Source organism: Leifsonia sp. KNZ13-11D, assembly GCF_056754895.1.
Genome location: NZ_JBPGWU010000001.1, coordinates 2,238,245 through 2,350,965 on the forward strand (window position 1 = coordinate 2,238,245; position 112,721 = coordinate 2,350,965).

Sequence of the window (112,721 nt, forward strand, 5' to 3'; positions counted from 1 at the left end):
ATTATCGAGCAAAGTGCGCTGCTCGGAAAAATCGTGGCGGCATTGCACGAGTACATCAGCGAGCGGTCGATTGAACTGCGCTTTGGCGCTGCGGTGGAGAGCGCCTTCACTGTCGTCCGAAATCGGGTTGACGCGCGAATTGCGAGCCTTGTTCCAACCGGCGCAACGAAGTTCGCAGCGGCATTCGAGAGCGCCGTGTCGGGTAATCCAGAGCATTGGGCGAACGCGGCGTCGGAGTGCCGGCGCCTCCTGAAGGCGATTGCGGACGCTCTACGTGCGCCGGGCGAGCCCGTTAATGGCCGCGATATGACCGACGACAAGTACATCAATCGACTCATCGATTGGATCGAGAGCCAACAGGCGATTGGAACGACTATCGGAACAGTCGTTACGTCCGACCTCGAGGACTTCGGAAAGCGAATCGATGCATTCGACAGTGCCGGCCACAAAGGGGCTCACGGTGAGGTGACGCAATACGAGGCCTCCCGGTTCATCACGGGCGCGTACCTCCTAATCGGAGACATCCTCGACCTCTGGCAGGATGTCAAGACTGCGGAAGCCTCCGCCGTCGTCAGCGTGGAGGCTACCGCGGAAGCCGCGGCGGATGCGGACTCCGACCGCGGTTAGTACCCGAAGCCCCGCACGACCGGGATGGGCTCGGCGAGCGCGTCGAGGTCGGTGACCCGAACGCGAACGAGTTGCGGCCCGATGCGGACGGCGCGCAGACGGCCGGCCTTGATCCAGCGCCGAACGGTCTTGGTCGAGATGCCGAGTCGCTCGGCGGCCTCGGCGACGGTGATGAGCTCGGTGCTTGTCACGGGATGACCCCTCGTGTGTCGAGTAGGTCACTCCCGAATGACGACACCCTCACGGGCTCGGTCCATGACTGCGCCCTCGTGGGCGGCTACCGGGGCGGCCCGGCTCCATGCATCTCGGCTGGCGGTTCTGGCCACGAGTGTCACTCAGCCCACGCTCAGCCCAGAGCTATCGGCGGATACGAGAAAAGCCCCGGTCAGGGGGCCTTTTCTGTTGGTGGGCGATACTGGGATCGAACCAGTGACCTCTTCCGTGTCAGGGAAGCGCGCTACCGCTGCGCCAATCGCCCGAGCCTGAACGCGAAGCTCAGGATCGAGGTGGATACGGGATTCGAACCCGTGTATACGGCTTTGCAGGCCGCTGCCTCGCCTCTCGGCCAATCCACCGAACGCCACAACACGGAAGAACCGTACCGTACCCGAGAGGCCCGATCCGTAGACCGGGCCGACTCGAGCGGATGACGAGACTCGAACTCGCGACCCTCACCTTGGCAAGGTGATGCGCTACCAACTGCGCTACATCCGCATGTCGTTCCGCAGTTCCCTGCGGCACTTGAAAGACTCTAGCCGATCCGCGCGTCCAAGACAAAACCGATGACGACGTCCGGGTGTGTCGATCCGCGCCTCCGTGTCGATGTGCATCGGGACCCCCGAGTCGGCTAGTATCGAATCTCGCAGCCCCCGGGCGATTGGCGCAGTTGGTAGCGCGCTTCCTTCACACGGAAGAGGTCATCAGTTCGAGTCTGGTATCGCCCACAAGAGAGAAACCCCCGGTCACTCCGGGGGTTTTTTTCGTTTCATCCGTTCTCGCCGCCGGTGCGTCGCCCCAATGCTCCACCAGCGCCGCGTAACGTTTCGCTCTAACCGATGCGCTCGATTATGCTGGGCCCACGCCGGTGCGAAACGATCGCCGGCCGTGGAGCGGGGGCTCGAGATCAGGAAAGACGGGGCTGTGACGACCTACAAGGACATCCAGCGGGCCACGGGGCTCTCGCTCGCGACGATCTCCAAGTACTTCAACGGGCGCAACGTGCTGGAGGCGAACCGCGAGGCCATCGAGTCGGCAGCGCGCGAGCTCGACTTCCGGCCCAACCAGTTCGCCCGGACTCTCCGCTCGCGCCGGTCGCGCACGGTCGGGGTGCTCCTGCCCGCCCTCGACAACGACTTCCACCTCACGATCATCGCCGGCGTCGAGGAGGCGCTCCGCCCACGGGGCATCAGCGTGATCGTGGCGGCCAGCCCCGACCCGCGCGACGAGACCGTCGACCTTCTGATGGACCGGATGGTGGACGGGATCGTGGCCGTCACGTCCCCCCACGACGTGCCGGCGCTCCGCGACGCCGCGTCCCGGATGCCGGTGGTGATGGTCGACTGGTACATCGACGACCTGCGCGCCGACGGTGTCTTCATCGACAACGCCGCGGCCGGCGCGCTCGGCGCCCGGCACCTCCTCGACCACGGCCACCGTCGTATCGGCTACGTGGGAGGCGAACCGGTGATCTCCTCGATGCGACTGCGCACCGAGGGCTTCGAGCGCGAACTCGCCTCGGACGGCGTGGAGGTCGACCCGACGCTGGAGCGTCTCGTGCCGCTGACGATCGAGGCGGGCTACCGGGCGGCGCAGGAGCTGCTCGCCCTGCGGCCACGGCCCACCGCGCTCTTCACGGCGAACTACGAGCTCACGCTCGGCGCTGTGACGGCCGTGAACGACTCCGGCCTGCGCATCGGCCGCGACATCTCCGTCGTGGGGTTCGACATCGGGGAGCTCGCACAGGCCCTCGTGCCGAAGCTGACAGTCATCGTGCAGCCGACGCGGAAGATCGCCACGCACGCGGCCCGGCTGATCGCCAAGCAGATCGAGTCCCCCGGCGAGCGGCCCGAGCCCCGGATCGAGTACCTGGACGCGCACCTCATCCCGGGCGCGTCCGTCCGGCGACTGGACGAGTGACAGGGCTCGTCAGCGCAACCCGATGGTGAGTAGCAGGTTGCCGTACAGGCGCTCGTCCCCGGTGGCGATGACCACGCCCACGTCGGGCGAGCGGACGCGGTCGTAGAAGGCGAACCGGTCGACCTTCTCCAGCGGAACGTCCTCACCCAGCCTGCGCACGTAGTCCTCCTGTGCCGGCGCCTCGATGCCGGGTGGCGTCTGCATGACGGTCGCCGACTCGACGTTGACCGTGGTGAGCACGGCGTCGAGCACCGACGTGACGTCGAGCAGACCCGGGCGCAGGTTGAGGTGGATGAGGCGCACCCCCGGTCCCGTCGCGGTGAGATAGGGGTAGTTCCCGTCGGCGATCAGCACCCCCGAACCGTGTCCGGAGGAGGCGAGCGCCTCGAGCAGCGGCGGATGGACCAGCGGGCCGGTGATCATGCGCCCACCTCCAGGGCGGCGCGGTCGGCGGTGTAGCCGTCCCAGCCCGGGATCGTACCGTCCACGTCCCACAGGTCCAGCCAGCTCCCGGCGCCGGGCCAGAGGAACACCTGGCCCTTGATGAGGCGGTTGTTCCGCTCCGCCGAGCGCAGCGCCTCCAGCTCCGCGGGAGTGAGCGGATCCTCGACCACGGCGCGCAGGTTGGCGACGTACTGCGGCTCCTTGACGGAGAACGGGATCGGCACCTGGCCCCGCTGCACCGCCCACTTCAGGCAGATGAGGGCGGGATGCACGCCGTGCGCCCGAGCGATCGACACGACGACCGGGTGCTCCATGTCCGACGCGTCCGTGGCGACCCGGTCGCGCTCCGGCCGCGACGGCGACCCGAGGGGCGAATAGCCGACCGGCTGGATGCCGTGGTCCAGGCAGAACCGGAACAGCTCCGGCTGCTGGAAGCAGGGGTGCAGCTCCATCTCGTTGAGCGCCGGCGCGATCCGCGCGTCGGCGAGGATCGCCGTGAGCTTCGGGATGGTGACGTTCGACGTTCCGAGGTGCCTCACGACCCCCTCGTCGACGAGCCCCTCCAGCGCATGCCACAGCGCCATGTACTCCTCGTGGATGTACGGGCGGGCATCCGGGTCGCGGTCCGCCACATCCGCGAAGGGCGCGTGGTGGTTCGGGAACGGCCAGTGCACGAACACCGCGTCGAGCACGTCCAGGCGCAGGTCGCTCAACGAGCGGCGCACCGAGGCCACCGCGGCTTCGGGCTCGTGGGCGTCGTTCCACACCTTCGACATCACGAACAGTTCGTCACGCGGCACGCCGCCGGCGATCGCGTCCTGCAGGACCGCGCCGACCTGCTCCTCGTTGCCGTACACGGACGCGCAGTCGATCAGGCGGTACCCGGCCCGGATCGCACCGGCGACAGCAGCGGCGACCTCGTCCGGTCCGTAGTGGTCGGACCCGAACGTCCCGACGCCGATCCCGGGCATCACGGCCCCGCTCGCGAGGCGGCGGGTCGGCACGCTGTCGATCTTGATCATGTCTGTCTCCGTTTTCGATATGAGCGGGCGGATGCGCCGGGCGCGCCCGCGCTAGATGCCCAGGCCGTGGAAGAAGTCGATGCGCGTCTCGGCGGCAGCCGGCTCCAGCTCGATGCGCACCACCGCGCCGCCGGGTCCCGTGGTCTCCGCGTCCGGGAGCACAACTTCCAGGTGCTCGGCGGAGCGCGTCCACTCCGGTCGCTCCGACGAGCCCAGGACGCGCACATCGGCGATCGGGCGGTCGATGAACCGGCTTCCCGACCCGAAGCTCCGGATGCGCATGCGGGCGTCCTCCGGCCGCACCATCCCGATCGCGTAGACGTAGTCGTGGCCGACCTCCGTCATCCTGGTGAAACGGAGGTCCTCCGCCGTGTACACCGGTGCGGCGGCGTCGGTGAACGACCCGCCGGCGGGGGCCGTCGGCCCCTCGCCGAAGACGGCCCACGGACTGGAGCCGTAGATCGCTTCGCCGTGAACGGCCAGCCAGTCGCCGACGGCCTCCAGCAGTGCGACCTCCTCCTCGGGAATGGTCCCGTCGGGGCGCGGCCCGACGTTCAGCAGCAGGTTGCCGTTCTTGGCGACGACGTCGACGAGCTCCTGGATGAGCTCGGACGCGTCCTTGTACTCGTGCCCTTCGACCCAGCTCCACGAGGTCCGCGACACGGAGGTGTCGTTCTGCCAGACATCCTCGCGGATGCCGCCCATCGTGCCGCGCTCGATGTCCAGCACCGCGGAACCGGGTGCGAACGAATCCCACTTGTAGTTGATGACCACCTCGCGGCCCCATTCGGCGGCGCGGTTGTAGTAGTACGCGGCGAGGCGGCGGATGTAGGGCTCGAACGAGGGCTCCTCGATGCCCGTGTCGAAGTACAGGATCTGCGGTCGGTACGAGTCGATGATCTCCACCGTGCGCAGCAGCCAGTCCTCGAGGAACCGCTCGGTCGGATTCATCTCCTTGCGCAAGGCCGGGCCGTACAGGTCGGCGTACGCGGGGTCGCGGACGTCGGAGTCGAACTCCGCTCCCCCGTTCATGAAGAACCAGTGCTCCGCCCGGTGAGTGGAGACGCCCGTGACGAGCCACGACTGGTCGACCGCCGAGAGGAGCTCTCCGGTCACGTCGCGCTGCGGGCCGATCTCGGTGACCTTCCAGCGCGACCGCGCGGTGTCGTACATCGCGTAGCCGTCATGATGCTCGGCCACGGGGACCACGAACTGCGCGCCCGCCCGTTTGAACAGCGCGACCCACTGCTGCGGGTCGTAGCGCTCCATCCGGAAGTGCGGCAGGAAGTCCTTGTAGCCGAAGCGGTCGTGCGGTCCGTACGTCGCCAGGTGGTGCTCGAATGCGGCCGTCCCCCGCCGGTACATGGTGCGCGGATACCACTCGTTGCCGAACGCCGGCACCGAGAAGGCCCCCCAGTGCAGGAAGATGCCGAACTTGGCGTCCCGGTACCACTGGGGCGCACGATAGCGGGACAGCGACTCCCAAGTGGCGTCGAACGGCCCGGCTTCGATGACGGCGTCGACCATCGCCAGTGCCGGACGGTTGTCCGACACATCGACGGGCGCCGGCAGGGTCGAGGGGTCGAGGGGTTCCAGGTTCACGTGTCTCCGTCCGTCGCGGCTCAACGGCCGCCGAAGGCGCCCGCGCCGATCGCGGCCACCAGTTGTCTCTGCGCGAATGCGACCACGAGCACTACCGGGGCGATCGTCATCACGCACGCGGCCATGAGCAGCTGCCATTGCGTGCCGGTCTGGGTCGTGAAACCGGCGATCCCGATCGGGATGGTCCACTTCTCCGCGCTGTTGAGGATGATCAGCGGCCAGAGGAAGCTGTTCCAGCTGCCCAGGAAGGCGAAGATCGCCAGAACCGACAGAGCCGGCCGCACGAGCGGCACGATGACGCTGATCAGGATGCGCCAGGTCGACGCGCCGTCGAGACGAGCGGCCTCCTCCAGCTCCGCGGGGATCTGGAGCATGAACTGCCGGAGCAGGAACGCACCGAAGGCCCCGAACAGCCCTGGCAGGATCAGAGCCACCCACGTGTCGGCGAGCCCGGCCTGGTCGAAACCGAGGAACAGCGGAACGACGGCGACCTCGCTCGGCAGCGTCAGCGTGATGACGAACAGCAGGAAGATGGCGCTGCGGCCGGGGAAGCGCAGCCGCGCGAACGCGAACGCCGTCAGGGTCGCCACGATCAGCGTGAGCACCGTCGAGATGGCCGCCACGACCAGGCTGTTGATCATCAGCCGCCCGAAGTCGACCTCGGTCCAGGCGTCCACGAAGTTGGACCAGAGCACCTTCGAGCCGATGAAGCTGATCTGCGCAGCGAACACCTCGTTCGCCGGCTTCAGCGCCGTGAAGAACGTCCAGATCAGCGGGAACGAGAACACCAGCGCGAATAGCCACGCGACCGTGGTGTTGGCCGCGAATCCGATGGTCCGCCCTCGGCGGCGCCACCGCGAGCCGGGGGCCGGGAGCCGGTTCTCAGTCATAGTGGACCCACTTCCTCTGTCCCCAGAGCTGGAACAGCGTGAAGATCGCGATGATCACGAACAGCACGGTCGCGATGGCCGACGCATAGCCGAGCTCGTTGTTCGTGAAGGCGGTCTGATAGAGGTACAGCATGATCGTCATCGTGCTGTTGCCCGGGCCGCCGCCCGTGATGACGTACGCCTGGGCGAATGTCTGCCAGGCGCCGATGACGGTCAGCACGGTCGTGAAGAACAGGGCAGGGCTGACGAGCGGGAGCGTGATCGAGACGAGCCGGCGGAACCGCCCGGCCCCGTCGATCCTGGACGCCGCGATGACGTCCGGGCTGATCGAGTCGAGTCCCGCGCCCAGCACGATCATGTTGTAGCCGAACGACTGCCAGAGCGAGACGCCGATCACCACGGCCAGCGCCCAGTTCCCGTCGCTGAGCCACGGGATCGGCGCCAGTCCGATCCCCGCCAGCGCCTGATTCACGGCGCCGTCCTTCTGGAACAGCAGACGGAAGACGGCGGCGTTCGCCACCATCGGAGACAGGGCCGGGATCAGGAAGATCACGCGGAGCCAGTTGCGGCCCGCGATGCGTGTCTTCAGCCACATCGCCATCGCCATCGAGATCGCGATGTTGGCCGGGACGTAGATGAGCACGAAGATCGCGGTCACCAGGACGCTGTTGAGGAACTGCGGGTCGTGCAGCAGCCTGACGTAGTTGGCCGTGCCCGTGAACTGGGTTCCCCCGAGCAGAGTCGAATCCGAGAACCCGAGGATCAGGGAGGCGACCTGCGGGATGACGATGAAGATCGCCAGTCCGATGAGCCCCGGGAGGACGAAGACCCAGCCCACCCAGCGGGGGCCCCCGAGGGGCCGGCGACGAAGCCGGCCCCTCGGGCGGTCCACCGGAGGGACGGCGCCCTCGGCGACCTCCTCTTCCGCTTGGTCGAGCCGAACGAAGGTCATTGCCCGAGGCCGGCCTTCACCTGCTGGAGCACCTCGGCCACAGTGTTCTTGCCCGAGAATGCATTCACCTCGTACTGGGTCAGCAGCGTGTCCAGCTGTGCCTGGTTGGAGGGCACCGGCGAGGGCGTCGCGTCACCGGTCATCTGCTTGATGACGGCGGTGAACGCGGGGGACCCGACGTTGGTCGACCAGGCGTCGAGCGCGTCCAGGCGGGCCGGGACGGAAGCCTGCGACTTCGTCACGAACTCGAGTCCGCTCTTGCTCGTCATGGCTGCGACGGCCTCGAACGCCTTCTGCTTGTCACCGCACGTCTTGGTGATGCCGAAGCCCGAACCGCTGATGAACCCCTTCGAGGTCCCGCTCGTGCTGGGGATCACGGCGATCCCGACGTTGTCCTTGCCGAGCGTCTGCTGCTCGTGCTGCAGGTCCCACAGCCCCTCCAGCTCCATGGCCGCCTGGCCCGTGCTGAAAGCGTCGATGTCCGGGAAGGTCCCGCCCGCAGCGGCCTCGAGCGGCTTCGCCACCTTGTACTTGTTCGACAGGTCGACGAGCAGCTGCAGGGCGTTCCGGAAGTTCGGGTCGTCCAGCTTCGGCCCGTTCTTGTCGGCGTAGGGATGGCCGTCCGCCGCCATGAGCGTGCTGATCGGTGTGGAACCCTGGCCGATCGCGAACCCGTACACGCCGTTCTTCGTGGTCGCCTTGGCGGCGGCGATGAAGTCGTCGACGGTCCAGTTCTGACCGGGATCAGCGACTCCGGCCTCCTGGAACAGCTTCTTGTTGTAGAAGATGACGTTCGGGCCGGCGTTGAACGGGATGGCGTACAGCTTGCCGTCGACGCTGAGCTGCTCGAGCATCGCCGAGCTGTAGGCCGACAGGTCGAGCTTGTTCTTCTTCGCCAGGTCGTCCAGCGGCTCGAGGCCCTGGACATACTGGTTCACGCGCCCGTTCTGGAAGGTCACCAGGCAGGGGGCGCTGCTGCTCTTCATCACCGTCGGGAGCTTGGTGTAGTAGTCGTTGATCGGCGGCCCCGAGAACGATACGGACACCTTGGGGTCGGCGTGCTTGCCCCCGGCGATGTAATCGCTCCACTGCTGCTTGTCGGGCTTGCCGCCGATCCACGTGTACATCTTGAGAGTGTTGCCCGAGAGCCCGGACGATGCGTCCGCACCTCCCGAGCATGCGGCGAGAGCGAATGCGACGACTCCCGCAGCCAGAACCGAGAGGCCGATACGGGTGCGGCTCCTCCGGTTCATCGACCGTGCCTTCATGAACTCCTCCTTGAGTGGTCGGGCGAAACGTTACGACTTGGGTAAATGCTAGGAAATGTGGACCCATTGCGTCAATGGTTTTGGAAAAGAACGAAACGTTTCGTTCATACGACTCCTCTCAGCAGGTCGTGGGCGAGGATCGTCTCGGCGACCACCATGGTCTTGAGCGCGTCTCCGAAGTGCGACGACGGCTGCCGGCGTGTACGGACCGCCTCGACGAACTCCGCGCTCTTCGCCCGGAACCCGCCGCGCACGTACAGCTCCGCCGATCCGGCGACCTCCGCGGCGTCCAGGTCCTCCTGGCCGTCCGGCCCCCAGACCACGCCCCCGACCTCCAGGTCGCCCTCGGCCATGATCCCGGGACCGTGCACCTCGACGCCGAATGTCCTGCGGCCGCTGGTCCAGCTCGTGATCATGACCCCGACGGCGCCCGTGTCGAATTCGAGGGTCGCCGTGATGACGTTGATGTCGTCCACCAGCACCCGCCGCGTCGCATCCGAGACGGACACGACCTCGCCGCCGCACAGGTGCCGGAGCGTGTCGATCACGTGCACGCCGTCATCCATCATCCGGTCGCGAGCGGACACCATCGGGGTGGGGTCGTTCTTGTAGAAGCGGCACACCGCATGCACGACGTCGCCCTGCTCGCGCACGCGAGCGAGCATCCGCTCGAGCAGGGGCGACGACCGGCGCTGGAAGCCGACCTGGGTGATGCAGCCGTTCTCCTCGGCGAGCCGCGCGAGCGTGCGAGCCTGGTGCACGGTCAGCCCCAGCGGCTTCTCGACGAAGAGGTCGAGACCGCGCACGAGGCAGGCGCACCAGATCCCGAACATGAGCTCCGGCGGTCCGATGACGTACACCGCGTCGGGCTGGACCTCATCGAGCATCGTGGGCCAGTCGTCGAACAGTGCGGAGACCCCCCACCGTTCGCCGGTCGCCTGCAGACGCTCGGGCGACAGGTCGCAGATGCCGACGATCTCCACCTCGCTCAGCGATGCCAGCGACGGATAGTGGACGAGGTTCGCCATCTGCCCGGCGCCGATGACCGCCACCCGGACCGGCGCCTCCCCAGCGCTCATCGCGTCACCCCGGCGACCTCGCGAGCCGCCGCATGCAGACGTTGCGCATGGGCGAGATCACGCGTGACCTTGGCGACGAGGTCGCTCTCGTCGGTGTACTCCGCGGTCAGGCAGATCGGCCCGGCGAACGCGTTCTCGGTGAGGTAGCGGATCGCACGTCCCCACTCCGCCATACCGTTGTGCGCATCGGTGAACACGGGCTCCCAACGGGGGTCGCCCTCCGCGGAGTCCCCCTGGTCGACACGTGCGAAGTATGCGCTCTTGAGGTTGACGATCCCGAGCCAGGGCCACAGAAGCCCGAGCCCGTGCTCCGGTCGCTTGCGCGCCAGGCCGTCGTGCGCGGCATCCCAGATCGCCACGATGCCCGGGGAGTCGACGTCGCGCAGGAGCGCGTACAGCTCCGACGAGTCGGCGATGTAGTCGTCGTAGTGCGGCTGGACCGCGACCCGCACGCCGTACCGCTCCGCACGCTCGGCGAGCACGGGAAGGGTCCGGCGGATCTGCGCTCCGGTCGCCGCATATCCGGCGTCGCCGATCGGCACCATGATCCGGATGAACGGGACGCCCGCCTCCGCGCACGCGGCGAAGGTGGCCTCATCGGTGCCGGACGCGATGCTGGCGACGGCCACACCGGCCCGCTCGAGTTCGCGCACCGCTGCGGGCAGGCCGGTCGTCACCGTGTCCGGGGTGACCTGGTAGCCGGGACGCACCGGCAGCTCCACCGCATCGAAGCCCATGCCCGCGACGAGGTCGCCGAGGGCGCCCGTCGTCGGCTCGCGCCAGGGCTTGGTGAAGACGCTCCACGTCGTCGTCGGGTGGTCGTGCGGCATTGCGAGCTCCCTTGCTATAACGTTGTAAAAATCTTGTGCAACGATACAGTGATTCGTGAGCACGTCAAGCGTGGAAGGAGGTGAGGGCGATCGCGACCATCAAAGATGTGGCCAGAGCCGCCGGCGTCTCGCCCTCCACCGTCTCCAACCTGCTCAACTCCCGGGACCACCTGATGCAGCCGGAGACCCGTCGGCGCGTGCTGCTGGCGATGGAAGCCCTCTCGTACCGGCCCAGCCGCGTCGCACGACAGCTGCGCGGCGCACCCAACCCGGTGCTCGGGCTGATCGTGCCGTCCGTGGCCAACCCGTTCTGGGGATCCTGGGCCGCCCAGCTCGAGACCGTGCTCAACGCGCACGGGCGGCACGTCTACCTGTGCAACAGCGACCGCGACCCCGAACGCGAGCGCGCGTACGTCGAGCAGCTCCGGGCCGACGGCGTGGAGCACATCGTGCTCTCCACCTCGCTCCCCTCCCTCGACCACCTCCGGCCCGCGATGGACGCGGGAGTTCAGATCATCGCCTTCGACCGCGAGCCGCAGGACACGGATCCGCCGAGCCTGCTCAGCGTCAGCGTCGACAACGAAGCCGGCGCCCATGCCGCCACGCAGCACCTCCTCGAACGCGGTCATCGACGCATCGCCTTCGTCTCGGGTGCGATCCGGACGGTGAGCCGCCGGCGGCGTCTCGCCGGGTACCGTCGGGCACTCGCCGAGAACGGGCTGCCCTTCGACGACGCTCTCGTCCCGCTCTCCCCCGTGCTGGGGGATGCGGACAGCGGGCCGCTCGCGCGCGAGGCGGTCCACGCCCTCCTCGCCCTCGACGACCGGCCGACCGCGCTGGTCGCCGCCAACGACATGTTCGCCCTCAGCGCCTCCGCCGCGCTCCGGGATGCCGGGCAGGACGCCGGCGACATCGCGGTGGTCGGCTTCGACGACATCCCGCTCAGCGCGCTCGTCTCCCCCACGCTCACGACGATCCGGCAGCCCCTGCGGGAGATGGCCGAGGCCGTCGTCGCGCTGGCGACCGGCGCGAGCGACGCGGAGCCACCGCGATCGCTGCTCTTCCCGCCGAGCCTGGTGGTGCGGGAATCGACAGCCAGGAGGATCCCATGAGTATTGCCGGCACGTCCGTGCTCGTCGCAGCCGCGGCCGGAGGGGTCGGCCGCGCCGTCGCCCTCGCTGCCGCGGCGGACGGGGCGACCGTCTTGCTGCTCGGGCGCGACGCGAGCCGCCTCGACGGCGTCCGCCGAGAAGTGGCGGATGCGGGAGGGACGGCTCACTGCGCCGTCGCCGACGCGACCTCGGCGGAGGAGCTGACCGCTGCCGTCGAACGGTTCGCGGCCGAGGTGGGCAGGATCGACATCGTCGTCAACGCCGTCGGCACGAACCTGAAGGCGCGCCGCCTCGACGAGCTCGACGAGACCGGCTGGCAGTCCGTCATGGACGGAAACCTCACCTCCGCGTTCCAGCTCACCCGGGCGATCCTGCCGGTCTTCCGCGCCCAGGGCGGCGGGCTGCTCATCCACATCTCGTCGGTCGCGGCCCTCGCCGCCGACGGCTCCGGCGCCGCGTACCAGGCGAGCAAGGCGGGCCTCGCCGCACTCGCGCGGGCCACCGCCTTCGAAGCAGGCGGGGACGGCGTCCGGGTGACGACCGTCTCCCGGGGCTCATCGACACACCGTTCGTCCGGCACCGTCCGACGGCTCCCTCCCCGAGCGAGCTCGCCCGTGCGCTGCACCCGGAGGACGTCGCGGACGTGTGCCTCGCGATCATGCGGCTTCCGGCCCGCGCCACCGTCAGCGACGTCGTGCTGCGCCCCACCGCCGGGTGACGTGCGCCTCCCCATCCCCCTGTCCACTGTTCCCTTGCCCCCCCAGATGGAGATCCGATGACCGCATCCACCACCGACCGAGCCGTCCTGATCACGGGAGGCGCCACGGGCATCGGGCTCGGCATCGCCGAGGCGTTCCTGGCGGCAGGTGACCGCGTGGCGATCACCACCCATTCCTCCCCGGTGCCCGAGCACCTCGCCGATCGGGTGATCGCTGAGCGGCTGGATGTCACCGACAGCGCGGATGTCACGGCGAGCGTGGGCAGGATCGCCGCAGCGCTCGGCGGCCGGATCGACGTGCTCGTCAACAACGCGGGCGGACTCGTCGCCCGCCGTGCGACGGATGCGGCCGACGACGAGCACTGGCATCGCGTCGTCGAACTCAACCTCTCCAGCGTCTTCTACGCGGTGCGCGCCGTGCTCCCGCTCATGGGCGACGGCGGCCGCATCGTGAACATCTCCTCCCTGGCGGCGCACAACGGCGGCGGCTCGGGAGCCGGAGCCTATGCCGCGGCGAAGGCCGGCGTGGAGGGTCTCACCCGCGCCCTGGCGAAGGAGCTCGGGCCGCGCGGGATCGCCGTCTCGGCGATCGCGCCGGGCCTGATCCTCGACACTCCGTTCCACGAACGATTCACCCCGCAGGCGGATCAGCGCGCTGCCATCGCGGCCACCCCGCTCGGACGCGCCGGCACTCCGGCCGATGTCGCGGCCGCCGCCCTCTATCTCGCGTCCGAGGCCGGCGGATTCGCGTCGGGAACCGTGGTCGCGGTGAACGGTGCCGCCGCGTTCCACTGAACGCGCCGCGTTCCGCTGAACGCGCGGCAGTGAGGCGGAACCGCGGGACCTCAGGAGGCGCTCGGGCCGCCGCAGTCGATGCATCCGACGGTCAGGCACTGCCGGCCCGCCTCGTGGTCGCTCGCGTCGAAGTGCCGCTTCATCGCGGCGAAGCTCAGCTGCTGCGAGCCGGCGGGGCTCATGGTCTCGGTGTCGGTCATGGGTGGTCCTTCGGATGTGACTGCTGTGGAGCTGACGTCCGCGATCGGCGCACCCGAGGGCGCGCCGCGAACCGCCCGCCGATGATAAGCAGCGGTGCCAGTGATTCCGCTGAGACGCGCCGCGTCAGCGAGCGCGCCGCTCCCACCTCGTGGCTGCTGCTGTTCGTCACGTCTGCGCGTGCGCGAGCGGCCGCACACGTGACGTCCTGCCGCAGTCGCCGCCCGGCCGATCCAGGGGGCGCGGGCGGCAGGCAAGCGCGGGCGGCGCCGGGCCGCGTCAGCGGCCGCGCGTCTCCCCCGCCGGGTTGGACGGGTCGAGGCCGTCGCCGGGCAGGTGCTGCACCGCGCCGCCGCTGGGGAGCCGCTGCGCCGGGCTGTCGCCCAGGCGACCCTCCGGCGGCCGGTAGTCGCGCTCGCGTCCGATCCACGCCCGCAGGCGCTCCATCACGGTCATGCGGAGAGTGTACGCGTCGCCGTTCGTGCGACGCTAACGCCCCACCCACCACCGAGGGGTCGCAACACGCCGCTATCGGCCGGTGATGACGGCGTGTTGCGACACCTCGATGCCAGCGGCCTACGCCGACGGCTCCCGCGCATCCCGCCACATCGTGCTGACCGGCGCACCGTCGAGCACCGATCGGAAGCCGCCCACCCGGCGGAAGCCGGCGCGCTCGTACCGGTGGTCGTTGGCCGGGTTCGTCGACTCGAGGTACGACGGCACCCCGTCCGCGTCGAAGCGGGCCAGCGTCTCGGCGAGCAGGCGCTGCCCGATGCCCTGACCGCGATGGTCGGGATGCGTGGCCAGCAGGCTCAGGTACATGTGCGGGGTGTCGTGCGGGTGGGACTGCTCGAACAGCATCCACAGCCGCCGGTAGGCGTCGAACCGCTCCGGGCTCAGGATGCGCTGCATCAGCGCGTCCGCCTCCTGCTCCTGCTCCTCCGTCAGCTCGTCGGCCCCGGGCGGGATCCACAGCGCGACCGTCGCCGCCTCGCCGCGCGGGCCCTCGACGAGCCAGACCACCCCGTGCGGGATTCCGCCCTCGGCGAAGAAGCGCCAGAACGGTAGCAGATGGCCGGTGCCCCCGTCGGCGGCTTCGAGGGCCGGCCCCCACACCGGGTCGTCCTGGAAGGCCAGGGCGATCGTCTCCGCGACCGCATCCACGTCATCCGGGCCGGCGATGCGCGCATCCATACCCGCACTGTAGCGGTGGGAGCCGGCCGGTGGACCGCCGGCCGGCACACCGCGAGCGGGCGGACCGCCGGTCAGCGCCACCCGTACCGTGCCGCCAGGGTCGCCCGCACCGTGTCGAACCGGCGCGCGTCGAGCGCGGCGCCCTCGCGGCGCATCCCGGCCTGCTGCACTCGGAAGACGCGGTCGAGCCGCACGAAGCTCGGGCGGTGCCGGCCGTCCCACTCCCCCGAGCCGATCGGGAGGTACTCGGGGCGTCCCGGGTGCTCCTGACTGGTCAGCGCGACCGCCAGCACCGCGCCGGAGGGCTCGGTGGCCACCACGAGCACCGGCCGGTCCTTGCCGCGGCCGTCGGCCTCCTCGTACGGCACCCAGGTCCAGACGATCTCACCCGGGTCGGCGTCGCCGTCGAGCCGCGGGTTGTACGAAGTGCGGATGCGGCCGAGGCGGTGCGGGTCGACCTGCACCGTGGCGGTGGGGCCGGATCGGCCCGGTTCAGCGGGCCGAGCCGGGGCCGGCGCTGTCCCTGACGGACGGAACAGCCCGCTCAGTGCGGACAGGACGCTTCTGACGGAGGCCACGGTCGGCACCATAGCGGATGCGCGTCAGCCCGATCGTGAACCGCAGGGCGAGGGCGAGCAGCAGCGACACCGTTGTCGCGTACAGCAGCACCGCCATGCCGGCGATGCCTTGCGCGATGAACAGGTCGAAGTTGCCGCTGTCGACCATCCCGCCGCCGTTGGCGAACAGCCCCGGGAAGAGCAGCCCGACCAGCCCGCCGACGATGGTGACGACGCAGAGTGTCAGCGACGGCCCGAACCGGGCGCGTGCCGCCAGGTCGACCATCGTTGCGCAGGCGAGGGCCGAGAGCGCGCCCACGAGCATCGCCCAGCCGAGCGTCAGCACGCCGGAGGCCGCCGTCACCGACACCAGCCCGGCGAACGAACCCCACAGAGCGCTGGGCAGGGTCGGGCGGCGCAGCAGCACCGCATCCACGAGCATCCACATCAGCACACCCGTCGCCGAGGCGACGAAGGCGCCGACGGCGATCAGCGGCGCATAGGCGTCGAGCGCGCCCTCCGACCCGACGACGAGGCCGAGCCAGCCGACCCACAGCGCCGCGCCGCCGAAGGCGACGAGCGCGGGACGCGCGGGTCGCGCGGGCTGGTGCTCGCCGCGTCCGCAGGCGAGCAGCACCCCGACGGCGCTTCCCCCGGCGGCCACCACGGGAAGCGCGCCCCCGAGGTCGACCACCTGGAGGCCGGCGACGGCCCACCCGTCGTCCAGTGCGAACACGCCGTAGGCGACCGGCGCGAGCACGAGAGGCAGCCAGAGGACGCTGAACAGGATCCAGGCGCGGAGCGTCAGCCGTGAGGCGACGGCGACGGCGACCACCGCCGCGCACAGCACCAGCACGGCGAGCACATACCCGGCCCGGGCGGCCGGATACGGCGACGAGGATGCGGGGTCGACCCCCGCAACCGACGAGAGTCCCGGGTCGGGAGCGCCGATCAGGTGCGGGATGAGCGGAGCGCCGGTGGCCATCCCGTAGCCGCCCAGCACGGCCAGCAGCACCGTGACCGCCGTGCCGACCAGCACGAAGCGGAACGCCCGCGCGGCCCGAGCACGCCCGCCGAGGCCGCCGACGTAGAAGGCGAGACCGAAGGCGGCGAGCAGCACCAGCGCGCCGCAGAAGAACAGCAGCAGTGCATCCACCTGGTCCGGCGTCGCCCGTGCCATGTGCTCCCTCGCTCGGATCCGTGCCCCACTACACCCTAGCGACGACGACGGACGGGGCGCCGCCTTCCGGCGACGCCCCGTCCGCTGTCGGTCTGCGGTCGGATCAGACCGTCTCGAGCGAGTAGCCCTCCTCGCCGTGCACCACGGTGTCGACGCCGGCCAGCTCGTCCTCGTTCTTGATGCGGAAGCCCATCGTCTTCTGGATGACCCAGCCGATGGCGTACGCCAGGACGAAGGAGTAGATCAGCACCGAGAAGGCGCCGACGGCCTGTACGCCCAGCTGGTAGAAGCTGCCGCCGTACAGCAGGCTGGAGAACTGATCGGTCGCCTCGCCCTTGCTGTTGTAGACGTGGGTGAAGCCGAAGAAGCCGATCCACAGGGTACCGATGAGGCCGCCGACCAGGTGGATGCCGACCACGTCGAGCGAGTCGTCGAAGCCGAGGCGGAACTTCAGGTCGATCGCCAGGGCGCAGACGGCGCCGGCGACGAGACCGAGCAGGATCGCGAAGCCCGGGGTCAGGATGTTACAGGCCGGGGTGATCGCGACGAGGCCCGCGACGGCGCCCGATGCGGCGCCGATCGACGTCGGCTTGCCGTCCTTGACCTTCTCGACGATCAACCAGCCGATGGTCGCGGCGGCGGGGGCGGCCAGCGTGTTGATCCAGGCGATGGCGGCGACACCGTCGACCGCGGCCTCCGAGCCGGCGTTGAAGCCGAACCAGCCGAACCACAGGAGCGCGGCGCCCAGCAGTGTCAGCGGGACGTTGTGCGGCTTCGACATGCCCTTCTGGAAGCCGACGCGCTTGCCGAGCACCAGTGCAAGGGCGAGACCCGCCGCACCGGCGTTGATGTGCACCGCGGTGCCGCCGGCGAAGTCGTTCACGTGCAGCTGCGAGGCGATCCAGCCCTGGCTGAGGTTGAACACCCAGAACGCGACCGGGAAGTAGACGAGCGTCACCCAGATGCCGGCGAACACCATCCAGGAGCCGAACTTGGCGCGGTCGGCGATGGCGCCGGAGATCAGCGCGACGGTGATGATCGCGAACGTCGCCTGGAAGCCGGCGAACGCGAGGCCGCCGAGGTCGGGGGTGATGCCGTCCTTCCCCATCAGGCTGGACAGGAACCAGTCCGGCGTGCCGAGCCAGTGCGGGATGGACGGCGTGCCGAACGACAGACCGTACCCGTAGACGACCCAGAGGACGCCCACGAGGGCCATCGCGCCGAAGCTCATCATCATCATGCTGATGACGCTCTTGGCGCGGACCATGCCGCCGTAGAAGAAGGCGACACCGGGAGTCATCAGGAGGACCAGGGCTGCGGCCACGAGGAGCCACAGGGCGTTGACCGTCCCTGCCTCCGCGTAGTCCGCTGCTGAGTGGAGCACCATGCGAATCAACTGCCTCTCTGTGCAAGCCCCGCGGGGTGACGCGATCCCGATCCGGGTGGGGGGCGCTTTCGGGGTGTGGCCGGTTTCGAGCCGAGAGGTTTCATCAGAGGGATGCTCGTGTTTCGCGAGTGTTACGCATCCGGCCGATGTGTAAACAGTGTGTTTCGGGATGCTGCCGATGTGCTCGGGCGGCGTAGGGAGACGGCCGGGAGGCGCGGGGGCGGCCTGTCCTGCGGGCCGGGCGCAGATCATCGCGCACAGCCGTCGTCATCAACCTCCCGCGCTGGCGCCCGGAGACGCAGACGGCGGCGCGTACGACGACGGAGCGTTCAGGTCACGCAACGACCGCTCGCGCGCCCACGAATGGATGGAGGGGTCCGCGGAGCACACTGTCGCGACGTCGATGGCCACCACTTCTGGTGACGCGGAGAGGCCATAGAAGACCCCGTCGGACCTTTCAGCACGGATGGCGATATCCATCCATCCCTTCCCGTCCGACCAGTCCACGGTTCTGGTCACGGCGAACCCCTGACTTCTCCAGTACGCGGTGAGTTTGTCTGCGATGGGGTGCGGGTCGTCCTCGAGTGCGGCGTGATAGACGACGGCCTTAATCTGGTGGGAGCTTTTCGGGCCGACACTCCCGCGCGGCGCAAGACCCACCTTCTCGGCTGCGGGATCCCACAGTCCGCTTGTGGCCAGTGGTGTGTCGTCCTTCCAGTCCTCTGTGTGACCCGTGGCTGCGATCGCAGCGTTGGTGAGTTGCGCCCACTGCGCCAGCACCTCGGTGATCGTCTTCTGTGGGGCACCGGGACGTGCCGGCACGGGGTCACGCAGAGCGGGAATGGACGCGCATCCACCGAGCAACAAGACCATCACGGCCGCGCTACACACGTACAGGACAGCAGCCATGTGCTTCGTCCAGCTCGCTCTGTCTACATCGACCGGCCCTACGACTCGATTCCCGCGCAGGATGACCGCAACATGACAGGTCATGGCCGCCGGGGCATCCTCACCGGAACCACCCATCATCATCCAGCCCGACCCCGGCGGCCGGAGACGCAGACGGCGGCAGTGTCGGGTGAAGAGAGTTCAGTCTCTGTTGCACCCGCTCCTCCGCCCACTTGTCGATCGAGGGGTCCGCGGAGCACTCCGTCGCCACGTCGATGGCCACCAGCTGGGTTGTAGCCGTGAGACCGTATTTGACCCCGTCCGCTCGGTCGGCCCGGATGGCGAGGTCCATCCAGCCCTTCCCATCCGACCAGTCCACGGTCCGGGTAACAGTGAACCTCTGACTCTCCCAGTACGCGGTGAGCTTGTCGGCGATGGGGTGCGGGTCGTGTTCGAACGCGACATGAGTGACATCGGCTGCCACCTGGGAAGCGTCGTCGGATTCCACGGTCCTGCACGGCGCCAAGCTCACTGCTTCGGCGGCGGGATCCCACGGCTTGCCGTCCTGGATCGGACCGCGATACCAGCCCTCGGTTTCACCTGTTGCCGCGATTGCGGCGTTGGTGAGCTGCGCCCACTGCGCCAGCAGCTCAGTGATCGTCTTCTGCGGGGCACCGGGACGTGCCGGGACAGGGTCACGCAGAGCGGGAACAGACATGCATCCACCAAGCAACAAGACCGTCACCACCGCCGCACTGCACACACGCAGTGCGGGAGTCGTGTGCCTCGTCCGGCTCACGCTGTTCACATCAACCTGCGCCACCACTGAATTCCTGGTCGGGAGACCGGCCCATGCCAGGTCCTGGCCGCCGCGGCGTCCTCACCAGAACCACCCATCGTCATCGGGCCGGGCCCCGGCGGCCGGAGACGGTGTCGGTGACGGAGCGTTCAGGTCGCGCAACGACCGTTCACGCGCCCACGACTGGATCGAGGGATCCGCAGAGCACTCCGTGGCCACGTCGATGGCCACCACTTCGGGCGTCGCGGTCAGGCCATAAAAGACTCCGTCTGGCCCTTCCGCGCGGATGGCGATGTCCTTCCAGCCCTTCCCGTCCGACCAGTCCACTGTCCTGGTCACGGTGAACCCCTGACTTTTCCAGTAGGCGGTGAGTTTGTCTGCGATGGGGTGGGGGTCGTTCTCGAATGCGGCGTGATAGACGACGGCCTGGATCTTGTGGAAACTTCTGGAGCCCACATTCCCGCATGGCGCCAGACTGACTCTCTCGGCTGCGGGATCCCACGGACTGCTCGCGGCCAGGGGGGTATCGTCCTTCCACTCTTCCGTCTGGTCTGTCGCTGAGATTGCGGCATTGGTGAGCTGCGCCCACTGCGCTAGCAACTCAGTGATCGTTTTCTGCGGAGCACCCGGGCTTGCTGGGACGGGGTCTCGCAGAGCGGGAACAGACATGCATCCTCCTAATAGGGAAATGGTTGCGATGGCGGCGACAGCTACGAAGCTCAATGTCGCGACGCGACCGATACCTGGCGTGCGGGTCATCCGGTCGGCCTCAGTCCGCCCACGACTTTGCTGGGGAGCCCGAGCGTCGTGTACCCGCTGTTGCGTAGGGACTCTGTCTTCTCATCGAGGTAGCCGTAACCTTCGGGAGCGGTTCCGTTCAACGGGTTGGGCCCGTTTGTCGTGTCGCCCAACGCGCTGTGTCCCTTGGTGGGTTTGAGAACTTCACCACCGGGGAGGACGGCGCCTTCGGCGGAGAAGGATTGCGCGCCACCGACCGCTTTCGGGGGGTTCAGCAGCCCCGTCGTCGGTGCAGCAAGCGCTCCGGGCGACCGGGTTGCGTCCGGGTTCGGCTCGGCGCGCCCGCCCATCGCCGAACCGAAGGGGGCGAGGAAGTCCAACACCGCCGCCGTCGTGTAAATCGCCGGCGCTCCGCCCGCATCCGGCTTCACGTGAAGGTCCGCCAGGGATTTCACCACCTGGGTGTCGATCCCGGCCGAGCCGAGCATCGTGAAGGAGTCCACCGCGTAGGTCGTGTGCGTCAACGCGTCCGCGGCCATCGTCGTCCCGTAGGAGTGCGCGACCACGGACACATAGGCAGGGTTTCCTGCACGGGCGGCGTGTGTCCCGTCGAGCTCGTTAGCGAATCGCCAGGCGCCGTCCTGCGCCAGCGCGGGAGTGTTCACGCTCGTCAGGTCCGGGGTGTCGTATCCCAGCCACCCCACCACCGCATGCGACCGACCAGCGTCGACAGATTTCTGCTGTTCGTAGAGGTTCTTTGCTGCTCGCGACCAGCTTTCGGTGGCCTCAGCGGCGTCCGAGTTCATCCCCGGCGCGGCCCAGGTCACCGTGTCCGCGGTGTCCAGATCCCCGTACCCGACGGCGACCATCGGCACCGACCCGCCCAGGTTGAAACAGACCAGCGACGCCGCCGGGTCCGCGAGCACCGCTTCCAGCGCGGTGAGCATCTTCCGCTGCTGCGGCGTGAGAGCTTCCGGATGCTGTTGTGCCGCTTCATAGGCCGCTCGGTTGCACCGGTTCCGCACCGAATACGGCAGCCCCGCCAGATTCCCCAGCACCCCCGGCGCGGCCGCCTCGTACGCGGCTCTGGCCTCCGTGCCCAGTCCACCCCACCATTTCGCGACCTTATCCGGGGACGGCGGATGCTGCCAGAACCGTTGCACGACTTTCGGATCGTTCGCCAGCAGCAGCGCCAGTTCCTCCGGTGTCAGCCGCTGCAGCGTGTCCATCAGCGAACCGTTCACACTCGCCGACGGCGCGATCCTCGACAGCGAGCCGACCATCGACGCGAACGCCGTCACCTCCGGCTTCCCTGCCGCTGCCATTGCGCCGTGCAACGCGCGGTCCAGGGTTTCCGCGAACGCCTTCTCCGCGGCGTCGTACTCCTGCTTCGCCCGCCGGGCGCGCCGCCTCGCGTCCTCCAGCCGCTCCTGCGCGTCCTCGATCGCGAACCGGGCCCTGGTCAGCTTCTCATCGACCTCCTGCTCCCGCCGGCGCGCGTTCGACACCTCCGAGTGCGTCGGCGCGGACGTGCCCGGCGGCGGCTTCTCCGTCGACGCGTACGCCTTCATCAGTGCGCTCAACGCGGAGGCCAACGCGGCGTGCTCCACTCCCAACGCGGCCACCTGCTCCTGCGCCGCCTCCAATTGCGCCAGCGCATCCTCGGCGTCCTGCAGCGCCCGATCCGCGTCGCTCTGGGTCACCCCCATCGCCCCCGACCACCGGGTCGCCGCCTCGGCCCCCTGGCTGTGCCGGCCCGCAGCTTTCGACGCCGCAGCCGCCAGCCCACGCAACCGCTCGGCGAACACCTCCGCCGCCAACCCCGACCACGCGGCCGCCTCCAGGCGGGTGTCCAGCACTTCCCGCGCCACCGCGGCCTGACGATCCAACCGGGTCGACCATTTCCGGAAATGCGCGACCAGCGCCTCCACCATCGCCCGGTCCCCCGGCGTCGGGTCCCCGTCCAACCCGACCGGCGACCAGTCCTCCGCCCTAAAAGCCATAGAACCCACCCCGGTCACCGGTCAGACCCAGAGCATCCTCCACATCCCGGCGCTCATACGCCCCGGCCGCCTGCTCCAGAGCACCGGCCAACCCGCCGACCAGCTCATCCACCGCGGACTGACCCGCCACCCAATACGCCTCGAACCGCTCCACAGCACCGACCGCGACCGCCGAACCGAAACGATCCGACTCCGCGGCCGACGGACGCTCACCGGTGACCGCCCTCGTCAACGTCGTCGCACCCGCCCGCAACTCGGCCGGTTCGACCGCCACAGCTCTCCCCATGCCACACTCCATGCATTTCAGTCGGTATCTCTCACTGAAATCTACAGAGAACGTGGATGGGGCCGGGTCAGAGATGGCCGCAATCGCCACTCACGACGACGCCAGTCGCAGAGCTCAGGCGGCGAGCTTCTCCCGCACCTGGCGCTTGGCGCGGCCGAGCAACGCCGACATGCCGCGGAGGCGCAGCGGCGAGACGGCCTGGGTCAGTCCCAGCGTCTGCGGGTACTCGTCGGGCACAGCGAGGACCTCGTCGGCGCTGAGGCCGGCGAGGCCCTGCACGAGGATGGATGCGAAGCCGCGCGTGGTGGGCGCCTCACGCGGCGCCGTGGCGTACAGGTGCACGATGCGGTCCGCATCCACCTCGACGAAGATGAACACCGGCGCCTGGCATTCCTCGACCCGCTCCAGCAGGTCGGGGTGGTCGCGGTAGCGCTCGGGCAGCTCGGGGAGCTCGTCGGAGAATTCCAGCAGCAGCTTCAGCCGGTCGTTCTGCTCCAGCGCCTGGAAGTCGTCGCGGATCTCGGCGAGCGCGCCCGTCAGTTCGGTCATCCTTCAAGGCTACGTCTGTTTGCGACGCACCCGGTCAGCGGGCCGGCACCTCGCCGGGATCGGTTCCGGTCACGATCGGAACGCGCACGGCCGAGCCCCACTCCGTCCACGAGCCGTCGTAGTTCTTGACGTTCTCGAAGCCGAGGAGGTGGGTGAGCACGAACCAGGTGTGGCTGGAGCGCTCGCCGATCCGGCAGTAGGCGATCACGTCGTCGCCGGGAGTGAGCCCCGCCCCGTCGAGGTACACCTCTTCGAGCTCGGCCCGGCGCTTGAACGTGGCGTCGGGTGCGGCGGCTTTCGCCCAGGGCACGGACTTCGCCGACGGGATGTGCCCGGCGCGCAGCGCGCCCTCGGTCGGGTACCCGGGGATCTCGGTCCGCTCGCCGCTGTACTCCTCCGGCGAGCGCACATCGATGAGCGGCTGCGTGCCGAGGGCCGCGAGCACGTCGTCCTTGAACGCACGGACGACCGTGTCGTCGCGCTCGACGACCGGGTACTCGACAGGGGCCGGCTGCGGGACCTCGCGGGTCAGTTCGCGTCCCTCCGCGATCCACTTGTCGCGGCCGCCGTCGAGCAGGCGGACGTCCTCGTGGCCGAACAGCGTGAACACCCACAGTGCGTAGGCGGCCCACCAGTTGTTCTTGTCGCCGTAGATGACGACGGTGGTGTCGCGGGCGATGCCCTTGGAGCCGAGCAGCTCGGCGAACCGCTCGGAGCTGACGTAGTCGCGCACGACCGGATCGTTGAGGTCGGTGTGCCAGTCGATCTTCACCGACCCGGGGATGTGGCCGGTGTCGTAGAGCAGCACGTCTTCATCCGATTCGACCACCACGAGCCCCGGTCGCCCCAGGTGTTCGGCGAGCCATTCCGTGCTCACCAGGCGCTCGGGGTGCGCGTAGCCGGCGAACTCGGGCGACGGGTCGGTCTCGATGGTCATGCGGTGGGTCCTCCAGGGTTCGGTCCAGGGTCCGGTCGGGCGCGCGGACTAGGCTGGGAAGCCTGCGACAGCCGCGGACCTGACTCCAGCGTAGGCGGCGGCGAACGACAGCGGTACGACTTCGACACAAAGGTGCACACTCCGCCATGACCATCGAGCAGACCGGCGCCCTCCCCCGCCTGGCCGACCGTTCTCCCCAGATCACGGGCGCCGAGATCGCCGCCAGTCTGGTGCCGCCGTCGCAGTTCGAGCGGGCGACGTTCGAGTCGTACCGCCCCGACCACGACTACCCGTCGCAGGCGGAGGCGGTCGCGACGCTCAAGCTGTTCGCGAAGGCGTGGGAGCCGCAGCGCCCGGCCGGGCTGTTCAGCCGCAGCCGCAAGAAGGTGGATGCGATGAAGCCGGGCGTCTACCTCGACGGCGGCTTCGGTGTCGGCAAGACCCACCTCCTGGCCGCCCTGTGGCACGAGGCGCCGGGCCCGAAGTATTTCGGCACCTTCATCGAGTACACCGCGCTGGTGGGCGCGCTCGGCTACGCGGGCGCCGTCGACCTGCTCCGCGGCTCAACCCTGATCTGCATCGACGAATTCGAACTGGACGACCCGGGCGACACCATGATGATGACCCGGATGCTCGGCGAGCTCGTCGCCTCCGGCACCCGCATCGCGGCGACCAGCAACACGCCGCCGAACGCCCTGGGCAAGGGACGTTTCGCCGCGAGCGACTTCCTCCGCGAGATCCAGTCGCTGTCGTCCAACTTCCAGACCCTCCGCATCGACGGCCTCGACTACCGCCGCCGCGACACCACCGGCAGCGCGGTCACCCTCGACGAGGCCGAGTACGAACGCGTCGTCGCCGCGATGGCCGCCCGTGGCGAGACGGTGACGAGCGACGGCTTCCAGGACCTCATCGCCCACCTGGCGACCGTCCACCCCTCCCGCTACATCAAGATCATCGACGGCGTGGATGTGATCGGCCTGACAGGCGTGGAGGTGCTGCACGACCAGATGGCTGCGCTCCGCCTGGTGGCGTTCATCGACCGCGTCTACGACGCGGAGATCCCGGTCGTGCAGACCGGCGTTCCCCTGAGCGACGTCTTCGACGACGACATGCTCGGCGGCGGCTACCGCAAGAAGTACCTGCGGTCGACGTCGCGCATGATCGCCCTCACCGCGGGCGAGTTGCCGCCCCACGACGACTGAGGGGTCGGCGCCGCCGCGCCGTCAGGCCGAGGCGTCTCCCACGGATGCGGTTCCCACCGCGGCCGGCACGTGCTCCGCGAGCCACGCCGCGATCGCCGACGTCCACTTCGCCTCGTCGTAGTTCCACAGCTTCGTGTGGAGCGCTGTGTCGAACGGCACCAGGGTGACGATGTCGCTGCGGGCCTCGGCGAGCGCCCGCGACCCGGTGGACGGCACGAAGCCGTCGTCGTCGCTGTGCAGGATGAGCATGGGCAGGCTGAGTTCCGACGCGCGGGCCACGAAGTCCATGCTGCGGAGGTCGATCGGCGCACCCTGGCCGGTGATCGGACCGCTCCACTCGGACTCGATGAGGCGCAGGGCCGCGCGAGTCATCACGTCCGGGATGCGCAGCATGTTCCCCTGGTACTCGAGGGTGTCGATCCAGTCGATGACGGGCGATTCGAGCACGATCCCGGTCACGTGCTCCAGGCCCTTCCCGCGGGTGATGGTCTGCAGCACGACCGCGCCGCCCATCGACCAGCCCATCAGGACGATCGAGCGCGCGCCGTGCTCCACGGCGTAGCCGATCGCCGCTTCGATGTCACGCCACTCGGTGCCGCCCAGGCCGTACCGACGGTCCTCGCTTTCGGGCGCATCCCCGTCGTTGCGGTAGGAGGCGAGCAGGCAGGTGAAGCCGGACTCGTGGAACACCCGCACCGCACGAAGCCCTTCCTGGCGGGAGGCGCCCCAGCCGTGCACCTGGATCACCCAGCGGCCCGGTTCCACGTCGTCCGGTGCGGGGAAGATCCACGCCGGCGCCTGCCCGAGGTCGGTCGGGATCTCGGCGCTCGTCACCGGGAGGCCCAGCTCCTCCGGCTCGAGGTAGTAGTAGCCGCTGATGCGGGCGCGGCCCAGGCGCGGCTCCCCGAATTCGACGCGCTCGAGTTCACGGGTGACGCTTCCGTCACTCCGCTCGATCAATCCTCCGACCTTCGCGAAGGCGGTGTCGCCGCCCCACCACAGGCCGAAACGGCCGGGCATGGCGGCGTCCGGCGTCGAGCGCAGGGTCACCGTCCCGCCCCCCTCGTCGAACGCACGGATGGTCTGGTTCTGCGGGCGGCGACGCACCGGCGTGATCACGGTGCGCGCGACGCGGGTGGTCACCACCGCGCCCAGCGCGGCCGTGGCGAGCACCAGTCCCCCGCCGACGATCGCCGCCGTGCCGAGTGCCTTGCCGAACGCCGATCGAGTGCCGCTCTCCGCCATAGTGCGAGCGTACCGGCGGGCGTCGCCGGACGCCCTCAGGACTTCCTCAGGCGGCGTGCCGTACTGACAGGACACGGCAAAGGCTTCTAGTGTTCGAAGCGTGCCGACACCGACATCCCCACCGCAGCATCCGGCGGAGTTCGCCACGGCGCTGCAGTCCATCCGTGCCGCAGTGTCGCGACCGGAGCTCGTCGTCGAGGAGATCCCCGCGCCCGCGCAGCTCGCACCGTACTCCGTGGCCCTCGCCGCCGACGTGCGGCCGGCGCGGCACGGCAGCGACTCCGACCTCGGCACCGGGCGTTTCATCCTGCTCTACGACCCGGACGAGCCGGAGGCGTGGGGCGGCCCCTTCCGCATCGTCTGCTTCGCGCAGGCGCCGCTGGAGACCGACATCGGGCTCGACCCGTTCCTGGCCGACGTCGCCTGGTCGTGGCTGGTGGATGCGCTGGATGCACGGCACGCCCGTTACACCGCCGCGAGCGGCACGGCCACCAAGATCATCTCCACCGGGTTCGGCGAGCTCGCCGCACAGGGCGACGGTTCGCAGATCGAGCTGCGTGCCTCCTGGAGCCCGCTGGAGTCCGACGTCTCGGCGCATGTCGAGGGCTGGGGCGAGCTGCTGTGCATGCTCGCCGGGCTGCCCCGACCGGCGAGGGGGTCAGCCTGCTGAGTGCGCGGGCGACCTCGCCGAGAAGGACACCGCGTGGCTGAACACACGGTCATCGACACCCGCGACGGTTACCTCCGGGCCGTCGAACGCATCGCCGCAGGCACCGGCCCCGTCGCCGTCGACGCCGAGCGGGCCAGCGGCTTCCGGTACTCGCAGCGGGCCTACCTCATCCAGGTGTTCCGCCGCGGCTCCGGCACGTTCCTGTTCGACCCGCCCGCTGTCGGCCGGTTCGACGAGCTGAACGACGCCATCCACGACGACGAGTGGGTGCTGCACGCGGCGACCCAGGACCTCACCTGCCTGCGCGAGGTGGGCCTCGACCCGTCGATCGTGTTCGACACGGAGCTCGCCGCGCGGCTGCTCGGGATGCCGCGCGTCGGGCTCGGGACCGTCGTCGAGGAGCTACTCGGCATCCACCTGGCCAAGGAGCACAGCGCCGCCGACTGGTCGACGCGCCCCCTGCCGGAGCCGTGGCTGAACTATGCCGCCCTGGACGTCGAGCTCCTGCCCGATCTCCGCGACGCGATCGCCGCGTTGCTGGATGAGGCGGGCAAGACGGACATCGCCCGCCAGGAGTTCGCCGACGAGCTGGTGCGCGACCTGGTCCCGGTGCGGCACGAGCCCTGGCGCCGGCTGTCGGGCATCCACTCCATCCGGGGGCTGCGCAACCTGGCGGTCGCCCGCGAGCTGTGGCTGAGCCGGGATGCGCTCGCGCGCGAGCTCGACACGGCGCCGGGGCGCCTGGTTCCCGACGCCTCGCTGACGGCCGCCGCCAAGGCCATGCCCGAAAGCAAGCGGGCGCTCGCCTCGCTGCGCGAGTTCACCGGGCGCGCCAGCCGCTCAGAGCTCGACCGCTGGTGGGCCGCGATCGAAGCGGGACGCACGACCGACGACCTGCCTGTGCTGCGCGGCAACGGCGACAGCCTGCCCCCGCCCCGCGCATGGTCCGACCGCAACCCCGAGGCGGATGCGCGGCTGAAGGCCGCGCGCGCGGCGCTGACCACGGTCTCCGAGGAGCGCGCGATCCCTCTCGAGAACCTGCTGACCCCCGACACGCTGCGCCGCGTCGCCTGGACCCCGCCCGCCGAAGTGACGCCCGAAACCATCGCCGAGGCCCTCACCGCGCACGGCGCCCGCCCCTGGCAGATTGCCGCAACCTCACAGGTGATCGCCCAGGCGTTTGTAGATGGCACCCAAAACGCCGACGAGGGGTCCGAGCCCGCTTCGTAGGAAGGATCAAACGATTCTTTTCGTGCACAGCGGTGTACCTAGGATCGTTTCCGACCTTGATTTGGGAGGCACTGTGGCCGATAGGAACGATGTCGTGTTCGTCGACGGAGTCCGTACTCCGTTCGGACGGGCCGGCGAAAAAGGGCAGTACTGGAACACCCGCGCGGACGACCTCGTCGTGAAGGCGATGATCGGGCTGCTCGAGCGGAACGCCGAGGTGCCCAAGGACAGGATCGACGACGTGGCCATCGCGGCGACGACGCAGCAGGGCGACCAGGGGCTCACCCTCGGCCGCACGGCGGCGCTCCTCGCGGGCCTGCCCAAGTCCGTCCCCGGGTTCGCCATCGACCGGATGTGCGCCGGCGCCATGACCAGCGTCACCACCCTCGGCTCGGGCATCGCGTTCGGCGCCTACGACCTCGTCATCGCCGGCGGCGTCGAGCACATGGGCCGCCACCCGATGGGCTTCGGGGCCGACCCGAACCCGCGCTTCCTCTCCGAGAAGATGGTCGCCGAGGACGCGCTCAACATGGGCATGACCGCCGAGCGCATCCACGACCGCTTCCCCGCGCTCACCAAGGAGCGCTCCGACCGGTTCGCCATGCACAGCCAGCACAAGCTCGCCGCCGCCTACGAAGCCGGCAAGATCCAGGCGGACCTGGTGCCGGTTGCCATCCGCTCGGAGTCCGGCTGGGGCCTCGCGACCGAGGACGAGGGGATGCGCCCGCAGACCACGATGGAGGGCCTCGCCACGCTCAAGACGCCGTTCCGTCCCCACGGCCGCGTCACGGCGGGCAACTCGTCCCCGCTGACCGACGGCGCCACCGCCTCCCTCCTCGCGTCGCACGACGCCGTGAAGGAGCTCGGCCTGACGCCGAAGATGCGGATGGTCAGCTTCGCCTTCGCCGGCGTCGAGCCGGAGATCATGGGCCTCGGCCCGGTGCCGTCGACCGAGAAGGCGCTCCGCAAGGCCGGCCTCAGCATCGACGACATCGGCCTGTTCGAGCTCAACGAGGCGTTCGCCATCCAGGTGCTCTCGTTCCTCGACCACTTCGGAATCGCCGACGACGACCCGCGGGTCAACCAGTGGGGCGGCGCGATCGCGATCGGCCACCCCCTCGCCGCGAGCGGCGTGCGCCTGATGATCCAGCTCGCCCGCCAGTTCGAGGAGCACCCCGAGGTGCGGTACGGGATCACCGCGATGTGTGTCGGCCTCGGCCAGGGCGGCACCGTCATCTGGGAGAACCCCCACTTCTCCGGAAAAGCAGTGCACGACAAGCGCGCCGCGCGGAAGGGCTGAGACGCACGTGACCGATTACAGCAAGATCGACTTCTCCGCCCTCGCCGACCTCACCGACGACGAGGTCGTCACCCACTCGTTCGTGAAGGATGTGCGCCTGCCGAGCGGCAAGAACCTCGCGCTGGTCACCCTCGACAACGGCCGCGACCACACGCGGCCCAACACGATGGGCCCGGCGACGCTCCTCGAGCTCGGGAAGACCTTCGACGAGCTGACCGAGCGGGCGAGGCGCGGTGAGATCGACGCGGTCGCCGTCACCGGCAAGCCGTTCATCCTCGCCGCGGGAGCCGACCTCAGCCGGGTGAACGAGATCCCGAGTATCGAGGTGGCGAAGCTGCTCCCCCAGCTGGGCCACCACGTCCTCGGCAAGCAGGCCACGTTCGGCGTCCCGTCGTTCGTGTTCACGAACGGCCTGGCGCTCGGCGGCGGCGTGGAGATCGGCCTCAACGCCGACTACCGCACCATCGACCGCAACGCGGCCGCGTTCGCGCTGCCCGAGGTGTTCCTGGGGCTCATCCCCGGCTGGGGCGGCGCGACCATCCTCCCGAACCTGATCGGCATCGAGAACGCGCTGAAGGTCGTGGTCGAGAATCCGCTCAAGCAGAATCGCATGCTGAAGCCGCAGGAGGTCTTCGACCTGGGTATCGCCGACGCGATCTTCGACTCGGCGAACTTCCTCGAGGACTCGCTGAAATGGGCCGACTCGGTGCTCACCGGCGCGACCGTCGTGAAGCGGCCGAACGAGCCGGGCAGGATCGAGCGGATGATCAAGTGGGATGCCGCCATCGGCATCGCCCGCAAGATGCTGGAGTCGCGCATCGGCACCGTGCCGAAGTCGCCGTACAAGGCGCTCGACCTGCTCAAGGCCGCCAAGTCGAACGACCGCGCCGCCGGCTTCGAGCTCGAGGACGACGCCCTGGCCGAGCTCATCTCGGGCGACCAGTTCCAGGCGAGCATCTACGCCTTCAACCTGGTGCAGAAGCGGGCCAAGCGGCCTGCGGGTGCGCCGGACCGGAAGCTCGCGAAGAAGGTGACCAAGATCGGCGTCATCGGCGCCGGCTACATGGCCAGCCAGTTCGCCCTGCTGTTCGTCCGCCGCTTGCGGGTTCCGGTGGTCATCACCGACCTCGACCAGGCGCACGTCGACAAGGGCGTGGCGTACATCCACGACGAGATCGGCACGCTGCAGGAGAAGGGACGCATCTCGCCGGATGAGGCCAACCGGTTGCGGGCACTGGTCACCGGCACCACGGACAAGGCCGACTTCGCCGACTGCGACTGGGTCATCGAGGCCGTGTTCGAGGAGCTGTCGGTCAAGCAGGACGTCTTCGCCGAGGTGGAGCCGTTCCTCTCCGACGAGGCCGTCATCGCGACCAACACCTCGTCGCTGTCGGTGGAGCAGATCGGCGCGAAGCTGAAGCACCCCGAGCGGCTGGTCGGCTTCCACTTCTTCACGCCGGTCGCGGTCATGCCGCTGATCGAGGTCGTGAAGACGCCGAACACCGACGAGGCCACCCTCTCCACGGCCATGGTCACGGCCGCGGCGCTGAAGAAGAACGCCGTCATCACGGCGGACACACCCGGCTTCGTCGTCAACCGCGTTCTGGCGAAGATCCTCGGCGACGCGATGCACGCCGTGGACGACGGCACGCCGTTCGAGGTGGTCGATGAGGCCATCGCCCCGCTGGGCCTGCCGATGGCGCCGTCCGCCCTGCTCGACCTGGTCGGGCTCAAAGTCGGCGCACACGTGCTCGACACCCACCACGCGGCGTTCCCGGACCGGTTCTACCGCTCCGAGAACCTCCACAAGCTGGCCGACTACGGCACGCTGCTGGAGAAGGACGCCAAGGGCAAGGTGAAGGGTCTCGACAAGGGCGCCGCGAAGATCGTCTCGGGCGGCAAGAACCCGTGGACCAAGGAGCAGATCCTCCGCACCCTGGAGGACGGCCTGGCCGACGAGATCCACCGCATGCTGGTCGACGACCACGTCGTCGAGGCGCCCGAGGACATCGACCTCTGCATGATCCTCGGGGCGGGCTTCCCGTTCCAGATGGGCGGCATCACGCCGTACCTCGACCGGGTCGGGGCGTCCGAGCGGGTCTTCGGCGACACGTTCCATCACCCGCCCATCAAGGGCGTCGCCTAGCAGCGCGCTGACCGTTCAGCGAGAAGGCCCGTCCCGGTCACCCGGGGCGGCCCTTCTCGTCGTATCGTGGCGGATGTCGGGGACTGACGAGAAGGAGAACGCATGGAGAAGATCACGCTCGGCACCGAGAAGCTCGAGGTGTCGCGCCTGGGCCTGGGCTGCATGGGGATGTCGGCCTTCTACACCGGCGCCGGCGCGGACGAGGAGGGCTCGATCCAGACCATCCACCGGGCCATCGATCTCGGCGTGACGTTCTTCGACACCGCCGAGATCTACGGCCCGTACACCAACGAGGAACTGCTGGCGAAGGCGCTCACCGGCGGCCGGCGGGACCGGGTCGTGATCGCGACGAAGTTCGGCACCATCCTGCACCGCCAGGACGACGAGCGCGGGCTCGACGGCTCACCGGAGAACGTCCGGCTCTCGGTGGAGGGCTCGCTGCGCCGGCTGCAGACCGACCACATCGACCTGTACTACCAGCACCGGATGGACCCGGGCACACCGATCGAGGACACGGTGGGTGCGCTGAAGGAGCTCATCGAGGAGGGCAAGATCCGCCACTACGGACTGTCGGAGGCGGCGCCCGAGACGATCAAGCGCGCCGACGACGTGCACCCGGTGACGGCGGTCCAGACCGAGTACTCGCTCTGGACGCGCGACCCGGAGTCCGCCGTGCTGCCCACCGTGCGCGAGCTCGGGATCGGCTTCGTGCCGTACTCCCCGCTGGGCCGCGGCTTCCTGACCGGCACCATCCGGTCGCTCGACCAGCTGTCCGAGGACGATTTCCGCCGCTTCAACCCGCGCTTCGAGGGCGACAACCTGGAGGCGAACATCCGCATCGTCGAGCAGGTGGACGAGGTGGCGCGCGAGGTCGGCGCGAAGCCCGGCCAGGTGGCGCTCGCGTGGCTGCTGTCGAAGGGCGACGACATCGCACCGATCCCCGGCACGACGAAGGTCGCCAACCTGGAGGAGAACGTCGCTGCGGTCGACCTCGACCTCACGCCCGAGCAGCTGGCGCGGCTCGACGCCGTCGCGGCGCCCGTCGGCGACCGCTACGCCGACATGTCCCCCCTCAACCGCTGACGCGCGCGCCGCGGGCTGCGGCCCGCGCGCAACGAGGGGTCGCAACACGCCGTCATCGCTCGCCGACAACGGCGTGTTGCGACCCCTCGACGCTCAGGCGCGGCGCTTCTTGGCGGCGGCGGCCTCGTCGGCGGCCGCGGAGTCGTCGTCCGGCAGCGGGCGCGCGATAGGCACGCGGCTGCCCAGTACCTGGGCGACGAGGTCGCGTGCGATCTTCTGCGGCGTGAGCCCCGCATCCTCGAGGATCTGCTCGCGCGTGGCGTGGTCGATGAACGCGTCGGGCAGGCCCAGCTCGTCGACGGCCGTGTCGATGCCGGCCTCGCGCAGATCCTGGCGGACGCGCGTGCCGATGCCGCCGACACGGATGCCGTCCTCGATCGTCACGACGATGCGGTGCTCCGCTGCGAGCGACAGGATGCTCTTCGGCACCGGGACGACCCACCGCGGGTCGACCACGGTGGCGCCGATGCCCTGGGCGGTCAGCCGGTCGGCGACCTTGAGCCCGAGGTCGGCCATCGGGCCGACCGTGACGAGCAGGACGTCCTTGCGCTCGCCTTCGCGGAGCACGTCCACGCCGTCGTCGAGCCGGCGCACCGCCTCGATGTCGGGCTGCACCGATCCCTTGGGGAAGCGCAGGACCGTGGGCGCGTCGTCGACCGCGACGGCCTCCCCCAGCTCCTCCCGGAACCGGGTGCCGTCTCGCGGAGCAGCGAGGCGGATGTTCGGGACGACCTGCAGGATGGCGAGGTCCCAGATGCCGTGGTGGCTCGGCCCGTCCGGCCCGGTCACTCCTGCCCGGTCGAGGACGAACGTCACGCCCGCCCTGTGGAGCCCGACATCCATCAGCACCTGGTCGAACGCACGGTTCATGAAGGTGGCGTAGATCGCGACGACGGGATGCAGTCCGCCGAAAGCGAGACCGGCCGCGCTGGTGACCGCGTGCTGCTCGGCGATGCCGACGTCGTGCACGCGGTCGGGGAAGCGCTCGGCGAACTTGTGCAGGCCGGTGGGCCGCAGCATGGCGGCGGTGATGCCGACGATCCTCGGGTCCTTCTCGGCCAACCGGACGATCTCGTCGGCGAACACCCCCGTCCAGGAGGGCTTGCTCGACCCCGCCATGGACTCGCCGGTCTCCGGGTCGATCTGGCCGACGGAATGGAACTGGTCGGCGGCGTCGCGCAGGGCCGGCTCGTAGCCGCGTCCCTTCTGGGTGATGGCGTGGACGATGACCGGCGCCCCGTAGTTCTTCGCCTGCTCGAGCGCCTCCTCCATGGCCTGGATGTCGTGGCCGTGGATCGGTCCGATGTACTTGATGTCGAGGTTCGAGTAGAGCGCCTCGTTGTTCGTGAACCGGCTGAGGAAGCCGTGCAGGCCGCCGCGCACGCCGCGATAGAACGACCGGCCCGGACTGCCCAGCTTGTCGAAGGCCTTCCGCGAGGTCAGGTACAGGTTGCGGTAGCCGCGCCGGGTGCGCACCGTGTTGAGGAAGCGCGCCATGCCGCCGATCGTCGGCGCGTACGAGCGGCCGTTGTCGTTGACGACGATGATCAGCTTGCGGTTGTTGTCGTCGGAGATGTTGTTGAGCGCCTCCCACGTCATCCCGCCCGTGAGGGCGCCGTCGCCGACCACCGCGATCACGTGGCGGTCCTGCTGGCCGGTCAGCTCGAACGCCCGGGAGATGCCGTCGGCCCACGACAGCGAGGACGACGCGTGCGAGCTCTCGACGATGTCGTGCTCCGACTCGGACCGCTGCGGGTACCCGGCGAGGCCGCCGCGCTGGCGCAGCTGCGAGAAGTCCTGACGCCCGGTGAGCAGCTTGTGCACGTACGACTGGTGGCCGGTGTCGAAGACGATGGCATCCCGCGGGGATTCGAAAACGCGGTGGATCGCGATGGTCGTCTCTACGACACCCAAGTTCGGTCCGAGGTGTCCGCCGGTCTTCGCCACATTGGCGACCAGGAACGCGCGCACTTCGGCCGCGAGCTGGACGAGTTCCCGCTCGGTCAGCCGATCGAGGTCGCGCGGACCCTGAATGGTCTCGAGGATGCCCATGCGTTCGAGTCTAGGCGCGCCTTCGTCAAGAGAGGCTCGGAACCGGCGGTTCCGAGCCTCCCCTTGACAGCGGCCTGCTTACACCAGGCTCCGCAGTACGTACTGGAGGATGCCGCCGTTGCGGTAGTAGTCCGCCTCTCCGGGGGTGTCGATGCGGACCACCGCGTCGAACTCGACCGGCTGCTTGCCCTCCGGGGAGTGCTCGCTCGGTGCGGCCACCACGTGCACGGTCTTCGGCGTCGTGCCCTCGTTGAGCTGCTCGAGGCCCGTGATCGAGAAGACCTCGGTGCCGTCGAGGCCCAGCGAGTCGGCCGACTCGCCGGCCGGGAACTGCAGCGGCACGACGCCCATGCCGATGAGGTTCGAGCGGTGGATGCGCTCGAAGCTCTCGGTGATCACCGCGCGGACGCCGAGGAGGCTGGTGCCCTTCGCCGCCCAGTCGCGCGACGAGCCGGAGCCGTACTCCTTGCCGCCGAGGATGACGAGCGGGGTGCCCTGCGCCTGGTAGTTCTGCGACGCGTCGTAGATGAACGACTGCGGGGCGTCCGGCTTCGTGAAGTCGCGGGTGTAGCCGCCCTCGACGCCGTCCAGGAGCTGGTTCCGCAGGCGGATGTTCGCGAACGTTCCACGGATCATCACCTCGTGGTTGCCGCGGCGGGAGCCGTACGAATTGAAGTCCTTGCGGTCGATGCCGTGCTCGGTGAGGTACTGGCCGGCCGGGCTGTCCGCCTTGATGGAGCCGGCGGGCGAGATGTGGTCGGTGGTGACCGAGTCGCCCAGCTTGGCGAGCACCCGCGCGTCCACGATGTCGGTGACCGGCGTCGTGTCGAGCGTCATGCCCTCGAAGTACGGGGGCTTCCTCACGTAGGTCGACTTCTCGTCCCACTCGAAGACCGAGCCGGTCGGGGTCGGCAGCGACTTCCAGCGCTCGTCGCCCTCGAAGACGGACGCGTACTGGTGGACGAACATCCCCTCGTTGATCGACGAGTCGATGGTCTGCTGCACCTCGGCGGCGTCGGGCCAGATGTCCTTGAGGAAGACGTCGTTTCCGTCGGCGTCCGTGCCGAGCGCGTCCACCTCGAAGTCGAAGTTCATCGAGCCGGCGAGGGCGTACGCGATGACCAGCGGCGGGCTCGCCAGGTAGTTCATCTTGACGTCGGGGTTGATGCGGCCCTCGAAGTTGCGGTTGCCCGAGAGCACCGCGGTGACGGCGAGGTCGTTGTCGTTGACCGCCTGCGAGATCTCCTCGGGCAGCGGGCCCGAGTTGCCGATGCAGGTGGTGCAGCCGTAGCCGACCGTGTAGAAGCCGAGCGCCTCCAGATCCTTCGTCAGGCCCGCCTTCTCGTAGTAGTCGGTGACGACCTTGGAGCCCGGCGCGAGCGTGGTCTTCACCCACGGCTTTGCCTTCAGGCCTTTCTTCGCCGCGTTCCGGGCGAGCAGGCCCGCCGCGAGCATGACCGAGGGGTTGGAGGTGTTGGTGCACGACGTGATCGCCGCGATGGCGACGGCGCCGTGGTCGAGGACGAAGTCCTCGCCGTTCTCCGACAGGCGCACCGGGGTCGGATTGGAGGCGATCTTCGGGGCGTGGCTGTGGTGGCTGTGCTGGTGGGTGCTGTGCGCATCCTCCGGCTGGAGCTCGCCCGGGTCGGACGCCGGGAACGACTCGGAGATGGTCAGGTCGACGAGGTCGTGCGAGACGTCCGCGTAGTCCACCAGGTCCTTCTCGAACTGGTCCTTGGCGTGGCTCAGCTCGATGCGGTCCTGCGGGCGCTTCGGCCCGGCGATCGACGGGACGACGGTGGAGAGGTCGAGTTCGAGGTACTCGCTGAAGACCGGCTCCACCGCGGGGTCGTGCCACAGGCTCTGCGCCTTGGAGTACTCCTCGACCAGCTTCACCTGCTCCTCGCTGCGGCCGGTGAGGCGCAGATAGTCGAGGGTGACGTCGTCGATCGGGAACATCGCGGCGGTCGAGCCGAACTCCGGGCTCATGTTGCCGATGGTGGCGCGGTTCGCGAGCGGGACCTCGGCGACACCGGCGCCGTAGAACTCGACGAACTTGCCGACCACACCGTGCTTGCGCAGCATCTGCGTGATGGTGAGCACGACATCCGTCGCCGTCACACCGGTCGGGATGGCGCCGGTCAGCTTGAAGCCGACGACCTTGGGGATCAGCATGGAGACGGGCTGGCCGAGCATGGCCGCCTCGGCCTCGATGCCGCCGACGCCCCAGCCGAGCACGCCGAGGCCGTTGACCATGGTGGTGTGCGAGTCGGTGCCGACGCAGGTGTCGGGGTAGGCGAGCAGCTCGCCGTCGACCTCACGGGTCATGGTGACGCGCGCCAGGTATTCGATGTTGACCTGGTGGACGATGCCGGTGCCCGGCGGGACGACCTTGAAGTCGTCGAAGGCGGTCTGGCCCCAGCGGAGGAACTGGTACCGCTCGCCGTTGCGCTCGTACTCCAGGTCGGTGTTGCGCTCGAGCGCGTCCGGCTGGCCGAACAGGTCGGCGATGACCGAGTGGTCGATGACCATCTCGGCCGGGGCGAGCGGGTTGATCTTCTTCGGGTCGCCGCCGAGGGCGGAGACCGCCTCGCGCATGGTGGCGAGGTCGACGATGCAGGGCACACCGGTGAAGTCCTGCATGATGACCCGGGCCGGCGTGTACTGGATCTCCGTGTCCGGCTCGGCCGCCGGGTCCCAGCCGCCGATGGCGCGGATGTGGTCGGCGGTGATGTTCGCGCCGTCCTCCGTGCGGAGCAGGTTCTCGAGCAGCACCTTGAGGCTGAACGGGAGGCGCTCGTGCCCCTCGACGGTGTCGATCCCGAAGATCGTGTAGTCCCTCGACCCGACCGTCAGGGTCCTCTTCGCACCGAAGCTGCCGTGTCCTGAGTTCTCGGTTGCCGTCACAATGCCCTCTCCTTCGTCGGCAGGCGATGTTCACGCACGCCTCGTCCATCTTCGTCGTCCGTCGAAGCGCCTTTCCAGCAAGGTAAGCCTAAACCCGGCTGACGGAAAGTATCTTGACGTCGAGATAAATCTAGCACGTTCACAGCCGGTCGAAGACCAGGGATCGCCGCTTCGCGAAGCGGTAGAACAGCTCGACGCCGGCCGCCCCCACGGCGCCCACCGCGACACCCCAGGCGAGGGCCGCATCCAGCTGCAGGTGCATCTCGAAGAACGACGCCGTGAACGGGATGACGCACACCAGCACGAAGGCGGCGGCGACCGCCGCGAGCAGAACCCAGCGGATTCCGGTCAGCGGTCTCGTGAGCACGCACAGGATCCAGAGCGACACGCAGAACAGCGCAACCGTCGTCACGCTCCGCGCCTCGTGCAGCGGGATGCTGCGGTACAGCGGCGCGTACGCGACGACCGCCGTCAGCCCGGCGATCAGTCCGGTCGGCACGGAGTACCGCAGCACGCGACCGAGCACGCCCGGTGTGTAAATGCGCTTGTTCGGTGCGAGCGCGAGGAAGAACGACGGGATGCCGATCGCCAGGGAGGAGACGAGCGTCAGCTGGCGCGGAAGGAACGGGAACGGCCAGAGCAGCACCGCACTGAGCAGCGCGAGCAGGATGCCGTAGGTCGTCTTCGCCAGGAAGATGTTGGACACGCGCTCGACGTTGGCGATCACGCGCCGGCCCGAGGAGAGCACGTCCGGCAGGCGGTCGAACCGGTCGTCGAGGAGCACCACCTTGGAGACCGCCTTGGTCGCGGCCGTGCCGGTGCCCATCGCGATGCCCAGATCCGCATCCTTGACGGCCATCGCGTCGTTGACGCCGTCGCCCGTCATGGCGACGGTGCGACCGCGTTCCTGGAGCAGCCGGACGGCCGTGCGCTTCTGGTCCGGGCTCACGCGCCCCAGCACGCCGGCACGGTCCAGCGCGTCGGCGAGGGCGTCGTCCGTCGTCAGCGTCGACGCGTCGACCGTGTCGCCCTCGAGCTGCAGCTCCTTCGCGATCGCGGCGACGGTGACGGGGTTGTCGCCGGACATGACGACCACCCGCACGGCCTGCTCGCGGAAGTAGCCGAGCGTGTCCCGGGCTTCCGGCCGCAACGTCTCGGCGAGCAGCACCAGCAGGGCCGGCTCGACCCGGGTGCCCGCGAGCGGGACGTGCAGCTCGGTCGGCAGCGGGTCGAGGGCCCGGGCCAGCGCGAGCGTCCGCAGCCCGGTCGCGGCGAGCGCCGTCGCCCGGGCCAGCTCCCCGGGGTGCCCGTCGAGCACCCGCTCGGGCGCGCCCAGCACCCACGATGTCTCCGCGCCGTCCACGGTCATGACCAGAGCGCTGTACTTCGTCGCCGAGCTGAACGGGATGCGGCGGTCCACCCGGAACCGGTCGCTGCGGAACCGCGACCCGAGGATGCCGGAGGTCGCGTTTCCCGCTTCGTCCGATCCGAAGGCGGCGAGCGCCGTCTCGGCGAGAGCGACGTCGTCGGCGTCGCCGAGCGCCTCCGTGCCGTGCAACGACAGCTCGCCCGTCGTCAGCGTCCCGGTCTTGTCGAGGCAGAGCACGTCGACGCGGGCCAGCACCTCCACCGCGGCGAGCTCCTGCACGAGGACCTTGCGCGTCGCCAGCTGGATGGCAGCGACCCCGAACGCGAGGCTGGTCAGCAGCACCAGGCCCTCCGGGATCATCCCGACGACCGCCGCGACCGCGTCCACCAGCGCCCGGCGCCAGTGGTCGTCGGTGAACAGGTGCTGGAAACCGCCGTACGTCAGCACGCGGCCGATCAGGGTGATGAGGATGAGCGGGCCGAGGATCCACGAGAGGTAGACCAGGATGCGGTTGGTCGCCTCCCGGAGCTCCGACCGCACCAGCGAGTGCTTGCGGATCTCGCTGGTCAGCCGGCTGGCGTAGGAGTCGGCGCCGACCGCGGTCACCACCGCGAGCCCGGTGCCCGTCACCACGTGCGATCCGGACAGCAGCGGCGCGTCCTCGTCCTTGAACATCGGGTCGGATTCGCCGGTCAGCATCGACTCGTCGAGCGACAGCCCCGTGCTCTCGACGACCACCGCGTCCGCCGGCACCTGATCCCCCGGCCGCAGGACCAGGAGGTCGTCGAGCACCACGTCCTCGAGCGGAACGGTCACGACCTCGCCGTCGCGCCGCACCCGGCTGTGCGGGGCGGCCAGCAGGGCGGCGCGGTCGAGCACGCGCTTGGCGCGGTACTCCTGCACGATCCCGATCAGGGCGTTGACGACGACGATGCCGAAGAAGAACCCGTCGCGCAGGTCTCCCAGAAGGAGCACGGCCACGAAGCATGCGGTGAGGATGCCGTTGAACAGCGTGAAGATGTTCTCGCGCAGGATGTCGCCCAGCGAGCGCGAGCTGGGCTGCGTCTGGGTGTTGACACGACCGTCGGCGACGCGCTGGGCGACCTGGGCGGCAGTCAGCCCCTCCCGCGTGCCCGCCTCCAGCATCCGGCCCCCTCCGTCGCCCTGAACTCAGTCGATGGTTCTACTTGCTAGGACGCACATCGGCGGCCGTTCGTGACGGCTTCTGCGGGAACTGCCCCTTGACCACGAACCAGGTGACCAGCAGCAACGGCGCGTACAGCGGGACGCCCATCAGCAGCTTCGTCAGCGCCAGGGCGCTCGTCGCCGCGTCGGTGTGGGCGAGGTACAGCGGCACCTGAACCAGCAGGCGGGCCGCGAACAGCAGGAACCACAGGAAGGTCAGCGCCTGCATGACCCGGAACGTGCGCTTGTCGCGGCGCCAGGCGACGCCGTCGCCCATCAGATAGCCGGCCGCCAGCCCGATGATCGGCCAGCGGATGAGCATCGAGATCAGGATGCCGGCCGCATAGGCCGCGTTCGTCCAGATGCCGAGCAGGAAGTTGTCCTCGCCGCGGCCCGTGATGAGCGCGAGGATCGCGGAGATGCCGACACCGATCAGCCCGGCCATCGCCTGCGTGACCGGGGTCTTGCCGATCACGCGGACGATGGTGAACACGACGGCGACGGCCACCGAGGACACGATCGACACCGGCACGTTCTGCGTGAACGTGAAGAGGATGAGGAAGACCAGCCCTGGGAGGATGGTCTCGCAGAGTCCACGGACCCCGCCCAGGGCGCCGAGGAGAGCGGCGCCCGTCGACGTGTCCGTGTCGGCCAGCTGCCCGAGACCGGAGCGGCGCGCGGCCGCGGCGATGCTGTCGCTCAGCGCGGGCGCGGGCGCGGCCTTCGGCGCATCCTCTGCCGCTCCGTCCGGTTCGGGCGTCGGACGGTCCTGATCGGTCATTGTGGTGCCTTTAAAGAGAGGAGTAGTCGTTTTCGGTGCCGGTCGTGGGCGCGGCCGGCATCCGGAGCGGGATGAGGTCGCGCGGCGGCATCGGGACCGAGCCCCGCACGACGACGATGCTGCGGAAGAGGTCCTCGACGAGCGCGGCGGCCTCGGGCTGAACCGCCGCATCGCCGGCGATGACCCCGCGGAGGAACCAGCGCGGGCCGTCCACGCCCACGAAGCGGGCGACGCGGGTCTCGACCGGGCCGCCGGGCGCGGCGGCGACGGGGATCTCGGCGACGAGCTCCGGACCGAAGGCGCCATCGCGCTCGGTCACGCGCCCGCCCTGCCGCTGGATCTGGGCGGTGATCTGCTCGCGGATCTCGTGCCAGAGGCCGGTGGAGCGCGGCGCGGCGAACGGCTGGACCTGCAGGGTCGAGTTCGCGTAGTCGAGGCCGACGGCGACGACGCGCTGCGTCTCCTCCTCCACCTCGAGGCGCAGGTGCAGTCCCTCGCGCGGGAGGATCTTCACCCCTCCCAGGTCGACGTACGGGCGGACCGGGTTCGCCTCGCTCTCGTCGAGCGGCCCCTCGGTCGCACGGTCCTCAGGAGCGGACTTCTCGAACTCCAGGGCGTCGCCCTGCTGCTCGAGCTCTGCGCCCTCGTCGGACCCGCGCGGGGTGTCGCTGATGTCGCTCACGCGTGTTCTCCTGCCTCGGTCACGGTGTACCCGGACGAGCCGAAGCCCGCTGTGCCGCGCTGGCTGTCCGGGAGGGTGTCGACGGGGATGAACCGGGCTCGCGTGACCGGCATGACGATCAGCTGGGCGATCCGGTCGCCGACGGCGATATCGTACGGCATCGATCTGTCCGTGTTCAGCAGGGTGACCTTGATCTCGCCGCGGTACCCCGCATCCACCGTGCCCGGTGCGTTGACGATCGTGAGGCCGTGGCGCATGGCCAGTCCACTGCGCGGGACGACGAAGGCGGCGTACCCGTCGGGCAGGGCGATGGACACGCCGGTCGGCATCGTGAAGCGCTCCCCGGGGCCCAGCACGACGGCCTCGGCGGCGCACAAGTCGGCGCCCGCGTCGCCCGGGTGTGCATACGCAGGAGGGAACGAAGCGATGATCGGGACGTCGACGGTATCGGTCACGTGTCGAGGGTAGTGCAGAAGTCTGATCGAATAGAGGCCATGGACCTGTACCGAGAGCGGCTCTGGGCGACGCCCTGGCTGTTCATCTCCACCCTGCTCGTCATCCCCGCGATCATGCTCGTCTTCGCGCCGATCAACTTCACGGTCGGCGTCGTGCTGGCGATCGTCGTCTACGTCGCGTGGGCGATCTTCCTCGTCACCACGGCCCCGACCATCCGGGTCACCGAGGACGAACTCGTCGCCGGCTCCGCGCGCATCCCGCTCGGCCTCATCGGCGCCCCGACGGCGTACCGCGGCGAGGAGGCGACGCAGGAGCGCGGGCGCCGCCTGGACGCGCGCGCGTGGCTGCTGATCCGCGGCTGGATCAAGCCGGTCGTGAAGGTGCCGGTGCTGGATGCGGACGACCCGGCCCCCTACTGGCTGCTCTCGACAAGAAACCCGGACCAGCTGGTCCGGGTTCTCGGTGAGGCTCGACCCGCCTCCTAGGCGGCGCCGTCTGGGTGCGTGCGCGTCAGGCGGCGCACTCCACGCAGATCGGACCGAGCTTCGTCTCGTGGTCGATCTGCGACCGGTGCTTCACCAGGAAGCAGTTCACACAGGTGAACTCGTCCGCCTGGGGAGGCAGCACGACGACGTCGAGGTCGAGGTCGGAGAGGTCGGCACCGGGCAGCTCGTACCCACCCGGGTTGTCGGCGTCCTCGACGTCGACGACACCCGACATCTTGTCCGGGACACGCTCCTTGAGGGCCTCGATCGACTCGGAGTCGTCCTCGGTCTTCCGCGGTGCGTCGTAATCCGTTGCCATGCCCATCCACTTCTCGTCATAACGGCCGATTCTCGCAATCGGCGGCCATAGTTTGCATCAATCACCCCTGAATAGCAAAACCACTCCAGGGGGCTCTCAGCGATTGCTCGGTGTGCAACTTCCGGCACGCCCGCGGTATTCCCCGGAATGCCTTCCGTCGCGTGCGATCCTGAGGCCGTACGAACGAGCTCGGAAGGCAGTCCACATGCAGGATCTGAAGGTCATCGGGGTCGAGAACGGCGCGCTGGTCGCCGTCGGCGACGACGGTGAGCGTTTCCGCATCGCCGTCGACGAAGCATTGCAGTCGAAAGTGCGGCAGGTGCGCCAGGAGACGCCCGCCGACGCCCCCAAGCTGTCACCCCGCGAGGTGCAGGCCCACATCCGCTCGGGCATGTCCGCGGAGGACGTCGCGGCGGTCACCGGGGCGCCGCTGGAGTACGTGCAGCGCTTCGAGGGGCCGATCATCGCCGAGCGCGAGCACATCGTCGCCAGCGCCCTCAGCGTCCCGGTGCACACCAGCGACGCGGTCGACCCGCTGGGCGAGGCCGAGACGTTCGGCTCGGTCATCCGCGACCGGCTGGCATCCCTCGGAGTGGCCGGCGAGCGCTGGGCGAGCTGGAAGGACAGCGAGACCGGCTGGATCGTGAAGCTCGAGTTCACGGCCGACACCATCGACCACGACGCCCGGTGGTCCTACGACGCGCGCAAGCACGCCCTGGCGCCGCTCAACTCGGAGGCGACCACGCTCTCGCAGGCGGGCGAACTGCGCGGCGGAGCGCTCATCCCCCGCCTCCGTGCCGTGCTGCCGCACGAGGGCGAGCCGGACAACTCCCGCTTCGACAGCGGAGCCTTCACGTTCCCGGCGCCCTCCGCCGACCTGCTCGGGCCGGAGATCACGGCGCCCATCGAGCCGCTGACGCCGAGCCGCGCGCCAGGCGCCAACAACTCCATCCAGGTCTCCGCCATCAAGCGCGCCGACGAGGGCGCCCCGCGCGACCTGCACCAGACCGCCGACCTGCTGGAGGCGCTGCGGCGCCGCCGGGGCGAGCGCGAGGCCGCGACCTACGAGGACCGCACGCCGGCTCCGCAACGCCCGCTGGCCTCCGACCCGGCGCCCGTGCCCACGCCGACGCCCGCGGCCACGCCGACGCCTGCTCCCTCGCCGTTCCGTGTGGTGGATGAGCGCGTCGCCGAGCGGCCGCCGGTCGCCGAGCAGCCGCCCCTCCCCCTCGACGTGCCGCCACCAGCCGGCAGCAACGACTCCGGCCCGCAGCCGTCCGGTCGCAGGAAGGGCCGCACCGCGATGCCGAGCTGGGACGAGATCGTCTTCGGCGCGCGCACCGACGACGACCTCGCCTGACCCCTTCGCCGAAGTGCACCTTGTTGTGCACCCTGTCGGCGTGTCGCACGCAACGACGTGCACTTCAGCGCCAGGACGTGCGGGTTACGCGGCCGCGCCGAAGCGCAAGAGGGGCACGCGCGTCTCCTCCGGGGTGATCGAGCCGTGCTGGCCGACCATATTGCGGCCGGTGCGCAGCGGGTCACGGCCGTCGTAGTAGGCGATACGCTTGCGCGCGGCGACCAGCACATCCCCGATACGCGGAGTCACCTCGGGGGCGACCTCGGATCCGAACCAGCCCGCCTCCACGGCTTCGGCGCGTGTCGCCACCCAGGAGCGGTCGCCCTCGGCGTCGCGCCAGCGCTCCGCCAGCTCCATCGCCGAGACACCGGGGGCCGTGTAGAGGTGCAGCACGCGGGGCTCGCCCGCCACGTCGGCCACGCCGTCGAGCAGTTCGGGGGCGGTGTCGTAGAGGATGTGCCCGCTCTCGGGCACATCGACCACACCGTGGTCCGCGGTGAGCAGAGCCGCACGGCCGGGGCCGAGCCGGCGGGCGAACGCGGCGACCAGCGCATCCAGCGTCTCGAGGGTGGCCGTCCAGTCGCTCGACTCCCAGCCGCGGGCGTGCGCCAGCTGGTCGAGTTCGGCGACGTAGAGGTAGGTCAGCCCGGGGCCCGGCGAGGCGACGATCTCGGCGGCGGCGTCGAACCGACCGGCAAGCGACGAGACTCCGATGAACTCCGCGCCACGCAGTACCGCCTCGGTGAACCCGGACGCGGCGAACTTCGGCAGCCCGATCGCGCGAGCGCGCACGCCCTCGTCGGCCGCGCGCTCGAAGACGGTCCGCGACCGCTGCCAGGTGGCCGGATCCATCCGTGCGTCCCAGCCCGAGAGCTGGTTGGTCAGGCGGCCGGCGCCATCCCGCACCCGATAGCCGACCAGGCCGTGCTCGCCGGGCGCCGTGCCCGTCGTCAACGTAGCCAACGCAGCGGCCGTGGTGGTGGGGAACCCGGCGTCGATCGTCGTCGACTTCCCGAGCATCGGCGCCAGCGTGCGCGCGTGACCGGATCGCGCCCGCAGGGCGGCGGCGCCCAGACCGTCGACCAGGATCACCACGACGTGATCGAGGCGCGGCAGGTCGAGGTCGTTCCGTTCACCGCGCACTGCCGCGAGCGAACTCGGCAGAACCGTGGCGAGGCTCGCTCGCGTGGTGAAGGCGGCCGGTAGCATGGGGGGCATCCGGCCCAGTCTGGCACAGGCATCACGGCGCCGGCCGAGCCACCCCCGCTCCCCGGGCACGCGCTTCCCGAGCCCGTGCTCACCCTGAGCCCCGACCTGCACAGAATGCACGAATGACACCCGCAGACGATCAGCCCGCCGGAACGACCGAACGCATCGAAGACGTCGACGTCACGACCGAGATGCAGGGCTCCTTCCTCGAGTACGCGTACTCGGTGATCTACTCCCGCGCCCTCCCGGACGCCCGCGACGGCCTCAAGCCGGTGCAGCGCCGCATCCTCTACATGATGACCGAGATGGGCCTGCGCCCTGACCGCGGCCACGTCAAGTCCGCACGCGTCACCGGCGAGGTGATGGGAAAGCTGCACCCGCACGGCGACAGCGCGATCTACGACGCCCTGGTGCGGATGGCCCAGGACTTCACCCTGCGCGTGCCGCTGGTCGACGGGCACGGCAACTTCGGCTCCCTCGACGACGGCCCGGCCGCCGCCCGTTACACGGAGGCGCGCCTCGCCGCGGCCGCGCTCGCGATGACGGAGGACCTCGACGAGGACGTCGTCGACTTCGTCCCCAACTACGACAACCAGCTCATGCAGCCGGATGTGCTGCCCGCCGCCTTCCCCAACCTCCTGGTCAACGGGGCGAGCGGCATCGCGGTCGGCATGGCCACGAACATGGCGCCGCACAACCTGATCGAGGTCGTCGGCGCGGCCCGCCACCTGCTGGCGAACCCGGACGCGACGCTCGACGACCTGATGGCGTACGTTCCCGGGCCCGACCTCCCCGGCGGGGGCACCATCGCCGGGCTCGCCGGCGTGCGCGACGCCTACGCGACCGGTCGCGGCAGCTTCCGGATGCGCGCCAAGGTGACCGTCGAATCCATCACCGCCCGCAAGAGCGGCCTCGTGGTCACCGAGCTCCCCTACCTCGTGGGACCCGAGAAGGTCATCGAGAAGATCAAAGACGGCGTCAACGCCAAGAAGCTCAACGGCATCTCCGACGTCACCGACCTCTCCGACCGCCAGCACGGCCTGCGACTCGTCATCGGCGTCAAGACCGGCTTCAGCCCGGAGGCGGTGCTCGAGCAGCTCTACCGGCACACGCCGCTCGAAGAGGGCTTCGCGATCAACAACGTCGCGCTCGTCGCCGGCGGGCCGCAGACGTTGGGGCTGCGCGACCTGCTGCAGGTCTACCTCGACCACCGCGTCAGCGTGGTCACCCGGCGGTCGCAGTTCCGCCTCGCCCGACGGCAGGAGCGGCTGCACCTCGTCGAGGGCCTCCTCATCGCCATCCTCGACATCGACGAGGTGATCCAGGTCATCCGCACCTCGGACGACACCGAGCAGGCGCGCGGGCGGCTGATGCAGGTGTTCGACCTGAGCACCCTGCAGGCCGACTACATCCTCGAGCTGCGCCTGCGCCGGCTCACCAAGTTCAGCCGGATCGAGCTCGAGACGGAGCGCGACCAGCTGCGCGCCGAGATCGAGGAGCTGCAGGCGCTGCTCGCCTCCCGTCAGCGCATCGACGACCTGGTCTCGGACGAGCTGGAGCAGGTCGCCGCCCGGTTCGGCACGCCGCGGCGCACCCTCCTCACGGAGGCGAAACCGTCGATCGCCGGCGCCTCGCGCAGCAAGGCCGCGACCGTGCAGCTCGAGGTGGCGGACGTGCCCACGCGCGTGTACCTCTCCACCACCGGGCGCATCCTGCGAGTGGATGCGGTGCCCGGCGCCGAGGGCGAGGGCGGCCTCGACCGCATCCAACCGCCGGCCCGGCGCAGCAAGCACGACGCGATCCTGTCCCGGTTGGACACGACCAGCCGGAGCGAGATCGGCGCGGTGACGAACCGGGGCCGGCTCATCCGCTTCTCCCCCGTCGACCTGCCCGGCGTGCCGGCCAACTCCATCCAGCTCGGCGCCGGCGTGAAGATCGGCGACTACCTGGCCCTCGCGGACAAGAAGGAGCGCATCCTCGCGATCGTCTCCCTCGACTCGGAGCGCACCATCGCCCTCGGGACGAAGCAGGGCGTGGTCAAGCGCGTCGCGGCCGGAGACTGGGCGAACAAGCCCGAGTTCGAGGTGATCACCCTCAAGGCCGGCGACGAGGTCGTCGGGGCGACCACCGTGACGGACGACGACGAGCTGGTGTTCGTGGCCAGCGACGCGCAGCTGCTGCGGTTCGCCGCGTCCAGCGTCCGTCCGCAGGGACGTGCCGCGGGCGGTATGGCCGGCATCAACCTGGGCTCGGGCGCGCGCGTCATCTACTTCGGCGCGGTCGTCGCGGGCGAGACCGAGGAGGCCGTGGTCGCCACGATCGCGGCGAGCGACGCCACCCTGCCGGGCGCGGACCCGGGCACCGCGAAGGTGAGCAACTTCTCCGAGTTCCCGGCGAAGGGACGCGCCACCGGCGGTGTGCGGGCCCAGCGCTTCCTGAAGGGCGAGAGCGAGCTGGTCCTCGCCTGGGCCGGTCCCGCTCCCGCACTGGCCGTCGCCCCCGACGGCGCCGCGCGTACCCTCCCCGAGGGCGGGTCCCGCCGCGACGCCTCCGGCACCCCCCTCGACACCGTCGTCACCTCGATCGGCCGCCGCATCTCCTGACCCCACGCCCCACCGTCGAGTACACGATTAGTGCACGCGAAACGCCGCGGAGGCGTGTAGAAATCGTGTACTCGACGGAGGGGGCCGAGCGACCGGACGGACGCGACCGACGCGGCCGGGTCAGGCGTCGATGCGGGCGCGGCTCAGGTCGTCGGCGCCCGCGATGATGAACTCCTTGCGGGGAGCGACGTCGTTGCCCATCAGCAGCTCGAAGACGCGGTTCGCGGCCTCGGCGTCGGGGACGCGCACCCGGCGCAGGGTGCGGTGGGCGCGGTCCATCGTGGTGGTCGCCAGCTGGTCCGCATCCATCTCGCCCAGGCCCTTGTAGCGCTGGATCGGCTCCTGGTACCGCTTGCCGCGCTTCTTCAGGTCCGCGAGCACCGCCTGCAGCTCGGCCTCGGAGTACGTGTAGATCGTCTCGTTCGGCTTCGACCCGGGGTTCACGACCACGACGCGGTGCAGCGGGGGCACGGCCGCGAAGACGCGTCCCTCCTCGATCATCGGCCGCATGTAACGGAAGAAGAGCGTGAGCAGCAGAGTGCGGATGTGCGCCCCGTCGACGTCGGCGTCCGACATGATGATGACCTTGCCGTAGCGCGCGACCGACAGGTCGAAGCTCCGGCCGGAGCCGGCGCCGATGACCTGGATGATCGCCGCGCACTCGGCGTTGGAGAGCATGTCCGAGATGGACGCCTTCTGCACGTTCAGGATCTTGCCCCGGATGGGCAGCAGCGCCTGGTACTCGCTGTCGCGTGCCCGGCGCGCGGTGCCGAGCGCGGAGTCGCCCTCGACGATGAACAACTCGCTGTTGGCGACGTCGTTGGAGCGGCAGTCGACGAGCTTCGCCGGGAGCGACGACGTCTCCAGCGCGTTCTTGCGGCGCTGCGTCTCCTTGTGGGCGCGCGCGGAGATGCGCGACTTCATCTCGGCGACGACCTTGTCGAGCACGAGCGCCGACTGCGCCTTGTCGTCGCGCTTGGACGAGCCGAAGCGCTCGGCCATGGCCTTCTGGACGACGTTCGCGACGATCGCGCGCACGGCCGGCGTGCCGAGGATCTCCTTGGTCTGGCCTTCGAACTGCGGCTCGGGCAGGCGCACCGTGAGCACGGCGGTGAGGCCCGCCATCACGTCGTCCTTCTCGAGCTTGTCGGTGCCGGCCTTGAGCCGCCGCGCATTCAGCTCCACCTGCTGGCGGAGGAACTTGAGCAGGCCCTGGTCGAAGCCGGCCTGGTGGCTGCCGCCCTTCGGCGTCGCGATGATGTTGACGAAGCTGCGCATCACGGTGTCGTAGCCGGTCCCCCAGCGCAGGGCGATGTCGACCTGGCAGTCGCGCCGCAACTCGGTCGGCACCATCGCGCCGGAGTCCGACAGTACGGGGACGGTCTCGGTGAAGTGTCCCTCACCGGTGAGGCGCCACGTCTCGGTGATCGGGCTGTCCGGAGCCAGGAAGTCGACGAACTCCGAGATGCCGCCCTCGTAGCGGAACGTCGTCAGCCCCGTCGGCTCCGCGCCGTCCTTCCCGGCGCGCTTGTCGTCGATCGAGATCGAGAGCCCGGGGACCAGGAACGCCGTCTGCCGTGCCCGGCCGATCAGGTCGTCGGTGCTGAACTCGGCGCCCTTGGTGAAGATCTGCCGGTCGGCCCAGTAGCGGATACGCGTGCCCGTCCGCCCCTTGGGCACCTTGCCGACCACGCGCAGCTCGCTGCCGCTGACGAACGGGGTGAAGGGGCTGTCCGGGCTCGGAGCGCCCTTCTTGTCGTCGAACACGCCCGGCTCGCCACGGTGGAACGACATCGCCCAGGTCTTGCCGTCGCGGTCGACCTCCACGTCGAGCCGCTCCGAGAGCGCGTTGACCACCGAGGCGCCGACGCCGTGCAGACCGCCGGAAGCGGCGTACGAGCCGCTTCCGAACTTGCCGCCGGCGTGCAGCTTGGTGAACACGACCTCCACGCCCGACAGACCGGTCTTCGGTTCGATGTCGACGGGGATGCCGCGAGCGCTGTCGCGCACCTCGACACTGTCGTCGGCGTGCAGCACGACGTCGATGCTCGTACCGTGTCCGGCGAGGGCCTCGTCGACGGAGTTGTCGATGATCTCCCACAGGCAGTGCATGAGTCCGCGGGAGTCGGTGGAGCCGATGTACATGCCGGGTCGTTTGCGGACGGCCTCGAGCCCCTCGAGCACCGAGAGGTGCCTGGCCGAATAGTCCGAACTCGCCACGTGCGCTCCTTGTGGATCAGTGCGCCCGTCCCGCGGGCGCGTGCTCCTCCAGCGTACGTGCCGGACGCCGAACCCTACGTCACGACACCCGCCGGGACGCTCTGGCTACGCGTTGAGCGAAATGGCAGGCGATACGCGCAGAGTTACCGGGTATCCGTGGTTCTATAGACGTACCGAGTTCACCGGTTGCGACGGAAGGAGCATCACATGTCGACAGTAACCTCGGAGAACGGGGCCGTTGACGAGCTCGCATCAGGGCCGCAACTGACGGCCGCGGACCGTTGCGACAGCTGCGGAGCGCAGGCGTACATCCGGGTCGTCGTGAACAACGGCGAGCTGCTGTTCTGCGCCCACCACGGCAAGAAGCACCAGGAGAAGCTCTCTCAGATCGCCCACAGCTGGCACGACGAGACCGCTCGCCTGTTCGAAGAGCAGCGCGCGTAACGCGACCGCATCGCGAGACGCGGGGCTGACCGGAGGATGGTGACACGGACGGGTGTGCGCAGACGCGCCCACGTGGACCTCGACACCATCCGCCAGACGGCAGCCTCTTCGTCACTCCCCGACTGCACCGCCGATCTCCGCGCCGACGCGTACGGACACGGGCTCCTGCCCGTGGCTCGTGCGCTGACGGATGCGGGGGTCGGCGGTTTTCTCGTCTCCCGGGTGGAGGACGCCGCCGCGCTCGCGGACGAGGGCCTTCCCGTCCCTGTTGAGATCGGGACTCCGGCGTCGGGCCGCGCCGTTCGCGGACCGGAACTGTTCGGGCTCGATCCCGGGCATCCATCACCCCCCGCCATGCGGCTGGAGGGCGAGGTGATCGCCGTGAAGCGGGTGCCCGCCGACCGCGGCGTCTCGTACGGCTACACCTACCGCACGTCGCACCCCACGACGCTGGTGCTGGTCGCGCTGGGCTACGCCGACGGCATCCTGCGCGTGGCGTCCAACAAGGCGCCGGTCAAGGTCGGCGACACGATCGGCCGGATCACTGGCCGGATCGCCATGGACCAGTTCGTCGTCGATGTCGGCGCCGACGGTCCGGCTCCCGGCGACCCGGTTATCCTGTTCGGCGACCCGGAGCTCGGCGAGCCGACGGTCCTCGACTGGGCGGACGCCCTGGGCGTCGCCGCCCCGGTCATCACCAGCAGGCTCGGCCGGCGCATCGAGAGGACGTACACCCGATGAGGACGCCCGCATGACCATCGTGGACGCCGTCGCCGAACCGCTCCCCCGCGCGGTCATCGACCTCGCTGCCCTGCGGCACAACGTCGCGCACCTCACCGCGCTGATCGCCCCCGCCGAGACGATGCTCGCCGTGAAAGCGGACGCGTACGGTCACGGGCTGCTGCCCATCGCCGAAGCCGGGCTCGAGGCGGGAGCGACGTCGCTCGCGGTGCTGGAGATCCCGGCCGGGCTGGTGCTCCGGCACGCCGGGATCACAGTCCCCCTGCTCGCCTGGCTGCACGGCCGCGAAACGGACTGGCGCGCCGGCATCGAGGCGGACATCCAGCTGGGCATCTCGGCCCGCTGGCAGCTGGATGCGATCGCCGCGTCCGGAGCGGACCGCCCGGCCGTCATCCACCTCAAAGTCGACACCGGCCTCAGCCGAAACGGCGCCACCCGCGAGGAGTGGCCCGGCCTCATCCGCGCCGCCCTCGACCTCGAGCAGCAGGGCATCGTGCGCATCCGCGCCGCGTGGTCGCACCTGGCGGACGCATCGATCGCCGACGACGAGGCGGCCCTCGCCGAGTTCTGTGACGCTGTCGTCGAGGCGGAGAGGATCGGCGCCCGGTTCGAGGCGCTGCACCTGGCGGCGAGCTCCGCGGGCATCCGGATGCCGGAGGCGCGCTTCTCGTTCGTGCGCTTCGGGATCGCCGCCTACGGCTTCTCTCCGTTCGACGACTCCACCGGCGCCGAGCTCGGCCTCATCCCGGTGATGCGGCTGGAGGCGCCCGTCACCGAGGTGCACGTCGGCGGCACCACCCACGTCCGGCTCGGCATCGGCTACGCGGACGGCGTGCCGACCCTCGGCATCGCCAAGACGTCCATCCAGCTGAACGGCCGCCGCTGCCCCGTCATCGATGTGGCCGCCGACAGCATGATCGTGGATGCGGGTCCGCACCGTGTGGAGGTGGGCGACACCGCCATCCTGTTCGGCCCCGGTACCGACGGCGAACCGACCGCGGAGAAGTACGCGGACTGGGCGGAGACCATCGCCGACGAGATGGTCACGGGCGTCGCCGCGCGCGTCCCCCGCACCTACCTCAGCTGATCCCGCCCCTCCCCACGCTTCGTCTTTTCGTCGAGGTGCACCTTGTTGCGCTCGACACGCCGTGCGAGTGCACAACAACGTGCACTTCGGCGAAGGGGGGACGGAGGAGTAGGGCGGCTCAGAGGGAGACGCCGAGGCGGTCCGCGATCGCGCGGCGCGCGTTTGTCGCGTAGCGGTCGACGCGCTCGGTCTGCGGCACCGGCGCGACCTCGCCGCGCAGAGCGGTGCTGAGGAAGCGGTCCGCGAGGGCCGGGTTCATCGGCAGCAGCGGACCATGCAGGTGCGTACCGAGCGATGCCCCGACGACGACGCCCTCCGTCTGGTCGCCGTTGCCCGTGCCGCTGACGACGCGGCCGAGCGGCTCCGCCCCGTCGAGCACGGTGCGGGCGGAGTGGTTCTCGAACCCCGCGACGGTGCTGCCGTCCGCGAGCTTCACGACGATCTCGCCGACGTGCCGCTTGGTGCCGAGCGCGGCGCGGGTCGGGAAGACCGCCGCTCCGGCGAGCACCTCGCCCTCGGGGGTCTCCAGCTCGCTGCCGAGCAGCTGCCAGCCGCCGGCGATGGCGAGGAACGGCACGCCCGCATCCCGCCAGTCGCGCAGCCGGGCGGCGATGCGCAGCACGTCGTCGTGGACGGCACGCTGGCCGGAGAGCGGCCCGGAGCCGATGTGCACGATGTCCGCGCTGGTCGGAAGCTCGGCGCCGACGCTGTGGCGGACCACCTCGACGTCGATGCCGCGCCACTGCGCGCGCTCAGCGAGGGCCAGTACGTTGCCGGCGTCGCCGTTGATGCCGAGCTCGGCCGGGTAGAGGTGCAGGATGCGCAGCACGGTCATCGCTCGCGGCCCTCCAGGTCGAGGAAGCCGAGCTGCTTCCGGATCAGCATCATCTGCTCGTAGTTCACGATCATCGTCTTGGTGCCGCGCGACGGCTTCGGCAGGGCGAGGAACGCCTGCAGCGCGGGCTTCAGCTCGGGCAAGACCTGGTCGACGTCGATGCCGGCATACGCGAAGCGGGTGGCGAACTGCCAGGCCTTGCTGCCGGAGACCACATCCACATGCGTGAGCTTCGACAGGTCGATGTCGTACACCCACGACGGGTCGGGGGTGCCCTCGTCGACGGCGACGAAGACCTGCTCCGGGGACTCGGCCAGGTAGTCGAGGTTGAGCTGGAGGCTGGGCGGGTTCTTCATCATGATGATCTCGACGTCCTCGTCGCCGACCTTCAGCGTCTCGCCGCGACCGTAGACGGTGCGCAGCGCGGCCATCGCCGCCACGACCGAGTGCGGCTGGAACGTCTCCCCCAGCAGCCGGCGCGCCATCGCCGTGGCGCCCGCCGCATCCACCGCGTAATGCAGCCCACGGGCCGGCAGGCCGATGCGGACGTTCTCGCCGCCGATGGTGAGCTGGGCGCTCTGCACCTCCAGCTTGCTGACGAACACCGACGGGATGGGCAGGGAGCCCGCCGACGCCCCGGTCAGGTCCTTCACGTTGGCGAGGCCGTTCGGGGACGACTCGATGATGGAGGGCGCCACCGCGAAAGTGGAGACGTCGCGGCCCTGCGCCACGAGTTCGGCGCCGACGCGCGACAGGCTGTCGTCGTCCGCGTTCACCACGACGAACTCGGAGGAGCCCTCGGCGATCGAGCGCAGCATCCCGATCACGCGTGTGGGCTCGAAGAAGCGGTTCAGCTGGTCGATCTGCACGTTGAGCAGCAGCGAGCCGCGGGGCTTCAGCACGCGCGCGAGATCGACGCCGTAGGCCTCATCCACCTCGATCACGCCGACATCGCCGCGGACGTAGCCGTCGAGCGGCACATCGGCGAGCAGCGCGGAGGCGATGCCCTGCGGCAGGTTGCCCCCCGACGGGTTGGTGAAGACCTCCAGGCCGTGCTCGCGCAGGATCGCAGTGAGCATGTTGGTCGTCGTGGACTTGCCGTTCGAGCCGGAGACGAACACGACACCGAGCGGAAGGCGGCTGACCGCGCGCTCCAGGAACTTCGGAGCGATGGCCAGAGCGACACGGCCGGGCACCGCGGAGCCGCCTCCCCGCAGGCGCAGAAGCCAGCGGGCGAGGCGGCCGGCGATGACCGCCAGTCGGTAGCGCACCGGTTTACTCGAGGTAGTCGCGCAGCGACTGCGAACGCGACGGGTGACGCAGCTTCGCCATCGTCTTCGACTCGATCTGACGGATGCGCTCGCGCGTCACACCGAAGGTGTCGCCGATCTGGTCGAGCGTCTTCGGCATGCCGTCGCCGAGGCCGAAGCGCATGCGGATCACGCCCGCCTCCCGCTCGGACAGGGAGTCGAGCAGGCTCTCCAGCTGCTTCTGCAGCATGGTGAAGCCCACCGCGTCGGCCGGGACGACCGCCTCGGTGTCCTCGATCAGGTCGCCGAACTCGCTGTCGCCGTCCTCACCCAGAGGCGTGTGCAGCGAGATGGGCTCGCGACCGTACTTCTGCACCTCGATGACCTTCTCCGGGGTCATGTCGAGCTCTTTCGACAGCTCCTCGGGGGTGGGCTCGCGGCCCAGGTCCTGCAGCATCTGCCGCTGCACGCGGGCCAGCTTGTTGATGACCTCGACCATGTGCACCGGGATGCGGATGGTGCGGGCCTGGTCGGCCATCGCGCGGGTGATCGCCTGACGGATCCACCAGGTGGCGTACGTCGAGAACTTGAAGCCCTTGGTGTAGTCGAACTTCTCGACCGCACGGATGAGGCCCAGGTTGCCCTCCTGGATGAGGTCGAGGAACTGCATGCCGCGGCCGGTGTAGCGCTTGGCGAGGCTCACCACGAGGCGCAGGTTCGCGCCGAGCAGGTGGCTCTTCGCGCGCTGGCCGTCGCGGGCGACCCACTTCAGTTCGCGCTCCAGCTCCTTGCTCAGGTTCGGAGTGTTCGCGAGCTTGTCCTCGGCGAACAGACCGGCCTCGATGCGCATCGCGAGCTCGACCTCTTCGGCCGCGTTCAGCAGCGGGACCTTGCCGATCTGCTTCAGGTAGTCCTTGACGGGGTCGGCGGTCGCGCCGGTGATCGTGGAGGAGTAGACCGGGATGTCGTCATCCTCGTCGACGGCGCGCAGCACGAGCGCGTCGGTCGGCAGCGGGATGTCGACCACCGGGACGGCGGCCGTGGGCGTGGCGCCCTCGGCGTCGCTGTCGTCCGCGTCGTCGGAGTCGGCGTCCGCTTCGGTGTCGTCGGTCTCGGCGTCGTCGGTCTCGGTGTCGTCGGCCTCGGTGTCGTCGGTCGCCTCGACCACGACCTCCTCGTCATCGATCTCGACCTCGGCGTCGTCATCCAGGTCGTCGTCGTCCGCAGCGCCGGCCGCGCCCTTGGGCGCAGCCTGCTTCTTCGCAGCGGTCGCCTTCGCGGGGGCCTTCGTCGTCGTCTTCTTCGCGCCCGCCTTCTTGGCTGCGGGCTTCGCCGTCTCGTCCGCGGCGACGGTCGTGGTCTCGTCGACCTCGACCTCCGCGTCGCGGGTCTTCGTTGCTGCACGGGTTGCCATGTGAACACCTTTCATACCAAGCGGAGAGGGCCGGGATCCTGACGGCCGAGCCTGGCTCAGGGTTTGCGTGCGGACACTACTAAGACCCATGTCAAGTCCGGGATGAGGCGCCGGGCATCGTCTAATGCTCCAGCCCCGGGACATGAACGGGTCCAGACGTCAATTATTGCACGTTCCACGCGCTCCCCCGACCATTCGCGGCCAGCTCTCGGATCGGGATGGATCGTGCGTCCCCCACGCCCGCTACAACGCTTCGTGACCGCCGCGCCTTCTCCACGCTCCGACAAGTGCAACCCACAGAGGGGCCACTTCTATTCCCTCGTCCTCCTGCAGGCGGCGCCGTGTGCGGCGGCGGGCGTGCACCAGGAAGCCCACACCGATCCCCACGATGACGTACTGGATGGCGAACGCCCAGCGGAAGTGGTCCAGCTGGTAGAGCTGCGCATCCCCCTCCGCCCCGTGCGCCTGCACGTCGAGGGAGACGCCGATGAGGAACATCATGACGAAACTGGCGAGGAAACCGCCGACGTTGACGATCCCGTTCGCCGACCCGAGGCTGTGCAGCGGGTTGAAGGTGCGCGCGAAGTCGAAGCCGATCAGGGAGCCCGGGCCGCCGATCCCGATGGCCGCAATGAGCACGATCACCGTCCACAGCGGCGGTTCCCCCGGCCACAGGAGCACCAGCGTCCAGGCAGCGGCCATGAGCGCCACGATCCCGAGCACCAGGTTGCTGCGCCGCAAAGGGAAACGGGCGGTCAGGATGCCCAGGATGGGCCCCGAGATGAGGCCGGCCCCCACCAGCACGGTGAGCAGGGCCGACGCCTCCGCCGGCTCGATGCCCAGGGCGAAGACCAGGAACGGGATGCCCCACATCAGGCTGAAGACCGTGCCGGAGGACTGCGTGACGAAGTGCGACCAGAAGCCGAGCTGCGTGCCGGGACGCGCCAGGCTGATCCGCAGCTGCCGCAGCGAGTCGGACCAGGTCGCCGGACGCGGCCCCTCGCTCGCGCCGACCGGCCGGTCGGCGACCGCGACCGCGATGCCGATCAGCGCGACGACGGACAGCGAGGCGGCGCTGAGGAAGGCGACCGTCCAGCCCGAGAGGTGCAGCAGCAGGGCGAACGGGACGGCCGACAGCACCTGCCCCAGCTGGCCCACGTTGCCGATCCACTGCGAGAGCTGCGGCACGATCCTGCCGCGGAACCACGAGTTCACCAGCCGCATCAGCGAGGTGAACACCGTCGCATCCCCCGCCCCGACCAGGATGCGACCGAGGATGGCGATCGCGATACTCGGTGCCAGTGCGACGGCGACCTGCCCGACGACCATGAGCGCCGTGCCCGTGAGCATGAGGACGCGCGAGCCGATCCGGTCGATGAGGACACCGACGGGGACCTGCATGCCCGCGTAGACGATCAACTGGACCACCGCGAGCGTCGAGAGGACGGAGGCGGAGACGTGGAACCGCTCGGTCGCCGCGACCCCCGCGACACCGATCGTTGTGCGTTGCATGACGGCGATGAGGTAGGCGAATACGCCGATCCCGTAGACCACCCAGGAGCGACGCGAATTCACCGGATGATCCTACGCCCGGTGATCGGGCCGTCCGCCCGGGTCCCTGATCGGAGCGCGCGCCGGTGTGCGGTCAGCGCTCTCCGCGCCCGTTCTCCTCGTCGCCGTGGCGGCGGAAGGCGAGGAAGTTCTCGAGCTCGGCCGCGATCTCGTCGGCGGTCGGCAGCTCGCCGTCGCTGTCGGTCAGCGGGGACCGCAGCTGCGTGTCCTCCATGTAGGAGTCGTGCCGCTCCTCCAGCGTGCCCACCAGCCGGCCCAACTCCGGGTTGCCCGCGACCTGTTCGTCGATGTTGGCGACGAACTCGCGGTCCTCCTGGCGGAGCCGGTCGGTCGGGAAGATCAGACCGGTGGCGGCGCTGATCGAGTCGAGGGCGGCCACCGCCGCCGCCGGGTACTCGGTGTCGGCGAGGTAGTGCGGGATCAGCAGGATGAATCCGGCAATCGGATAGGAGAGCTGCTGGAGGCGGTACTCGAGCAGGTGCAGCGCGTTGGCGGGCACCTGCGTGTGCGGCTTCCAGATCGACATGGAGTCGATGAGCTCGGCGCGGTTGCCGCTCACGGTCACGCCGATCGGACGGGTGTGCGGAACGGGCATCGGGATGGAGTGCACCCAGGTGATGCTCTTCACCTTGAAGCGCTCGATCAGGCCGAGCACCGCCTCCGTGAACGCCTCCCAGCGGAAATCAGGCTCGAACCCGGAGAGCAGGAGGAAAGGTTGACGCAGCTCGTCGTAGGCGAGGTAGAGCTTGAGAGTCGCCGGCTGGTAGTCGGTCAGGTGGTCCTGGTCGAAGTAGATGATGGGGCGGCGGGCGCGGTAGTCGAGCAGGATGTCGGCGTCGAACGTCGCAACCACGTCGTTGTCGAGGGTCCCGAGCAGATAGGTGCCGAGCTGGCTGACGCCGGACCCGGCGTCGGCGAAGCCCGTGAGCCCCGCGACCAGCGGCAATCCCTCCGGCACACCGAGTGCCGGGTCGAGTTCGTACAGTTCGCCGGGGTCGCGCATACTCCAACTCTAGGACGGAGCCCGGCGCAGGACGCCGGATGACGGCCGGTGCGGGAACGCCCACAGCGAACACCCGGGTTAGGGTCGTGTCATGACCGTTCCCGCGCTGACCGTGACCCCGTCCTCCACTCCCGCCACGTCCGCCGATGTCGTGGTCGTCGCCGCCCGCGTCGGGCGCGACAGCGTCACCGTGCTCTCCGGCGAGCGCCGCGACGAGCTCGCGCGGCAGCTGAAGGAGATCGGGTTCTCCGGCGGCAAGGACGAGCTGGTGCGGCTGCCCGGAACGGGCGACGGACCCTCCGTCGCGGTCGTCGGCCTGCCGGAGGGCGGCGAGGACGCCCTGCGCTACGCCGCGGGCACCGCCGTGCGGCAGCTGGCGGGCACTGCCGCGGTCGCGCTCGACCTCCCGGCCGGGTCGGCGGCCGAGGCCGGCGCCGCCCTGGAGGGCGCGGCGCTCGGCGCCTACGCCTTCACCGAGTACCGCGAGAAGAGCCGCGCCGGGACGAAGGACCCGGTCGCCGCGATCGAGTTGCTGGGCGCCGGAGCCGACCTCGACGCGGACGCGCTCGTCGCGCGGGCGACCGCCGTGGCGGAGGCCGCCGCGCTGGTCAAGGATCTGGTCAACACCCCGCCGCTCGACCTCTACCCCGAGACGTTCGCCGAGCGCGCGTCCGCAGCGGCTTCCGGACTTCCGGCCGAGGTGGAGGTGTGGGACGAGGAGCGGCTCGCGGCCGACGGCTTCGGCGGCATCCTCGGCGTCGGGCAGGGGTCCACCCGCGGCCCGCGGCTGGTGAAGGTCGTGTATGCGCCGGAAGGCGCCTCCCGTCACCTCGCCCTCGTCGGCAAGGGAATCACGTTCGACTCGGGCGGCCTGTCGTTGAAGCCGGCGACCGGGATGGTCGGCATGAAGTACGACATGACCGGAGCCGCCACGGTGCTCGCGGTCGCTCTCGCCGCCGCCCGCCTCGCGCTGCCGGTGAAGGTGACGGCGTGGCTCTGCCTGGCCGAGAACATGCCGTCCGGCTCGGCCATCCGCCCGAACGATGTGCTCCGAATCCGCGGCGGGCGCACGGTGGAGGTGCTGAACACGGATGCGGAGGGCCGCCTGGTGCTCGCGGACGGCCTGGTCGCCGCCAGCGAGGAGCAGCCCGACGCGATCATCGACGTCGCCACCCTGACCGGCGCCGCCATGGTCGCGCTCGGCACCCGTTACGCCGCGCTGATGGGCTCCGACGATCTGGTCGACCAGGTGCTCGGCGCAGCGAAGGAGAGCGGCGAGCTGTTCTGGCCGATGCCGCTGCCGGGCGAACTGCGGGCCACCATCAACTCCGATGTGGCGGACATCGCCAACGCGAACCCGGGGAACACCGCGGGCGGCGCGCTGCTGGCCGGCGTGTTCCTGCAGGAGTTCGTCGGACGCACCGGCGAGGGCGACGACGCTCCGCGCATCCCGTGGGCGCACCTGGACATCGCGGGCCCGGCGAAGAGTCCCGCGGCCCCCTACGGATTCACCGGGAAGGGACCGTCCGCCGTCAGCGTAAGGGCGCTCATCCGCCTGGCCGAGAGCTTTTCCGGGAAGTAGTAGGGTCGTATGGGCGGGAAAACCTGCCCATCAACACGCCCCCCGGAGCCATCCTCTCCGGGCGGCTTCGTGTCACATGATCCTGATGCGCGAGGGAGTTACTGGGTGTCCGAGCAGAACTTTGACATTGTGGTGCTCGGCGGTGGGAGTGGAGGCTACGCAGCAGCGCTGCGTGCGGCCGAGCTCGGTTTCACCGTCGGCATGATCGAGAAGGACAAGGTCGGCGGCACCTGCCTGCACCGCGGCTGCGTCCCGACGAAGGCGCTGCTCCACGCGGCCGAGATCGCCGACTACTCCCGTGAGTCGTCGAAGTACGGCATCGTCACCCAGTTGCAGGGCGTCGACATCAACGGCGTGACCGAGTACCGCCAGGGGATCGTCGCCAAGAAGTACAAAGGACTCCAGGGCCTGGTGAAGGCCCGGGGCATCACGGTCATCGAGGGCGAGGGGCGCCTCACCTCCCCGACGACCGTCCAGGTCGGCGACGACACCATCGTCGGCAAGAACATCATCCTCGCCACGGGCTCGTACTCGCGCTCGCTGCCCGGTCTCGAGATCGGCGGCCGCGTCATCACGAGCGAGCAGGCGCTCGAGCTCGACTTCGTGCCGAACAAGGTCGCGGTGCTCGGCGGCGGCGTCATCGGCGTCGAGTTCGCCAGCGTCTGGAAGTCGTTCGGCTCCGAGGTCACGATCATCGAGGCGCTCCCCCACCTGGTCCCCAACGAGGACGAGTCGATCAGCAAGTCGCTGGAGCGGGCGTTCCGCCGCCGCGGCATCGACTACCGCCTCGGCATCCGCTTCCAGGGGGTCACCCAGAACGAGAACGGCGTCGTCGTCACCCTCGAGAACGGCGACACCGTCGAGGCCGACCTCCTGCTCGTCGCCGTGGGCCGCGGCCCGCTGACCCAGGGTCTCGGTTTCGACGAGGTCGGCGTCACCATGGATCGCGGTTTCGTCATCACCGACGAGCGCCTGCACACCAACATCCCCGGCGTCTACGCCGTCGGCGACATCGTCCCCGGTCTGCAGCTCGCGCACCGCGGCTTCCAGCAGGGCATCTTCGTCGCGGAGGAGATCGCGGGCCTGAACCCGATCGTCGTCCCGGACGTCAACATCCCCAAGGTCACCTACTGCGACCCGGAGGTCGCGTCCATCGGGCTGACCGAGGCGAAGGCGGCCGAGAAGTACGGCGCGGACAGCATCAGCAGCTACGACTACAGCCTGGCCGGCAACGCCCGCAGCGAGATCATCGGCACCAACGGCAGCGTGAAGGTCGTCCGTCTGAACGACGGCCCCGTGCTCGGCGTGCACATGATCGGCGCCCGCGTCGGCGAGCTCATCGGCGAGGCGCAGCTGGCCGTGAACTGGGAGGCGTACCCGGAGGACATCGCTCCGCTCATCCACGCGCACCCCACGCAGAACGAGTCGCTCGGCGAGGCCTTCCTGTACCTCGCGGGCAAGCCGCTGCACACGCTGTAGGACCATCAGGCGGGTCCGCCGTGCGCGGACCCGCCTGCAATAAGCTACTGAACGATCAGGTTTGAAGGAGAGAAGCTCATGAGCGAATCCGTCAGCCTCCCGGCGCTCGGCGAGAGCGTCACGGAAGGCACGGTCACCCGCTGGCTGAAGAACGTTGGCGACCGTGTCGAGGTGGACGAGCCCTTGCTCGAAGTCTCGACCGACAAGGTCGACACCGAGATCCCGTCGCCGGTCGCCGGCGTCATCGAGGCGATCCTGGTACAGGAGGACGAGACGGTCGAGGTGGGCACTGCGCTCGTGACGATCGGCGACGGTTCCGGCGCGGGCGCCGAAGCCCCGGCCGCGCCCGCCGCTGAGGCGGCACCCGCCGAGGCTGCTCCCGCCGAGGCTGCTCCCGCCGAGGCTGCTCCCGCCGAGCAGGCTGCGCCGGTGCAGGAGTCCGCTGCGGCTCCCGCAGAAGCTGCGCCCGCGCCCGCGGCTCCGGCGGCTCCGGCCCAGGAGGCGGCCCCCGCCGCCGCTCCGGCCCCCGCGCAGGAGGCCGCTCCCGCACAGCCGCAGCAGGCCGCTCCCGCAGCACCTGCCGCTCCGGCTCCCGCACAGCAGGCCGCCCCGGCTCCCGCACAGCAGGCTGCTCCGGCTCCGGCTCCGGCTCCGGCTCAGCAGGCTCCCGCCGCTCCGGCACAGGCGGCCGCTCCGGCGTCGTCCGGCGCTCACGCGGGCAACGCGGGCTATGTGACCCCGATCGTGCGCAAGCTCGCGAACGAGCAGGGTGTCGACCTCTCGACCGTCACCGGCACCGGTGTCGGTGGTCGCATCCGCAAGGAGGACATCCTCCAGGCCGCGGCTCCCGCGGCGTCCTCCTCCGAGGCTCCCGCAGCCGCACCCGCCCCCGAGGTCTCGCCGCTGCGCGGGACCACCCAGCCGATGTCGCGTCTCCGCAAGGTCGTCGCGGAGCGCGCCGTGGTCTCGATGCAGTCGAGCGCTCAGCTCACCAGCGTCGTGGAGGTGGACGTGACCAAGGTCGCGGCCTTCCGCGACCGGGTGAAGGGCGACTTCCTCGCGAAGACCGGCGTCAAGCTCTCGTTCCTGCCGTTCTTCGCTCTGGCCGCCGCCGAGGCGCTGAAGACCTACCCCGTGATCAACGCGACGGTCGACGGCGAGAACATCGTCTACCCGGACCACGAGAACATCTCGATCGCGGTCGACACCGAGCGCGGCCTCCTCACCCCGGTGGTGCGGAACGCCTCCGACCTCGACATCGCGAGCCTGGCCAAGGAGATCGCCGACCTGGCCCAGCGCACCCGCGACAACCGTCTCAAGCCGGACGAGCTCGCGGGCGGCACGTTCACGCTGACCAACACCGGTTCGCGTGGCGCCCTGTTCGACACCCCGCTGGTGTTCCTCCCACAGGTCGCCATCCTGGGCACCGGCATCGTGACCAAGAAGCCGGTGGTCATCTCGGCCGACGGCACGGACTCGATCGCAATCCGCTCCACGGTGTACCTCGCCCTGTCGTACGACCACCGCATCGTGGACGGCGCGGACGCCGCACGCTTCCTGGTCGCGGTCAAGAACCGTCTCGAGGGCGGCAACTTCGAGGGCAACCTCGGGATCTGACCCGTCACGGGAACACCGCCCGTAATCGCCAACCGGCCTCGCTTCTCACCAGCAGGAGCGAGGCCGGTTCGCTTTTCGGCGTCCGTGCGCGATCCGGGGCCACTCCGACGAGTGCCGCGTCTCCCCAGCGCTCCACCAGTTCGACCCGCGCCCCGGCGTAGTCGCGGGCCGGGGCGGCAGCATTCCGACCGGCGCCGAGCTCGGCGGACTCCTGCTCCAGCAGCGGCGAGCCGGCCTCGAGCAAGGCCTCGAGGCAGTCCCGACCGCCGGCGCGGCTCACGAAACATGTGTGCCGCCGGCCGAGGATCGCCTGCGCCGCGTCGACCGGATCGTCCGCATCCGGCCGCGCCGTGGTGACGGCACGCGTGGCCGCGGGGGCGGGCGACGGCACAGCTGTTGCGGGTGCCCGCGACTCCGGCGAGGTCGTGGACGCTTCACGGGAGGCAGACGCCGACGCGATCGGCGTCCCCGACGCGCGCGACCCGACGGCTGAGGCCGTTCCTGCCGATGTCGGGGGCACCAGGGCGACGACGGCGATCGCGAGGACCACAGGAACCACGGCACTCGCGACGAGAGCCGGTCGCCTGCGTGCCCACGAACCGAGCCACCTCGTCAGGGCGCCGACGGGTTCCCCGTCGAGCGCGGTCATCGCGGCCTCGGCCGCCCTCGCCAGCCCGCGCTCAGCGGGACGGCCGGAGTCCGATCCGGTCCCCATCGGCCGCCGACCGAGGGAAAGCACACCGCTCGGAACGCGGGACACGCTGCCTGCCGCACCTGCGACCTCCCTCCCAGACGACCCCGCCACTCCGTCATCGGTGTCGGTGCGCCGCACCGCCTCCGGCGACGCCACCGCCAGAACGGCCGCCTCGACCGCCGGCCAGCGCCCTCGGCGCAAGCCGGCCTCCACAGCCCCGAGCAGGCGCATCCCGGACCCATCGGTCACCCGCAGGCAGATCCGACGCGCCCAGGCATGGAACGCCTCCGCATCGGCGACGGCCGTCTCGGCATCCAACCGGCGGAGGTGGTCGAGCCCGTCGAGGGCCGGGCGGCCGTCGTCGGCCAGGACGACCGACGCCTCGTCCAGGCTCGGTGACGCCCATCCCGCGCGATGGAGCGCATCGACGCCCGCCGCGGCGCCGAGGATCACGGTCGCGGCCTCCCCCGATCGCACGCCGGTCGCCTGCGGCAGGACCACGTCGAGTCCCCCGCCGCCGGCGTGCTCGAGGAGCACCGCATCCACCTCGCGGCCGCGGGTCCGCACCGCGGGGAGTTCCCGGACCAGGCCGAGGACGTGCTCGCTCGCGACGGACCTGCGAGCCTCCAGATCAGGAGCCGCACCGCCGGGCCGACGCTCGCGCACGCGCAACAGGCACCGGCCCGGCAGTCCGCCTCCGGACGCGACGACACGCGCTTCCGCCGGAGAGCCTTCGCGTGGCGGCGGATCCATGTCGGGCGGATCGACCGTCCACCCCTCCCGGCGTGCGAGGGCGAGCGCGATGGCGCGGAGGTCTTCCGCGGAGGCGGGCAGGGAACGGGAGGACGGGGCGATCGGAGTCACGAGACCATCCCAACGGATCCGCGCCCCGCGAGTCCCCGCCGGGGGCGGATCGGTGCACAACTCGCGGCCGCGCCGGCCTGTGTACGAATCCGAGGTGCGAGCGAGCCGGCCGGTCGCGCATAGACTGACGACGTGACCACGTATGACGTCACGGGGCTAAGCGCCAACTCCGTGCCGTATCTCGAGGCCCTTCAGCAGCAGCGTGCCATGCACGCCGCTGTCGTCGCAGGCCGGGCGCCCGATACCGTCATCCTCCTCGAGCACGCCCCCGTGTACACCGCGGGCAAGCGGACCGCTCCGGACGAACGCCCGACCGACGGGACCCCCGTCGTCGACGTCGACCGCGGCGGCAAGATCACCTGGCACGGGCCGGGACAGCTCGTGGGGTACCCGATCCTCCGCCTCCACGACCCCATCGATGTCGTCGGCTACGTCCGCGCCCTCGAACGCGTCCTCATCGACGTGCTCTCGCGGCTCGGCGTCACCGGCGTGCAGGTCGAGGGCCGCTCCGGCGTCTGGATGCTCCCCGAACACAACCCGGGCGCCACCCGGGAGGAGAAGATCGCCGCCATCGGCATCCGCGTCGCCGAAGGCGTCACGATGCACGGGTTCGCGCTCAACTGCTCGAACAGCCTCGACGCCTACGACAGGATCGTCGCCTGCGGCATCCGCGACGCGGGGGTCACGACCATCTCGCGCGTGCTCGGTCGCACCGTCACGCCCCAGGAGGTCGCGCCTCTCGTCATGGATGCCTTCGACCTGGAGTTCACCGCGGCGGAGGCCGTCGCGTGAGCGCCGTTCCCGAGGGGCGCCGGATGCTGCGCCTCGAGGTCCGCAACGCCCAGACGCCGATCGAGCGCAAGCCCGAGTGGATCAAGACCAAGGCCAAGATGGGCCCGGAGTACCGCCAGCTGCAGAACCTGGTGAAGTCCGAGGAGTTGCACACGGTCTGCCAGGAGGCGGGCTGTCCGAACATCTACGAATGCTGGGAGGACAGGGAGGCGACGTTCCTCATCGGCGGATCGCAGTGCACGCGCCGATGCGACTTCTGCCAGATCGACACCGGCAAGCCCGCCGAGTTCGACCGGGACGAGCCCCGCCGCGTCGGCGAGTCCGTGCAGCGCATGGGCCTCCGCTACGCCACGGTGACGGGCGTCGCCCGCGACGACCTGGAGGACGAGGGGTCGTGGCTGTACGCGGAGACGATCCGCGAGATCCACCGCCAGTCCCCCGGGACGGGTGTCGAGATCCTCGTGCCCGACTTCTCCGGCAACCCGCAGCACCTCGGCGAGGTGTTCTCGGCGCGTCCGGAGGTGTTCGCCCACAACGTGGAGACCGTCCCGCGCATCTTCAAGCGCATCCGCCCCGCCTTCCGCTACGAGCGCTCGCTGGACGTCCTGACGCAAGGGCGCGCCGCGGGGCTGATCACCAAGTCGAACCTCATCCTCGGGATGGGCGAGGAGCGGCACGAGATCAGCACCGCCCTGCGCGACCTCCACGACGCCGGGACCGACATCATCACGATCACCCAGTACCTGCGCCCGAGCCCCCGCCACCTGCCTGTGGCGCGCTGGGTGCACCCGGACGAGTTCGTGGAGCTCAAACAGGAGGCGGAGGAGATCGGCTTCCTGGGAGTCCTGGCCGGACCGCTGGTGCGGTCGTCGTACCGGGCGGGACGGCTGTGGGCCCAATCCATGCAGGCGAAGGGGCGACCGGTTCCGGACGAGCTGCGGCACCTCGCGGACGCTACGCTCGGCTTCGCGCAGGCGGTCTCCTGACAGCCCTCTCCCCGCAGCGAACGGGTCATCTGGAACACCGCCGAGCCGGTATCCTTGGAGCTATGGCAAAGGACAAGTCCACCAAGGAGCCCGGCCGTCTGAAGCAGATGTGGCAGGTGTTCCAGATGACCCGCCGGTACGACGACCGCGCGGTTCTCTACATCGTCCTCGGGGCTGTCCTGCCGATCATCGCGGGCGTGCTGCTGGCCGTGTTCCTCTCGGGCGGCAACGTCTTAACGATGGTCCTCTGGATCGTCGCCGGCGTGCTCGCCGGGCTCTTGATCGCGCTCATCATCCTGGGGCGCCGTGCCGAGCGCGCGGCGTACTCGCAGATCGAGGGTCAGCCGGGCGCCGTGGGCGCCGTCCTGCGCTCCTCGCTGAAGCGCAGCTGGCGCGGATCCGAGATGCCGGTCGCGGTCAACGGCAAGACGCAGGATGCGGTGTATCGGGCGACCGGCCGCGGCGGCGTCGTGCTCATCAGCGAGGGACCGGCCACCCGCACCAAGCGCATGGTGGATGAAGAGCGCCGCAAGGTGAACCGCGTCCTCCCCAACGTCCCGGTCACGATCATCAGCGTCGGCCCGGACACCGACTCCGTGCCGCTGCACAAGGTGCCGCGCACCCTGGCGAAGATCAAGCCGACCCTCACGAAGGCCGAGGTCCTGGCGATCAGCAACCGGCTCCAGTCGATGGAGAACCAGATGCCGATCCCCAAGGGCATCGACCCGATGAAGGTCCGCGCGCAGCGCGCCCGCTGATCCCGCCCCCGGCCTCCCGCCGGGCCTAGGCGCGGATGAGGACGGTCCCGGCGACCTTGTCGTGGAAGCCGCGCTGGTCGGAGTCCCAGACGAGGGCCGGGATCGCGAGACAGAGCAGCACCGTGCGCACCACCGGCCGCCACACGCCGACCCAGCCGCCGCGCAGTGCGACGACGCGCATCCCGAACACCCGGTGGCCGATGCTGCCGCCGATGGTGGGGATGAAGACGATCTGCAGAAGGGCGAACAGGCCGATCGTCGCCCACGAGTCGTAGCGGAAGAACGCGAACGACAGGAACGACGCCAGGGCCCAGTCGAGCCCGATCGCGCCGATGCGACGGCCGACCCGGCCGACCGATCGCGGACCCGATTCGGGAAGGCCCAGCCGCTCCCCCGGGTAGCGGCTGGGGGCGACGTCGCCGGGGCGGCTGGCGGAGTTCTGCGGCACCGGGTGAGTCTATCGAGCCGCGCGGGGCGCATCCTGAGCGGATACATGCCAGGGGTACCCGTAACATGCCCGAAACATTTGCGTCACCCCGGGGAAACGGCCTCCCCCTAGCGTGGACGAGTGGGCTGCACGCGCAGTCCGGTCACCCGCAAAGCCATTGGGAGTCGTCTGCATGTTCCGTGATTCTTCCGAGGTGCTCAAGTTCATCAAGGACACCGACGTCAAGTTCCTTGATATCCGCTTCACCGACCTTCCCGGTGTGCAGCAGCACTTCAACATCCCCGCCGCTACCGTCGACGAGGAGTTCTTCTCCGTCGGCCAGCTCTTCGACGGCTCCTCGATCCGAGGCTTCGCGTCGATCCACGAGTCCGACATGCAGCTCATTCCGGACGTCTCCACCGCCTACATCGACCCGTTCCGCGCCGAGCGCACGCTGATCATGGTGTTCGACATCTACAACCCGCGCAACGGGGAGATCTACGCGAAGGACCCGCGCCAGGTCGCCAAGAAGGCGGAGAAGTACCTCGCCTCCACCGGTATCGCCGACACCGCGTACTTCGCACCGGAGGCCGAGTTCTACATCTTCGACGACGTCCGCTACGAGGTGAAGCAGAACTCGAGCTTCTACTCCGTGGACTCCGAGGAGGGCGCCTGGAACTCGGGCCGCGTCGAAGAGGGCGGCAACCTGGGCAACAAGACCCCGTACAAGGGCGGCTACTTCCCGGTCAGCCCGGTCGACAAGCAGGCCGACCTTCGCGACGACATCTCGCTCAAGCTGATCGAGGCCGGACTGATCCTCGAGCGCGCGCACCACGAGGTGGGCACCGGCGGCCAGGCCGAGATCAACTACCGCTTCGACACGATGGTCCACGCGGCGGATGACATCCTCAAGTTCAAGTACATCGTCAAGAACACCGCCAACGAGTGGGGCAAGACGGCCACGTTCATGCCGAAGCCCCTGTTCGGCGACAACGGCTCGGGCATGCACACGCACCAGTCGCTGTGGAACGACGGCAAGCCGCTGTTCTACGACGAGGCCGGCTACGGCGGCCTGTCGGACATCGCGCGCTGGTACATCGGCGGCCTCCTCAAGCACGCCCCGGCCGTGCTCGCCTTCACGAACCCCACGGTGAACTCGTTCCACCGCCTGGTCCCCGGCTTCGAGGCCCCGGTCAACCTGGTCTACTCGGCCGGCAACCGCTCGGCGTCGATCCGCATCCCGATCACGGGCAGCAACCCGAAGGCGAAGCGCATCGAGTTCCGCGCGCCCGACGCCTCCGGCAACCCGTACCTCGCGTTCGCAGCGCAGCTGATGGCCGGTCTCGACGGCATCAAGAACCGCATCGAGCCGCACGAGCCGGTCGACAAGGACCTCTACGAGCTCCCGCCCGAGGAGGCGCGCAACATCCCGCAGGTGCCGGCGTCGCTCAGCGAGGCCCTCGACGCGCTCGAGGCCGACCACGACTTCCTCACCGCGGGCGGCGTGTTCACCCCGGAGCTCATCGAGACGTGGATCGAGTACAAGCGCGAGAAGGAGATCAAGCCCCTCGCGCAGCGCCCGCACCCGTTCGAGTACGAGCTGTACTACGGCGTCTGAGCCGAGCGCTCACGAAGCACGAGAGGGCCGCATCCCGCACGGGATGCGGCCCTCTCGCCGTTCCGGAACTTTTTTCGAGACCGCTGTCGACCTTTCCCTCCCCCGTTCGACACGATGGTAGGAGGGTGCGTCCGAAGCACCCCGGACGTGAGGGAGACTCCCATGAAGTACATGCTGATCATGCGCTCGAACGACGCCGCCAAAGAGGCTTACAAGGAGATGGACTTCAACGAGGTCATCACCCGGATGGGCCAGTACAACGAGCAGCTGATCGCGGCCGGCGTGCTGCTGGCGGGCGACGGGCTCGCGGACGACATCGCCGAGACCGGGTTCGTGGTCGACTTCTCGTCGACGCCTCCCGCCATCACCGACGGCCCCTACGGGGAGACGCACGAGCTGTTCAACGGCTTCTGGATTCTCGAGGTCAGCTCGAAGGAGGAGGCCGCCGAGTGGGCGAGCCGCTGCCCACTGGGCCCCGGGTCGAAGCTGGAGGTGCGGCGCGTCACCGATGAGAGCGACTTCGCCGCCTTCGCCGACAACGAGTACCTGCAGAAGGAGGCCGAGTGGCGCGAGGCCGCCAAGAAGGCCTGAGCTGTTCGAGCGGGGCGCAGGACCGGAGCAGCACACCATGCACGACATCCCGGCGAGGATCGACGCCGTCTGGCGCATCGACGGCGCGCGCGTCGTCGCGACCCTGGCGAAGGCGACCGGCGACGTCGGCCTCGCCGAGGATCTCGCCCAGGAGGCGCTGGTGGAGGCGCTGAAGCAGTGGCCGAGGGACGGCGTGCCCGCCAACCCGGGCGGCTGGCTCACCGCGGTCGCGAAACGCCGCGCCATCGACCACTGGCGCCGGCGGGAGCGTCTCGACGACCGCTACCGGTCGATGGCGTCCGCCCTGGAGGAGACCGTCGAGGATGCGTGGGAGCCGATCGACGACGACGTGCTGCGACTGGTCTTCACGGCCTGCCATCCCGCGCTCTCGCGGGAGGGTCAGGTCGCGCTGACGCTGCGCATCGTCGCGGGCCTCAGTACGGCGGAGATCGCACGGATGTACTTCGTCCCGGTCGCGACGGTGCAGCAGCGCATCGTGCGGGCCAAGAAGACCATCCACGCCGCGCGCATCCCCTTCTCCGCTCCCGAGCCGGCCGAGTGGAAGGAGCGGCTCGCCGGCGTGCTCAGCGTCGTGTACCTCGTCTTCACCGAGGGGTACGCCGCGACCACGGGGCGCGAGTGGATGCGCGCGGACCTGGCCAACGAAGCGCTCCGGCTCGGGCGGATGGTCGCCGCGCTGCTCCCCCGCGAGCCCGAGGCGCATGCCCTGGTGGCGCTGATGGAGTTCCAGGCCGCGCGTTTCCCCGCGCGCACCCGGCCGGACGGGACGCCGGTGCTGCTCACCGAGCAGGACCGCACGCGCTGGGACCGCGCGCAGATCCAGCGCGCGCGGGCGGCCCTCGCGCGGGCCGACGCACTGGGCCGGGGGCGCGGACCGTACGCGTTGCAGGCGGCGATCGCCGAAGTGCACGCCCTCGCGCCGAGCGCGGAGCGGACGGACTGGGACCGCATCGTGCTGCTCTACGAAGCGCTCGGACGCATCGCGCCGAGCCCGGTCGTCGAACTGAACAGGGCTGCAGCCGTCTCCATGGCGACGGGTCCCGCGAACGCCCTGCTCATCGCCGACGAGCTTGCCGCGCGCGGTGCGCTCGGGGGCTCGCACCTGCTGCCCAGCGTCCGCGGCGAGCTGCTCGCCCAGCTCGGGCGGACCGAGGAGGCGGTGGCAGAGCTCACCACGGCCGCACGTCTCGCCGGGAACGAGCGCGAACGGCAGGTGCTGCTCGACAAGGCCGACCGGCTGCGGCACGGCTGACGCCGCGGACCGGCCTCAGGCACGGCGCGACCGACGGCCGCGCTAGGCGGTGGTCGCCGGCCGCTGCGGCAGCCCGTAGAAGGCCCGCTCGAACACCGCACGCGCACGACGCGTCACCGCCAGGTAGTCCTCCTCCAGACGGCTGGCCGAACCCGGCGGGTACTCCAGCAGCCGCGCGACGCCGTCGAGCGCGACGCGGTCGGCCGGCAGCACGTCGGCGGTCTTGTTCGTCCAGAGGGTCATCGCCGAGCGGGTGCGCGAGGCGAAGACCCAGGCGTCCCGGAGCCGTGCCGCATCCTCCTCGGAGATGAAACCGTGCGCGGTCGCCGCGGCCAGGGCATCCAGCGTCGACGGTGTCCGCAGGTCGGGGACGGCGGCGGCGTGCTGCAACTGGATGAGCTGGACGAACCACTCCACGTCGCTGAGCGAGCCGCGGCCGAGCTTCAGGTGCCGCGACGGGTCGGCGCCCTGCGGGAGCCGCTCGTTTTCGACGCGCGCCTTGATGCGCTTCACCTCGCGCACCTCCTGCTCGCCGATGGCCGACGGATAGCGCACCTCATCCGCGAGCTGCTCGAAGTCCGCGAGGAGCGACGCATCGCCGGCGACACCCCGCGCGCGAAGGAGAGCCTGCGCCTCCCACGTCAGCGACCAGCGCCGGTAGTAGGCGCGGTACGACTCCAGCGAGCGGACGGGCGGCCCGTTCTTGCCCTCCGGCCGCAGGCCGATGTCGAGGTCGAGCGGAAGGCGGTTGTCGTCCGTGAGACGGTTCAGCTCCGAGACGATCGCGAGAGCGCTCCGGTTCGCGGCTTCCTGCTCGGCCGCGAGCGGACGGAACACGTACATGACGTCGGCGTCGGAGCCGAAGCCGAGCTCGCGTCCACCGAACCGCCCCATCCCGATGACGGCGAACTCCAGCTGGTCGCCGTCGTCACGGGACGCGCGGATCGCCTGGAGCACGCCCGCGATCGTGTTCTCGGTGACGTCGCTCAGACCGTGGGCGAGCTCCTCGATGGTGGCGAAGCCGAGGATGCCGGAGACGGCGAGCCGCAGGATCTCGCGCCGCCGCATGGCCCGCAGGGCCACCGCGGCGGTGTCGACCGACTCGTGGCGGGCCAGGATCGCGGCCGTCTCCTCGCGGAGGAGCGCTGCAGGCCGCGGACGCAGTTCGTCCTCGGACTCCAGCCAGGCGACGGACTCGGGGATGCTGCCGAGCAGCTCCCCGGCGAAGCGCGACCCGGCCAGGATGCGCGTGAGCCGTTCCGCGGCACCGGTCGAGTCGCGCAGCATCCGCAGGTACCAGTGGGTGCTGCCGAGTTCTTCGCTGAGCCGGCGGAAGGTGAGGAGCCCGTAGTCGGGATCAGGACCGGCGGCGAACCACTGCAGCATCACCGGGAGCAGGTGCCGCTGGATCGTCGCGCGCCGCGAGACGCCGGACGTGAGTGCGGCGATGTGCGCCAGCGCGCCGCGCGGGTCGCGGAAGCCGATGGCCGCGAGACGGGCCTCCGCCTGGGCGCTGGTGAGTCCGGCTCCCCCGGCGAGGCGGGCGTCGTCGGCCGGCGTGGCCGCGACGGCGCTGAGCAGCGGCCGGTAGAACAGCCTCTCGTGCAGCCCGCGCACGCGGTGCTTGATCGCGTTCCAGGTGACGAGGAGCTGGTCGGCATTCGGGGCGAGACCTGTCGCACGGGCCAGGATGCGCACATCCGCCTCGTCACGCGGCATGAGGTGCGTGCGGGTCAGCCTCCGCAGCTGGAGCCGGTGCTCCATGAGGCGCAGCGCCCGGTAGTCCTGCGAGAACATCGCCGATTCCTCGCGCCCGACATAGCCTTGCGCCGCCAGCGCGCCGAGGGCGGAGAGCGTGTCGCGCTGCCGCACCTGGTCGTCGGTCTGGCCGTGGACGAGCTGCAGCAGCTGGACCGTGAACTCCACGTCGCGCAGTCCGCCCGGACCGAGCTTCAGCTGGTAGTGCACCTCATCGTCGGGGATGTGGTCGGTGACGCGCTCGCGCATCCGCTGCACCGACTCGACGAAGTTCTCGCGGGAGGCGCTGCTCCACACCTTCGGCGCCAGCGCCTCGACGTAGCGGTCGCCGAGGGACCGGTCGCCGGCGAGCGGCCGGGCCTTCAGCAGCGCCTGGAACTCCCAGCCCTTCGCCCACCGGTCGTAGTACGCGATGTGGGACTCCAGGGTTCGGACGAGCGCGCCGTCCTTGCCCTCGGGGCGCAGGTTCGGGTCGACCTCCCACAGCCCCGGCTCGATGGCCGGCTCGTGAATGCCGCGCATGGTGAGCATCGCGAGCCGCGTGGCGATGTCGACGGCGCGGCCCGGCTCCAGCCCGACCTCCTCGACGCCCTCCGTGACGAAGATCACGTCGACGTCGCTGAGGTAGTTGAGCTCCCTGGCGCCTGCCTTGCCCATCCCGATCACAGCGAGCGGGGTGGCGCGCACCTGGTCGGCCGGGAAGCGGCCGGGCCCGCTGCCGGAGACCATCCGACGTGCGACGGCGAGCGACGCCTCCAGTGCGGCGGCCGCCAGGTCGCTGAGCGCCGCGGCGACCGCGTCGAAGCCAGCCACCGGGTCGTCCTGCCCGAGGTCGAAGCCCGCCAGCTGCACGAGCCGGCGGCGGTAGCGGATGCGCAGGGCCGTCCATGCGCTCTCATCGTCGGTGGCCGCGACGCCGTCCACCGCGCCGACGGCTTCGAGGAGGTCGTCGCGCACCTCGTCCGCGGTGGGCAGCGTGTCGACGGGATGCGCGAGCGCGGTCAGCTCCGCCGGCTGCCGCAGGAAGAACTCCGCGACACCCTCCGACGCCCCGATGACCCGGAACAGCCGGCGTGCGTCCTCCTCCGAGCCCAGCGCGGCCGCCGCCTCCGCGGGGGCCTGGCGCAGCAGCCGAAGGGCGGCGGTGAGCGCCGTGTCCGGGTCGGCGGCGACGGAGATCGCCGCGAGGAGTGCCTCGGCGGGGAGGCCGGTCTGCTCGGCGAGCTGGTCCAGCTCGTCGCGGACCGAACTCAACCCCACGAACCCGGCGCGCGCCAGGGACGTGAGGGAGAGCTGCTGCTGCCGCGTCACGACGTACGGGTCAGAGGATCTCGAGATTGGACCGCAGCTCGTAGGGGGTGACCTGAGCACGGTACTCGGACCATTCGCGGCGCTTGTTGAGCAGCACGTAGTTGAAGGCCTGCTCCCCCAGCGTCTCGGCGACCAGCTCGGACTCCTCCATCAGGGAGATGGCGTGGTCGAGGCTGGCCGGCAGCTGGCTGTAGCCGAGGGCGCGCCGCTCCCCGTCGGAGAGCGCCCACACGTTGTCCTCCGCCTCGGGCGGCAGCTCGTACTGGCCCTCGATGCCCTTGAGTCCGGCGGCGAGCAGCAGCGAGAACGCCAGGTAGGGGTTCGCGGCGGAGTCCATGGCGCGGTACTCGACGCGCGAGCTCTGCCCCTTGTTCGGCTTGTAGAGGGGGACGCGCACCAGCGCGGACCGGTTGTTGTGGCCCCAGCTGACGAAGCTGGGCGCCTCGTCGCCGCCCCACAGCCGCTTGTAGGAGTTGACGAACTGGTTCGTGACGGCGGTGATCTCCGGCGCGTGCCGCAGGAGACCTGCGATGAAGTGGCGGCCGATCTTGGAGAGCTGGTACTGCGCGCCCGGCTCGAAGAAGGCGTTGGTGTCGCCCTCGAACAGCGACATGTGGGTGTGCATTCCGGAGCCCGGGTGGCCCTGGAGCGGCTTCGGCATGAAGGTCGCGTACACGCCCTGCTCGATCGCCACCTCCTTGATCACCGTGCGGAACGTCATGATGTTGTCCGCGGTGGTGAGCGCGTCGGCGTAGCGCAGGTCGATCTCGTTCTGGCCGGGCCCCGCTTCGTGGTGGCTGAACTCGACCGAGATGCCGAGGTCTTCGAGCATCCGCACAGATCGGCGGCGGAAGTCGTGCGCGGTGCCGCCGGGGACGTTGTCGAAGTACCCGGCGGAGTCGACGGGCTCGGGGCCCTCCGCGCCGAACGCCGACGACTTGAGCAGGTAGAACTCGATCTCGGGATGCGTGTAGAAGGTGAAGCCGCGATCGGCCGCCTTCTCGAGCGTCCGCTTGAGCACGTTGCGCGGGTCGGAGACGGCGGGCTGGCCGTCGGGCGTCGTGATGTCGCAGAACATGCGCGCGGTCGGGTCGATCTCGCCGCGCCACGGCAGGATCTGGAACGTCGTCGCGTCCGGCAGCGCCAGCAGGTCGGACTCGTAGGCGCGCGTCAGGCCCTCGATGGCGGACCCGTCGAAGCCGAGGCCCTCGCTGAACGCTCCCTCGACCTCGGCCGGGGCGATGGCGACGGACTTGAGGGTGCCCACGACATCGGTGAACCACAGCCTCACGAACTTGACGCCACGCTCCTCGATCGTGCGAAGAACGAAGTCGCGCTGCTTGTCCATCCTGCCCCTTTCGTCGGCCGCTCCCAGACTACTGGCTACGGGGCGGTCGCGACCGCGATCGGCACGCGGGCCCACGTCTCGCCGTCACTAGACTGGCCGCATGAGTGAGCAGTCACCGGTGCCCTCCGTCCATCCCACGACCTCGTCGATGCAGGCGCTGAAGCGGGTGCGCACCCGCCACTTCCAGGCGGCGAAGGAGGAGGGCGCCCCGTTCACCGGGCTGACCAGCTACGACATGCTGACGGCGCAGATCTTCGACGAAGCCGGGATCGACTTCCTGCTGGTCGGCGACTCGGCCGGCAACAACGTCCTCGGCTACGACACCACCCTCCCGGTGACGGTGGACGATCTCATCCCGCTCACCCGGGCCGTCGCCGGAGCCGTCAAGCGCGCGTTCGTGGTCGCGGACATGCCGTTCGGCTCGTACGAGACAGGCCCGCTGGAGGCATTGCACACCGCCGTCCGTTTCATGAAGGAGACGGGCGCGCACGCCGTCAAGCTGGAGGGCGGGCGGCGCAGCGCGGAGCAGATCCGCCGCATCGTGGATGCGGGCATCCCGGTGATGGCGCACATCGGCTTCACCCCGCAGAGCGAGCACGGCCTCGGCGGTCACCTCGTGCAGGGTCGCGGTCAGGCGGCGGAGGACCTCCTCGCCGACGCGCATGCGGTCGAGGACGCGGGAGCGTTCGCGGTCGTGCTCGAGATGGTCCCGGCCGACGTCGCGAAGCGCGTCACCGAGGAACTGCGCATCCCGACCGTCGGAGTCGGCGCGGGCCCTCACGTCGACGGTCAGCTGCTGGTGTGGACGGATTGGGCCGGCTTCACCACGGGCCGCGTCCCGCGCTTCGTCAAGCAGTACGCCGACCTGAAGACGGTGCTGTCGGATGCGGCGCGTGCCTACAAGGCGGACGTCCAGGGCGGAGCGTTCCCCACCCAGGAGCACAGCTTCTAGCAGCTGTGCCCTGACGGATCCTTCCGGCGGCTGGTCCTAGCGGTTGTCGGCCGCGTCCTCCTCGGCCCACTTGGCGGAGTTCTCGCGGAGCTTCTCGAGCGCGTGCTCGGCCTCCTCGCGGGTGTCGAACGGGCCGACGCGGTTCGGCGCGGGCGACAGGAAGCCCTGCTCGACCTCGCCGGTCTTCATGTTGTACCAGTACTTGTGCTCGGCGTCCTGCTTGATGCCGTACTCGTCGCTCGTCATAGAGTTGATCGTATGCCCAAGGATTCCGCCGGTCACCTCATCCCCGGCCGCGTCAGCGCGATGCGCCCGGTGCCGAGCCGCATCCCGCGGCCGGAGTACGTCGGGCGGCCCGGACCCGCGCCGGCAACGCGCGGCGACGTGTACACGCCCGACGAGGTGGAGCTGATCCGCCAGTCCGGACGGATCGCCGCGCAGGCGATCGAAGCGGTCGGCGCGGCGGTGCGGCCCGGCGTCACGACCGAGGAGCTGGACGCGATCGGGCACGAGTTCCTGCTCGCCCACGACGCCTACCCCTCGACCCTCGGCTACCGCGGCTACCCCAAGTCGATCTGCAGCTCGGTCAACGAGGTCGTGTGCCACGGCATCCCCGACGACACGGTGCTAGGGGACGGCGACATCGTGAACATCGACATCACGGCGTACAAGAACGGCTTCCACGGCGACAGCAACCAGACCTTCGTAGCCGGGACCGCCTCCGAGGAGGTCGCCCAGCTCGTCGAGCGCACGCGCGAGGCCCTCAACCGCGGCATCAAGGCGGTCGCACCCGGTCGTCAGATCAACGTGATCGGACGCGCCATCGAGTCGTACGCGAAGCGGTTCGGCTACGGGGTGGTGCGCGACTTCACCGGCCACGGCGTGGGCGCGTCCTTCCACTCGGGGCTCATCATCCCCCACTACGACGCGGCCCCTGCCTACGACGACCTGATGGAGCCCGGGATGGTGTTCACCATCGAGCCGATGCTCACGCTCGGCACGCACGAGTGGGAGATGTGGGCCGACGACTGGACCGTCGTCACCCGCGACCGCAGCATCACCGCGCAGTTCGAGCACACGCTCGTGGTCACCGAGCGCGGGGCCGAGATCCTCACCCTCGCCTGACCGGTCGCGCGGCGCGGTAGATTCGGAGCATGACTTCGCAGAAGCACGCGATCGGCATCGACATCGGCGGCACGGGGATCAAGGGGGCTCTGGTCGATCTGTCGACCGGCGAGCTCCTCAGCGACCGGGTGAAGCTCCCCACCCCGGCCGGGGGCAAGCCCGACGACATCGTGGAGACGACGAAGGAGATCGTCGGCCAGCTGGCCGCCGAGGAGCCGGACGCCCCGGTCGGCGTCTGCTTCCCCGCCATCGTCAGCCACGGAGTCACCCTCTCGGCCGCCAACGTCGCCAAGGACTGGATCGGCCTCCACGCGGAGAACCTGTTCGAGAAGGCGCTCGGGCGCGACATCCACTTCGTCAACGACGCCGACGCCGCCGGGTACGCCGAGACGCGCTTCGGCGCGGCCAAGGGCAAGGACGGCCTGGTCATCATGACCACGCTCGGCACCGGCATCGGGTCCGCGCTCATCTACGACGGCATCCTCATCCCGAACGCCGAGCTCGGCCACCTGGAGATCGACGGCCACGACGCGGAGTCGCGCGCGGCCTACTCGGCCAAGGAGCGCGAGGACCTCAGCTGGGAGAAGTGGGCGAAGCGCCTGCAGAAGTACTACTCGACCGTCGAGTTCCTCTTCACACCGGACCTCTTCATCGTCGGCGGCGGCGTCTCGAAGAACTACCAGGAGTTCCTGCCGCTGCTGAAGCTCAAGACGCCGATCGTCCCGGCGGTGCACCGCAACAACGCGGGCATCCTGGGCGCTGCGGCCCTGGCTGTCCGCGGCGAGCGCCGGGACCGCGGCGAGCGCGGCCGCAGCGGCGAGGTCGGCACGCCCGACGACGTGCCTGCGCCCGCGCCGGCCTGACGAGTTCGCGGATGCGCCTGCGGCGGCCGGGCGATGAGCGTGCCTGCGACGAAAAGGGAATGGGCCGGCTGATACGCCGGGTTCTGTCACGGTGCCGAAGCACCGCGGACGGCCATCTATCTCGGGACGACGTCACCGCCGCCCTCCAGCGGTCTACCCGGGGACGAGACGAGCAGCCTCATGGTCCCCTGTGCGACCTTGCTCCGGGCGAGGTTTACCCAGCCGGCCGGGTCACCCCGGCCGCTGGTGGTCTCTTACACCACCGTTTCACCCTTACCGGGGACTCTCGTCCCCGGCGGTCTGCTTTCTGTTGCACTTTCTCGCGGGTTGCCCCGGGTGGGTGTTACCCACCGCCCTGCTCTGCGGAGCCCGGACGTTCCTCGGCGGCCCGCTGACGCGGACCGACGCGACCGTCTTGCCGACCCATTCCGGCCTCAACCCTAGCGCAGGGGCGGCCGGTCGACGCTCGGCGCTCACCGGTCGCCGGTCGCCGCTCAGAGCCCGGAGTCCTCCCCGCGAACGAGGATGGCGCCGCTGTCGGGGCAGAGCACGACGTCGTCGGCCGCCGCGCGACGGATCTCGGAGAGGTCGGACTCGGTGAGCTTCACGTTGGACCCGAGCGAGACGCCCCGGACCAGCGCCGCCGCTCCGATGCCGTACCGCGCCCGCTGCCGCTCGTACAGTTCGATGAGGTCGGCCGGCAGCACCTCGGCGATCGTGGCCCGATCGGTGGCAGCTGCCGTGCGCTGCGCTTCGAGTCTGCCCGCCTCCTCGTCGCGCTGCGCCTCGAGGGCGGAGACCCGGCCGTCGAGCTCCGCGCGCTCGGCCTCGACGGCGGCGAGCGCCTCCTCCAGCGTCTCGACGCGCTCCATGACGGTGAGCTCGATCTCCTCCAGGTCGTCCTTGCGCTTGGCGAGGGAGGCCAGCTCGGCCTCGAGCGCCTGCACGTCCTTCACCGAGGAGGTCTGCTGCACGCGGTCGCTGTCGCGCTTGACGCGCGCCTCGACGACTTCGACGTCCGACTCGACGCGCTTCAGCTCGGCCCGGGCGTCTTCCAGCTCGCCGGTGGCGGCGATCCACCGGGCGCGCAGGGCTTCGATCTCGGGCTGCAGCTTCGCCAGCTCGACGGACTGCGGCAGGTTCTTCGTGGCGTGCGCGAGCTGGGCCAGGCGCGTGTCCGCGGACTGCAGGCGCAGGAGCTCGTTCTGATCGGCGGGGCTGGCTTTCACGATGCGGTGCTTCTTTCGTGCGAGGTGTCGCCGGACGACGTGTCGGCGTGCGGGCTGTCGGGATGCGGGATGGCGGAGGGCGCGGCGGCCGCCCCCGGCGTGATCGGGTGCGTGGCGCTCATTGCAGGATCGCGAAGTCCCAGGGGTCGGTGCGCAGCTCGCTGACGGCGACCTCCACTCCGGGGAGCGCCTCCCGGAGCTGGTCGGCGGCCGTGTCGAGCCAGAGCCACTCGCTCGCCCAGTGCGACACGTCGAGCAGCGCAGGCCCGCCACCGAGAGCCGCCTGCTCGCGTGCCTCCGACGCCGGGTGGTGCCGCAGGTCGGCCGTGATGTAGACGTCCGCCTCGCGCACGGCGGGCGAGGCGAGCAGAGAGTCGCCCGCGCCGCCGCAGACCGCGACCCGGGACACCGGCTGATGGTAGTCGCCCGCCGCACGCACTCCCCCGGCGGTCGGAGGGAGCAGCTCGGCGACGGCTCGTGCGAGCTGGCCGAGGGTGGTCGGCTGCGCCAGATCGCCCACCCGGCCGATGCCGGTGACGTCGTCGGCCGCAGGCGAGATGGGACGCGCGTCGCGCAGACCCAGCCGCGCGGCGAGCACATCGCTGGTGCCGCCGGCGACCACGTCCGCCGTCGTGTGCGCGGCGTAGAGCGCGACATCGCCCCGGATGAGCCGGGACAGCAGCGCACCCTTGTAGCGGTCCTCCGCCACTGTGGTGACCCCGCGGAGCAGCAGCGGATGATGCGCGATCAGCAGGTCGGCATCCGTGTCCACAGCCTCGTCGACGGTCGCCGCGACGGCATCGACGGCGAGCAGGATGCGCTCGATCGTCGCCGCTGGATCGCCTGCCACCAGCCCGGACGCGTCCCAGTTCTCGGCACCGGCGAGCGGCCAGAGCTGCTCGAGGGTGTCGCGGACGGAGGCGAGGGTGTGAGGCACGTCGATCAGCCTACGGGATGCCCATTCCCGCCGAACCCGCCGGATCGGTTCTGTGGAGAACGCGCGGGCTGTGGAGGGATCGGCCGTCGCTGCCGATCGGCCACCGGCCGATCAGCCGGCCAGGCGCCCCGCCTCGTCAGCGCGCTCCTGACGCCGGATCGCGGGCGACGCGGACACGAGTGCGCCGAAGAGCCCGATCGCCAGCGCGGCCACCACCCCGATGTTGCTCGTCCCGATGCCCGCACCGGGGTCGATCCCGATGAGCCGGAAGAGGTAACCCTCCCACGCGAGCCACGGCAGCGGCGAGCTGATCGCGCCGGCTCCGACGACCGTCGCCAGGACCAGCAGTGCGACGTTGATCCAGCGCCAGTCGGGGTAGACGCCGCCCCGGACGAGCAGCGACGCCTGATGGAATCGCCGGGTCCGCAGCATCATCTCGCCCGAGAAGATCCCCACCCACGCGGCGACCGGTACCGACAGCGCGGTCGGCACCCCGCGCACGACCGACGAGAGGTCGGTGACCGTGGCCGCCAGCACGGCCCCGACGACCGCGATCGCCGTCCCCGCGACGAGGGTGCTCCAGCGGCGGCCGAGGCGGACGCCCGCAGCGTCGAGCGTGAACCCGGCCGAGTAGACGGTGAGCACCAGCGCGGAGATCAGCGAGAGCCCGACGGCGAGCAGCAGCGGGACGGGGTACCAGGCGGGAAGCCCGAGCATGGTCAGCGCCGCGACCGGGTCGTGCGCGAGCTCCTCGGCCAGGCTCGGTCGCGAGGCGGCGAGCAGGCCGCCGTAGGAGACGAGGACGAACGGGGGCACGCCCGCGCCGAACGTCGCCCACAGCATGGCGGCGCCGCCCGACGAGAGCGGGCGCTGGTAGCGGGCCACCTCCGCGCTGCTCATCGCCCACGCGAGGCCCACATAGCTGAACACCAGCACGGCTCCCGTGACGACGTGGGTCCAGAACGCGTCCGGGACAGCGAGCGCACGCGACACATCCACGTGCCGCCAGGTCGCCGTCACCATCAGAGCGATCAGCACCGCCGACGCGATGGTGAGCACCAGCTGCACCCGGGCGACCAGCCGGTAGCCGGTGTACGCGATCAGTACGGCGAGCGCGATCGTGACGATCAGCGCGCTCACCGTCGCGCCCGCCGCATCCCCCGGCCACCCCTCTGCGGCGGTCAGCGATCCTGCGGCCGAGCCGGCGAGCCACAGCAGCACCGAGCCCCAGAACAGCTTCACGAGCAGGGCGAGCACGGTCGGGATGAGGTTGCCGCGCATCCCGAACGACGCCCGCGACACCACCATCGTCGGCTGGCCGCTCCACTTGCCGGCCAGGGTGCCGAGTCCGAGCGGGAGGAACGAGAGGGCCACGCCGACGAGCGTGGCGACGAGGAGTTGCCGCAGGCTGAGGCCGAGGACGAACAGGGTCGCGCCGACCCCGACGCTGATGAGCGAGGAGGTCCCGGCGAACCAGAGCCAGAACATGCGGGACGCCCGGCCCACCCGCTGGTCGAGCGGGGTCGGTTCGAGGTCGGCCTCCTCCGGCGTGAGGAGCCCGAGGAGGCGGTGCCGGCCGTGGGACGCAGCGCGCTCGTCGGTGCGATCTTCGGCGGGATGCGCGGCCTCGTCCAGGACGGGGAGGGGCACGTCCGGGGCTGCGGCAGCACCGGTGGCCGGTGCGGTCTCCGGCGCGGGCGCCGGCTCCGCGACGACGGGCGACGTCAGCGCGACCGAGGGCGCGACAGGCAGGACGGGCACCGGCTCGGAGTCGCGCGGCGCGACCTCGGCCGGGACGAGGTCGAGCGGCTCGGCGCGGGCGACGGGTCGGAAGGTGGGCGGGCTGACCGCCTCCGCGATGTGGTCCGGCTCCCTGACTGGCTCGGGCTCCGGCTGCGGCTCGGGGCCCACCGTCGGTTCCGCCTCCTGCACGGCGCCCGGATCGGGCACAGGCTTCGTCTCGGCGGTCACCTCACGCTGGATCGGGATGGCCGCCGTCGCCACCCACTCGCTGAACGTCGGCTCCGGCCCGGTCGCCGCGCGCCGCACCGGGAGGTCGTCGAAGCTGATCAGCTCGGTCGGGGGCCCGACCCACTCGTCCGCCGCATCCTCGTCATCGGCCCCGGAGTCCGTCTCCGAGTCCGTCTCCGAGTCCGTCTCCGAGCCCGCCGCGGTATCCGTCGCGGAATCCGCCGCATCGCCCGCCTCCCCGGCCTCGCCGGCGCGACCCCCCGGCGCCCCCGTCGCGCCCGTCCCCCGTTGCACGACGATGGGGATGGCCGAGGTGATCCGCGCGACCTCCTCCTCCAGCACACCGGCGAGCTCGTCGTCGCTGTGCCGCTCGCCGCGCGCTGTGCCGTCCATGACGCCAGACTACGACGCGGCGCGCCCCGTTCGAGAGCCCCGGCAAGTACCATCGGAGCGTGAGCGCGATCCCCACCCCGTACGAAGACCTGCTCCGCGACGTGCTGGCGAACGGCGCGCACAAATCGGACCGCACCGGGACGGGCACGCGCAGCGTGTTCGGCCGCCAGTTGCGGTTCGACCTGGCCGAGGGCTTCCCGCTCATCACGACCAAGCGCGTCCACTTCAAGTCGATCGCCTACGAACTGCTCTGGTTCCTGCGCGGCGACAGCAATGTCGGGTGGCTGCGCGAGAACGGCGTGACCATCTGGGACGAGTGGGCCGACGAGCGCGGCGAGCTCGGCCCGGTGTACGGCGTGCAGTGGCGTTCCTGGCCTGCCCCGGACGGACGGCACATCGACCAGATCCAGCAGGTGATCGACACTCTGCGCAGCGACCCCGACTCGCGGCGCATCATCGTGTCGGCGTGGAATGTGGCCGACATTCCGGACATGGCGCTCGCTCCGTGCCACGCCTTCTTCCAGTTCTACGTCGCCGACGGCCGCCTCTCCTGCCAGCTGTACCAGCGCAGCGCCGACATGTTCCTCGGCGTCCCTTTCAACATCGCGAGCTACGCGCTCCTCACGATGATGGTCGCCCAGCAGGTCGGCCTCGAACCGGGCGAATTCGTGTGGACGGGCGGCGATGTCCACATCTACGACAACCACCTGGAGCAGGTGGCCGAGCAGCTCACGCGCGACCCGTATCCCGCACCGCGGCTGCGGTTCGCCCGGAAGCCTGAGAGCATCTTCGACTACCGCTTCGAGGACTTCGTGGTCGAGGACTACCGGCACCACCCGGCCATCCGCGCCGCGGTCGCGGTATGACGCTCGCGCTGATCTGGGCGCAGGCCCGCGACCGCGTGATCGGCGCCGACGGCGGGATGCCGTGGCACCTCCCCGAGGATCTGCGGCACTTCCGCAGCCTGACCGGCGACGACCCGGTCGTGATGGGCCGGCGCACCTGGGAGTCGCTTCCCGAGCGGTTCCGCCCGCTGCCCGGCCGCGCGAACGTCGTCGTCACCCGGCAGCAGGACTGGCGCGCGAGCGGCGCGCAGGTCGCGCACACGGTCGAGCAGGGGCTCGCCGCGGCCGGCGACGCGTCCACCGTCTGGGTGATCGGAGGCGCCGAGCTGTACCGGCAGACCCTCCCGCTGGCGGACCGGCTGGAAGTCACGGAGATCGACCTCGAGGTGCCCGGCGACACCCGTGCCCCCGACCCGGGCGACGGATGGACGGTGCAGGAGGGTGAGTGGTCGACCGCCGCCGACGGCACGCGCTACCGCTTCCTCACCTACCGGCGCTAGGCGTCAGCCGAGCCCCGCCACCAGGTTCACGGTCGCCGCCACGATGACCGTGCCGAAGACGTACGACAGCAGGGTGTGCCGCAGGATCGCCCGGCGGATGTACGAGCTGCTGATGTCGGTGTCCGACACCTGGAACGTCATCCCGAGCGTGAACGCCAGGTACGCGAAGTCGCTGTAGCGCGGCGGCTCCTTCTGGTTGAAGTCGATCCCGCCGCCTTTCCGGTAGTACATGCGGGCGTAGCGCAGGGCGTACAGGGTGTGGACGAGCGTCCACGACAGTGCGACGCTCACCACGGCCAGCAGGGCGACACCGAGCTGCTTGCCGCCGCTCAGGTGCTTGGCGTCGACCAGGATGTACACCACCGCCAGGATGCTGGCCGCCGCCGCGAGCAGCAGGACGAAGTCCGCCGTGCGGCGTCCCGGGTCCTCCAGCGTGGCGTGGTCCTTCGTCGACTCAGCGTCGAGCCGCCACACCGCGATCCACACCCAGCTGATGTAGACCAGGCACGCGGCCGCCCATCCCGCGATGATCGCGTAGTGCCACCCGGTGAGCAGGCCGACCGTGATGCCCACGACGACCCCGGTGGCGAAGGCGGTCGTCATCTTCGCGGCGGTCCGGCCACGGCCGCTGTGCAGTTCGTCGGTCACACTCCGGATGCTCGCACACGTCGGCCGAGCGGACCGGCACGCACCGCCGGTACGATCGATCACGTGACCACCGCAGCGATTTCGCCCTCCCCCCTGGCCGACCTCGACACCGCATCGCTCCGCGAGGCGCACTCCGCCTTCGCGCGCGCCTACGACGAGCTGAAGGCCGCCGGCCTCTCGCTCGACATCACGCGCGGCAAGCCGTCGGCCGACCAGCTCGACCTGTCGAACGACCTGCTGCACCTGCCCGACGGCGCCTACCGGGATGCGGCGGGCACCGACCTGCGCAACTACGGCGGCCCCAACGGTCTGCCGGAGCTGCGCGAGATCTTCGCAGGAGCGCTGCGCGTCCCCGTCGCCCAGCTGCTCGCGCTCGGCAACTCCAGCCTCACGGTGATGCACGACACGATCGCCCAGGCGCTGATCCACGGCGTCCCGGGCGGCGACCTGCCGTGGGCCAACCAGTCGATCAGCTTCCTCACGCCCGTGCCAGGGTACGACCGCCACTTCACCATCCTGGAGCGTTTCGGCATCCGGATGATCCCCGTGCCGATGAACGACGACGGTCCCGACATCGAGGCGGTCGCCTCGCTGCTCGCCGCCGACGACAGCATCAAGGGGATGTGGTGCGTGCCGGTGTACTCGAACCCGACCGGCGCCGTCTACAGCGAGGAGGTCGTCCGCGCGCTCGTGTCGCTCGACGCGGCGCCCGACTTCCGCCTGTTCTGGGACAACGCCTACGCGGTGCACCACCTCACGGACGACCGCCCCGAGCCGATCGACGTGCTCACGCTCGCCGCCGAGGCCGGCAACCCCGACCGGCCGCTCATCTTCGCCTCCACCTCCAAGGTGACGTTCCCCGGATCCGGCGTCGCCTTCTTCGGCGCGTCCCCGGCGAACGTCGCCTGGTTCCAGCACAACTCGGCGGCGCAGAGCATCGGACCGGACAAGCTGAACCAGCTGCGGCACGCACTGCTCCTGAAGGACGCCGACGGGCTCGCCGCGCTCATGGAGAAGCACCGCGCCATCCTGGCGCCGAAGTTCGCCGCGGTGGACGAGGTGTTCCGCGAGCGGCTGGCCCCCTGGGGCGCCGGCAGCTGGAACGCACCGAAGGGCGGCTACTTCGTGAGCCTCGACATCGCCGACGGCTGCGCCGAGCGGGCCGTGCAGCTGGCGAAGGAGGCCGGGATCGCGATCACGCCCGCGGGCTCCACCTTCCCGTACGGCGAGGACCCGCGCGACGCCAACATCCGCATCGCCCCGACCTTCCCGCCGCTCGACGAGCTGACGGCCGCCCTCGACGGCCTGTGCACGGCCATCCTGCTCGCCGAGGCCGAGACCCTGCTCGCCGACCGGGACTGACGATGACGGGCTGGGTCGTCCGCGCGAGCACCGAGGACGACTGGCAGGCGTACCGCGCCCTGCGCTTCGAGATGCTCGAGGACACGCCCATCGCGTTCCTGGAGACGCTGGAGCACGCCAGAACGCACCCCGACGAGCACTGGCGGCGCCGCGCCTCCAACACTTCGGCCACCTCGCGCCTCTTCGCGGCGGTCGCCGAGGACGGACGCTGGCTCGGCAGCATGGGCGGCTATCAGTCGGCCGCGTCGCACGACCCGTACCTGGTCGGCGTCTACGTCACGCCGGAATGGCGCGGCCGGGGCCAGGGGATGACCGACGCGCTCCTCGACGCTGTGATCGACTGGGCGCGGGGGCGCGGCGAGCGGCTGCTCCTGGAGGTGCACGAGGACAACGAGCCGGCCATCCGCTCGTACCTCCGCCGCGGCTTCGTCTTCACGGGGCGGACGCAGCCCTACCCGCTCGACCGCACGGCGAACGAGCGGGAGATGGCTCTCCCGCTCGTCTGAGTCGTGGATGCCGCCGGGCTGCCGGCGCCTTGGTCAGACCTCGCCGAAGCCGGTGTCGACCAGGTCGGCGAGCGCGTCCACCGCGGCGCGGCCGTCGGAGTGGTCCGTCGCGATGTGCGCTGTGGACCCGGCGGTCAGCCCCAGGGACATGATGCCGAGGAGGCTCTTCGCGTCCTTGCCGTTGACCGTCACCTTCACCGGGAACGTGTTCGCGAGCTTCACGAACTCCGCCGCCGGGCGAGCATGGAGGCCCTCGGGGTTGCGGACGACGACCTCGCGCTCGTACGGGCCGGAGGCGGCGCTCTCGTCCGGCGCGGCCGACCCCTCCGGCGCCGCGCCGGCGCCCGTGTCACCGGCCCAGGCGTCCACCGCGCCGCGCGCCGCGGCCGCGACTTCATCGAGGTCGGCGCCCGACTCGGCGGCGACCGCCGCGGCGACGCCGCCCTCCACGAACGGCACGTCGACCACCCGCACCCGGGAGCGCCGGTCGTCGTCGAGCATGTCCAGCACGGTCTCCGCCGTCAGCAACGCCGAGCCCAGGTCGCTGACGACCACGACCCCGGCGCCGCCGTCAGCCTCCGCGACACCGGACATCACCTTCGTGAAGCTGGTGCCGATCCCGCCGTCATCCGTCCCTCCCGCGGCCACCAGGCGCACCGATCCGGCCATCTGACCCGCCAGCTGCACCATCCCCGCCGCGATCTGGTCGCTGTGCGAGACGAAGACGATGCCGACCCGCTCGCTCATTCGGCCGCTCCGGCGGCAGCGCGCAGCAGCAGGGCGGTCGACTGGGCGCCCGGATCCCGGTGCCCGGCCGAGCGCTCGCCCAGGTAGCTGGCCCGGCCCTTGCGGGCGACCAGCGGCTCGGTCGCGACCGCGCCCTCCTCCGCCGCGTCGGCCGCCTCGGTCAGGATGTCCGGAGCGGACGCCCCGGACATCTGAGCCGTGCGGGCCGCATCCACTGCGGGCGTCCAGGCGTCGATCATGGTCTTGTCGCCGGGCTCGGCCTTTCCGCGGGACACGATCCCGTCGCGCGCCGCCGCCAGGGCGGCCACGAGTGCCGCCTCGTCGACCGTCGGCCCGTCGCCCAGCGGCTCCGCCGCCTTCAGGAACGCGGTGCCGTACAGCGGGCCGGACGCGCCGCCGACCGTCGAGATCAGGGTCATGGCCACCGAGCGCAGCGCCGCGTTCGGCGTCGCGTCGTCCGGCAGCTTCTCCAGCGCCGCCACCGACGCACGCAGTCCACGGTCCATGTTCTCGCCGTGGTCGCCGTCGCCGATCTCGCGATCGAGCGTGTTCAGCTCCTGCTTGTGCTCGCCGATGGAGTCCGCCGCAGCGGAGATCCACGCCTTCACCCAGTTCGTGTCCAGCGTCATCGACGCCTCCTTGTCGTTGTCGTGTGCAGCTTCCCCGGACCTTCCCGGGCCGTTACAGGCCCCAGCGCAGAGCGGCCGTGTGGACCGGCGCGTCCCACAGTTCGGTCAGCTCGTCGTCCAGCTTCAGGAGCGAGATGGATGCGCCCTGCATCTCCAGCGAGGTGACGTAGTTGCCCACGAGCGACCGGCTGAGGGTGATCCCGCGCTCGTCGAGCACCTCGGCGGCGCGGCGGAACAGGATGTACAGCTCGGAGAGCGGCGTACCGCCCATCCCGTTCACGAACAGGAGCACCGGGGAGCCGTCGAAGGACAGATCGGCGAGGATCGCATCCATCATCCGGTCCACCAGACGGTCGGCGGGCTCCAGCTTGATCCGCTCGCGGCCCGGCTCGCCGTGGATGCCCACGCCGAACTCGATCTCGTCCTCGGGGAGCACGAAGCCCGGCTCTCCGGCGTGCGGGACCGTGCCGTCGGTCAGCGCGAGGCCGATCGAGCGGACGTTCGCGTTCACGCGCTCCGCCATCGCGGTCACCGCGTCGAGGTCGTCGCCGCGGTCGGCGGACGCCCCCGCGATCTTCTCGACGAGCACGGTGCCCGCGACGCCGCGACGCCCCGCGGTATAGAGGGAGTCCTGCACGGCGACGTCGTCGTTCGTGACGACGGACCGCACGGTGATGCCCTCGGCACCGACCAGATCGGCGGCCGTCTCGAAGTTCAGGACGTCGCCGGTGTAGTTCTTCACGATGTGGAGCACGCCCGCGCCGCCGTCCGCGGCCTTGGTGGCCTCGACGATCGGCATCGGCGTCGGCGAGGTGAAGACCTCGCCCGGCACGGCGGCATCCAGCATCCCCCTGCCGACGAAGCCGGCGTGGAGGGGTTCGTGACCGCTGCCGCCTCCGCTGACCAGACCGACCTTGCCCTGTACGGGGCCGTCGGCCCGGGAGACGAACTTGGGATCCTGCGACACCTTCACGATGTCGGCGTGAGCCCGGCCGAACCCCGCGAGGGACTCGGTCACGACGTCGGGTACGTCGTTGATGAGCTTCTTCATCGAAACCCTTCCTTCCACTGCTGTCAGTGCGTCGCCGCCACCCACTCGTCGAGCTTCGCGGCCGCAGCCCCGGAGTCGATCGCCTGAGCCGCGACCGCCATTTGCGAACGGAATCGATCCAGGATGGACACCTGGACCCTCGACGGGTCGGACGCGAGCTCGTAGGAAACGAGCCCGGCCGCCGCGTTGAGCAGGACGATGTCGCGCACGGGGCCTTCTTCGCCCGCGAGCACGGCACGCACGACCGCCGCGTTGTATGCGGCGTCCTTCCCGAGCAGGTCCTCGATCCGTGCCCGGGGGATGCCCAGATCGCGCGGATCGATGTCGTGCTCGGTGACGAGGCCCCGGGAGACCTCCCAGACGTGGCTGTGACCGGTGGTCGACAGCTCGTCGAGCCCGTCGTCGCCGCGGAAGACCAGAGCGGTCGCGCCGCGGGTCTGGAACACGCCGACGATGAGCGGGATGCGGTCGAGCGTCGCGACGCCGACCGCGGACGCCTCGGGCCGTGCCGGGTTGCAGAGCGGGCCGAGGTAGTTGAAGACGGTGGGGACGCCGAGCTGCGCGCGCACGGGACCGGCGTGGCCGAAGCCGGGGTGGAACGCGCTGGCGAAGGCGAATGTGATGCCGACCTTCTTCAGTACCTCGGCGACGCGGTCGGCGGGCAGCGTGAGGTCGATGCCGAGGGCCGCCAGCACGTCGGAGGAACCGGACGACGAGCTCGCGGCGCGGTTCCCGTGCTTGATGACGGGGACGCCGGCGGCCGCCGCGATGATCGAGGCGGTCGTCGACACGTTCACGGTGCCGAACCGGTCGCCGCCGGTACCGACGATGTCGAGGGCCATCGGGTCCACATCCAGCGGGACGGCGTGGTCCAGGATGGCGTCGCGGAAGCCGACGATCTCGTCGACGGTCTCGCCCTTGGCGCGCAGCGCGATGAGGAATGCCGCCAGCTGGGCGTCCGTCGCCTCGCCGGTCATGACCTGGTCCATGGCCCACGCCGCGTCCGCCACGCTCAGGTGCTCCCCTGCCAGGAGAGACGTCAGCACGGACGACCAGGACTGCGTGTGGACCATGCTGCGATCCTATCGGCGGGCGACACGCCACGGCGATACCGGCCGCTGGGGCGGCCACTGAGGCTGTCCCAACCGGAAATCCGGTCGATTCAAGCCCCCTAGGTGGGAAAACCATGGGTTCTTTTCAGCCATAATGGGTTACGTGACGAGCACCTCCCTTTCTCCCTCAGCGAGTGCGCCGGCGATCAACCGGCCCAATGTCGTGGCCGTCGGCACGATCGTCTGGCTCGGCTCGGAGGTGATGTTCTTCGCGGGCCTGTTCGCGATCTACTTCACCCTGAAGTCGACGTCGCCGGATCTGTGGGCCGCTGAGACGCAGCACCTCAACATCCCGTACGCGGCGACCAACACGCTGATCCTGGTGCTCAGCTCGGTCACCTGCCAGTTCGGCGTGTTCGCCGCGGAGCGCATGCAGCCGCGCCGTTCAGGCGGTCTGCTGCAGTTCTGGCGCTGGGGAATGGTCGAGTGGTTCACTCTCACCTACTTGATGGGCGCCGTCTTCGTCTCCGGCCAGGTGCTCGAGTACGCGACCCTGGTGTCCGAGGGCATCTCGCTCAGCGCCAACGCCTACGGTTCGGCGTTCTACCTGACGACGGGCTTCCACGCCCTCCACGTCACGGGCGGGCTGATCGCCTTCCTGCTCGTGATCGGCCGCGCGTTCGCGGTCAAGATCTTCGGCCACAAGGAGGCGACCAGCGCCATCGTGGTCTCCTACTACTGGCACTTCGTCGACGTCGTGTGGATCGGGCTGTTCGCGGTCATCTACATCATCCGATAGGAAACAGGAGCGTTCTTCACCCCATGCGTCCGCACACCCCCAGCACCGCCAAGCCGGCCCGGAAGGCGAAGCCCGCGCGCAAGGCCGGTCGTCGTCACCCGCTGGCCACCGTCGCGCTCCTCGCCATCGGCCTGGGCCTGACCGGCGGCGCCTACGCCGCGTTCACCACCACGACGGCATCCGCCGACGAGCCGCAGGTCGCCGCGGCGAGCCAGAGCTCGGTGGACGAGGGCAAGAAGCTGTTCCAGGCGAACTGCGCCACCTGCCACGGGCTCGACGCCCAGGGCAGCTCCGTCGCACCGAGCCTCATCGGCGTCGGCGCCGCGGCCGTCGACTTCCAGGTCGGCACCGGCCGCATGCCCATGCAGATGCAGGGCCCGCAGGCGCAGGAGAAGCCGGTCCAGTTCACCGACGACCAGGTCAAGGCGCTGGCCGACTACGTCGCCTCGCTCGCGCCGGGGCCGTCCATCCCCGAGCAGAAGTACCTCGACGGCAAGGGCGACGCCGCCCACGGCGCCGAACTGTTCCGCATCAACTGCGCGATGTGCCACAACGTCGCCGGCGCCGGCGGTGCGCTCACCGAGGGCAAGTACGCCCCGCCGCTCACCGGCGTCAGCGCCCAGCACATCTACGAGGCCATGGTGACCGGTCCGCAGAACATGCCCGTGTTCAACGACCTCAACATCACGCCGCAGGGCAAGGCCGACATCATCACGTACCTGAAGTACATCCAGAACAACCCCTCCCCGGGTGGCTTCGAGCTCGGCTCGCTCGGCCCGGTGGCAGAGGGCCTGTTCCTCTGGATCTTCGGTCTGGGCGCGATCGTCGCCCTCACCGTGTGGATCACGGCCAAGAGCAACTAGCCGGCACCGCATCAGGCACGACACAGCGTAAGAAGGAGAGCAATGGCACAGGACGACAACGGCGGTCACGAGCTGACGCCCGCGCGTTCGTCTGAGGAGCGCCGGACCGGCGACCCCGGCACCGCGGTGATCATCCGCGATGCGGTCGAGAACCCGGGATTCCCGCCGCACCGACCGCGCGTCACCGACCTCGACCCGCGCAAGGAGCGGCGCGCCGAGCGCACCGTCTACACGCTCTTCTACCTCTCGATCGCGGGCTCCGTCTGGGCGGTCGCCGCCTACATGGCCTTCCCCATCGTCGACGGCGACCCGGGGTCGGTGCGGCTGAACAACCTGTTCATCGGCATCGGCGGCGCCCTCGCGCTCCTCGCCATCGGCATCGGCGCCGTCCACTGGGGCAAGGCCCTGATGCACGAGAAGGAGGGCGTCGACCTCCGTCACCCGGTCCGGGGCAGCGAGTCCACGACCGAGCGTGCGGCGGAGATCTTCCGCCAGGCGGACGAGGAGTCCGGATTCAGCCGCCGCACCCTGGTGCGGAACAGCCTCATCGGCGCCCTGATCGCCTTCCCGCTCCCCGCCGTCGTCCTGTTCCGCGGCCTCGCGCCCGAGAACGTCGACCCGGTCGAGGAGCTCTCCCAGACGATGTGGGCCAAGGGCGTGCGCCTGACGCGCGACCCAACCGGCACCCCGATCAAGGCCTCCGACGTCACGCTCGGCAGCGCCTTCCACGTCATCCCCGAGGGTCTGAACGAGGCCCCGGACATGCTGGAGCAGAAGGCCAAGGCGGCCGTGCTCCTGATGCGCCTCAAGCCCGAGGACCTGCACGTCTCCAAGGGCCGTGAGACCTGGAACTACGACGGAATCGTCGCCTACTCCAAGATCTGCACGCACGTCGGGTGCCCGGTGGCGCTCTACGAGCAGCAGACCCACCACCTGCTCTGCCCGTGCCACCAGTCGCAGTTCGACATCACGCACGAAGCGCAGGTCATCTTCGGACCGGCGAAGCGGCCGCTGCCGCAGCTGCCGATCACCGTCGACGCCGATGGCTACCTGGTCGCCCGCAGCGACTTCCACGAGCCCGTCGGCCCGAGCTTCTGGGAGCGCCATTGAGCACCACGACCGCCGCACCCGCGGCAACGACGACGGTCAAGAAGGGCGGGTTCACGGCTGCGGCCGCGAACTACCTCGAAGACCGCACCAGCATCTCGGGCGCCGTCAAGGAGTTCGGTCGCAAGATCTTCCCGGACCACTGGTCCTTCCTCCTCGGCGAGGTCGCGCTCTACAGCTTCATCGTGATCCTGCTGTCGGGCACCTTCCTGACGTTCTTCTTCCAGGCCTCCATGGCGGAGGTGACCTACAACGGCTCCTACGTGCCGCTGAAGGGCATCGAGATGTCCTCGGCCATGCAGTCCACGCTGAACATCTCGTTCGAGGTGCGCGGCGGCCTGCTCGTACGTCAGATCCACCACTGGGCGGCGCTGCTGTTCGTGGCGGCGATCGGCCTGCACATGCTCCGCATCTTCTTCACGGGAGCGTTCCGCAAGCCGCGTGAGCTCAACTGGGTCATCGGCTTCGTGCTGTTCATCCTGGCGATGGCCGAGGGTTTCACCGGCTACTCGCTCCCGGACGACCTGCTCTCGGGCAACGGCCTCCGCATCATCGACGGTCTGGTCAAGGGCCTCCCGGTGGTCGGCACCTGGATCTCGTTCCTCCTGTTCGGCGGCGAGTTCCCGGGAACGGCGATCGTCGGCCGTCTGTACACGCTGCACATCCTGCTGCTTCCCGCGCTCGTGGTCGCGTTCATCGCGCTGCACCTCATGTTCGTGGTCATCCACAAGCACACGCAGTACGCGGCTCCCGGACGCTCGCAGGGCAACGTCGTCGGCTACCCGGTGCTCCCGGTGTACGCCGCGAAGGCCGGTGGGTTCTTCTTCATCGTGTTCGGTGTCGTGGTGCTCCTCGCGTCGCTGTTCACCATCAACCCGATCTGGAACTACGGCCCGTACGACCCGTCGCCGGTGTCGGCCGGTACCCAGCCGGACTGGTACATCGGCTTTGCGGACGGCGCGCTGCGCCTGGTCCCGCCGGGCTGGGAGTTCGTGTGGCTCGACCGCACCTGGTCGTTCAACATCATCATCCCGGTGGCGATCCTCGGCCTGTTCATCGTGACGGTCATGTTCTACCCGTTCCTCGAGGCCTGGATCACCGGCGACAAGCGCGAGCACCACATCCTGGACCGTCCGCGCAACGCGGCCACTCGCACCGCGGTCGGCGCGGCGGGCGTCACGTTCTACGCGGTCTTCTGGGCGGCGGCGAGCTCGGACATCATCGCGACGCACTTCAAGCTGACGATGGAGGGCGTGATCCACACCCTCCAGGCCCTGCTGTTCGTCGGTCCGCTGATCGCCTACGTGGTGACGAAGCGCGTCTGCCTGGCGCTGCAGAAGAAGGACCGCTCGATCGCCCTCCACGGCTACGAGAGCGGCCGCATCGTGAAGCTGCCCGGCGGCGAGTTCATCGAGGTGCACGAGCAGCTGAGCGACTACGAGCGCTGGCGTCTCGTCTCCTTCGAGACCTACGAGCCGCTGATGCTGCGCCCGAACCGCCGCGGCAAGATCACCGCCGCGAACCGGGTGCGCGCGGGCCTGTCCCGCTGGTTCTTCGAGGACCGTCTCGTCCCGCCGACCCGCGGCGAGCTCGAGTCGGGCCACGACGGCCACTGACGACCATCCCTCCGACGAACGCCGGCGCGAACGATCGCGCCGGCGTTCGTCATTTCTCCCGCTCTCGCGCCCGCTGAGCTCTCGCACCTCTCGCACCTCTCGCAACTCTCGCAACTCTCGCAACTCTCGGAGAACCTCCTATGGCCCTGGACCTGCCGCGACTCGCCGCCTGGCTCCGCTGCCCCGTGTGCGCGGCCGATCTGGTGCCCGTCGACCGCCTCACGCTCGGGTGCCCGAACGGTCACCGCCACGACGTGAACAAGCGGGGCTACGTCTCGCTCCTCGGGGCCGGATCCAAGCACCTCGGCGACACCGCCGAGATGCTCGACGCCCGCGACCTGGTGCTGGAGAGCGGCGCCTTCTCCCCCATCGCCGACGCCGTCGCCGAAGCGACGACGGGCACCCACATTCTGGATGCCGGCGCGGGCACCGGCCACTACCTGCGCGCCGCGCTCGGCGCGGATGCGTCCCGCTCGGGCCTCGCCATGGACCTCTCGCCGCTGGCGGTCGCGCGCGCCGTGCGCGCCTCCGACCGCACGGATGGCCTGGTGGCCGACACCTGGAGCCCGCTCCCCGTGCGCTCGGCGATCGCCGACACCGTGCTGGACGTCTTCGCCCCGCGCAACCTGCCCGAGTTCCACCGTGTGGTCGCCCCGGGCGGTGTTCTCGTGGTCGTCGTCCCCCGCCCCGACCACCTCGGATCGCTCCGGGCCACCGGAACCATGCTCGACATCCCCGGCGACAAGGCAGAGGACGTGATCCATGCCGCAGGGCCGCTGTACGCCCTCCAGAGCCGCGAAACGGTCGCCTACGACCTAGCGCTCACGGGCGCCCTCCTGGAGTCTCTGGTGGGCATGGGTCCGTCCGCGCGCCACGCCGCCAGCGCGGGCGCCGCGTCGGCGGAGGTCGACGCCACCCGGGTGTCCGTCGACGTGGTGCGCCTGACGCGCCGCTAGCCCCGCCCCGCCGGCGGCCGCCCACTCGCCCCGCCCGCCCGCAACGAGCGGTCGCAACACGCCGCTAAAACGCGGCCATAGCGGCGCGTTGCGACCCCTCGATCGCCGCCCGGCAGGTGCCGCGTCCGTAACTGCCGCAGTTCGGAACATCCGCGCGTGCGCGCGCCGCAGCAGACGTGTCGGACAGCAGCAGTTGCTCCACCCGCCCGAGCAGTCGGCGCAACGCTGCAACGGCGGCCCAACCCTCTCGTGCGAGGTGACGGCAGCTGTCGCTGGGCCGACCTGGCACGCTTACCGGTTCCCGGAACGAGGGGTCGCAACACGCCGTTATGGGCGCACCATAACGGCGTGTTGCGACCCCTCGTTTGCGCAGGCAAGGCGGCGCAGACGCCGCGAGGGCCGCCTCCCGGGGGAAGCGGCCCTCGCGTTCGCGTGCGCTGCGGGTCAGCGTGGGTTACCGGGCGAAGTAGCCGCGGTAGTACTCGTAGACCCAGCCGACGATGCAGACCAGGCTGAAGACGACGCCGATGTAGCAGATCCAGAAGCCGACGGCGAGGCCGAGGATCACCAGGCCGGCGCCGAACGCCAGCGAGACCGGCCACCAGCTCCAGGGGCTGAAGTGCCCGAGCTCCGGGTCGCCGTCGTCGATGTTGGCGTCGAGGCGGTCCTCCGGCAGTTCGCCGCCCTGCGAGGCGTGCGACCGGCCGACGTAGAACGCGATGAACGCGGACAGCACGGCGGCGAGGAGCATGCCGACGGTGCCCACCCACTCCACGTTGCGGTGGAACTCGTCGAGGAGGTTCCACAGCGTGTACACGACTGCGGAGAGGAGGAAGAAGGCCGAGAGGATCCAGAACAGGATGGCATTGGCGCGCATTGTTACTTCACCTTGTCATTCGCGACGTCGTGGACGGGGGCGTCGGGGGCGTCCTTCGCGGGACCGACACCGATCGGGATACCCGCCTCGGGGTGGTTCAGGTCGAACGCCGGCGACTCCGAACGGATGCGCGGGATCGACGTGAAGTTGTGCCGCGGCGGCGGGCAGCTGGTCGCCCACTCGAGCGAGCGGCCGTAGCCCCACGGGTCGTTCACGGTGACCTTCGGAGCGTTGCGCGCCGTCAGGTACACATTGACGAAGAACGGGATCATCGAGATCGCGAGGATGCCGGCGCCGATCGACGAGACCTGGTTCATCCAGGTGAAGCCGTCGGACGGCAGGTAGGTCGCGTAACGTCGCGGCATGCCGACCACGCCCAGCCAGTGCTGGATGAGGAACGTGGTGTGGAAGCCGATGAACAGCAGCCAGAAGTGCCACTTGCCCAGCCGGTCGTTGAGCATCTTGCCCGTCCACTTCGGCCACCAGAAGTAGAAGCCGGCGAACATCGCGAAGACGACCGTTCCGAAGACGACGTAGTGGAAGTGCGCGACCACGAAGTAGGTGTCGGACACGTGGAAGTCGAGCGGCGGCGACGCGAGGATGACGCCGGTCAGACCGCCGAAGGTGAAGGTGATCAGGAAGCCGATCGACCACAGCATCGGCGACTCGAACGTCAGCGAGCCGCGCCACATCGTTCCGACCCAGTTGAAGATCTTCACGCCGGTCGGGACCGCGATGAGCATCGTCATCAGCGAGAACCACGGCAGCAGCACGGAGCCCGTGACGTACATGTGGTGCGCCCACACCGTGACCGACAGGGCGGCGATCGAGATCGTCGCGTAGATCAGGGTCTTGTAGCCGAAGATCGGCTTGCGGCTGAACACCGGGAAGATCTCGGAGACGATGCCGAAGAACGGCAGCGCGATGATGTACACCTCCGGGTGGCCGAAGAACCAGAAGAGGTGCTGCCACAGCAAGGCCCCACCGTTGGCGGCGTCGTAGATGTGGGCGTCGAACACGCGGTCGGCGGCCAGGGCGAAGAGCGCCGCGGCCAGCACCGGGAAGGCCATCAGGACGAGGATCGACGTCACCAGAGTGTTCCAGGTGAAGATCGGCATCCGGAACATGGTCATGCCCGGGGCGCGCATCGTGATGATCGTGGTGATGAAGTTCACGGCGCCGAGGATGGTGCCGAAGCCGGAGAGGCCGAGGCCGAGCACCCAGAGGTTTCCGCCGAGCCCTGGTGAGAACGTCGTACTCGACAGCGGTGCGTAGGCGAACCAGCCGAACGAGGCCGCACCCTGCGGGGTGAGGAAGCCGGCGACCGCGATCAGCGAGCCGAAGGAGTAGAACCAGTACGCCAGCGCGTTGAGTCGCGGGAAGGCGACATCGGGGGCGCCGATCTGCAGCGGCATCAGGACGTTGGCGAAGCCCGCGAACAGCGGCGTCGCGAACATGAGCAGCATGATCGTGCCGTGCATGGTGAAGAGCTGGTTGTACTGCTCCTTGGTCTGCACGACCTGCAGGCCCGGCTCGAACAGCTGGGCACGGATGATCAGCGCCATCACGCCGCCGATGAGGAAGTACACGAACGACGAGATCAGGTACATGTACCCGATCGTCTTGTGGTCCGTCGACGTGATGTAGTTCACGAGGATGTTGCCCTTGCGCTCCACACCGTTCGCGGTGAGGAACGTAGGCGCGGGCCGGGGGGCGGTGGTGGCTCCCGGTGCCGGTGCTGTCGTCGTCATCAGTGCGTCCTACTCGTTGCCGCCCTGGGGGCCCGACGGGGCGCCCCTTCCCGGCAGGTTCTGGTTGCGGTCGTACTCGGAGCCCAGCTGGCCGGTGTAGCCCTGGTCCTTCAGGCTCTGGATGTGGGCGTCGTACTGCGCCTGCGGCACGATCTTGACGTTGAAGAGCATCGCCGAGTGGTACTCGCCGCAGAGCTCGGCGCACTTGCCCACGAAGGTTCCGGTGCGGCCGGTCGTCTCGAAGTACATGTAGTTGGTCTTGCCCGGGATGACGTCCTTCTTGTACAGCATCGCCGGGACCCAGAAGGAGTGGATCACGTCGCGCGAGTCGAGTTGGATCGTGATCTTCTTGTTCTCGGGCAGGTACAGGGTCGGGATCTCGCCCTCCTGCACGGAGCCGGGGGTGGCGCTGTTGTCGTCCGGCTGCACCTGGATGCCCGGGTCGTAGACGTTGTCGGTGACGTAGTTGAAGTCCCATGCCCACTGCTTGGCGTAGACCTGGATCTTGAGGTCGGGGTGCGCGTACGGCTTCTCGATCGCCGCCTGGTCGCGGGCCGTGAAGGCGAAGAAGCCCAGCACCAGGATGAGCGGCACGATCGTGTAGAAGATCTCGATCGGCATGTTGTAGCGGAGCTGCACCGGGAGGCCGGTCTGCCCCTTGCGGCGGCGGTAGACGATGACCGCCCACAGGATGAGCCCCCAGACGACGATGCCGACGATCAGGAGGACGATCCAGCTGGTCACCCACAGGCCGCTGATGCGCTCGGTGTGGTTCGTGACGGGCGGCTCGCCCGCGACGAAGCCCGGGAGGAATCCGTGCAGCTGGGCCTGAGTGCAGCCCGCGAGCGCCACGACGAGCGTCGCGGCGATCGGGATGGCAGCCCATCGGAGACGGCGATTGTGACGCACCGGTGACCTTTCGAGTGACTACTGGGACAGTTCACATGCAACTGTATGTGGCTGTCTCTACCCTACTCCGACCGACACCCTGATCCGAACAAAAGGGCCGCCCCGAGAGGGGCGGCCCGATGTCGATTCCTGTGTTATATGGCGGCCTCGAAGGGCCGTCCGCGAAGGCTCAGTGGAACGAGTCGCCGCAGGCGCAGGAGCCGGTCGCGTTGGGGTTGTCGATGGTGAAACCCTGCTTCTGGATGGTGTCCTCGAAGTCGATCGTCGCCCCGTCGAGGTACGGAACGCTCATCTTGTCGACGATGACCTCCACCCCGTCGAAGTCGACGGTCGCGTCCCCGTCGAGCATGCGCTCGTCGAAGTACAGCTGGTAGATCAGACCCGAGCATCCGCCGGGCTGGACGGCGACGCGCAGACGCAGGTCGTCGCGGCCTTCCTGCTCGAGCAGGCTCTTGACCTTGGATGCCGCGGCGTCGGTCAGGCCGACTCCGTGGGCCTTGGTCGCGGTCAGCGTTGTGTCGGTCATGGGGCTCCTCACAAAGGATGGTTCGGACTCCGGAAAGAAATCTGGGTCGATTGTACGTCGCGCAGCCGGAAATCCGCTCAGGATGCGCTGCGGCCGTTCAGCCGCGCCAGCAGGAGGGCCTCCGTGAGGATCGCCCGCTTGAACACGCCGAGGTGCAGCGACTCGTTCGGGCTGTGCGCCCGCGTGTCGGGGTCCTCCACTCCCGTGACGAGGATCTGCGCCTCGGGGAAGTCGCGGACGAGGTCGGCGATGAACGGGATGGAGCCGCCGATCCCGGTCTCGACCGCCTCGGCGCCCCACGCGTCCGTCATCGCGCGCTTGGCCTCGGTGGCGGCCCATCCGGCCGTGTCGACGAGGAACGGGTCGCCCAGGTCGACGTCGTCGATCGCGACGTGGGCGCCGAACGGCGCGCGCGCCCGAAGGTGGCGTTCGAGCGCCTCGTACGCCTCACGCGCGGGCTGACCGGGCGCGACGCGGGAGCTGATCCGCACGGCGACGCTCGGCAGGAGGGTGTTGGAGGCGTTCGCCACGCTCGGCGCGTCGATCCCGGTGACGGTGATGGTCGGCTGCGACCACATCCGGGACAGCACCGGCCCGGTGCCGATGCTCGTGACTCCGTCGAGGAACGCGGCGTCCTCGGCCAGTTGCTCCTCGCTGAACGCGGGGGGCTCCGCGGCGCCGGCGTACGAGGTCAGACCGTCGACCGCCACCGACCCCTTGTCGTCGTGCAGGGTGGCGAGGAGCTTGACCATCGCGAGCATCGCATCCGGCGCCGCCCCGCCGTACATGCCGGAGTGCGACGCGTGCTCCAGCGTCGTCACGGTCAGACGGAACGTGACGTTGCCGCGGAGCGACACGGTGAGGGCCGGGGTGTTCACGTCGACGTTGTCCGAGTCGGCGACCACGATCGCGTCGGCCCGCAGGGCGTCCTGGTTCTCCGCGAGGAACGACGAGAACGAGCGGGAGCCGAACTCCTCCTCCCCCTCGATGAAGACGGCGAGCCCGACCTCGAGGTCGTCGCCGAAGGTCTCCTTCAGCGCCCGGACCGAGGCCACGTGCGTCATCACACCGGCCTTGTCGTCCGCTGCGCCGCGACCGTACAGGCGGTCGCCGCGCACGGTCGGCTCGAAGGGCGGCGTGTCCCAGTTCGCCTCGTCGCCCTCGGGCTGCACGTCGTGGTGCGCGTAGAGGAGGACGGTGGGCCGGCCGTTGCGGGCGGCCCGGGTGGCGAGCACCGCGGGCTGACCGAGCGCGTCGCCGTCGCCGATCGGCGCCTGCTTGACCTCGACGCGGTCGAAGACCCCGGTCTCCGTCAGCAGCGCGGCGACGGCGTCGGCGCTGCGGCGCACGTTCTCCGGGTCGAACGCGGACCACGAGACCGAGGGGATTCGGACGAGCTGCGAGAGGTCGGCGACGGCCGAGGGGACGCCCGCATCGACCGCAGCCCGGACCGCCTGCTCGTCGGCGGCTGAGGTCGCAGTCGCCGCGCTGTCCTCCGTCGGTGCGTCAATGGGCGGAACTGGGGTCTGCTGGCTGTCTGTCATGCGGGTAATCTTAAGCGGACCCCACAAGCGAAGGCTCGAAGTTGGCAAAGCGACAGAACCCGGCCGAGGCGGAGACGCCCGTCGCCGAGACCCCCGAAGAGACGGCCGCCCGTCTGAAGCAGGGCAAGGGCGCTCCGACGCCCTCGCGCCGTGAGCAGGAGGCCGCGCGCAAGCGCCCGCTCGTGCCCACGGACCGCAAGGAGGCCGCCCGCGTCGCCCGCCAGAAGCAGGCCGAGGCGCGCGAGAAGGCACGGCTCGGGATGGCCGCCGGCGACGATCGCTATCTGACCGCGCGCGACCGCGGCCCGCAGCGCCGCTACGTGCGCGACTACGTCGACGCGCGGTTCTCGATCGGCGAGTTCCTCATCCCCGTGATGCTGCTCGTGATCGTGCTGACGTTCCTCCCGTGGCCGGCCATGCAGGTCTACGGCCTGTTCGCCCTGTGGGGCTTCTTCGCGGTGGCGGTCATCGACTGCGTCGTCCTGGGCTTCCTGATCCGGCGCCGCGTCGGCGAGAAGTTCGGCGTGACGAAGGTCGAGCGCGGCCTGCGCTGGTACGGCGCGATGCGCGCCCTGCAGCTGCGTGTGATGCGCCTGCCGAAGCCGCAGGTCAAGCGCGGCCAGTTCCCGAGCTGACGTGACGATCGTCGCGGCGGCGGACGGCTCCGCCCTGGGCAACCCGGGCCCGGCCGGCTGGGCCTGGTACGTGGACGACGACCACTGGTCGGCGGGTGGATGGCCGCACGGCACGAACAATCAGGGCGAGCTGATGGCCGTCATCGACCTCCTGGAGGCGACGGCGCACCTCGGCGAGGACCTGCACATCTTCTGCGACAGCCAGTACGTCATCAATGCGGTGACGAAGTGGATGCCGGGCTGGAAGCGGAAGGGCTGGCGCAAGGCCGACGGCGCTCCCGTGCTCAACCGCGAGCTGCTGGAGCGGCTGGATCGCGGCCTCCAGGGGCGCACCTACCGCTTCGAGTGGGTGAAGGGTCACGCCGGCCACGAGCTCAACGAGGCGGCCGACGACCGCGCCCGCGCCGTGGCGGTCGCGTACCAGAAGGGCGACCCGATCCCGATCGGTCCGGGCTGGCCCGAGACCGGCGCGGAGCGGGCGACCGGCATCGCGACCGCAGAAGCGCCGTTCACCGCACCCCCCGCCCCCACTTCGGCCACCACCGCGCCCGCCCCGGCGGACGAGGCCCTCGAACTCGACCTCTTCGACACCCTCACGGCGGAGGAGACGGACGAGGAGATCGTCGCGCGCCTGGAGCGCGAGCTCGCCGAGCCGTCGGTCCGTTCCGACGCCTCGCGGCTCGCCGAACTGCTGCACCCCGCCTTCGAGGAGATCGGACGCTCCGGCCGGCTGTGGGCGCGCGACGCGATCATCTCCGAGCTGTCGGTGGACGACGCGCCGGCCGCGGGTATCGAGGTGCTCGGTGTTGACCGCGTCGGTCAGGATGCGCTGCTGCTCACGGCCCGGACGACGGATGCACGCGGCGCGACCCTGCGCAGCTCGCTCTGGGTGCGCTCGTCGGGGCGCTGGCGCCTACGCTTCCACCAGGGCACGCCGGAGGCGTAGCAGCCCGCGGTTGACCTGCCGTGCCCAGAGCGGCCCGCGGTACAGGAACGCCGTGTAGCCCTGCACCAGCGTGGCTCCGGCATCCAGCCGCTCTTGCACATCCTCGGCTGTCTCGACGCCGCCCACGGAGATGACGCACAGCTCCGGCGGCACGACGCCGCGGATGAGGCGCAGCACCTCGAGCGAGCGCGCCGCGAGCGGGGCGCCGCTGAGCCCGCCGGCGCCCGCGGCCTCCACGACGGCGGGGTCGGTGACGAGCCCGTCGCGGGAGATCGTCGTGTTCGTCGCGATGATGCCGGCGAGCCCGAGCTCGACCGTCAGCCGTGCGATCCGCTCGACCTGCTCGTCGGTGAGGTCGGGGGCGATCTTGACCAGCAGCGGCGTCTCCCCCGCGACCTCGGCCACCGCCCGGAGCAGCGGCGCCAGGAGATCGAGCTCCTGCAGCCCGCGGAGCCCCGGCGTGTTCGGCGAGCTGACGTTCACGACGAGGTAATCGGCGACCGGGGCGAGCGCGCGGGCGCTGGTCAGGTAGTCGGCCGTGGCGTCCTCGACGGCGACCACCCGCGACTTGCCGATGTTGACGCCGAGCACGGGACGCTGCCGCGCGCGGCGGACGCGCAGCAGCCGGTTGGCGGCGGCGCCGGCGCCGTGGTTGTTGAATCCCATCCGGTTGATCACCGCGCGGTCGGAGATCAGACGGAACAGCCGCGGCGTGTCGTTGCCCGGCTGCGGCCGGGCGGTGATGGTGCCCACCTCGACGTGGCCGAAGCCGAGCGCGCCGAGGCCGAGCACGCCCTCGCCGTCCTTGTCGAAGCCGGCGGCGACGCCGAACGGCGAGTCGAACCGCAGGCCGAGCGCCTCCACGGCGAGCGACGGGTCGGGCGCGGTGAACCGGCGAGCCAGCCCGCGGAGACCCAGCGCCGGGAGGGCGCGGATCACCAGGAAGGCGAGGTGATGGGCCCGCTCGGGGTCGAGCCGGGACAGGACGAGGTCGAAGAGTGCGCGATACATGCCGGTCTGAGAATACAGCCCGGCCGGTTACGGCGCGTCCACCGGCTCCGGCTGGTGCGCCAGCCGCAGCGAGCGGATGGCCTCCTCGAAGTCGTCGAGGGAATCGAAGGCCTGGTAGACACTGGCGAACCGGAGGTACGCGACCTCGTCGAGCTCGCGGAGCTCCGGCAGGATCGCGAGCCCGATGTCGTTCGCCTCGATCTGCGACGCACCCGTCGAGCGGATGGTCTCCTCGACCTTCTGCGCGAGCACGGCAAGGTCGGAGTCGGTGACCGGTCGCCCCTGGCACGCCTTGCGCACGCCCAGCACGATCTTCTCGCGGCTGAACGGCTCCGCGACGCCGCTGCGCTTGATCACGCTGAGGCTGGCCGTCTCGGTGGTGGAGAAGCGGCGTCCGCACTCGGGGCACTGCCGGCGGCGGCGGATCGAAAGCCCGTCGTCGCTCGTCCGCGAGTCGATCACGCGCGAATCGGGGTGACGGCAGAAGGGGCAGAACATGGAGGGATTCTATCGCTCAGCGGGTGAGGAACCGCTGGGTGACGGCTTCCCCGTGCGCGGGGAGGTCCTCGGCCGTGGAGAGCGCGACGATCCGGTCGGCCACCTCGCTCAGCGCCTCGCGGTCGTAGCGGACGACCTGCTGCGGCCGCAGGAACGAATAGGCGCCGAGACCGGGCGAGAAGCGGGCCTGTCCGCCGGTCGGCAGCACGTGGTTCGAACCGGCGAGGTAGTCGCCGAGGCTCACGGGCGAGGTCGGGCCGAGGAAAATCGCGCCGGCATTGTGGATGTCGGCGAGCAGCGCATCCGGCTCCGCCGTCTGCAGCTCGAGGTGCTCGGGACCGTAGGCGTTGCTGAATGCGGCGGCGGCGGACAGGTCGTCGACCAGCACGACGGCGGACTGCGGTCCGCCGAGGGCGGTCCGCACGCGCTCGGCGTGCTTGGTGGCGCCCGCGAGGCGGTCGAGCTCCGCGACGACACGCTCCGCGAACGCGGGGCTGTCGGTGACCAGCAGGGAGGCGGCGGCCTCGTCGTGCTCGGCCTGGCTCACCAGGTCGGCGGCGACGTACCCGGCGTCGGCCGTGTCGTCGGCGATGACCAGGATCTCCGTCGTGCCGGCCTCGGAGTCGATGCCCGCCTGTCCGCGGACGACGCGCTTGGCGGCGGCGACGTAGATGTTGCCGGGGCCGGTGATCACCTGCACCGGGTCGAGACCCAGCTCCTCGACTCCGAAGGCGAGGGCCCCGATCGCGCCGGCGCCGCCCATGGCGTACACCTCGTCGATGCCGAGGAGCCCTGCGGCGCCCAGGATGACCGGGTGGACCGCTCCCCCGAACTCGCGCTGCGGCGGGCTGGCCAGGGCGACCGACCGCACGCCGGCGACCTGCGCGGGCACGGCGTTCATCACGACGCTCGACGGGTAGACGGCCTTGCCGCCCGGCACGTACAGGCCGGCGCGCTCGACGGGCTCCCAGCGCTGGACGATGGTCGCGCCGGGGCGGATGACGGTCTCGGCAGCCGGGGGCACCTGCGCGGCCGTCGCCTGCCGGACACGGGCGATGGCCTCCTCCAGCGCCGCCCGCACCGTTTCCGGCAGCGCGGCGACGGCCGCGTCGATCTCCTCCTGCGGGACGCGCAGCGAGGCGGGGGCGCCGCCGTCGAATCGCTCGGCCTGCTCACGGAGTGCGGCGACGCCGCGCTCGCGGACGTCGGCGATCAGGTCGCCCGCGACGGCGACCGCCGCCTGCACGTCCACGACGGGACGGGGCACCAAGCGCTGGAAGGCGGCACGGGTAGGCTGGACGCCGCGGAGGTCGATGGTCTGGATCATGGCCACACCAGCCTACCGATACGGAATCTTCCAGCCCGACTGGAGCTTGTAACACACAGTATGAACAGCGCATCCCCGGACCCCACCGACGGCACGGTCACCGACGCGACCCCCGACCTCGCGGCCTTCCGCCAGACGTTCCGCCGCCATGCGGCCGGGGTGGCGATCGTCACCGCACAGACCCCGGACGGAACCCCTGTCGGCTTCACCGCGACCTCGCTGGCATCGCTCGCCGCGGTTCCCCCGCTGGCGACCTTCAACATGGCGCTGTCGGCCTCGAGCTGGCCGGCGATCGCCGAGACGGACCGCGTGGTCGTCCACACCCTGGGCGTCCGCAACCGCGGGGTGGCGCAGATCCTCTCCGGCGACAACCAGCAGCGCTTCCTCGGCGACCACTGGTACCGCGGGCCGCACGGGCTGCCGGTCATCAAGGACACCACCGCGTGGATGGTCGGCCGCATCCTGGAGCGCGTCCAGGTGCACAACAGCGCGGTCGTGATCGTGCAGATCGAGCAGGGCGAACTCGGCGAGGACGACGCCCCGCTCGTGTACCACGAGCGCACCTATTGGCGTCCCGGCACGGCGGTCTGACGCGCATCCGTCGCTGACGCCGGGTCACACCAGGCAGTTCGGCCCGAGCAGTCCCTTCAGCTCCCCGTACAGGTCCGCGCTCACCGTGACCGGCTTCGGCACCTCGAACACCCGCGCGACCTGGCCCTTGACCAGCCGCAGGCGCACCTCGCTCTCGCCGGGGTGGCGGGAGAGCACCTCGCTCAGGGACATCACCGTGTCGGTCGTAGCCCGCTGATCGGGCATCGTGATCGTCAAGGGACCGGTGTCGTTCGCCTGGCCGAGGTCGGGCGTCATGAGCGAGAAGGCGTGGAGGTTCATGCCGTCGTCCCGCAGGCTGACCCGTCCGCGCACCACGACGATCGCGTCGCCCTGGAGGGCGTGCGAGTACTCCTGGTAGGCCTTGCCCATGAACATGACCGTCAGCTCGCCGCCGAAGTCCTCGACCTGGATCATGCCGTACTGGTTGCCGGAGGCCTTGGCGACGCGGTGCTGCACGCTGGTCACGAGGCCGGCGATGGTGACCGTCTCGCCGTCCTGGATGTTCTCCGAGGCGACCAGCTCGGCGATGCCCGTGCTGGCCAGCTTGGCGAGCTGCAGCTCGAGCCCGGCGAGCGGATGGTCGGACACGTAGAGCCCGAGCATCTCGCGCTCGAAGGCCAGCTTGTCGCGCTTCGCCCACTCCGGGCGCTGCGGGATGTGGTGCTGCGTCTGCGACACCTCGTCCTCGCCCCAGAGGCTGTCGAAGTCGAAGCCGACGTCGCCGTTCGCCTCATTGCGCTTGATCTTGACCGCGGACTCCACCGCGTCCTCGTGCACCTCGACGAGCGCGCGGCGGGTGTGGCCGAGCGAGTCGAACGCGCCCGCCTTGATCAGCGACTCCACGGTGCGCTTGTTGGCCGCGTGGATCGGCACCTTGTTCAGGAAGTCGTGGAACGACTCGAAGCGCCCCTTGCTCTCGCGCGCCTCCCGGACGCCCTCGACGACGTTGGCGCCGACGTTGCGGACGGCGCCCATGCCGAAGCGGATGTCCTCGCCGACGGCGGCGAAGTACAGGTTGGACTCGTTGACATCCGGCGGCAGCACCTTGATGCCCATCCGGCGGCACTCGTTGAGGTAGAGCGCCATCTTGTCCTTCGAGTCGCCGACGCTGGTGAGCAGCGCCGCCATGTACTCCGCGGGATAGTGCGCCTTGAGGTACGCGGTCCAGTACGAGATCACGCCGTACGCGGCCGAGTGGGCTTTGTTGAAGGCGTAGTCCGAGAACGGGAGCAGGATCTCCCACAGCTTGTTGACGGCGTCCATCGAGTAGCCGTTGGCCTGCATGCCCTGCGAGAAGCCCTCGAACTGCTTGTCCAGCTCCGACTTCTTCTTCTTGCCCATCGCGCGGCGCAGGATGTCTGCCTGACCGAGCGAGAAGCCGGCGACCTTCTGCGCGATCGCCATCACCTGCTCCTGGTAGATGATGAGGCCGTAGCTGGTGGAGAGGATGTCGGCGAGCGGTTCGGCGAGCTCCGGGTGGATGGGCGTGATCGCCTGCTGCCCGTTCTTGCGCAGCGCGTAGTTGGTGTGCGAGTTCGCACCCATCGGGCCCGGCCGGTACAGCGCGATGAGCGCCGAGATGTCCTCGAAGTTGTCCGGCTTCATCAGGCGCAGGAGGGACCGCATCGGGCCGCCGTCGAGCTGGAACACGCCCAGCGTGTCGCCGCGCGACAGCAGCTCGTAGGCGGGCCGGTCGTCGAGCGCCAGGTCTTCGAGCACCAGCTCTTCTCCGCGGTTGTCGCGGATGTTGTCCAGTGCGTCGTTGATGATCGTGAGGTTGCGGAGCCCCAGGAAGTCCATCTTGATCAGGCCGAGCGACTCGCAGGCCGGATAGTCGAACTGGGTGACGATCTGGCCGTCCTGCTCCCGCTTCATGATCGGGATGATGTCGATCAGCGGGTCGGACGACATGATGACGCCCGCCGCGTGCACGCCCCACTGGCGCTTCAGGTTCTCGAGGCCCAGCGCGGTGTCGAAGACGGTCTTCGCCTCCGGGTCGGTCTCGACGACCGCCCGGATGTCGACGGCCTCCTTGTAGCGCGGGTGGTCCCTGTCGAAGATGCCCGTCAGCGGGATGTCCTTGCCCATCACGGGCGGCGGCATCGCCTTGGTGAGCTTCTCGCCCATCGAGAACGGGAAGCCGAGCACGCGGCCGGAGTCCTTGAGGGCCTGCTTGGCCTTGATCGTGCCGTAGGTGACGATCTGGGCGACGCGTTCCGAGCCGTACTTCTCGGTCACGTACTTGATGACCTCGCCGCGGCGGCGGTCGTCGAAATCGACGTCGAAGTCGGGCATGGAGACGCGGTCCGGGTTGAGGAAGCGCTCGAAGATGAGTCCGTGCTGCAGCGGGTCGAGGTCGGTGATCCGCATCGCGTACGCGGCCATCGAGCCGGCTCCGGAGCCGCGGCCCGGCCCGACGCGGATGCCGTTGCGCTTCGACCAGTTGATGAAGTCGGCGACGACGAGGAAGTAGCCCGGGAAGCCCATCTGCGAGATCACGCCGATCTCGTAGTCGGCCTGCTTGCGCACCTCGGGCGTGATGCCGTTCGGGTAGCGCTGCTCCAGGCCCTTCTCGACCTCCTTGACGAACCAGGTCTGCTCGGTCTCGCCCTCGGGCACCGGAAAGCGCGGCATGTAGTTCGCGGCGGTGTCGAAGCGGACGTCGCAGCGCTCGGCGATCGCGAGCGTGTTGTCGCACGCCTCGGGGTAGTCGCGGAAGAGCTGGCGCATCTGCTCCGGCGTCTTGAGGTAGAACTCGTCGGCGTCGAACTTGAAGCGGTTCGGGTCGTCGAGCGTCGAGCCGGACTGCACGCACAGCAGGGCCGCGTGGCTCTTCGCGTCGGCCGCGTGCGTGTAGTGGAGGTCGTTGGTCGCGACGAGCGGCAGGCCCAGGTCTTTCGCCAGGCGGATCAGGTCGGACATGATGCGGCGCTCGATGCCGAGCCCGTGGTCCATGATCTCGGCGAAGAAGTTCTCGCGGCCGAAGATGTCGCGGAACTCGGCGGCGGCCTCGCGGGCCGCCTCGTACTGGCCGAGCCGGAGCCGCGTCTGCACCTCGCCGGAGGGGCAGCCCGTGGTCGCGATGATGCCCTTCGAGTAGCGGCTGAGCAGCTCCCGGTCCATGCGCGGCTTGAAGTAGTAGCCCTCCATCGAGGCGTACGACGACAGCCGGAACAGGTTGTGCATGCCCTCGGTGGTGGCCGCGAGCATCGTCATGTGCGTGTAGGCGCCCGAACCAGACACGTCGTCGCCGCCGCCGTCGCCCCACCGGATGCGGGTCTTGTCCGTGCGGTGTGTGCCCGGGGTGAGGTACGCCTCCGTGCCGATGATCGGCTTGATCCCGGCGTCGGTGGCCGTGCGCCAGAAGTCGAACGCGCCGAACATGTTGCCGTGGTCGGTCACCGCGACGCCCGGCATGCCCTGGGCGGCCGCGGCCTCGATCAGCGGTTTGACACGCGCCGCACCATCGAGCATCGAGTACTCGCTGTGGACGTGGAGGTGGACGAAGGAGTCGCTCATGAGTGAGACAAGCCTACGTCGGACCTACGACTCTCGGAGCACGTCCAGCGCGTGTTGCAGGTCGGCCGGATAGGTCGTCGTGAAGGTGACCCACTCCCCCGTCGCCGGGTGCTCGAAGGCGAGCTGGACCGCGTGCAGCCACTGCCGCGTGAGGCCGAGCTTCGCGCTCAGGACGGGGTCGGCTCCGTACATCGCATCGCCCGCGCAGGGATGCCGCTGCGCCGCCATGTGCACCCGGATCTGGTGCGTGCGCCCGGTCTCCAGGTGGATTTCTAGCAGGCTGGCGGACGGGAACGCCTCGATGGTCTCGTAGTGGGTGACCGAGGGCTTGCCGCCGGCGACGACGGCGAACTTCCAGTCGGACCGCGGATGCCGGCCGATCGGCGCGTCGATGGTGCCGGTGAGCGGATCCGGGTGCCCCTGGACCACGGCGTGGTAGATCTTCTCGACCGTGCGGTCGTGGAAGGCGCGCTTCAGCGCGGTGTACGCGCGCTCCGACTTGGCGACCACCATGAGGCCGCTGGTGCCCGCATCCAGCCGGTGCACGATGCCCGCCCGCTCGGCGGCGCCCGACGTCGAGATGCGGAAGCCCGCGGCGGCCAGCGCGCCGAGGACGGTGGGTCCCTCCCAGCCGACCGAGGGATGCGCGGCCACGCCGACCGGCTTGTCGATGACCACGATGTCGTCGTCATCGTGCACGATCGTCAGCTCGGGCACCGCGATCGGCACGATCTCGACGTCCGACTTCGGCTGCCAGGTCACCTCGAGCCACGAGCCGGCGCTCAGCCGGTCGGACTTGCCGGCCTCGCGGCCGTCCACGGTCACCCCGCCCGCCTCGGCGATCTCCGCGGCGAAGCTGCGCGAGAAACCGAGGAGCTTGGCGAGACCGGCGTCGACGCGCGAGCCCTCGAGCCCGTCCGGGATGGGGAAGCTGCGCGACTCCACTAGCTCTGCGGCTTGTCGTCGCGCGGGTCGGCGGCCGGGGCGACCGGGGCCGCCGCATCGGCGTCCGTCTCCGCCTCGTCGCCGTCCTCGCCGTCCTCGTCGTGGGTGCGCTTGCCGTCCAGTCCCACACCCCGCAGGGTGAGGATCAGGAACAGCGCCATGCTGGACACGATGGCCACATCGGCCAGGTTGAAGATGGCCGGGAGCAGCGGGATCTGAAGGAAGTCGACGACATGCCCGACCCCGAACCCGGGCTCCCGGAACAGGCGGTCGGTCAGGTTGCCGAGCAGGCCGCCCAGCAGCAGCCCGAACAGCACCGCCCAGGCCGTCGAACGGATGCGCGGCGCGTACCAGATGACGAAGCCCAGCACGCCGATCCCGACGATCGAGAAGATCCAGGTCGAGCCGCTGCCGATCGAGAAGGCAGCGCCGGCGTTCTTGACGAAGTGGAACTGGAGCAGTTGGCCCAGGACCTCGAGCTGCTGGCCCTCGTAGAGGTTCGACACGACCAGGACCTTGGCGATCTGGTCGATGAGGTACACGCACAGCGCGACCACCGCCAGGACCGCCAAGGCCCTGATGCTGACCTTGGGCCGGGAGGGTTCAGCCTCCAAAGCCGGGGAAGACCGGGGGCTGGCCCTGGTTGCTCGAGTCGTCGGATCCGCCGGCGGGGACCGGGGCCGGGACGGCGTTTCCTGCGCTCACCGGAGCGGCCGCGCGGGCGCCCGCGTTCTGGCCGCCGCCCTGCACGGGCGCGTCGAGGTCGCGGAGCTGGCCCTCGATGTAGCTCTTGAGGCCCTTGCGGTAGTCGCGCTCGAACGTGCGCAGCTCGTCGATGCGACGCTCCAGACCGGTGCGCTCCTGGTCGAGAGCGCTGATCTGCGCACGCTGCTTCGACTCCGCCTCGGCCACGATGCGCGCGGCGGTGGCGTGACCCTCGGCGATGAGCTGGTCGCGCTTCTCGACGCCCTCGCGCACGTGCTCCTCGTGGAGACGGCGGGCGAGCTGCAGCAGGTTGTTGGTGGCGTTGGGGTCGTTCGCATCGTCCGCCGGCGCCTGGTATGCCGGCGCTGCCTGAGCCTGAGACTGCGCCTGCGCCTGCTGCTTGGCCTGTGCGGCCTCCTGCTGCGCCTGGGCGAGGCGCTGCTTGAGCTCCTCGTTCTCGCGCTGCAGGCGCTCGGTCTCGGCGTTGTCGGCCTGCGCAGCAGGAGCCGCCGGAGCACCCTGTCCGCCACTGCGCTGCAGCTCTGCGATGCGCGAGTCGGCGGCGACGAGGCGCTGCTTGAGCTCGTCGTTCTCCTGGTTCAGGCGACGCAGCTCGACGACGACCT

General features: G+C 70.0%; 103 protein-coding genes, 4 tRNA genes, 1 other RNA gene and 1 pseudogene (2 of these 109 running past the window's edge). 42 read left to right on the forward strand and 67 right to left on the reverse strand.

What is annotated here, in order from left to right:
• Positions 1-627 carry the 3' portion of an AbiTii domain-containing protein gene (locus ACR9Y5_RS11180; protein WP_481298023.1) on the forward strand. 426 nt of this gene lie to the left of the window's left edge, so 627 of the gene's 1,053 nt are visible here — the last part of the coding sequence; the start codon falls outside the window, past its left edge; the stop codon is at positions 625-627.
• On the opposite strand, the gene ACR9Y5_RS11185 is transcribed toward ACR9Y5_RS11180, so the two are convergent.
• From ACR9Y5_RS11185 to ACR9Y5_RS11200, 4 genes are all read right to left on the reverse strand, one after another.
• Complete coding sequence (locus tag ACR9Y5_RS11185) at positions 624-818, reverse strand: helix-turn-helix domain-containing protein (RefSeq protein WP_481298024.1); 195 nt, start codon at positions 816-818, stop codon at positions 624-626. The genes ACR9Y5_RS11180 and ACR9Y5_RS11185 overlap by 4 nt on opposite strands.
• A 212-nt stretch (positions 819-1,030) precedes the next feature.
• Positions 1,031-1,105: transfer RNA gene (locus ACR9Y5_RS11190), tRNA-Val, on the reverse strand.
• A gap of 26 nt (positions 1,106-1,131) precedes the next feature.
• Positions 1,132-1,202: transfer RNA gene (locus ACR9Y5_RS11195), tRNA-Cys, on the reverse strand.
• Positions 1,203-1,268: 66 nt separating this feature from the next.
• A tRNA-Gly gene (locus tag ACR9Y5_RS11200) sits at positions 1,269-1,341 on the reverse strand.
• Positions 1,342-1,498: 157 nt separating this feature from the next.
• Between ACR9Y5_RS11200 and ACR9Y5_RS11205 the strand changes: the two genes are divergently transcribed.
• Positions 1,499-1,571: transfer RNA gene (locus ACR9Y5_RS11205), tRNA-Val, on the forward strand.
• A gap of 196 nt (positions 1,572-1,767) precedes the next feature.
• Positions 1,768-2,763, forward strand: coding sequence for a LacI family DNA-binding transcriptional regulator (locus tag ACR9Y5_RS11210; protein ID WP_481298025.1), 996 nt, complete (start codon positions 1,768-1,770; stop codon positions 2,761-2,763).
• A gap of 9 nt (positions 2,764-2,772) precedes the next feature.
• On the opposite strand, the gene ACR9Y5_RS11215 is transcribed toward ACR9Y5_RS11210, so the two are convergent.
• From ACR9Y5_RS11215 to ACR9Y5_RS11250, 8 genes are all read right to left on the reverse strand, one after another.
• Positions 2,773-3,186, reverse strand: coding sequence for an RbsD/FucU family protein (locus ACR9Y5_RS11215; protein WP_481298026.1), 414 nt, complete (start codon positions 3,184-3,186; stop codon positions 2,773-2,775).
• A complete protein-coding gene (locus ACR9Y5_RS11220) occupies positions 3,183-4,229 on the reverse strand; it encodes an aldo/keto reductase (RefSeq protein ID WP_481298027.1) in 1,047 nt (348 codons plus the stop codon). The genes ACR9Y5_RS11215 and ACR9Y5_RS11220 overlap by 4 nt, the downstream gene beginning before the upstream one ends.
• Before the next feature lie 51 nt (positions 4,230-4,280).
• Positions 4,281-5,831, reverse strand: a complete 1,551-nt coding sequence (locus ACR9Y5_RS11225; RefSeq protein ID WP_481298028.1) for an alpha-L-fucosidase — start codon at positions 5,829-5,831, stop codon at positions 4,281-4,283.
• Between the two features lie 20 nt (positions 5,832-5,851).
• A complete protein-coding gene (locus ACR9Y5_RS11230) occupies positions 5,852-6,721 on the reverse strand; it encodes a carbohydrate ABC transporter permease (protein WP_481298029.1) in 870 nt (289 codons plus the stop codon).
• Complete coding sequence (locus tag ACR9Y5_RS11235) at positions 6,714-7,673, reverse strand: carbohydrate ABC transporter permease (RefSeq protein ID WP_481298030.1); 960 nt, start codon at positions 7,671-7,673, stop codon at positions 6,714-6,716. Before ACR9Y5_RS11235 ends, ACR9Y5_RS11230 begins: the two co-directional genes overlap by 8 nt.
• On the reverse strand, positions 7,670-8,941 hold the full coding sequence (locus ACR9Y5_RS11240) for an ABC transporter substrate-binding protein (RefSeq protein WP_481298031.1): 1,272 nt from the start codon (positions 8,939-8,941) through the stop codon (positions 7,670-7,672). The genes ACR9Y5_RS11235 and ACR9Y5_RS11240 overlap by 4 nt, the downstream gene beginning before the upstream one ends.
• Positions 8,942-9,045: 104 nt before the next feature.
• The gene (locus tag ACR9Y5_RS11245) at positions 9,046-10,020 is read right to left on the reverse strand and encodes a Gfo/Idh/MocA family protein (RefSeq protein ID WP_481298032.1); all 975 of its coding nucleotides are present in this window, start codon (positions 10,018-10,020) and stop codon (positions 9,046-9,048) included.
• Complete coding sequence (locus ACR9Y5_RS11250; protein WP_481298033.1) at positions 10,017-10,850, reverse strand: sugar phosphate isomerase/epimerase family protein; 834 nt, start codon at positions 10,848-10,850, stop codon at positions 10,017-10,019. Before ACR9Y5_RS11250 ends, ACR9Y5_RS11245 begins: the two co-directional genes overlap by 4 nt.
• A 107-nt stretch (positions 10,851-10,957) precedes the next feature.
• Here ACR9Y5_RS11250 and ACR9Y5_RS11255 point away from each other — a divergent pair, with 107 nt between their 5' ends.
• The 3 genes from ACR9Y5_RS11255 to ACR9Y5_RS11265 are packed head-to-tail and all read left to right on the forward strand — an operon-like array spanning position 10,958 to position 13,475.
• A complete protein-coding gene (locus ACR9Y5_RS11255; protein ID WP_481298034.1) occupies positions 10,958-11,962 on the forward strand; it encodes a LacI family DNA-binding transcriptional regulator in 1,005 nt (334 codons plus the stop codon).
• A complete protein-coding gene (locus tag ACR9Y5_RS11260; protein ID WP_481298035.1) occupies positions 11,959-12,741 on the forward strand; it encodes an SDR family NAD(P)-dependent oxidoreductase in 783 nt (260 codons plus the stop codon). Before ACR9Y5_RS11255 ends, ACR9Y5_RS11260 begins: the two co-directional genes overlap by 4 nt.
• The gene (locus tag ACR9Y5_RS11265) at positions 12,738-13,475 is read left to right on the forward strand and encodes an SDR family NAD(P)-dependent oxidoreductase (RefSeq protein ID WP_481298036.1); all 738 of its coding nucleotides are present in this window, start codon (positions 12,738-12,740) and stop codon (positions 13,473-13,475) included. The genes ACR9Y5_RS11260 and ACR9Y5_RS11265 overlap by 4 nt, the downstream gene beginning before the upstream one ends.
• Before the next feature lie 50 nt (positions 13,476-13,525).
• Here ACR9Y5_RS11265 and ACR9Y5_RS11270 read toward each other — a convergent pair whose 3' ends face one another.
• From ACR9Y5_RS11270 to ACR9Y5_RS11330, 13 genes are all read right to left on the reverse strand, one after another.
• Positions 13,526-13,675 carry a hypothetical protein gene (locus tag ACR9Y5_RS11270; protein ID WP_481298037.1) on the reverse strand — a complete coding sequence of 50 codons (150 nt, stop codon included), beginning with the start codon at positions 13,673-13,675 and terminating at the stop codon, positions 13,526-13,528.
• Positions 13,676-13,952: 277 nt separating this feature from the next.
• Complete coding sequence (locus ACR9Y5_RS11275; RefSeq protein ID WP_481298038.1) at positions 13,953-14,129, reverse strand: hypothetical protein; 177 nt, start codon at positions 14,127-14,129, stop codon at positions 13,953-13,955.
• Between the two features lie 120 nt (positions 14,130-14,249).
• On the reverse strand, positions 14,250-14,867 hold the full coding sequence (locus tag ACR9Y5_RS11280) for a GNAT family N-acetyltransferase (RefSeq protein WP_481298039.1): 618 nt from the start codon (positions 14,865-14,867) through the stop codon (positions 14,250-14,252).
• Between the two features lie 71 nt (positions 14,868-14,938).
• A complete protein-coding gene (locus tag ACR9Y5_RS11285; RefSeq protein WP_481298040.1) occupies positions 14,939-15,331 on the reverse strand; it encodes a type II toxin-antitoxin system PemK/MazF family toxin in 393 nt (130 codons plus the stop codon).
• 28 nt (positions 15,332-15,359) lie between these two features.
• Positions 15,360-16,604 carry an ammonium transporter gene (locus ACR9Y5_RS11290; protein ID WP_481298041.1) on the reverse strand — a complete coding sequence of 415 codons (1,245 nt, stop codon included), beginning with the start codon at positions 16,602-16,604 and terminating at the stop codon, positions 15,360-15,362.
• Positions 16,605-16,707: 103 nt separating this feature from the next.
• Positions 16,708-17,991: an ammonium transporter gene (locus tag ACR9Y5_RS11295; RefSeq protein ID WP_481298042.1), complete on the reverse strand. Its 1,284-nt coding sequence runs from the start codon at positions 17,989-17,991 to the stop codon at positions 16,708-16,710.
• 270 nt (positions 17,992-18,261) lie between these two features.
• Complete coding sequence (locus tag ACR9Y5_RS11300) at positions 18,262-18,900, reverse strand: hypothetical protein (RefSeq protein WP_481298043.1); 639 nt, start codon at positions 18,898-18,900, stop codon at positions 18,262-18,264.
• A 100-nt stretch (positions 18,901-19,000) separates the two neighbouring features.
• Positions 19,001-19,627: a hypothetical protein gene (locus ACR9Y5_RS11305; protein WP_481298044.1), complete on the reverse strand. Its 627-nt coding sequence runs from the start codon at positions 19,625-19,627 to the stop codon at positions 19,001-19,003.
• Between the two features lie 132 nt (positions 19,628-19,759).
• Positions 19,760-20,437, reverse strand: a complete 678-nt coding sequence (locus ACR9Y5_RS11310; RefSeq protein ID WP_481298045.1) for a hypothetical protein — start codon at positions 20,435-20,437, stop codon at positions 19,760-19,762.
• Entirely contained in the window at positions 20,434-22,350 is a 1,917-nt protein-coding gene (locus ACR9Y5_RS11315) for an alpha/beta hydrolase (protein ID WP_481298046.1), read from the reverse strand. Before ACR9Y5_RS11315 ends, ACR9Y5_RS11310 begins: the two co-directional genes overlap by 4 nt.
• Positions 22,351-22,408: 58 nt before the next feature.
• Complete coding sequence (locus ACR9Y5_RS11320) at positions 22,409-22,705, reverse strand: hypothetical protein (protein ID WP_481298047.1); 297 nt, start codon at positions 22,703-22,705, stop codon at positions 22,409-22,411.
• 114 nt (positions 22,706-22,819) lie between these two features.
• Positions 22,820-23,254, reverse strand: coding sequence for a SufE family protein (locus ACR9Y5_RS11325; protein ID WP_481298048.1), 435 nt, complete (start codon positions 23,252-23,254; stop codon positions 22,820-22,822).
• Between the two features lie 34 nt (positions 23,255-23,288).
• Positions 23,289-24,191 (reverse strand): sulfurtransferase, encoded by a 903-nt coding sequence (locus tag ACR9Y5_RS11330; RefSeq protein ID WP_481298049.1) that lies wholly within the window; start codon positions 24,189-24,191, stop codon positions 23,289-23,291.
• A gap of 146 nt (positions 24,192-24,337) precedes the next feature.
• Between ACR9Y5_RS11330 and zapE the strand changes: the two genes are divergently transcribed.
• Positions 24,338-25,393, forward strand: coding sequence for a cell division protein ZapE (gene zapE, locus ACR9Y5_RS11335; protein ID WP_481298050.1), 1,056 nt, complete (start codon positions 24,338-24,340; stop codon positions 25,391-25,393).
• Between the two features lie 21 nt (positions 25,394-25,414).
• Here the strand turns inward: zapE and ACR9Y5_RS11340 are convergent, their stop codons facing one another.
• Positions 25,415-26,638 (reverse strand): alpha/beta hydrolase family protein, encoded by a 1,224-nt coding sequence (locus tag ACR9Y5_RS11340; RefSeq protein ID WP_481298051.1) that lies wholly within the window; start codon positions 26,636-26,638, stop codon positions 25,415-25,417.
• A 100-nt stretch (positions 26,639-26,738) separates the two neighbouring features.
• On the opposite strand from ACR9Y5_RS11340, the pseudogene ACR9Y5_RS11345 reads away from it, so the two are divergent.
• The 5 genes and pseudogenes from ACR9Y5_RS11345 (at position 26,739) to ACR9Y5_RS11365 (ending at position 33,067) form a co-directional block, all read left to right on the forward strand.
• A pseudogene (locus ACR9Y5_RS11345) lies at positions 26,739-27,349 on the forward strand (DUF3000 domain-containing protein).
• A complete protein-coding gene (locus ACR9Y5_RS11350) occupies positions 27,342-28,538 on the forward strand; it encodes an HRDC domain-containing protein (protein ID WP_481298052.1) in 1,197 nt (398 codons plus the stop codon). The pseudogene ACR9Y5_RS11345 and the gene ACR9Y5_RS11350 overlap by 8 nt, the downstream one beginning before the upstream one ends.
• A 73-nt stretch (positions 28,539-28,611) precedes the next feature.
• Entirely contained in the window at positions 28,612-29,838 is a 1,227-nt protein-coding gene (locus ACR9Y5_RS11355; protein ID WP_481298053.1) for a thiolase family protein, read from the forward strand.
• A gap of 7 nt (positions 29,839-29,845) precedes the next feature.
• Complete coding sequence (locus ACR9Y5_RS11360; protein WP_481298054.1) at positions 29,846-31,984, forward strand: 3-hydroxyacyl-CoA dehydrogenase NAD-binding domain-containing protein; 2,139 nt, start codon at positions 29,846-29,848, stop codon at positions 31,982-31,984.
• Between the two features lie 102 nt (positions 31,985-32,086).
• Positions 32,087-33,067 carry an aldo/keto reductase gene (locus tag ACR9Y5_RS11365; protein WP_481298055.1) on the forward strand — a complete coding sequence of 327 codons (981 nt, stop codon included), beginning with the start codon at positions 32,087-32,089 and terminating at the stop codon, positions 33,065-33,067.
• A gap of 93 nt (positions 33,068-33,160) precedes the next feature.
• Here ACR9Y5_RS11365 and dxs read toward each other — a convergent pair whose 3' ends face one another.
• From dxs to dut, 6 genes are all read right to left on the reverse strand, one after another.
• Positions 33,161-35,119 carry a 1-deoxy-D-xylulose-5-phosphate synthase gene (gene dxs / locus ACR9Y5_RS11370; RefSeq protein WP_481298056.1) on the reverse strand — a complete coding sequence of 653 codons (1,959 nt, stop codon included), beginning with the start codon at positions 35,117-35,119 and terminating at the stop codon, positions 33,161-33,163.
• A 78-nt stretch (positions 35,120-35,197) separates the two neighbouring features.
• Positions 35,198-38,026 (reverse strand): aconitate hydratase AcnA, encoded by a 2,829-nt coding sequence (gene acnA, locus ACR9Y5_RS11375; RefSeq protein ID WP_481298057.1) that lies wholly within the window; start codon positions 38,024-38,026, stop codon positions 35,198-35,200.
• A gap of 139 nt (positions 38,027-38,165) precedes the next feature.
• On the reverse strand, positions 38,166-40,541 hold the full coding sequence (locus ACR9Y5_RS11380; protein ID WP_481298058.1) for an HAD-IC family P-type ATPase: 2,376 nt from the start codon (positions 40,539-40,541) through the stop codon (positions 38,166-38,168).
• Between the two features lie 37 nt (positions 40,542-40,578).
• Entirely contained in the window at positions 40,579-41,361 is a 783-nt protein-coding gene (locus tag ACR9Y5_RS11385) for a DUF3159 domain-containing protein (protein WP_481298059.1), read from the reverse strand.
• A gap of 10 nt (positions 41,362-41,371) precedes the next feature.
• Positions 41,372-41,974, reverse strand: a complete 603-nt coding sequence (locus tag ACR9Y5_RS11390) for a DUF3710 domain-containing protein (protein WP_481299562.1) — start codon at positions 41,972-41,974, stop codon at positions 41,372-41,374.
• A gap of 65 nt (positions 41,975-42,039) precedes the next feature.
• Entirely contained in the window at positions 42,040-42,498 is a 459-nt protein-coding gene (gene dut / locus ACR9Y5_RS11395; protein ID WP_310129703.1) for a dUTP diphosphatase, read from the reverse strand.
• A gap of 39 nt (positions 42,499-42,537) precedes the next feature.
• Here dut and ACR9Y5_RS11400 point away from each other — a divergent pair, with 39 nt between their 5' ends.
• The gene (locus tag ACR9Y5_RS11400) at positions 42,538-42,984 is read left to right on the forward strand and encodes a DUF3093 domain-containing protein (RefSeq protein WP_481298060.1); all 447 of its coding nucleotides are present in this window, start codon (positions 42,538-42,540) and stop codon (positions 42,982-42,984) included.
• 25 nt (positions 42,985-43,009) lie between these two features.
• On the opposite strand, the gene ACR9Y5_RS11405 is transcribed toward ACR9Y5_RS11400, so the two are convergent.
• Complete coding sequence (locus ACR9Y5_RS11405) at positions 43,010-43,303, reverse strand: DUF4193 domain-containing protein (protein WP_026307201.1); 294 nt, start codon at positions 43,301-43,303, stop codon at positions 43,010-43,012.
• 205 nt (positions 43,304-43,508) lie between these two features.
• Between ACR9Y5_RS11405 and sepH the strand changes: the two genes are divergently transcribed.
• Positions 43,509-44,663, forward strand: a complete 1,155-nt coding sequence (gene sepH / locus ACR9Y5_RS11410) for a septation protein SepH (protein WP_481298061.1) — start codon at positions 43,509-43,511, stop codon at positions 44,661-44,663.
• Between the two features lie 84 nt (positions 44,664-44,747).
• Here sepH and ACR9Y5_RS11415 read toward each other — a convergent pair whose 3' ends face one another.
• Positions 44,748-45,881: an alkaline phosphatase family protein gene (locus ACR9Y5_RS11415; RefSeq protein ID WP_481298062.1), complete on the reverse strand. Its 1,134-nt coding sequence runs from the start codon at positions 45,879-45,881 to the stop codon at positions 44,748-44,750.
• 113 nt (positions 45,882-45,994) lie between these two features.
• Here ACR9Y5_RS11415 and ACR9Y5_RS11420 point away from each other — a divergent pair, with 113 nt between their 5' ends.
• The gene (locus tag ACR9Y5_RS11420) at positions 45,995-48,475 is read left to right on the forward strand and encodes a DNA gyrase/topoisomerase IV subunit A (protein WP_481298063.1); all 2,481 of its coding nucleotides are present in this window, start codon (positions 45,995-45,997) and stop codon (positions 48,473-48,475) included.
• A 120-nt stretch (positions 48,476-48,595) separates the two neighbouring features.
• Here ACR9Y5_RS11420 and ACR9Y5_RS11425 read toward each other — a convergent pair whose 3' ends face one another.
• Positions 48,596-50,695 (reverse strand): DNA gyrase/topoisomerase IV subunit B, encoded by a 2,100-nt coding sequence (locus ACR9Y5_RS11425; protein ID WP_481298064.1) that lies wholly within the window; start codon positions 50,693-50,695, stop codon positions 48,596-48,598.
• A gap of 207 nt (positions 50,696-50,902) precedes the next feature.
• Between ACR9Y5_RS11425 and ACR9Y5_RS11430 the strand changes: the two genes are divergently transcribed.
• The 3 genes from ACR9Y5_RS11430 (at position 50,903) to alr (ending at position 52,967) form a co-directional block, all read left to right on the forward strand.
• Positions 50,903-51,139, forward strand: coding sequence for a DUF7455 domain-containing protein (locus ACR9Y5_RS11430; RefSeq protein ID WP_121261337.1), 237 nt, complete (start codon positions 50,903-50,905; stop codon positions 51,137-51,139).
• A gap of 72 nt (positions 51,140-51,211) precedes the next feature.
• Positions 51,212-51,880, forward strand: a complete 669-nt coding sequence (locus tag ACR9Y5_RS11435) for an alanine racemase (RefSeq protein ID WP_481298065.1) — start codon at positions 51,212-51,214, stop codon at positions 51,878-51,880.
• A gap of 10 nt (positions 51,881-51,890) precedes the next feature.
• Positions 51,891-52,967 carry an alanine racemase gene (gene alr / locus ACR9Y5_RS11440; protein ID WP_481298066.1) on the forward strand — a complete coding sequence of 359 codons (1,077 nt, stop codon included), beginning with the start codon at positions 51,891-51,893 and terminating at the stop codon, positions 52,965-52,967.
• Between the two features lie 118 nt (positions 52,968-53,085).
• Here the strand turns inward: alr and ACR9Y5_RS11445 are convergent, their stop codons facing one another.
• From ACR9Y5_RS11445 to ACR9Y5_RS11465, 5 genes are all read right to left on the reverse strand, one after another.
• Positions 53,086-53,802, reverse strand: coding sequence for a type 1 glutamine amidotransferase (locus ACR9Y5_RS11445; RefSeq protein WP_481298067.1), 717 nt, complete (start codon positions 53,800-53,802; stop codon positions 53,086-53,088).
• Complete coding sequence (locus tag ACR9Y5_RS11450; protein WP_481298068.1) at positions 53,799-55,073, reverse strand: MurT ligase domain-containing protein; 1,275 nt, start codon at positions 55,071-55,073, stop codon at positions 53,799-53,801. Before ACR9Y5_RS11450 ends, ACR9Y5_RS11445 begins: the two co-directional genes overlap by 4 nt.
• Before the next feature lie 4 nt (positions 55,074-55,077).
• On the reverse strand, positions 55,078-56,466 hold the full coding sequence (locus ACR9Y5_RS11455) for an RNA polymerase sigma factor (RefSeq protein WP_481298069.1): 1,389 nt from the start codon (positions 56,464-56,466) through the stop codon (positions 55,078-55,080).
• Positions 56,467-56,709: 243 nt separating this feature from the next.
• Positions 56,710-58,041, reverse strand: coding sequence for an MFS transporter (locus tag ACR9Y5_RS11460; protein WP_481298070.1), 1,332 nt, complete (start codon positions 58,039-58,041; stop codon positions 56,710-56,712).
• A gap of 70 nt (positions 58,042-58,111) precedes the next feature.
• The gene (locus tag ACR9Y5_RS11465) at positions 58,112-59,041 is read right to left on the reverse strand and encodes a proteasome assembly chaperone family protein (RefSeq protein ID WP_481298071.1); all 930 of its coding nucleotides are present in this window, start codon (positions 59,039-59,041) and stop codon (positions 58,112-58,114) included.
• 91 nt (positions 59,042-59,132) lie between these two features.
• Between ACR9Y5_RS11465 and ACR9Y5_RS11470 the strand changes: the two genes are divergently transcribed.
• From ACR9Y5_RS11470 to sucB, 3 genes are all read left to right on the forward strand, one after another.
• A complete protein-coding gene (locus ACR9Y5_RS11470) occupies positions 59,133-60,623 on the forward strand; it encodes a leucyl aminopeptidase (protein WP_481298072.1) in 1,491 nt (496 codons plus the stop codon).
• A 105-nt stretch (positions 60,624-60,728) separates the two neighbouring features.
• Complete coding sequence (gene lpdA, locus ACR9Y5_RS11475; RefSeq protein WP_481298073.1) at positions 60,729-62,102, forward strand: dihydrolipoyl dehydrogenase; 1,374 nt, start codon at positions 60,729-60,731, stop codon at positions 62,100-62,102.
• A 78-nt stretch (positions 62,103-62,180) separates the two neighbouring features.
• Positions 62,181-63,719, forward strand: coding sequence for a 2-oxoglutarate dehydrogenase, E2 component, dihydrolipoamide succinyltransferase (sucB, locus tag ACR9Y5_RS11480; protein WP_481298074.1), 1,539 nt, complete (start codon positions 62,181-62,183; stop codon positions 63,717-63,719).
• A 4-nt stretch (positions 63,720-63,723) separates the two neighbouring features.
• Here sucB and ACR9Y5_RS11485 read toward each other — a convergent pair whose 3' ends face one another.
• Entirely contained in the window at positions 63,724-65,277 is a 1,554-nt protein-coding gene (locus ACR9Y5_RS11485; protein WP_481298075.1) for a hypothetical protein, read from the reverse strand.
• A 132-nt stretch (positions 65,278-65,409) separates the two neighbouring features.
• On the opposite strand from ACR9Y5_RS11485, the gene lipB reads away from it, so the two are divergent.
• From lipB to ACR9Y5_RS11500, 3 genes are all read left to right on the forward strand, one after another.
• Positions 65,410-66,069, forward strand: a complete 660-nt coding sequence (gene lipB / locus ACR9Y5_RS11490; RefSeq protein ID WP_481298076.1) for a lipoyl(octanoyl) transferase LipB — start codon at positions 65,410-65,412, stop codon at positions 66,067-66,069.
• Positions 66,066-67,055 carry a lipoyl synthase gene (lipA, locus tag ACR9Y5_RS11495; RefSeq protein WP_310129739.1) on the forward strand — a complete coding sequence of 330 codons (990 nt, stop codon included), beginning with the start codon at positions 66,066-66,068 and terminating at the stop codon, positions 67,053-67,055. Before lipB ends, lipA begins: the two co-directional genes overlap by 4 nt.
• A 62-nt stretch (positions 67,056-67,117) precedes the next feature.
• Positions 67,118-67,813, forward strand: coding sequence for a DUF4191 domain-containing protein (locus ACR9Y5_RS11500; RefSeq protein ID WP_481298077.1), 696 nt, complete (start codon positions 67,118-67,120; stop codon positions 67,811-67,813).
• Positions 67,814-67,838: 25 nt separating this feature from the next.
• On the opposite strand, the gene ACR9Y5_RS11505 is transcribed toward ACR9Y5_RS11500, so the two are convergent.
• The gene (locus ACR9Y5_RS11505; RefSeq protein WP_481298078.1) at positions 67,839-68,261 is read right to left on the reverse strand and encodes an RDD family protein; all 423 of its coding nucleotides are present in this window, start codon (positions 68,259-68,261) and stop codon (positions 67,839-67,841) included.
• A 172-nt stretch (positions 68,262-68,433) separates the two neighbouring features.
• Here ACR9Y5_RS11505 and glnA (ACR9Y5_RS11510) point away from each other — a divergent pair, with 172 nt between their 5' ends.
• The 3 genes from glnA (ACR9Y5_RS11510) to ACR9Y5_RS11520 all read left to right on the forward strand — a co-directional run bounded on the left by glnA (ACR9Y5_RS11510) (position 68,434) and on the right by ACR9Y5_RS11520 (position 71,722).
• Entirely contained in the window at positions 68,434-69,858 is a 1,425-nt protein-coding gene (gene glnA / locus ACR9Y5_RS11510) for a type I glutamate--ammonia ligase (protein ID WP_481298079.1), read from the forward strand.
• A gap of 162 nt (positions 69,859-70,020) precedes the next feature.
• Positions 70,021-70,449, forward strand: coding sequence for a YciI family protein (locus tag ACR9Y5_RS11515; protein WP_481298080.1), 429 nt, complete (start codon positions 70,021-70,023; stop codon positions 70,447-70,449).
• A 37-nt stretch (positions 70,450-70,486) separates the two neighbouring features.
• Complete coding sequence (locus tag ACR9Y5_RS11520) at positions 70,487-71,722, forward strand: RNA polymerase sigma factor (protein ID WP_481298081.1); 1,236 nt, start codon at positions 70,487-70,489, stop codon at positions 71,720-71,722.
• Between the two features lie 42 nt (positions 71,723-71,764).
• Here ACR9Y5_RS11520 and ACR9Y5_RS11525 read toward each other — a convergent pair whose 3' ends face one another.
• Positions 71,765-74,791 carry a bifunctional [glutamine synthetase] adenylyltransferase/[glutamine synthetase]-adenylyl-L-tyrosine phosphorylase gene (locus ACR9Y5_RS11525; protein WP_481298082.1) on the reverse strand — a complete coding sequence of 1,009 codons (3,027 nt, stop codon included), beginning with the start codon at positions 74,789-74,791 and terminating at the stop codon, positions 71,765-71,767.
• A gap of 10 nt (positions 74,792-74,801) precedes the next feature.
• Positions 74,802-76,139, reverse strand: a complete 1,338-nt coding sequence (glnA, locus tag ACR9Y5_RS11530; protein WP_481298083.1) for a type I glutamate--ammonia ligase — start codon at positions 76,137-76,139, stop codon at positions 74,802-74,804.
• 100 nt (positions 76,140-76,239) lie between these two features.
• On the opposite strand from glnA (ACR9Y5_RS11530), the gene panB reads away from it, so the two are divergent.
• Positions 76,240-77,091: a 3-methyl-2-oxobutanoate hydroxymethyltransferase gene (panB, locus tag ACR9Y5_RS11535; RefSeq protein WP_481298084.1), complete on the forward strand. Its 852-nt coding sequence runs from the start codon at positions 76,240-76,242 to the stop codon at positions 77,089-77,091.
• A gap of 36 nt (positions 77,092-77,127) precedes the next feature.
• Here panB and ACR9Y5_RS11540 read toward each other — a convergent pair whose 3' ends face one another.
• Entirely contained in the window at positions 77,128-77,337 is a 210-nt protein-coding gene (locus tag ACR9Y5_RS11540; protein WP_285116406.1) for an SPOR domain-containing protein, read from the reverse strand.
• A gap of 12 nt (positions 77,338-77,349) precedes the next feature.
• On the opposite strand from ACR9Y5_RS11540, the gene map reads away from it, so the two are divergent.
• Both map and ppgK read left to right on the forward strand, forming a co-directional pair.
• A complete protein-coding gene (gene map, locus ACR9Y5_RS11545) occupies positions 77,350-78,216 on the forward strand; it encodes a type I methionyl aminopeptidase (RefSeq protein WP_481298085.1) in 867 nt (288 codons plus the stop codon).
• 29 nt (positions 78,217-78,245) lie between these two features.
• Positions 78,246-79,079 carry a polyphosphate--glucose phosphotransferase gene (ppgK, locus tag ACR9Y5_RS11550; protein ID WP_481298086.1) on the forward strand — a complete coding sequence of 278 codons (834 nt, stop codon included), beginning with the start codon at positions 78,246-78,248 and terminating at the stop codon, positions 79,077-79,079.
• Between the two features lie 56 nt (positions 79,080-79,135).
• Here the strand turns inward: ppgK and rnpB are convergent.
• From rnpB to ACR9Y5_RS11575, 5 genes are all read right to left on the reverse strand, one after another.
• Positions 79,136-79,505, reverse strand: an RNA gene (gene rnpB / locus ACR9Y5_RS11555) — RNase P RNA component class A.
• A 68-nt stretch (positions 79,506-79,573) separates the two neighbouring features.
• Complete coding sequence (locus tag ACR9Y5_RS11560; RefSeq protein WP_481298087.1) at positions 79,574-80,308, reverse strand: zinc ribbon domain-containing protein; 735 nt, start codon at positions 80,306-80,308, stop codon at positions 79,574-79,576.
• On the reverse strand, positions 80,305-80,430 hold the full coding sequence (locus tag ACR9Y5_RS11565) for a hypothetical protein (RefSeq protein ID WP_481298088.1): 126 nt from the start codon (positions 80,428-80,430) through the stop codon (positions 80,305-80,307). Before ACR9Y5_RS11565 ends, ACR9Y5_RS11560 begins: the two co-directional genes overlap by 4 nt.
• The gene (locus ACR9Y5_RS11570) at positions 80,427-81,245 is read right to left on the reverse strand and encodes a Nif3-like dinuclear metal center hexameric protein (protein WP_481298089.1); all 819 of its coding nucleotides are present in this window, start codon (positions 81,243-81,245) and stop codon (positions 80,427-80,429) included. Before ACR9Y5_RS11570 ends, ACR9Y5_RS11565 begins: the two co-directional genes overlap by 4 nt.
• Before the next feature lie 111 nt (positions 81,246-81,356).
• Positions 81,357-83,609, reverse strand: a complete 2,253-nt coding sequence (locus ACR9Y5_RS11575; protein ID WP_481298090.1) for a purine-cytosine permease family protein — start codon at positions 83,607-83,609, stop codon at positions 81,357-81,359.
• A gap of 59 nt (positions 83,610-83,668) precedes the next feature.
• Here ACR9Y5_RS11575 and ACR9Y5_RS11580 point away from each other — a divergent pair, with 59 nt between their 5' ends.
• Entirely contained in the window at positions 83,669-84,475 is an 807-nt protein-coding gene (locus tag ACR9Y5_RS11580; protein WP_481298091.1) for a thymidylate synthase, read from the forward strand.
• A complete protein-coding gene (locus ACR9Y5_RS11585; protein WP_481298092.1) occupies positions 84,472-84,954 on the forward strand; it encodes a dihydrofolate reductase in 483 nt (160 codons plus the stop codon). Before ACR9Y5_RS11580 ends, ACR9Y5_RS11585 begins: the two co-directional genes overlap by 4 nt.
• A gap of 3 nt (positions 84,955-84,957) precedes the next feature.
• On the opposite strand, the gene ACR9Y5_RS11590 is transcribed toward ACR9Y5_RS11585, so the two are convergent.
• The gene (locus tag ACR9Y5_RS11590; RefSeq protein WP_481298093.1) at positions 84,958-85,602 is read right to left on the reverse strand and encodes a DUF1345 domain-containing protein; all 645 of its coding nucleotides are present in this window, start codon (positions 85,600-85,602) and stop codon (positions 84,958-84,960) included.
• Between the two features lie 63 nt (positions 85,603-85,665).
• Here ACR9Y5_RS11590 and ACR9Y5_RS11595 point away from each other — a divergent pair, with 63 nt between their 5' ends.
• Positions 85,666-86,964, forward strand: a complete 1,299-nt coding sequence (locus ACR9Y5_RS11595; protein ID WP_481298094.1) for an aspartate aminotransferase type Ic — start codon at positions 85,666-85,668, stop codon at positions 86,962-86,964.
• A gap of 2 nt (positions 86,965-86,966) precedes the next feature.
• A complete protein-coding gene (locus ACR9Y5_RS11600; RefSeq protein WP_481298095.1) occupies positions 86,967-87,470 on the forward strand; it encodes a GNAT family N-acetyltransferase in 504 nt (167 codons plus the stop codon).
• A gap of 33 nt (positions 87,471-87,503) precedes the next feature.
• Here ACR9Y5_RS11600 and dhaM read toward each other — a convergent pair whose 3' ends face one another.
• Genes dhaM through trpD form a run of 4 tightly spaced genes read right to left on the reverse strand, consistent with a single transcriptional unit; the run spans position 87,504 to position 90,970 of the window.
• Positions 87,504-88,217 carry a dihydroxyacetone kinase phosphoryl donor subunit DhaM gene (dhaM, locus tag ACR9Y5_RS11605; protein WP_481298096.1) on the reverse strand — a complete coding sequence of 238 codons (714 nt, stop codon included), beginning with the start codon at positions 88,215-88,217 and terminating at the stop codon, positions 87,504-87,506.
• Positions 88,214-88,846, reverse strand: a complete 633-nt coding sequence (gene dhaL, locus ACR9Y5_RS11610; protein WP_481298097.1) for a dihydroxyacetone kinase subunit DhaL — start codon at positions 88,844-88,846, stop codon at positions 88,214-88,216. The genes dhaM and dhaL overlap by 4 nt, the downstream gene beginning before the upstream one ends.
• A gap of 52 nt (positions 88,847-88,898) precedes the next feature.
• Complete coding sequence (gene dhaK, locus ACR9Y5_RS11615; protein WP_481298098.1) at positions 88,899-89,897, reverse strand: dihydroxyacetone kinase subunit DhaK; 999 nt, start codon at positions 89,895-89,897, stop codon at positions 88,899-88,901.
• 23 nt (positions 89,898-89,920) lie between these two features.
• Entirely contained in the window at positions 89,921-90,970 is a 1,050-nt protein-coding gene (gene trpD, locus ACR9Y5_RS11620) for an anthranilate phosphoribosyltransferase (RefSeq protein ID WP_481298099.1), read from the reverse strand.
• 133 nt (positions 90,971-91,103) lie between these two features.
• Between trpD and ctaE the strand changes: the two genes are divergently transcribed.
• The 5 genes from ctaE (at position 91,104) to ACR9Y5_RS11645 (ending at position 96,290) form a co-directional block, all read left to right on the forward strand.
• Entirely contained in the window at positions 91,104-91,748 is a 645-nt protein-coding gene (gene ctaE, locus ACR9Y5_RS11625; RefSeq protein WP_481298100.1) for an aa3-type cytochrome oxidase subunit III, read from the forward strand.
• Between the two features lie 23 nt (positions 91,749-91,771).
• Positions 91,772-92,611, forward strand: coding sequence for a cytochrome bc1 complex diheme cytochrome c subunit (qcrC, locus tag ACR9Y5_RS11630; RefSeq protein WP_481298101.1), 840 nt, complete (start codon positions 91,772-91,774; stop codon positions 92,609-92,611).
• A 42-nt stretch (positions 92,612-92,653) separates the two neighbouring features.
• Positions 92,654-93,721, forward strand: coding sequence for a cytochrome bc1 complex Rieske iron-sulfur subunit (gene qcrA, locus ACR9Y5_RS11635; RefSeq protein WP_481298102.1), 1,068 nt, complete (start codon positions 92,654-92,656; stop codon positions 93,719-93,721).
• Complete coding sequence (qcrB, locus tag ACR9Y5_RS11640) at positions 93,718-95,334, forward strand: cytochrome bc1 complex cytochrome b subunit (protein WP_481298103.1); 1,617 nt, start codon at positions 93,718-93,720, stop codon at positions 95,332-95,334. The genes qcrA and qcrB overlap by 4 nt, the downstream gene beginning before the upstream one ends.
• 140 nt (positions 95,335-95,474) lie before the next feature.
• Positions 95,475-96,290, forward strand: coding sequence for a putative RNA methyltransferase (locus ACR9Y5_RS11645; RefSeq protein WP_481298104.1), 816 nt, complete (start codon positions 95,475-95,477; stop codon positions 96,288-96,290).
• Positions 96,291-96,744: 454 nt separating this feature from the next.
• Here the strand turns inward: ACR9Y5_RS11645 and ACR9Y5_RS11650 are convergent, their stop codons facing one another.
• From ACR9Y5_RS11650 to ACR9Y5_RS11670, 5 genes are all read right to left on the reverse strand, one after another.
• Positions 96,745-97,167: a cytochrome c oxidase subunit 4 gene (locus ACR9Y5_RS11650; RefSeq protein ID WP_481298105.1), complete on the reverse strand. Its 423-nt coding sequence runs from the start codon at positions 97,165-97,167 to the stop codon at positions 96,745-96,747.
• A gap of 2 nt (positions 97,168-97,169) precedes the next feature.
• Positions 97,170-98,918 carry an aa3-type cytochrome oxidase subunit I gene (ctaD, locus tag ACR9Y5_RS11655; protein ID WP_481298106.1) on the reverse strand — a complete coding sequence of 583 codons (1,749 nt, stop codon included), beginning with the start codon at positions 98,916-98,918 and terminating at the stop codon, positions 97,170-97,172.
• A gap of 9 nt (positions 98,919-98,927) precedes the next feature.
• Positions 98,928-99,827, reverse strand: a complete 900-nt coding sequence (gene ctaC / locus ACR9Y5_RS11660; RefSeq protein WP_481298107.1) for an aa3-type cytochrome oxidase subunit II — start codon at positions 99,825-99,827, stop codon at positions 98,928-98,930.
• Positions 99,828-99,996: 169 nt separating this feature from the next.
• On the reverse strand, positions 99,997-100,353 hold the full coding sequence (erpA, locus tag ACR9Y5_RS11665; protein ID WP_481298108.1) for an iron-sulfur cluster insertion protein ErpA: 357 nt from the start codon (positions 100,351-100,353) through the stop codon (positions 99,997-99,999).
• Between the two features lie 77 nt (positions 100,354-100,430).
• Positions 100,431-101,897, reverse strand: coding sequence for a M20/M25/M40 family metallo-hydrolase (locus ACR9Y5_RS11670; RefSeq protein WP_481298109.1), 1,467 nt, complete (start codon positions 101,895-101,897; stop codon positions 100,431-100,433).
• Positions 101,898-101,938: 41 nt separating this feature from the next.
• On the opposite strand from ACR9Y5_RS11670, the gene ACR9Y5_RS11675 reads away from it, so the two are divergent.
• Together ACR9Y5_RS11675 and ACR9Y5_RS11680 are read left to right on the forward strand one after the other, a co-directional pair.
• Positions 101,939-102,532, forward strand: coding sequence for a DUF3043 domain-containing protein (locus ACR9Y5_RS11675; protein ID WP_481298110.1), 594 nt, complete (start codon positions 101,939-101,941; stop codon positions 102,530-102,532).
• Position 102,533: 1 nt separating this feature from the next.
• Complete coding sequence (locus tag ACR9Y5_RS11680; RefSeq protein ID WP_481298111.1) at positions 102,534-103,478, forward strand: RNase H family protein; 945 nt, start codon at positions 102,534-102,536, stop codon at positions 103,476-103,478.
• On the opposite strand, the gene ACR9Y5_RS11685 is transcribed toward ACR9Y5_RS11680, so the two are convergent.
• From ACR9Y5_RS11685 to hisD, 3 genes are read right to left on the reverse strand one after another with little or no spacing between them, the layout of a single operon-like run.
• Entirely contained in the window at positions 103,446-104,489 is a 1,044-nt protein-coding gene (locus ACR9Y5_RS11685) for a quinone-dependent dihydroorotate dehydrogenase (protein WP_481298112.1), read from the reverse strand. The two genes, ACR9Y5_RS11680 and ACR9Y5_RS11685, sit on opposite strands and share 33 nt — an antisense overlap.
• Before the next feature lie 27 nt (positions 104,490-104,516).
• Positions 104,517-104,987, reverse strand: a complete 471-nt coding sequence (nrdR, locus tag ACR9Y5_RS11690) for a transcriptional regulator NrdR (RefSeq protein ID WP_481298113.1) — start codon at positions 104,985-104,987, stop codon at positions 104,517-104,519.
• A 16-nt stretch (positions 104,988-105,003) separates the two neighbouring features.
• On the reverse strand, positions 105,004-106,314 hold the full coding sequence (gene hisD / locus ACR9Y5_RS11695; RefSeq protein ID WP_481298114.1) for a histidinol dehydrogenase: 1,311 nt from the start codon (positions 106,312-106,314) through the stop codon (positions 105,004-105,006).
• A 60-nt stretch (positions 106,315-106,374) separates the two neighbouring features.
• Between hisD and ACR9Y5_RS11700 the strand changes: the two genes are divergently transcribed.
• Positions 106,375-106,905, forward strand: coding sequence for a flavin reductase family protein (locus ACR9Y5_RS11700; protein WP_481298115.1), 531 nt, complete (start codon positions 106,375-106,377; stop codon positions 106,903-106,905).
• Positions 106,906-106,929: 24 nt separating this feature from the next.
• Here ACR9Y5_RS11700 and dnaE read toward each other — a convergent pair whose 3' ends face one another.
• The 4 genes in view from dnaE to ACR9Y5_RS11720 are tightly spaced (at most 31 nt apart) and all read right to left on the reverse strand, a layout consistent with a single transcriptional unit that may run on beyond the window.
• Positions 106,930-110,445 (reverse strand): DNA polymerase III subunit alpha, encoded by a 3,516-nt coding sequence (gene dnaE, locus ACR9Y5_RS11705; protein WP_481298116.1) that lies wholly within the window; start codon positions 110,443-110,445, stop codon positions 106,930-106,932.
• Positions 110,446-110,469: 24 nt separating this feature from the next.
• Positions 110,470-111,390 carry an RluA family pseudouridine synthase gene (locus ACR9Y5_RS11710; RefSeq protein WP_481298117.1) on the reverse strand — a complete coding sequence of 307 codons (921 nt, stop codon included), beginning with the start codon at positions 111,388-111,390 and terminating at the stop codon, positions 110,470-110,472.
• On the reverse strand, positions 111,390-111,962 hold the full coding sequence (lspA, locus tag ACR9Y5_RS11715; protein WP_481298118.1) for a signal peptidase II: 573 nt from the start codon (positions 111,960-111,962) through the stop codon (positions 111,390-111,392). The genes ACR9Y5_RS11710 and lspA overlap by 1 nt, the downstream gene beginning before the upstream one ends.
• 31 nt (positions 111,963-111,993) lie before the next feature.
• A protein-coding gene (locus ACR9Y5_RS11720; RefSeq protein ID WP_481298119.1) for a DivIVA domain-containing protein crosses the window boundary here: on the reverse strand, positions 111,994-112,721 show its 3' portion. The gene runs 97 nt beyond the window's last position; only the last 728 of its 825 coding nucleotides appear in the window; the start codon falls outside the window, past its right edge; the stop codon is at positions 111,994-111,996.

What these genes read in the sequence shown, in the direction of transcription:
- trpD (WP_481298099.1), bottom strand. Translation starts at nt 90,970, where the DNA reads ATGGTCCACACGCAGTCCTGGTCGTCCGTGCTGACGTCTCTCCTGGCA.
- ACR9Y5_RS11280 (WP_481298039.1), bottom strand. Translation starts at nt 14,867, where the DNA reads ATGGATGCGCGCATCGCCGGCCCGGATGACGTGGATGCGGTCGCGGAG.
- dxs (WP_481298056.1), bottom strand. Translation starts at nt 35,119, where the DNA reads ATGGGCATCCTCGAGACCATTCAGGGTCCGCGCGACCTCGATCGGCTG.
- ACR9Y5_RS11685 (WP_481298112.1), bottom strand. Translation starts at nt 104,489, where the DNA reads ATGTATCGCGCACTCTTCGACCTCGTCCTGTCCCGGCTCGACCCCGAG.
- ACR9Y5_RS11310 (WP_481298045.1), bottom strand. Translation starts at nt 20,437, where the DNA reads ATGACCCGCACGCCAGGTATCGGTCGCGTCGCGACATTGAGCTTCGTA.
- sepH (WP_481298061.1), top strand. Translation starts at nt 43,509, where the DNA reads ATGCAGGATCTGAAGGTCATCGGGGTCGAGAACGGCGCGCTGGTCGCC.
- ACR9Y5_RS11315 (WP_481298046.1), bottom strand. Translation starts at nt 22,350, where the DNA reads ATGGTGGAGGCGCTGGTCGCGCATTTCCGGAAATGGTCGACCCGGTTG.
- ACR9Y5_RS11230 (WP_481298029.1), bottom strand. Translation starts at nt 6,721, where the DNA reads ATGACTGAGAACCGGCTCCCGGCCCCCGGCTCGCGGTGGCGCCGCCGA.
- ACR9Y5_RS11235 (WP_481298030.1), bottom strand. Translation starts at nt 7,673, where the DNA reads ATGACCTTCGTTCGGCTCGACCAAGCGGAAGAGGAGGTCGCCGAGGGC.
- ACR9Y5_RS11240 (WP_481298031.1), bottom strand. Translation starts at nt 8,941, where the DNA reads ATGAAGGCACGGTCGATGAACCGGAGGAGCCGCACCCGTATCGGCCTC.
- ACR9Y5_RS11275 (WP_481298038.1), bottom strand. Translation starts at nt 14,129, where the DNA reads ATGACCGTGATGGAGCGCCTGCGGGCGTGGATCGGACGCGAGCGCGAC.
- ACR9Y5_RS11330 (WP_481298049.1), bottom strand. Translation starts at nt 24,191, where the DNA reads ATGACCATCGAGACCGACCCGTCGCCCGAGTTCGCCGGCTACGCGCAC.
- ACR9Y5_RS11455 (WP_481298069.1), bottom strand. Translation starts at nt 56,466, where the DNA reads ATGGCAACCCGTGCAGCAACGAAGACCCGCGACGCGGAGGTCGAGGTC.
- dhaK (WP_481298098.1), bottom strand. Translation starts at nt 89,897, where the DNA reads ATGAAGAAGCTCATCAACGACGTACCCGACGTCGTGACCGAGTCCCTC.
- erpA (WP_481298108.1), bottom strand. Translation starts at nt 100,353, where the DNA reads ATGACCGACACAACGCTGACCGCGACCAAGGCCCACGGAGTCGGCCTG.
- dnaE (WP_481298116.1), bottom strand. Translation starts at nt 110,445, where the DNA reads ATGAGCGACTCCTTCGTCCACCTCCACGTCCACAGCGAGTACTCGATG.
- ACR9Y5_RS11325 (WP_481298048.1), bottom strand. Translation starts at nt 23,254, where the DNA reads ATGACCGAACTGACGGGCGCGCTCGCCGAGATCCGCGACGACTTCCAG.
- ACR9Y5_RS11465 (WP_481298071.1), bottom strand. Translation starts at nt 59,041, where the DNA reads ATGCGCGACCCCGGCGAACTGTACGAACTCGACCCGGCACTCGGTGTG.
- sucB (WP_481298074.1), top strand. Translation starts at nt 62,181, where the DNA reads ATGAGCGAATCCGTCAGCCTCCCGGCGCTCGGCGAGAGCGTCACGGAA.
- ACR9Y5_RS11270 (WP_481298037.1), bottom strand. Translation starts at nt 13,675, where the DNA reads ATGACCGACACCGAGACCATGAGCCCCGCCGGCTCGCAGCAGCTGAGC.
- ACR9Y5_RS11700 (WP_481298115.1), top strand. Translation starts at nt 106,375, where the DNA reads ATGAACAGCGCATCCCCGGACCCCACCGACGGCACGGTCACCGACGCG.
- ACR9Y5_RS11220 (WP_481298027.1), bottom strand. Translation starts at nt 4,229, where the DNA reads ATGATCAAGATCGACAGCGTGCCGACCCGCCGCCTCGCGAGCGGGGCC.
- dhaM (WP_481298096.1), bottom strand. Translation starts at nt 88,217, where the DNA reads ATGAGCGAGCGGGTCGGCATCGTCTTCGTCTCGCACAGCGACCAGATC.
- map (WP_481298085.1), top strand. Translation starts at nt 77,350, where the DNA reads ATGCCCAAGGATTCCGCCGGTCACCTCATCCCCGGCCGCGTCAGCGCG.
- glnA (WP_481298083.1), bottom strand. Translation starts at nt 76,139, where the DNA reads ATGGACAAGCAGCGCGACTTCGTTCTTCGCACGATCGAGGAGCGTGGC.
- alr (WP_481298066.1), top strand. Translation starts at nt 51,891, where the DNA reads ATGACCATCGTGGACGCCGTCGCCGAACCGCTCCCCCGCGCGGTCATC.
- ACR9Y5_RS11670 (WP_481298109.1), bottom strand. Translation starts at nt 101,897, where the DNA reads ATGACAGACAGCCAGCAGACCCCAGTTCCGCCCATTGACGCACCGACG.
- qcrA (WP_481298102.1), top strand. Translation starts at nt 92,654, where the DNA reads ATGGCACAGGACGACAACGGCGGTCACGAGCTGACGCCCGCGCGTTCG.
- ACR9Y5_RS11385 (WP_481298059.1), bottom strand. Translation starts at nt 41,361, where the DNA reads ATGACCGATCAGGACCGTCCGACGCCCGAACCGGACGGAGCGGCAGAG.
- ACR9Y5_RS11470 (WP_481298072.1), top strand. Translation starts at nt 59,133, where the DNA reads ATGACCGTTCCCGCGCTGACCGTGACCCCGTCCTCCACTCCCGCCACG.
- ACR9Y5_RS11420 (WP_481298063.1), top strand. Translation starts at nt 45,995, where the DNA reads ATGACACCCGCAGACGATCAGCCCGCCGGAACGACCGAACGCATCGAA.
- ACR9Y5_RS11515 (WP_481298080.1), top strand. Translation starts at nt 70,021, where the DNA reads ATGAAGTACATGCTGATCATGCGCTCGAACGACGCCGCCAAAGAGGCT.
- ACR9Y5_RS11380 (WP_481298058.1), bottom strand. Translation starts at nt 40,541, where the DNA reads ATGCTGGAGGCGGGCACGCGGGAGGGGCTGACTGCCGCCCAGGTCGCC.
- ACR9Y5_RS11265 (WP_481298036.1), top strand. Translation starts at nt 12,738, where the DNA reads ATGACCGCATCCACCACCGACCGAGCCGTCCTGATCACGGGAGGCGCC.
- ACR9Y5_RS11215 (WP_481298026.1), bottom strand. Translation starts at nt 3,186, where the DNA reads ATGATCACCGGCCCGCTGGTCCATCCGCCGCTGCTCGAGGCGCTCGCC.
- panB (WP_481298084.1), top strand. Translation starts at nt 76,240, where the DNA reads ATGAGTGAGCAGTCACCGGTGCCCTCCGTCCATCCCACGACCTCGTCG.
- ACR9Y5_RS11295 (WP_481298042.1), bottom strand. Translation starts at nt 17,991, where the DNA reads ATGGTGCTCCACTCAGCAGCGGACTACGCGGAGGCAGGGACGGTCAAC.
- ACR9Y5_RS11430 (WP_121261337.1), top strand. Translation starts at nt 50,903, where the DNA reads ATGTCGACAGTAACCTCGGAGAACGGGGCCGTTGACGAGCTCGCATCA.
- glnA (WP_481298079.1), top strand. Translation starts at nt 68,434, where the DNA reads ATGTTCCGTGATTCTTCCGAGGTGCTCAAGTTCATCAAGGACACCGAC.
- ACR9Y5_RS11650 (WP_481298105.1), bottom strand. Translation starts at nt 97,167, where the DNA reads ATGCGCGCCAATGCCATCCTGTTCTGGATCCTCTCGGCCTTCTTCCTC.
- ACR9Y5_RS11290 (WP_481298041.1), bottom strand. Translation starts at nt 16,604, where the DNA reads ATGGCACGGGCGACGCCGGACCAGGTGGATGCACTGCTGCTGTTCTTC.
- ctaD (WP_481298106.1), bottom strand. Translation starts at nt 98,918, where the DNA reads ATGACGACGACAGCACCGGCACCGGGAGCCACCACCGCCCCCCGGCCC.
- ctaE (WP_481298100.1), top strand. Translation starts at nt 91,104, where the DNA reads ATGGGTTACGTGACGAGCACCTCCCTTTCTCCCTCAGCGAGTGCGCCG.
- ACR9Y5_RS11565 (WP_481298088.1), bottom strand. Translation starts at nt 80,430, where the DNA reads ATGAGCGCCACGCACCCGATCACGCCGGGGGCGGCCGCCGCGCCCTCC.
- ACR9Y5_RS11645 (WP_481298104.1), top strand. Translation starts at nt 95,475, where the DNA reads ATGGCCCTGGACCTGCCGCGACTCGCCGCCTGGCTCCGCTGCCCCGTG.
- ACR9Y5_RS11585 (WP_481298092.1), top strand. Translation starts at nt 84,472, where the DNA reads ATGACGCTCGCGCTGATCTGGGCGCAGGCCCGCGACCGCGTGATCGGC.
- ACR9Y5_RS11600 (WP_481298095.1), top strand. Translation starts at nt 86,967, where the DNA reads ATGACGGGCTGGGTCGTCCGCGCGAGCACCGAGGACGACTGGCAGGCG.
- ACR9Y5_RS11575 (WP_481298090.1), bottom strand. Translation starts at nt 83,609, where the DNA reads ATGGACGGCACAGCGCGCGGCGAGCGGCACAGCGACGACGAGCTCGCC.
- ACR9Y5_RS11250 (WP_481298033.1), bottom strand. Translation starts at nt 10,850, where the DNA reads ATGCCGCACGACCACCCGACGACGACGTGGAGCGTCTTCACCAAGCCC.
- ACR9Y5_RS11365 (WP_481298055.1), top strand. Translation starts at nt 32,087, where the DNA reads ATGGAGAAGATCACGCTCGGCACCGAGAAGCTCGAGGTGTCGCGCCTG.
- ACR9Y5_RS11245 (WP_481298032.1), bottom strand. Translation starts at nt 10,020, where the DNA reads ATGAGCGCTGGGGAGGCGCCGGTCCGGGTGGCGGTCATCGGCGCCGGG.
- ACR9Y5_RS11320 (WP_481298047.1), bottom strand. Translation starts at nt 22,705, where the DNA reads ATGGGGAGAGCTGTGGCGGTCGAACCGGCCGAGTTGCGGGCGGGTGCG.
- ACR9Y5_RS11260 (WP_481298035.1), top strand. Translation starts at nt 11,959, where the DNA reads ATGAGTATTGCCGGCACGTCCGTGCTCGTCGCAGCCGCGGCCGGAGGG.
- ACR9Y5_RS11540 (WP_285116406.1), bottom strand. Translation starts at nt 77,337, where the DNA reads ATGACGAGCGACGAGTACGGCATCAAGCAGGACGCCGAGCACAAGTAC.
- qcrC (WP_481298101.1), top strand. Translation starts at nt 91,772, where the DNA reads ATGCGTCCGCACACCCCCAGCACCGCCAAGCCGGCCCGGAAGGCGAAG.
- ACR9Y5_RS11340 (WP_481298051.1), bottom strand. Translation starts at nt 26,638, where the DNA reads ATGGCGGAGAGCGGCACTCGATCGGCGTTCGGCAAGGCACTCGGCACG.
- hisD (WP_481298114.1), bottom strand. Translation starts at nt 106,314, where the DNA reads ATGATCCAGACCATCGACCTCCGCGGCGTCCAGCCTACCCGTGCCGCC.
- dhaL (WP_481298097.1), bottom strand. Translation starts at nt 88,846, where the DNA reads ATGACGCTGGACACGAACTGGGTGAAGGCGTGGATCTCCGCTGCGGCG.
- ACR9Y5_RS11500 (WP_481298077.1), top strand. Translation starts at nt 67,118, where the DNA reads ATGGCAAAGGACAAGTCCACCAAGGAGCCCGGCCGTCTGAAGCAGATG.
- zapE (WP_481298050.1), top strand. Translation starts at nt 24,338, where the DNA reads ATGACCATCGAGCAGACCGGCGCCCTCCCCCGCCTGGCCGACCGTTCT.
- ACR9Y5_RS11300 (WP_481298043.1), bottom strand. Translation starts at nt 18,900, where the DNA reads ATGGCTGCTGTCCTGTACGTGTGTAGCGCGGCCGTGATGGTCTTGTTG.
- ACR9Y5_RS11520 (WP_481298081.1), top strand. Translation starts at nt 70,487, where the DNA reads ATGCACGACATCCCGGCGAGGATCGACGCCGTCTGGCGCATCGACGGC.
- nrdR (WP_481298113.1), bottom strand. Translation starts at nt 104,987, where the DNA reads ATGTTCTGCCCCTTCTGCCGTCACCCCGATTCGCGCGTGATCGACTCG.
- ppgK (WP_481298086.1), top strand. Translation starts at nt 78,246, where the DNA reads ATGACTTCGCAGAAGCACGCGATCGGCATCGACATCGGCGGCACGGGG.
- ACR9Y5_RS11405 (WP_026307201.1), bottom strand. Translation starts at nt 43,303, where the DNA reads ATGGCAACGGATTACGACGCACCGCGGAAGACCGAGGACGACTCCGAG.
- ACR9Y5_RS11415 (WP_481298062.1), bottom strand. Translation starts at nt 45,881, where the DNA reads ATGCCCCCCATGCTACCGGCCGCCTTCACCACGCGAGCGAGCCTCGCC.
- ACR9Y5_RS11445 (WP_481298067.1), bottom strand. Translation starts at nt 53,802, where the DNA reads ATGACCGTGCTGCGCATCCTGCACCTCTACCCGGCCGAGCTCGGCATC.
- ACR9Y5_RS11400 (WP_481298060.1), top strand. Translation starts at nt 42,538, where the DNA reads ATGGACCTGTACCGAGAGCGGCTCTGGGCGACGCCCTGGCTGTTCATC.